Origin of the sequence: Nonomuraea sp. NPDC048916 (genome assembly GCF_040649575.1) — a bacterium.
Taxonomy (GTDB): Bacteria; Actinomycetota; Actinomycetes; order Streptosporangiales; family Streptosporangiaceae; genus Nonomuraea.
Genome location: NZ_JBEZFS010000025.1, coordinates 1 through 102,178 on the forward strand (window position 1 = coordinate 1; position 102,178 = coordinate 102,178).

99 protein-coding genes are annotated in these 102,178 nt (G+C 70.4%); 47 read left to right on the forward strand and 52 right to left on the reverse strand.

Features of this window, described 5'->3' with window-relative positions; translation table 11 throughout:
- Positions 1-388 precede the first annotated feature (388 nt).
- Positions 389-1,003 (forward strand): TetR family transcriptional regulator, encoded by a 615-nt coding sequence (locus AB0C16_RS25835; protein ID WP_357686490.1) that lies wholly within the window; start codon positions 389-391, stop codon positions 1,001-1,003.
- A gap of 182 nt (positions 1,004-1,185) precedes the next feature.
- Here the strand turns inward: AB0C16_RS25835 and AB0C16_RS25840 are convergent, their stop codons facing one another.
- The 4 genes from AB0C16_RS25840 to AB0C16_RS25855 all read right to left on the reverse strand — a co-directional run bounded on the left by AB0C16_RS25840 (position 1,186) and on the right by AB0C16_RS25855 (position 5,552).
- Positions 1,186-2,592 carry an aldehyde dehydrogenase family protein gene (locus AB0C16_RS25840; RefSeq protein ID WP_357686491.1) on the reverse strand — a complete coding sequence of 469 codons (1,407 nt, stop codon included), beginning with the start codon at positions 2,590-2,592 and terminating at the stop codon, positions 1,186-1,188.
- A complete protein-coding gene (locus AB0C16_RS25845) occupies positions 2,589-3,617 on the reverse strand; it encodes a nitrilase-related carbon-nitrogen hydrolase (RefSeq protein ID WP_357686492.1) in 1,029 nt (342 codons plus the stop codon). Before AB0C16_RS25845 ends, AB0C16_RS25840 begins: the two co-directional genes overlap by 4 nt.
- A 175-nt stretch (positions 3,618-3,792) precedes the next feature.
- Positions 3,793-4,494: an ABC transporter ATP-binding protein gene (locus AB0C16_RS25850; protein WP_357686493.1), complete on the reverse strand. Its 702-nt coding sequence runs from the start codon at positions 4,492-4,494 to the stop codon at positions 3,793-3,795.
- Positions 4,491-5,552 carry an FtsX-like permease family protein gene (locus AB0C16_RS25855; RefSeq protein WP_357686494.1) on the reverse strand — a complete coding sequence of 354 codons (1,062 nt, stop codon included), beginning with the start codon at positions 5,550-5,552 and terminating at the stop codon, positions 4,491-4,493. Before AB0C16_RS25855 ends, AB0C16_RS25850 begins: the two co-directional genes overlap by 4 nt.
- Before the next feature lie 171 nt (positions 5,553-5,723).
- Here AB0C16_RS25855 and AB0C16_RS25860 point away from each other — a divergent pair, with 171 nt between their 5' ends.
- Complete coding sequence (locus AB0C16_RS25860; RefSeq protein ID WP_357686495.1) at positions 5,724-6,914, forward strand: sensor histidine kinase; 1,191 nt, start codon at positions 5,724-5,726, stop codon at positions 6,912-6,914.
- Positions 6,911-7,534 carry a response regulator transcription factor gene (locus AB0C16_RS25865; RefSeq protein WP_357686496.1) on the forward strand — a complete coding sequence of 208 codons (624 nt, stop codon included), beginning with the start codon at positions 6,911-6,913 and terminating at the stop codon, positions 7,532-7,534. Before AB0C16_RS25860 ends, AB0C16_RS25865 begins: the two co-directional genes overlap by 4 nt.
- A gap of 30 nt (positions 7,535-7,564) precedes the next feature.
- On the opposite strand, the gene AB0C16_RS25870 is transcribed toward AB0C16_RS25865, so the two are convergent.
- Positions 7,565-8,074, reverse strand: a complete 510-nt coding sequence (locus tag AB0C16_RS25870; protein ID WP_357686497.1) for a signal peptidase II — start codon at positions 8,072-8,074, stop codon at positions 7,565-7,567.
- A 226-nt stretch (positions 8,075-8,300) separates the two neighbouring features.
- On the opposite strand from AB0C16_RS25870, the gene AB0C16_RS25875 reads away from it, so the two are divergent.
- Positions 8,301-8,645, forward strand: a complete 345-nt coding sequence (locus tag AB0C16_RS25875; RefSeq protein ID WP_357686498.1) for a hypothetical protein — start codon at positions 8,301-8,303, stop codon at positions 8,643-8,645.
- 13 nt (positions 8,646-8,658) lie between these two features.
- Entirely contained in the window at positions 8,659-9,471 is an 813-nt protein-coding gene (locus tag AB0C16_RS25880; RefSeq protein ID WP_357686499.1) for an IclR family transcriptional regulator, read from the forward strand.
- Positions 9,472-9,661: 190 nt separating this feature from the next.
- On the opposite strand, the gene AB0C16_RS25885 is transcribed toward AB0C16_RS25880, so the two are convergent.
- The 3 genes from AB0C16_RS25885 to AB0C16_RS25895 form a co-directional block, all read right to left on the reverse strand.
- Complete coding sequence (locus AB0C16_RS25885; RefSeq protein ID WP_357686500.1) at positions 9,662-10,900, reverse strand: DUF4437 domain-containing protein; 1,239 nt, start codon at positions 10,898-10,900, stop codon at positions 9,662-9,664.
- A 167-nt stretch (positions 10,901-11,067) separates the two neighbouring features.
- Positions 11,068-11,520, reverse strand: coding sequence for a DUF3598 family protein (locus AB0C16_RS25890; protein ID WP_357686502.1), 453 nt, complete (start codon positions 11,518-11,520; stop codon positions 11,068-11,070).
- Between the two features lie 13 nt (positions 11,521-11,533).
- Positions 11,534-12,256 carry a VIT1/CCC1 transporter family protein gene (locus AB0C16_RS25895; protein ID WP_357686503.1) on the reverse strand — a complete coding sequence of 241 codons (723 nt, stop codon included), beginning with the start codon at positions 12,254-12,256 and terminating at the stop codon, positions 11,534-11,536.
- A gap of 111 nt (positions 12,257-12,367) precedes the next feature.
- On the opposite strand from AB0C16_RS25895, the gene AB0C16_RS25900 reads away from it, so the two are divergent.
- The gene (locus AB0C16_RS25900; RefSeq protein ID WP_357686504.1) at positions 12,368-12,958 is read left to right on the forward strand and encodes a neocarzinostatin apoprotein domain-containing protein; all 591 of its coding nucleotides are present in this window, start codon (positions 12,368-12,370) and stop codon (positions 12,956-12,958) included.
- Positions 12,959-12,998: 40 nt separating this feature from the next.
- Here the strand turns inward: AB0C16_RS25900 and AB0C16_RS25905 are convergent, their stop codons facing one another.
- The 6 genes from AB0C16_RS25905 to AB0C16_RS25930 all read right to left on the reverse strand — a co-directional run bounded on the left by AB0C16_RS25905 (position 12,999) and on the right by AB0C16_RS25930 (position 19,025).
- On the reverse strand, positions 12,999-13,976 hold the full coding sequence (locus AB0C16_RS25905; RefSeq protein ID WP_357686506.1) for an oligopeptide/dipeptide ABC transporter ATP-binding protein: 978 nt from the start codon (positions 13,974-13,976) through the stop codon (positions 12,999-13,001).
- A complete protein-coding gene (locus AB0C16_RS25910) occupies positions 13,964-14,890 on the reverse strand; it encodes an ABC transporter ATP-binding protein (RefSeq protein WP_357686507.1) in 927 nt (308 codons plus the stop codon). Before AB0C16_RS25910 ends, AB0C16_RS25905 begins: the two co-directional genes overlap by 13 nt.
- On the reverse strand, positions 14,883-16,415 hold the full coding sequence (locus AB0C16_RS25915; protein WP_357686508.1) for an ABC transporter substrate-binding protein: 1,533 nt from the start codon (positions 16,413-16,415) through the stop codon (positions 14,883-14,885). Before AB0C16_RS25915 ends, AB0C16_RS25910 begins: the two co-directional genes overlap by 8 nt.
- Complete coding sequence (locus tag AB0C16_RS25920) at positions 16,415-17,242, reverse strand: ABC transporter permease (RefSeq protein WP_357686509.1); 828 nt, start codon at positions 17,240-17,242, stop codon at positions 16,415-16,417. Before AB0C16_RS25920 ends, AB0C16_RS25915 begins: the two co-directional genes overlap by 1 nt.
- A complete protein-coding gene (locus AB0C16_RS25925; RefSeq protein ID WP_357686510.1) occupies positions 17,239-18,195 on the reverse strand; it encodes an ABC transporter permease in 957 nt (318 codons plus the stop codon). Before AB0C16_RS25925 ends, AB0C16_RS25920 begins: the two co-directional genes overlap by 4 nt.
- An 80-nt stretch (positions 18,196-18,275) precedes the next feature.
- On the reverse strand, positions 18,276-19,025 hold the full coding sequence (locus AB0C16_RS25930; RefSeq protein ID WP_357686511.1) for a DUF1838 family protein: 750 nt from the start codon (positions 19,023-19,025) through the stop codon (positions 18,276-18,278).
- A 111-nt stretch (positions 19,026-19,136) separates the two neighbouring features.
- Between AB0C16_RS25930 and AB0C16_RS25935 the strand changes: the two genes are divergently transcribed.
- The 3 genes from AB0C16_RS25935 to AB0C16_RS25945 are packed head-to-tail and all read left to right on the forward strand — an operon-like array spanning position 19,137 to position 21,148.
- On the forward strand, positions 19,137-19,787 hold the full coding sequence (locus tag AB0C16_RS25935; RefSeq protein WP_357686512.1) for a biliverdin-producing heme oxygenase: 651 nt from the start codon (positions 19,137-19,139) through the stop codon (positions 19,785-19,787).
- A complete protein-coding gene (locus AB0C16_RS25940; RefSeq protein ID WP_357686514.1) occupies positions 19,784-20,950 on the forward strand; it encodes an NADH-ubiquinone oxidoreductase-F iron-sulfur binding region domain-containing protein in 1,167 nt (388 codons plus the stop codon). Before AB0C16_RS25935 ends, AB0C16_RS25940 begins: the two co-directional genes overlap by 4 nt.
- Positions 20,951-20,959: 9 nt before the next feature.
- On the forward strand, positions 20,960-21,148 hold the full coding sequence (locus AB0C16_RS25945; protein WP_357686516.1) for a ferredoxin: 189 nt from the start codon (positions 20,960-20,962) through the stop codon (positions 21,146-21,148).
- A gap of 137 nt (positions 21,149-21,285) precedes the next feature.
- Here AB0C16_RS25945 and AB0C16_RS25950 read toward each other — a convergent pair whose 3' ends face one another.
- Complete coding sequence (locus AB0C16_RS25950) at positions 21,286-21,933, reverse strand: biliverdin-producing heme oxygenase (RefSeq protein ID WP_357686518.1); 648 nt, start codon at positions 21,931-21,933, stop codon at positions 21,286-21,288.
- 123 nt (positions 21,934-22,056) lie between these two features.
- Between AB0C16_RS25950 and AB0C16_RS25955 the strand changes: the two genes are divergently transcribed.
- Both AB0C16_RS25955 and AB0C16_RS25960 read left to right on the forward strand, forming a co-directional pair.
- Positions 22,057-22,653 (forward strand): TetR/AcrR family transcriptional regulator, encoded by a 597-nt coding sequence (locus tag AB0C16_RS25955; protein ID WP_357686519.1) that lies wholly within the window; start codon positions 22,057-22,059, stop codon positions 22,651-22,653.
- Between the two features lie 126 nt (positions 22,654-22,779).
- Positions 22,780-23,901, forward strand: a complete 1,122-nt coding sequence (locus AB0C16_RS25960) for a C40 family peptidase (RefSeq protein WP_357686520.1) — start codon at positions 22,780-22,782, stop codon at positions 23,899-23,901.
- Positions 23,902-24,186: 285 nt separating this feature from the next.
- Here AB0C16_RS25960 and AB0C16_RS25965 read toward each other — a convergent pair whose 3' ends face one another.
- Positions 24,187-25,902: a VanW family protein gene (locus AB0C16_RS25965; RefSeq protein WP_357686521.1), complete on the reverse strand. Its 1,716-nt coding sequence runs from the start codon at positions 25,900-25,902 to the stop codon at positions 24,187-24,189.
- Between the two features lie 266 nt (positions 25,903-26,168).
- Between AB0C16_RS25965 and AB0C16_RS25970 the strand changes: the two genes are divergently transcribed.
- On the forward strand, positions 26,169-26,546 hold the full coding sequence (locus tag AB0C16_RS25970) for a hypothetical protein (protein WP_357686523.1): 378 nt from the start codon (positions 26,169-26,171) through the stop codon (positions 26,544-26,546).
- Positions 26,547-26,593: 47 nt separating this feature from the next.
- Complete coding sequence (locus tag AB0C16_RS25975) at positions 26,594-28,192, forward strand: multicopper oxidase family protein (protein WP_357686525.1); 1,599 nt, start codon at positions 26,594-26,596, stop codon at positions 28,190-28,192.
- A gap of 191 nt (positions 28,193-28,383) precedes the next feature.
- On the opposite strand, the gene AB0C16_RS25980 is transcribed toward AB0C16_RS25975, so the two are convergent.
- The gene (locus tag AB0C16_RS25980) at positions 28,384-28,665 is read right to left on the reverse strand and encodes an arginase family protein (protein WP_357686526.1); all 282 of its coding nucleotides are present in this window, start codon (positions 28,663-28,665) and stop codon (positions 28,384-28,386) included.
- A 354-nt stretch (positions 28,666-29,019) separates the two neighbouring features.
- Here AB0C16_RS25980 and kdpF point away from each other — a divergent pair, with 354 nt between their 5' ends.
- Genes kdpF through AB0C16_RS26010 form a run of 6 tightly spaced genes read left to right on the forward strand, consistent with a single transcriptional unit; the run spans position 29,020 to position 37,108 of the window.
- Positions 29,020-29,109: a K(+)-transporting ATPase subunit F gene (gene kdpF, locus AB0C16_RS25985; RefSeq protein WP_336203760.1), complete on the forward strand. Its 90-nt coding sequence runs from the start codon at positions 29,020-29,022 to the stop codon at positions 29,107-29,109.
- Positions 29,109-30,770 carry a potassium-transporting ATPase subunit KdpA gene (gene kdpA / locus AB0C16_RS25990; protein ID WP_357686528.1) on the forward strand — a complete coding sequence of 554 codons (1,662 nt, stop codon included), beginning with the start codon at positions 29,109-29,111 and terminating at the stop codon, positions 30,768-30,770. The genes kdpF and kdpA overlap by 1 nt, the downstream gene beginning before the upstream one ends.
- Position 30,771: 1 nt before the next feature.
- Positions 30,772-33,039, forward strand: a complete 2,268-nt coding sequence (gene kdpB / locus AB0C16_RS25995) for a potassium-transporting ATPase subunit KdpB (protein ID WP_357686530.1) — start codon at positions 30,772-30,774, stop codon at positions 33,037-33,039.
- A complete protein-coding gene (locus AB0C16_RS26000) occupies positions 33,040-33,900 on the forward strand; it encodes a potassium-transporting ATPase subunit C (RefSeq protein ID WP_357686531.1) in 861 nt (286 codons plus the stop codon). It begins immediately after the preceding gene.
- Positions 33,897-36,443: a DUF4118 domain-containing protein gene (locus AB0C16_RS26005; RefSeq protein ID WP_357686532.1), complete on the forward strand. Its 2,547-nt coding sequence runs from the start codon at positions 33,897-33,899 to the stop codon at positions 36,441-36,443. The genes AB0C16_RS26000 and AB0C16_RS26005 overlap by 4 nt, the downstream gene beginning before the upstream one ends.
- A complete protein-coding gene (locus tag AB0C16_RS26010; protein ID WP_357686533.1) occupies positions 36,440-37,108 on the forward strand; it encodes a response regulator in 669 nt (222 codons plus the stop codon). The genes AB0C16_RS26005 and AB0C16_RS26010 overlap by 4 nt, the downstream gene beginning before the upstream one ends.
- Before the next feature lie 159 nt (positions 37,109-37,267).
- On the opposite strand, the gene AB0C16_RS26015 is transcribed toward AB0C16_RS26010, so the two are convergent.
- Positions 37,268-37,786, reverse strand: coding sequence for a pyridoxamine 5'-phosphate oxidase family protein (locus AB0C16_RS26015; RefSeq protein ID WP_357686534.1), 519 nt, complete (start codon positions 37,784-37,786; stop codon positions 37,268-37,270).
- A 35-nt stretch (positions 37,787-37,821) separates the two neighbouring features.
- Positions 37,822-38,475, reverse strand: coding sequence for a DUF899 domain-containing protein (locus tag AB0C16_RS26020; RefSeq protein ID WP_357686536.1), 654 nt, complete (start codon positions 38,473-38,475; stop codon positions 37,822-37,824).
- Between the two features lie 100 nt (positions 38,476-38,575).
- Between AB0C16_RS26020 and AB0C16_RS26025 the strand changes: the two genes are divergently transcribed.
- The 3 genes from AB0C16_RS26025 (at position 38,576) to AB0C16_RS26035 (ending at position 41,485) form a co-directional block, all read left to right on the forward strand.
- On the forward strand, positions 38,576-39,025 hold the full coding sequence (locus AB0C16_RS26025; RefSeq protein WP_357686537.1) for a helix-turn-helix domain-containing protein: 450 nt from the start codon (positions 38,576-38,578) through the stop codon (positions 39,023-39,025).
- Between the two features lie 184 nt (positions 39,026-39,209).
- Entirely contained in the window at positions 39,210-40,577 is a 1,368-nt protein-coding gene (locus tag AB0C16_RS26030) for a hypothetical protein (protein WP_357686539.1), read from the forward strand.
- A complete protein-coding gene (locus tag AB0C16_RS26035) occupies positions 40,574-41,485 on the forward strand; it encodes a hypothetical protein (RefSeq protein WP_357686540.1) in 912 nt (303 codons plus the stop codon). The genes AB0C16_RS26030 and AB0C16_RS26035 overlap by 4 nt, the downstream gene beginning before the upstream one ends.
- 7 nt (positions 41,486-41,492) lie before the next feature.
- Here AB0C16_RS26035 and AB0C16_RS26040 read toward each other — a convergent pair whose 3' ends face one another.
- Entirely contained in the window at positions 41,493-44,975 is a 3,483-nt protein-coding gene (locus tag AB0C16_RS26040) for an AAA family ATPase (RefSeq protein ID WP_357686541.1), read from the reverse strand.
- Between the two features lie 163 nt (positions 44,976-45,138).
- Between AB0C16_RS26040 and AB0C16_RS26045 the strand changes: the two genes are divergently transcribed.
- On the forward strand, positions 45,139-46,560 hold the full coding sequence (locus AB0C16_RS26045) for a M1 family metallopeptidase (RefSeq protein WP_357686542.1): 1,422 nt from the start codon (positions 45,139-45,141) through the stop codon (positions 46,558-46,560).
- 104 nt (positions 46,561-46,664) lie between these two features.
- Here the strand turns inward: AB0C16_RS26045 and AB0C16_RS26050 are convergent, their stop codons facing one another.
- Both AB0C16_RS26050 and AB0C16_RS26055 read right to left on the reverse strand, forming a co-directional pair.
- On the reverse strand, positions 46,665-47,327 hold the full coding sequence (locus tag AB0C16_RS26050) for a response regulator transcription factor (RefSeq protein WP_357686543.1): 663 nt from the start codon (positions 47,325-47,327) through the stop codon (positions 46,665-46,667).
- Positions 47,324-48,502 carry a histidine kinase gene (locus AB0C16_RS26055; protein WP_357686545.1) on the reverse strand — a complete coding sequence of 393 codons (1,179 nt, stop codon included), beginning with the start codon at positions 48,500-48,502 and terminating at the stop codon, positions 47,324-47,326. The genes AB0C16_RS26050 and AB0C16_RS26055 overlap by 4 nt, the downstream gene beginning before the upstream one ends.
- Positions 48,503-48,678: 176 nt before the next feature.
- Here AB0C16_RS26055 and AB0C16_RS26060 point away from each other — a divergent pair, with 176 nt between their 5' ends.
- The 3 genes from AB0C16_RS26060 (at position 48,679) to AB0C16_RS26070 (ending at position 51,550) form a co-directional block, all read left to right on the forward strand.
- Positions 48,679-49,044 (forward strand): hypothetical protein, encoded by a 366-nt coding sequence (locus AB0C16_RS26060; RefSeq protein WP_357686546.1) that lies wholly within the window; start codon positions 48,679-48,681, stop codon positions 49,042-49,044.
- On the forward strand, positions 49,041-50,534 hold the full coding sequence (locus tag AB0C16_RS26065; protein ID WP_357686547.1) for a multicopper oxidase family protein: 1,494 nt from the start codon (positions 49,041-49,043) through the stop codon (positions 50,532-50,534). The genes AB0C16_RS26060 and AB0C16_RS26065 overlap by 4 nt, the downstream gene beginning before the upstream one ends.
- Positions 50,535-50,878: 344 nt before the next feature.
- Positions 50,879-51,550 carry a Crp/Fnr family transcriptional regulator gene (locus AB0C16_RS26070; protein WP_357686549.1) on the forward strand — a complete coding sequence of 224 codons (672 nt, stop codon included), beginning with the start codon at positions 50,879-50,881 and terminating at the stop codon, positions 51,548-51,550.
- Here the strand turns inward: AB0C16_RS26070 and AB0C16_RS26075 are convergent.
- Positions 51,534-55,016: a BTAD domain-containing putative transcriptional regulator gene (locus tag AB0C16_RS26075; protein WP_357686550.1), complete on the reverse strand. Its 3,483-nt coding sequence runs from the start codon at positions 55,014-55,016 to the stop codon at positions 51,534-51,536. The two genes, AB0C16_RS26070 and AB0C16_RS26075, sit on opposite strands and share 17 nt — an antisense overlap.
- A 178-nt stretch (positions 55,017-55,194) precedes the next feature.
- On the reverse strand, positions 55,195-55,629 hold the full coding sequence (locus AB0C16_RS26080) for a hypothetical protein (protein WP_357686552.1): 435 nt from the start codon (positions 55,627-55,629) through the stop codon (positions 55,195-55,197).
- A gap of 385 nt (positions 55,630-56,014) precedes the next feature.
- On the opposite strand from AB0C16_RS26080, the gene purB reads away from it, so the two are divergent.
- From purB to AB0C16_RS26100, 4 genes are all read left to right on the forward strand, one after another.
- Entirely contained in the window at positions 56,015-57,445 is a 1,431-nt protein-coding gene (gene purB / locus AB0C16_RS26085) for an adenylosuccinate lyase (RefSeq protein ID WP_357686553.1), read from the forward strand.
- A gap of 324 nt (positions 57,446-57,769) precedes the next feature.
- The gene (locus AB0C16_RS26090; RefSeq protein ID WP_357686554.1) at positions 57,770-57,961 is read left to right on the forward strand and encodes a hypothetical protein; all 192 of its coding nucleotides are present in this window, start codon (positions 57,770-57,772) and stop codon (positions 57,959-57,961) included.
- Positions 57,958-58,341 carry a GNAT family N-acetyltransferase gene (locus AB0C16_RS26095; RefSeq protein ID WP_357686556.1) on the forward strand — a complete coding sequence of 128 codons (384 nt, stop codon included), beginning with the start codon at positions 57,958-57,960 and terminating at the stop codon, positions 58,339-58,341. Before AB0C16_RS26090 ends, AB0C16_RS26095 begins: the two co-directional genes overlap by 4 nt.
- 135 nt (positions 58,342-58,476) lie before the next feature.
- Positions 58,477-59,526, forward strand: coding sequence for a DUF4037 domain-containing protein (locus AB0C16_RS26100; RefSeq protein WP_357686558.1), 1,050 nt, complete (start codon positions 58,477-58,479; stop codon positions 59,524-59,526).
- Positions 59,527-59,658: 132 nt separating this feature from the next.
- On the opposite strand, the gene AB0C16_RS26105 is transcribed toward AB0C16_RS26100, so the two are convergent.
- Together AB0C16_RS26105 and AB0C16_RS26110 are read right to left on the reverse strand one after the other, a co-directional pair.
- On the reverse strand, positions 59,659-60,456 hold the full coding sequence (locus AB0C16_RS26105; RefSeq protein WP_357686560.1) for an SRPBCC family protein: 798 nt from the start codon (positions 60,454-60,456) through the stop codon (positions 59,659-59,661).
- A complete protein-coding gene (locus AB0C16_RS26110; RefSeq protein WP_357686561.1) occupies positions 60,453-60,764 on the reverse strand; it encodes a metalloregulator ArsR/SmtB family transcription factor in 312 nt (103 codons plus the stop codon). Before AB0C16_RS26110 ends, AB0C16_RS26105 begins: the two co-directional genes overlap by 4 nt.
- 104 nt (positions 60,765-60,868) lie before the next feature.
- On the opposite strand from AB0C16_RS26110, the gene AB0C16_RS26115 reads away from it, so the two are divergent.
- The gene (locus AB0C16_RS26115) at positions 60,869-61,732 is read left to right on the forward strand and encodes an alpha/beta fold hydrolase (RefSeq protein ID WP_357686563.1); all 864 of its coding nucleotides are present in this window, start codon (positions 60,869-60,871) and stop codon (positions 61,730-61,732) included.
- An 18-nt stretch (positions 61,733-61,750) separates the two neighbouring features.
- On the opposite strand, the gene clpX is transcribed toward AB0C16_RS26115, so the two are convergent.
- Together clpX and AB0C16_RS26125 are read right to left on the reverse strand one after the other, a co-directional pair.
- The gene (clpX, locus tag AB0C16_RS26120; RefSeq protein ID WP_357686564.1) at positions 61,751-63,025 is read right to left on the reverse strand and encodes an ATP-dependent Clp protease ATP-binding subunit ClpX; all 1,275 of its coding nucleotides are present in this window, start codon (positions 63,023-63,025) and stop codon (positions 61,751-61,753) included.
- Between the two features lie 22 nt (positions 63,026-63,047).
- Positions 63,048-64,232, reverse strand: coding sequence for a cytochrome P450 (locus tag AB0C16_RS26125; protein ID WP_357686565.1), 1,185 nt, complete (start codon positions 64,230-64,232; stop codon positions 63,048-63,050).
- A 111-nt stretch (positions 64,233-64,343) separates the two neighbouring features.
- Between AB0C16_RS26125 and AB0C16_RS26130 the strand changes: the two genes are divergently transcribed.
- The gene (locus AB0C16_RS26130; protein WP_357686566.1) at positions 64,344-65,432 is read left to right on the forward strand and encodes a TetR/AcrR family transcriptional regulator; all 1,089 of its coding nucleotides are present in this window, start codon (positions 64,344-64,346) and stop codon (positions 65,430-65,432) included.
- Between the two features lie 92 nt (positions 65,433-65,524).
- Here AB0C16_RS26130 and AB0C16_RS26135 read toward each other — a convergent pair whose 3' ends face one another.
- Both AB0C16_RS26135 and map read right to left on the reverse strand, forming a co-directional pair.
- Positions 65,525-66,331, reverse strand: a complete 807-nt coding sequence (locus tag AB0C16_RS26135; protein ID WP_357686567.1) for a MerR family transcriptional regulator — start codon at positions 66,329-66,331, stop codon at positions 65,525-65,527.
- Positions 66,332-66,422: 91 nt separating this feature from the next.
- A complete protein-coding gene (gene map / locus AB0C16_RS26140) occupies positions 66,423-67,190 on the reverse strand; it encodes a type I methionyl aminopeptidase (RefSeq protein WP_357686568.1) in 768 nt (255 codons plus the stop codon).
- Positions 67,191-67,237: 47 nt separating this feature from the next.
- Here map and AB0C16_RS26145 point away from each other — a divergent pair, with 47 nt between their 5' ends.
- Complete coding sequence (locus AB0C16_RS26145; RefSeq protein ID WP_357686569.1) at positions 67,238-67,492, forward strand: helix-turn-helix transcriptional regulator; 255 nt, start codon at positions 67,238-67,240, stop codon at positions 67,490-67,492.
- 10 nt (positions 67,493-67,502) lie between these two features.
- Here the strand turns inward: AB0C16_RS26145 and AB0C16_RS26150 are convergent, their stop codons facing one another.
- The 5 genes from AB0C16_RS26150 to AB0C16_RS26170 all read right to left on the reverse strand — a co-directional run bounded on the left by AB0C16_RS26150 (position 67,503) and on the right by AB0C16_RS26170 (position 72,953).
- Positions 67,503-68,537 (reverse strand): tyrosine-type recombinase/integrase, encoded by a 1,035-nt coding sequence (locus AB0C16_RS26150; protein WP_357686571.1) that lies wholly within the window; start codon positions 68,535-68,537, stop codon positions 67,503-67,505.
- A 93-nt stretch (positions 68,538-68,630) separates the two neighbouring features.
- On the reverse strand, positions 68,631-70,160 hold the full coding sequence (locus tag AB0C16_RS26155; RefSeq protein WP_357686572.1) for a UDP-N-acetylglucosamine 1-carboxyvinyltransferase: 1,530 nt from the start codon (positions 70,158-70,160) through the stop codon (positions 68,631-68,633).
- A 16-nt stretch (positions 70,161-70,176) separates the two neighbouring features.
- A complete protein-coding gene (locus tag AB0C16_RS26160; protein WP_357686574.1) occupies positions 70,177-71,880 on the reverse strand; it encodes an enoyl-CoA hydratase-related protein in 1,704 nt (567 codons plus the stop codon).
- A 531-nt stretch (positions 71,881-72,411) separates the two neighbouring features.
- The gene (locus AB0C16_RS26165; RefSeq protein ID WP_357686575.1) at positions 72,412-72,666 is read right to left on the reverse strand and encodes a hypothetical protein; all 255 of its coding nucleotides are present in this window, start codon (positions 72,664-72,666) and stop codon (positions 72,412-72,414) included.
- A 32-nt stretch (positions 72,667-72,698) separates the two neighbouring features.
- The gene (locus tag AB0C16_RS26170; RefSeq protein ID WP_357686576.1) at positions 72,699-72,953 is read right to left on the reverse strand and encodes a hypothetical protein; all 255 of its coding nucleotides are present in this window, start codon (positions 72,951-72,953) and stop codon (positions 72,699-72,701) included.
- Between the two features lie 296 nt (positions 72,954-73,249).
- Between AB0C16_RS26170 and AB0C16_RS26175 the strand changes: the two genes are divergently transcribed.
- Positions 73,250-73,414, forward strand: coding sequence for a hypothetical protein (locus AB0C16_RS26175; protein WP_357686577.1), 165 nt, complete (start codon positions 73,250-73,252; stop codon positions 73,412-73,414).
- Positions 73,415-73,541: 127 nt separating this feature from the next.
- Here AB0C16_RS26175 and AB0C16_RS26180 read toward each other — a convergent pair whose 3' ends face one another.
- From AB0C16_RS26180 to AB0C16_RS26200, 5 genes are read right to left on the reverse strand one after another with little or no spacing between them, the layout of a single operon-like run.
- Positions 73,542-73,916 carry a nuclear transport factor 2 family protein gene (locus AB0C16_RS26180; RefSeq protein WP_357686578.1) on the reverse strand — a complete coding sequence of 125 codons (375 nt, stop codon included), beginning with the start codon at positions 73,914-73,916 and terminating at the stop codon, positions 73,542-73,544.
- Between the two features lie 60 nt (positions 73,917-73,976).
- Positions 73,977-74,282 carry a DUF952 domain-containing protein gene (locus AB0C16_RS26185; protein WP_357686579.1) on the reverse strand — a complete coding sequence of 102 codons (306 nt, stop codon included), beginning with the start codon at positions 74,280-74,282 and terminating at the stop codon, positions 73,977-73,979.
- Positions 74,279-74,833: a GNAT family protein gene (locus AB0C16_RS26190; RefSeq protein WP_357686581.1), complete on the reverse strand. Its 555-nt coding sequence runs from the start codon at positions 74,831-74,833 to the stop codon at positions 74,279-74,281. Before AB0C16_RS26190 ends, AB0C16_RS26185 begins: the two co-directional genes overlap by 4 nt.
- A 20-nt stretch (positions 74,834-74,853) precedes the next feature.
- Positions 74,854-75,408 carry a TetR family transcriptional regulator gene (locus AB0C16_RS26195; RefSeq protein ID WP_357686582.1) on the reverse strand — a complete coding sequence of 185 codons (555 nt, stop codon included), beginning with the start codon at positions 75,406-75,408 and terminating at the stop codon, positions 74,854-74,856.
- Positions 75,405-75,728, reverse strand: coding sequence for an SMR family transporter (locus tag AB0C16_RS26200; protein ID WP_357686583.1), 324 nt, complete (start codon positions 75,726-75,728; stop codon positions 75,405-75,407). The genes AB0C16_RS26195 and AB0C16_RS26200 overlap by 4 nt, the downstream gene beginning before the upstream one ends.
- A gap of 170 nt (positions 75,729-75,898) precedes the next feature.
- On the opposite strand from AB0C16_RS26200, the gene AB0C16_RS26205 reads away from it, so the two are divergent.
- The 4 genes from AB0C16_RS26205 to AB0C16_RS26220 all read left to right on the forward strand — a co-directional run bounded on the left by AB0C16_RS26205 (position 75,899) and on the right by AB0C16_RS26220 (position 80,989).
- Positions 75,899-76,804 (forward strand): radical SAM protein, encoded by a 906-nt coding sequence (locus AB0C16_RS26205; protein ID WP_357686585.1) that lies wholly within the window; start codon positions 75,899-75,901, stop codon positions 76,802-76,804.
- A gap of 36 nt (positions 76,805-76,840) precedes the next feature.
- Positions 76,841-77,584 carry a phytanoyl-CoA dioxygenase gene (locus AB0C16_RS26210; RefSeq protein WP_357686586.1) on the forward strand — a complete coding sequence of 248 codons (744 nt, stop codon included), beginning with the start codon at positions 76,841-76,843 and terminating at the stop codon, positions 77,582-77,584.
- Positions 77,585-77,745: 161 nt separating this feature from the next.
- Positions 77,746-80,379, forward strand: coding sequence for a magnesium-translocating P-type ATPase (gene mgtA / locus AB0C16_RS26215; protein ID WP_357686587.1), 2,634 nt, complete (start codon positions 77,746-77,748; stop codon positions 80,377-80,379).
- Positions 80,380-80,476: 97 nt separating this feature from the next.
- Entirely contained in the window at positions 80,477-80,989 is a 513-nt protein-coding gene (locus AB0C16_RS26220; protein WP_357686588.1) for a GNAT family N-acetyltransferase, read from the forward strand.
- Positions 80,990-81,112: 123 nt separating this feature from the next.
- Here the strand turns inward: AB0C16_RS26220 and AB0C16_RS26225 are convergent, their stop codons facing one another.
- Together AB0C16_RS26225 and AB0C16_RS26230 are read right to left on the reverse strand one after the other, a co-directional pair.
- Positions 81,113-82,300, reverse strand: coding sequence for an Ig-like domain-containing protein (locus AB0C16_RS26225; RefSeq protein WP_357686589.1), 1,188 nt, complete (start codon positions 82,298-82,300; stop codon positions 81,113-81,115).
- A gap of 160 nt (positions 82,301-82,460) precedes the next feature.
- Positions 82,461-84,686: an ATP-dependent RecD-like DNA helicase gene (locus AB0C16_RS26230; RefSeq protein ID WP_357686590.1), complete on the reverse strand. Its 2,226-nt coding sequence runs from the start codon at positions 84,684-84,686 to the stop codon at positions 82,461-82,463.
- Positions 84,687-84,980: 294 nt separating this feature from the next.
- Here AB0C16_RS26230 and AB0C16_RS26235 point away from each other — a divergent pair, with 294 nt between their 5' ends.
- The gene (locus AB0C16_RS26235; protein WP_357686591.1) at positions 84,981-86,171 is read left to right on the forward strand and encodes an FAD-dependent monooxygenase; all 1,191 of its coding nucleotides are present in this window, start codon (positions 84,981-84,983) and stop codon (positions 86,169-86,171) included.
- Positions 86,172-86,271: 100 nt separating this feature from the next.
- A complete protein-coding gene (locus AB0C16_RS26240; protein WP_357686592.1) occupies positions 86,272-86,874 on the forward strand; it encodes a GNAT family protein in 603 nt (200 codons plus the stop codon).
- 563 nt (positions 86,875-87,437) lie between these two features.
- On the opposite strand, the gene AB0C16_RS26245 is transcribed toward AB0C16_RS26240, so the two are convergent.
- Positions 87,438-87,866 (reverse strand): phosphotransferase, encoded by a 429-nt coding sequence (locus AB0C16_RS26245; protein WP_357686593.1) that lies wholly within the window; start codon positions 87,864-87,866, stop codon positions 87,438-87,440.
- Between AB0C16_RS26245 and AB0C16_RS26250 the strand changes: the two genes are divergently transcribed.
- Positions 87,858-88,214, forward strand: coding sequence for a cytochrome P450 (locus tag AB0C16_RS26250; RefSeq protein ID WP_357686595.1), 357 nt, complete (start codon positions 87,858-87,860; stop codon positions 88,212-88,214). The genes AB0C16_RS26245 and AB0C16_RS26250 overlap by 9 nt on opposite strands.
- Positions 88,215-88,219: 5 nt before the next feature.
- On the opposite strand, the gene AB0C16_RS26255 is transcribed toward AB0C16_RS26250, so the two are convergent.
- The 5 genes from AB0C16_RS26255 to AB0C16_RS26275 form a co-directional block, all read right to left on the reverse strand.
- Positions 88,220-89,020 carry an urease accessory protein UreD gene (locus tag AB0C16_RS26255; protein WP_357686597.1) on the reverse strand — a complete coding sequence of 267 codons (801 nt, stop codon included), beginning with the start codon at positions 89,018-89,020 and terminating at the stop codon, positions 88,220-88,222.
- Positions 89,017-89,724, reverse strand: coding sequence for an urease accessory protein UreG (gene ureG / locus AB0C16_RS26260; RefSeq protein ID WP_357686598.1), 708 nt, complete (start codon positions 89,722-89,724; stop codon positions 89,017-89,019). Before ureG ends, AB0C16_RS26255 begins: the two co-directional genes overlap by 4 nt.
- Before the next feature lie 61 nt (positions 89,725-89,785).
- The gene (locus AB0C16_RS26265) at positions 89,786-90,460 is read right to left on the reverse strand and encodes an urease accessory UreF family protein (RefSeq protein WP_357686599.1); all 675 of its coding nucleotides are present in this window, start codon (positions 90,458-90,460) and stop codon (positions 89,786-89,788) included.
- Positions 90,461-90,534: 74 nt separating this feature from the next.
- Complete coding sequence (locus AB0C16_RS26270; RefSeq protein WP_357686600.1) at positions 90,535-92,367, reverse strand: urease subunit alpha; 1,833 nt, start codon at positions 92,365-92,367, stop codon at positions 90,535-90,537.
- The gene (locus AB0C16_RS26275; protein WP_357686602.1) at positions 92,360-93,001 is read right to left on the reverse strand and encodes an urease subunit gamma; all 642 of its coding nucleotides are present in this window, start codon (positions 92,999-93,001) and stop codon (positions 92,360-92,362) included. The genes AB0C16_RS26270 and AB0C16_RS26275 overlap by 8 nt, the downstream gene beginning before the upstream one ends.
- Positions 93,002-93,499: 498 nt before the next feature.
- On the opposite strand from AB0C16_RS26275, the gene AB0C16_RS26280 reads away from it, so the two are divergent.
- Entirely contained in the window at positions 93,500-94,180 is a 681-nt protein-coding gene (locus tag AB0C16_RS26280; protein ID WP_357686604.1) for a MerR family transcriptional regulator, read from the forward strand.
- A gap of 787 nt (positions 94,181-94,967) precedes the next feature.
- On the opposite strand, the gene AB0C16_RS26285 is transcribed toward AB0C16_RS26280, so the two are convergent.
- Positions 94,968-95,615: an FMN-binding negative transcriptional regulator gene (locus AB0C16_RS26285; RefSeq protein WP_357686605.1), complete on the reverse strand. Its 648-nt coding sequence runs from the start codon at positions 95,613-95,615 to the stop codon at positions 94,968-94,970.
- 50 nt (positions 95,616-95,665) lie between these two features.
- Positions 95,666-96,502 carry a DMT family transporter gene (locus AB0C16_RS26290; protein ID WP_357686607.1) on the reverse strand — a complete coding sequence of 279 codons (837 nt, stop codon included), beginning with the start codon at positions 96,500-96,502 and terminating at the stop codon, positions 95,666-95,668.
- A gap of 115 nt (positions 96,503-96,617) precedes the next feature.
- Here AB0C16_RS26290 and AB0C16_RS26295 point away from each other — a divergent pair, with 115 nt between their 5' ends.
- The 3 genes from AB0C16_RS26295 (at position 96,618) to AB0C16_RS26305 (ending at position 98,131) form a co-directional block, all read left to right on the forward strand.
- Entirely contained in the window at positions 96,618-97,202 is a 585-nt protein-coding gene (locus AB0C16_RS26295) for an XRE family transcriptional regulator (protein ID WP_357686608.1), read from the forward strand.
- A 260-nt stretch (positions 97,203-97,462) separates the two neighbouring features.
- On the forward strand, positions 97,463-97,588 hold the full coding sequence (locus AB0C16_RS26300; RefSeq protein WP_357686610.1) for a hypothetical protein: 126 nt from the start codon (positions 97,463-97,465) through the stop codon (positions 97,586-97,588).
- An 18-nt stretch (positions 97,589-97,606) separates the two neighbouring features.
- Positions 97,607-98,131: a DUF4440 domain-containing protein gene (locus tag AB0C16_RS26305; RefSeq protein WP_357686611.1), complete on the forward strand. Its 525-nt coding sequence runs from the start codon at positions 97,607-97,609 to the stop codon at positions 98,129-98,131.
- On the opposite strand, the gene AB0C16_RS26310 is transcribed toward AB0C16_RS26305, so the two are convergent.
- Complete coding sequence (locus AB0C16_RS26310; protein WP_357686613.1) at positions 98,068-99,129, reverse strand: DUF5937 family protein; 1,062 nt, start codon at positions 99,127-99,129, stop codon at positions 98,068-98,070. The genes AB0C16_RS26305 and AB0C16_RS26310 overlap by 64 nt on opposite strands.
- Positions 99,130-99,199: 70 nt before the next feature.
- Between AB0C16_RS26310 and AB0C16_RS26315 the strand changes: the two genes are divergently transcribed.
- Entirely contained in the window at positions 99,200-100,036 is an 837-nt protein-coding gene (locus AB0C16_RS26315) for an alpha/beta hydrolase (RefSeq protein ID WP_357686614.1), read from the forward strand.
- Here the strand turns inward: AB0C16_RS26315 and AB0C16_RS26320 are convergent.
- Positions 100,017-100,721, reverse strand: a complete 705-nt coding sequence (locus tag AB0C16_RS26320; RefSeq protein ID WP_357686615.1) for a DUF4386 family protein — start codon at positions 100,719-100,721, stop codon at positions 100,017-100,019. The two genes, AB0C16_RS26315 and AB0C16_RS26320, sit on opposite strands and share 20 nt — an antisense overlap.
- Positions 100,722-101,154: 433 nt before the next feature.
- On the opposite strand from AB0C16_RS26320, the gene AB0C16_RS26325 reads away from it, so the two are divergent.
- Entirely contained in the window at positions 101,155-101,538 is a 384-nt protein-coding gene (locus AB0C16_RS26325) for a nitroreductase/quinone reductase family protein (RefSeq protein ID WP_357686616.1), read from the forward strand.
- Positions 101,539-102,178: the final 640 nt, after the last annotated feature.

Sequence of the window (102,178 nt, forward strand, 5' to 3'; positions counted from 1 at the left end):
GCCGTCGTTGGTGATCGTGGGGGCGCCCCACTTCTTCTCCAGCACGACGTTGCGGCCCTTGGGGCCGAGGGTCACCTTGACGGCGTCGGCGAGCTGGTTCATACCGCGCTCGAGACCGCGCCGGGCGTCCTCGTCAAACGCGATCATTTTCGAAGTCATCCCTGCTCCTGCTCTCGATAGGGGGTCTCCGGGACGGCGCCCGCGACGGACGGTCCGCCGGCGGGCGGCCGGCCTGCCGGCCGGCCTGCCGGCGGACCTCGCCGTCCCGGCACACGCCTGTGGTTGGCACTCTCCAGGCGCAAGTGCCAGGCGCTCCACCGCACTCTACCCACAACTTGCGTGTCACGCACCTAGTGCGCGCCGCGCAACATCGGGTAGAGTCGACACCATGAACGACGACGCCATGGACCTCCGGGCACGCAACAGCCAGGCCACCCGGGAGGCGATCGGCCAGGCCGCGCTGCGCCTGGCCATCGAGCAAGGCCCCAACGGGCTGGCCCTTGTCCGCGTCCATGACATCGCCACGGCCGCGGGAGTCTCACCCCGCACCTACAACAACTACTTCTCCAGCAGGGCGGAGGCGATCTGCGCCTTCCAGGCCGACCAGTCCAGGCGCGCGGGGCAGGCGCTGCGCTCCCGGCCCGCCGACGAGCCGCTCGGCCAGGCCGTCATCGCGGCCGTGATCGAGCTCTACACCAACCCCGAGCCCGACAAGGCCGGCCTGCGCATGATCATGTCGACGCCCGAGCTGGAGGGCGAGGCGCTGAAGGCGTTCAGCATGGCCGAGGGCCCGCTCGCCGAGGCGATCGCCACGCGCACCGGCGCCGACCCCGGCCGCGACCTGTTCCCCGCCGTCACGGCCGCGGCGGTCGTCGGCACCGTCCGCGTGGCGGGACGGCGCTGGCTCGAGCCCGGCAACACCGAATCCTTCGCCGCCACCCTGCGCCGCGCCCTGTCCTGCGTCTTTCCCGTCGCGCCACCCGAAGGCCCGCAGGATCGGTGACCAGGGCATTCCCGCCCTGATCGTCACGGGTGTTCACCAACCTCCGCCGGCTGGTCCGGGGGGAGCCGGGTGAGGGGAGCGGATCAGAGGAGGACGGCGCCGACGCCCACTGCCGGTCCGGCGGCCGGAGACCGGGCCACGGCCGCAGCTACGACCGGCGCCCTGCGCTGCCGGGGGGCACGTCAGTGCCACCAGGGGTCGGGGTCGGGCGACAGGTTGACCAGCTGGGCCTGGTGGCGCACGAATCGCGAGAGAGCGGCCGGGCCCATGCGTGATCCGCCCAGGCCGGAGAACTTGAAGGAGTTCTTCGTTCCCTCGTGGACGAAGGCGGTCAGCGCCGCGTCGTTCACGCTCACGGCGCCGACCTGGAGCCGGGAGGCGACCTCCAGGGCGGCCGGGGTGCTCGATCCGAAAACAGCGCCCGACAGGCCGAAAGCCGAGTCGTTGGCCAGCGCCACGGCGTGCTCGACGTCGCGGACCGGCATGATCGGGATGATCGGCCCGAAGGTCTCCTCGGTCATGACCAGCATGGTGTGGTCCACGCCGGTCAACACGGTGGGCCGGCACCACCGGCCGCCGCCGAGTGTCTCGACCCGGCCGCCACACCGTGCGACGGCACCCCGGGCGAAGGCGTCGGCGAGGTGCCGCTCGATGATCCGCGCCTGGCCGGGGTCGATCAGCGGGCCGATCCGGCCCCCCTCGGCCGTCAGCCGGAGCCCTGCCGCCTTGGCCGTGATCAGCTCAGCGAACTCCTCGAACAGCGGCTCCTCGACGTAGACCCGCTCGATCGACAGGCAGGACTGCCCGGCATTGGCGGTGGCACCCCACAGGATGGCCGAACCGGCCCGCTCCAGATCGGCCCCGGCAAGGACGATCGCGGGATCCTTGCCGCCGAGTTCGAGGAAGGCCGGGATGAACGCCGCCGCGGCGGCCGCGCCGACAGCGCGGCCGGTGGGCACGCTGCCGGTGAAGGCGAGCACGTCGACCAGGCCGACCAGCTCGGCGCCGACGTCACCGCCCCCCTCGACGAGGCACATCACCTCGGACAGGGCGGGCACCCGGCGGACGGTCTCCATGAGAGGGGCGATGAAGCGCGGGGTGACCTCGCTCGGTTTCGCCAGGACGGCGCACCCCGCGGCGAGCGCCGGGATGACGTCGATGAGACCCAGCAGGAGCGGGAAGTTCCATGGGCTGATGACTCCGGCGAGCTGATACGGCAGCAGCGCTCCGCGTATCTCGATGCTCGTGACCGCCGAAGTGCCCGGAGGCGGCGGGGTCAGCAGCGCGGGCGCCTGCGCGGCCCAGCGTTCCAGCATGCCCAGCACGCCGCGCAGCTCCATGACCGATTCGAGGTGCCGCCCGGTGTCGGCGCTCAGCGCGGTCACCATGGTGTCCTGCGCGGCGGCGAGTTCGTCCCGCCAGGCCAGCAGCGCCGCGGCGCGCCCGTGCGCGCCCAGCTCGGCCCAGCGCGGCTGCGCGCCGCGCAACCGCGACACGATCTCAGCCAGCTCGGTGGGCGAGGGCGGGCACAGCTCGCGCTCCACCTCGCCGGTGAGGGGATCGCGTATCTGGTACGACCCGCGCGTCATGAGATCACCCCAGCCTCGCGCAACCGGTCGAGCGTCGCGCGCTGCCGCCGGCCGAACCAGCTCCGATCGGGCACGGCGTCGCCCAGCTCGTCGGGGCGTTCGCCTTCGAGCCTGCCGTACTCGCCGGCCCAGAGAGCGGGCTTGGCGCGAGAGAGCAGGTTGCCCATGCCGGGCCGCGCCCGGTGGCGACGCAGCGCGGCCAGGTCGAGCTCGGCCGCGGCCACCAGGCTCTCGCCCGGCCCGGCCTGAGCCAGCACCCGGCCCTCGAAGTCGATCAGCTCGGAGCCGCCGGAGGTGGAGTCGGCCGGGATCGCGATGCCGGTCAGGCCGCCGCTGTTGGCGGAGACGAGGTAGGCGAGGTTCTCGATGGCACGGGCCCGGCGGGCGATCGCCTTGGGCGTGAGCCGCGGGCTGGAGGCCTCGGACGTCGGCTGGCACAGCACCTCGGCGCCGCGCAGGGCCAGGGAACGGGACAACTCGGGATAGAGGATCTCCTCCGAGGACAGGCAGGCCAGGTTGCCGAGCGGTGTGCGGGCCACCGGCAGCACCGAGTCCCGGCCGTAGGCGTCCAGGTAGCGGCTCCACACGTCGTAGGGAGTGGGCGAGTACATCGAGTACAGCCGCCTGGCACGCAGCACCTCCTCTCCGGTGGGGCCGAGGACGACACAGGCCTGGAAGTACAGGTCGGGGAAGTGCGGATCGCTCTCGTAGGCGTTGACGACCAGGTGGATCCCCTGCTCCTGGGCGATCGCGCCCAGCGCCTCGTACTCCGGTCCGCCGGGTGGGAGCGCGGCCTTGTCCCGCCAGGCGGGGATGGGCTCGCCCAGGGGGAACCCGGTCAGCGCGTACTCGGGCAGCACCACCAGCCGCAGGTCGGGCCCGATCCAGGCGCGCGACGCGCGGATCTGGGCGCCGATCCGGGCGATGGCCGTTTCGATCGCGGCACGGGCGTCGGTCACGGACAGGCCGGTGACCGAGTGGGTCGCGGTCTGCAGAGCCAGTGCGCGGTATGAGGTGTTCGTCACTCAGGCCTTCCCGGTTTGAAACGGCGTTCCTCAAAATGGAAAGTACACCGGACCCCGCGCCGGCGGAAGAAACAACGTGACGCCGCACGAAGCCCCGGCCGGGCATCCACCGCGCGACGCCCTGGGATCACCCCAGGACTCCTCGCGCCGGCCGGACCGAGGCGATCGCCTTGGATCAGCGGGCGGCCCGGCCGCTGATGGCGGGGACTTCCGCGGTGAGCCTGCCGTCGGCCATGGCGAGCACGGTGTCCACTGCCGACAGGGCGGCCAGGTCGTGCGTGACCATGACAGTGGCCAGGCCGTTCTCCTTGGTCAGGTCGGCGAGCAGGGAGACGATCTGTTCACCGCGCCGGTGGTCGAGGGCGCTGGTCGGCTCATCCACGAGCAGGACCTCCGGCGAGTTCATCAGCGCCCTGGCGATGTTGACGCGCTGCCGCTCGCCTCCCGACAGCTCGTGCGGGCGCCTGCGCTCCTTGTCCGCCAGGCCCACGGCGTGCAGGAGCTCGCGAGCCCGGACCGCGGCGTCACGGACAGGCCGCCCGGCCAGGTGGGCCATGACCAGCAGCTGTTCGAGCGTGGTGAGCGAGGACAGAAGGTTCGCCTGCTGGAACACGATCCCGATGTTGTCGCGACGGATCCGGGTCCGGGTGGCGGGAGAGGCGGTGGAGACGTCGTGCCCGGCGACCGACACGTCCCCTGAGGCGGGGGCGATGAGGGTGGCGGCCACGGCGAGCAGGCTGGACTTGCCCGAGCCGGAAGGGCCGACGACGGCGGTGAACTCGCCCGGCGCGACGGCCAGCCCGACGTGGTCGAGCGCGGTGAGCGTACGGTCGCCGTCGGGGTAGGTCAGGACGACATCGGTGAGCTTGAGGGTCATCGGGCTGCTCCCAGGGCGATCAGCGGGTCGACGGAGGTGATCTTGCGGATGGCCAGGCCGGCGCCGAGTGCGCCGAGCAGGACCATCACGGCGACGGGGACGACCGTCGTGGCGGCGGTCAGCACGAACGGAACCGTGCCATCGGCCAGCGCGCCGAGCCCCGCCCCGAGCGCTCCGCCGACGCCCGCGCCGAGCAACAGGACGATGACGGCCTGGGCGAGCGCGTCGCGCAGCAGGTAGCCGGTGCTCGCGCCGAGCGCCTTGAGCACCGCGACGTCGCCGCGCCGCTGGATCGTCCAGACGGTGAAGAAGGCGCCGATGACCAGGGCGGAGATGGCGAACAGGAAGCCGCGCATGAGCTGGAGCGAACCGTTCTCGGAGGAGAACGAGCCGATCGCGGCCGGCGCGTCGGCCAGCGGCACGGTGGTGGTGCCCAGCCGCTCGTCGGCGCCGGCCAGGTCGGCTTCGCCGCTGGTCCGCAGGGCCAGGACCGTCGCGACGGTGTCCGCGCCCCCCTGGCGGCCCATCCACTCCCAGTCGCCGATGCTGATCCAGGCGACCGGGGTGTGGCTGTAGGACGCCTCGCCTCCATCACCCGCCACGGTGAAGTCGCGCCCGGAGATCCGCACCTTGTCGCCGGAGGTCAGGCCCGTCTCGGTGGCCAGCGCGGCCGACAGGACGACCGTGCCGGTGCCGACCGTGTCTCCGGCGAGCTCGCCGCCGGGCCGCGCGCCGAAGACGGCGACTCCCGCGCTCTCCTCCCCATACGTGAGGCGGCCCATGGAGACGCCGAGGCGCTCGGCCGTGACGCCGTCCACCTCCTGCCAGCCCTTCCAGACGGCGTCGGTGATCCGGCTGTCGGCGAAGGCCGGTTTCTCGCCGCCGTCGAAGACGATGTGGTCGGCGGGCAGGTTCTCGATGGCGGAGATGTTCTCCCTGGCCAGCCCGGCGGTGAGCCCGGAGAGCATGGTCACCAGAAGCGTGATGAGAAAGACGACGGCGCCCATCAGGGCGAACCGTCCTTTGGCGAAACGCAGGTCTCTGAGCGCCACGAACACGGCGCATCCCCCCGTGAAGTCTGGACTGGTCTGTGTGCTCTCCAGCGTGCTCGGGCCGACCCGGCCGGCGCATCGTGAGGAAGACCCGTGTGTCGTCGCTCCTTCGGACAGCCGGAATACACCTTTTGAACGATGCGAGGGCTGACCGATCTCACCTACTCTGAGTTAGAGATGATGAACTTTCCGTTCCCGCCGGCGCTCCGGTTGCTCAGGTGGGTGATCCATGGCACGTTCGCGATCCTTCTGGTGATCGCGCTGGCCGGTGTCGCGCGCCAGGGACAGAGCGCCCTCGTGGCGGGCGGCGTGGCCTTGGGAGTCCTGTACGGGATGGGCATCGTCATCGAGGGACGCCTGCCGCACTTCGGCGAACCCGCTCACCTGATGCTGGGCCGGGTCTGGCTGGTGGTGGTCACGTTCGGCTGGGCGGCGCTGGCCCTGGCCGCGCCCCAGTTCGTCTGGCTGGCCTTCCCGCTGTTCTTCGCCTACCTGCACGTGTTGCCGCTGGCGGTCGCCCTGCCCGGAGTGGCCGTGCTGACCGTGGCGGCGATCGCCGCCTCCGGCTGGCACGAGCACGGGCTGAGCGCGGCTCAGGTGGTGGGTCCCACCATCGGCGCCGTCGTGGCCACGCTCATGGCACTGGTGTACAAGGCGCTCCACTCCGAGAGCGAGCAGCGCCGGGAGCTGATCGACGACCTGGTCCGCACCCGGGGCAAGCTGGTCGAGGCCGAGAGCGACGCGGCGCGGCTGGCCGAGCGGGAGAGACTGGCCAGGGAGATCCACGACACCCTGGCGCAGGGCATGTCCAGCATCATCCTGCTGCTGCGCGCCGCCCACCGGGACCTGGCCGACCGGCCGGAGGAGGCCGGCCGGCGGATGGCCGAGGCCGAACGCGCCGCGCGGGAGAACCTGGAAGAGGCGCGCAACTTCGTCCGCGCGCTCGCGCCGCCCGCTCTGCAGCACTCCTCCCTGGCCGCCGCCCTGCACCGGATCGGCGCCACCGCCACCGCGGGCGCCTCGACGCGCATCCGGGTCGAGGTGTCCGGCACGCCGGTGCCGCTCCCCGCCGCCTACGACCTGGCTCTGCTGCGCATCACCCAGGGCGCCCTGGGCAACGTCAGCCGCCACTCCACGGCCGCCAACGCCGGAGTGACCCTCACCTATCTGGACGACATGGTCGTGCTGGACGTGGTCGACGACGGCCGCGGATTCGACCCGGAGGCGGCCACGGGGTTCGGCCTGCGCGCCATGCGCGAGCGGGTGGCCGCCCTGGGCGGCGCGCTCACCGTCGAATCGGCTCCCGGCGAGGGTACGGCCATCGCCGCCACCCTGCCGCTGCCTCCGGTCGCGGAAGTCCGGACATGATCCGCATCGTCCTGGTCGACGACCATCCCGTCGTGCGCTCCGGCATCCGCGCGATGCTGGCCGGGCAGCCCGACTTCGACCTGGTCGGCGAGGCGGCCACGGGGGAGAGGGGCGCCGAGCTGGCCGCCCTGCTCGCGCCCGACGTGGTCCTGATGGACCTCCAGCTCGGCGCGGGCATCCACGGCAGCGAGGCCACCCGGCGCATCGTCGCCCTCGGCGGCCCCCGCGTGCTCGTGCTGACGACCTTCGACACCGACTCCGACATCCTGGCCGCGATCGACGCGGGCGCGACCGGCTACCTGCTGAAGGACGCTCCCTCCGAGGAGTTGCACGCCGCCATCCGCTCGGCCGCGAGCGGCGCCAGCGCCCTGGCGCCGAGCGTCGCCTCCCGGCTGCTGGGCCGGGTGCGGACCCCGGACGCCACCCTCAGCCCCAGGGAGCTGGAGGTCCTCGGCCACGTGGCAGAGGGCCTGTCCAACCGCCAGATCAGCAAGCGGATGTTCCTCAGCGAGACCACCGTCAAGACCCACCTGGTGCACATCTACGCCAAGCTCGACGTCGACTCGCGCACCGCCGCCGTCGCCGCCGCGACGAGAAAGGGACTCATCCGGCCGCGGTGACCTCTGACGAGCCGGATGACTCCCACGCCTTCAGAGGGAGCCTTCATCCGCAGAAGGCAGGGGACGGCGCTCAGAGGTGCCCTCGTCGGTCACGTCCCCGAGGGGGACGTTGCGCAGGCTGAGCAGCGCGAGCAGGGCACAGCTTCCGGTGAGGGCGATGTCGGCGACGTTGCCGACGAACAGGCCGCCGTAGCTGATGAAGTCGACAACATGCCCCTGACCGAAGCCGGGTGGACGCAAGAGGCGATCAAGCAGGTGGGACGCGGCACCGCCCAGGAGCCCGCCCAGCACGGCGGTCCAGGCGGGCGAGCGCAGCCGCCGCCCGGTGTACAGGACGGCAACGACCGCGATGGCCGACGTCAGGGCGAACACCCACGTCATCTCCGTCCCGATCGAGAACGCGGCGCCGGGGTTGTACAGCAGCCGCAGCTGGATCAGCCGCGGGATCACCGTGACGCGCTCGCCGTCCGAGAGCGCCGAGATCGCCCAAGTCTTCGACGCCTGGTCCGCGAAAAGGACCACCGCGGCCAGCGCGATCATCCACCCGTACAGCCGTGGCTTTCCCGTCACCGTCCGCAAACTCCATCCGACTGGCACATTCCCCGCAATCTGCGACTTTCGCCTCGAATCCTATAGATCGAATCCTGTCTCCGGCGGCCGTGGGCAGCGGTCATCGCCACGACACAGACGATCCCCAAGGTGTTCCAATTTAAGGAAAGCTGTTCCAGACTGGAGGTGTGCGTCACACATCGCGAGAGGCTGCTGCATGATCTACCTCGTCTACCGGATGCGGCTCACCGAGGCCGCCCGCCGGGACATGAAGTCCTTCTGGGCCTGGCTGGAGCAGCGCGAGCGCTTCTTCTACCGTGACCTGCCCATGGTCAGGGAGGTGCGCTGGTACTACAGCGTCGTCGGCGACGTCTACGTGCTGGAGAACTGGGCCGCCTTCGACGACGAGTCGGCCTGGGGCGACTACCGTGCGCGGCTCGCCGAGCTCAAGAGCGACCAGGGCTGGGAGAACGAACGGGTCTCACAGGAAACGTGGTGGGATTTCCTCGACACTAGGATCGTCACCGACCCGCCCGTGCCGGTGGGACTGGGGCGCCGATGAGTAGGAACACCACATGCCGATCGACACCTCCAAACCACTACGCCGCCGCGGCGGTGAGGGCGCCAGCCAGACCGTCGCCACCGTGGAACGAGCCGCCGACGTGTTCGTCCTGTTCGCCGATCCGGACGCTCGCACGCTGGGAGTCACGGAGATCGCCGAAAAGCTGGAGATGTCCAAGGCGGCGGTGCACCGCATCCTGGCTTCGCTGCGGTTGCGCGGCCTGATCGACCTGGACGAGGAGACCCGTCGCTACTCACTCGGGCTGACGGCGATGCGGCTGGGCCTGGCCTACCTCGACCGGCTCGACGTCCGCCGCCTGGCGGCCCCCGAGCTGGTCGCCCTGTCGCGGACGTTGTCCGAGACCGCCACCCTGTCCATCCGCACCGGATCGTCGCGCGTCTACGTCGACCAGGTCACCCCCAGCCGGGAAGTGATCATGTCGGTGACGCTGGGGGTGAGCTACCCGCTGCACGCCGGCGCCTCATCCAAGGCGTTCCTGGCCTTCCTGTCGGAAGAGGAGGTGGACGCCTACTTCCGCACCGTCCCGCTCAACCGGCTGACCGAGCGCACGCTCGTCCACGAGGACGTGCTGCGCAAGGACCTGGCCGCGATCCGCCGCCGGGGATACGCCAAATCCACCGCCGAGCGCCAGCCGGGCTCCGCCTCGGTGGCCGCGCCCATCTTCGACCATCACGGCGCCCCTGTCGCCGTGCTGAGCGTCTGCGGTCCGCAGGAGCGTTTCCGCGGTGAGGAGAAGCAGTGCGCCGAGGCGCTGCTGGAGGCCACCGGCAGGCTCTCGGCCCGGATGGGCCATGTCCCGAAGTGAAACACCCTGACGGCCGCCAGAGCGGGCCGGCTCCCCTCCTCCACCGCGGCGGGATCCGCTGACGACCGAGCCGGCTCACGCTCGGCCGGCTCAGTGATGCGCCGGCTCAGTGATGCGCCGGCTCAGTGATGCGCCGGCTCAGTGATGCGCCGACTCTCAGTGATGCGCCGACTCTCAGTGATGCGCCGGCTCACATGCCGTCGGTGCTCCAGCGCCCGGCGGAGCGGCTGCGGACCGGGAGGCTGGAGACGATCGGAGCCGGGATGGGGTCGCCGGCCTTCCACGGGCGGCCCGCTCCCCAGTTGTGCGAACCACCGTCGGCGCGCTCGTCGGCGTGTTCCAGAGAATGAGGGTCTGCTCCCCAGTCGGCGGTCACCTCGTGGTCGTGGTCGTGGTCGTGGTCGCTGTGGTCATGCTCGCCGTGCTCGCCGTGCTCGCCGTGGCCGCCCTGGAGGCGGACCGCGTCCAGGGCCTTGGCGATGGCCAGCAGGCTCTTGTCGGCGCCGGTGCCGTGCGGCACGAAGTCGGCGTCCGTGGCGCCCTGCTCCCGCGCGTAGGCCAGCGAGGCCCGCAGGTCGGCCAGGTCGCGCTCGCTGCGCTCGGGCGAGCCCTTGCCCAGGTCGTGGCTGGACTGTGACCAGCGCATCCGGCCGCCGTCCGCGCCGTAGTTGACCGCCTCGCCGCCCCAGCGCACCCACTCGTTCTGGGTGTACCAGTTCTGCAGCTCCCCGTCGGAGCGCAGCAGCCAGGTCACGCCGCCCTCCATCGTGGTGAAGTGGCCGTGCTTGACCCGCGCCGGGCGGAAGAAGTACGTGCCGCCGACCAGCGTGCCGAAGTTGTATTCCATCCGGCCTTCGATGGTGTAGGCCTCCTCGTAGCACGGGTGGTGGGCGAGGCGGTGATCGGACCAGCCCTCCTGGGAGTGCACCAGGCGGGTGTAGAAGCCGGTGACCGGGTCGATGTGCAGGTATTTGATGAAAAGTCCGGGCATCGGCCCGGCGTTGGGGACCGCGTCCCAGGTCATGGCGTCCGAGTCGGCCACCGTGACATCCCCGCGGGCGTCGGCCCAGCGGCCCGCGCCGAGATCGAACCCGGCGTCGCCGTACTCGCGGTAGTGCAGGATCCTGGTGCCCTCGGCGAAAGTGATCGTCTCGGTGGGGACCCCCTTGGGAGCGTGGACGTAACCGCCCTTGCCGATGAGACGGCCGTCGTAGGTCATGGAGCCGTCGAGCACGTAGTACTCGGTGTCGGCGTGGTGGACGCCGGGCCCGCGGCCCCAGTCCGTGTGGAAGTCGATGCGCAGGGAGGAGGAGCCGTCCTCCTCGTCGACCGACAGCCGCCGCTCGCTCGTCCGGCCCTCGCCGCCGACCAGTTCGGCGCCGTGCCAGACGTAGTCCTTCTCGTGAATGAGTTCAACGTGGGGACGCATGTGACTCCTTGAGCTCTCGCTTGGGCACCTTGCCCGCCGCGCTGCGGAGCGGCGGGAACGATGCGGACGACCTTGGGAATCGTGCGGCCTGCCGGGCGGGGGGCACAGCCGAGCCTCTCGCCATGGACAGCTGTCCTTTCACAGCAGGACGCGGGTCTCGTGTCCTTTCACGGCAGGACGCGGGTCTCGTCGATCAGGGTGCGCTGCACGCAGACTCCGCCGCGGATCCACTGCCAGACGCGGCTGCGGCTGTTGCCGTCCGGGCTCAGCACGATCAGCTCGAACAGCCGCAGATCGGCGCCGTGCTCCTTGTAGATCCAGGACAGGTAGATGGTGTCGTCGTCGACCGCCCAGAACTCGCCCCTGATCCTGTCGGTGTCGAAGGCGCACCGGCCCCCGCCCAGATAGGTGCCGGGGAAACGGTGCTCCTCGGTTCTCCCGTCGGGCCAGGTGTAGCGGTTGACCTGGTAGTAGTCCCATTCCCCGTCTGCCGGGAAGGAGCAGGTCAGCTCCGCGCGGTGCGCGTCGATGATCTTCCCGGCAGGGTCGACGTAGGTGTAGGCGCCCTCCCACCGGCCCTCGTGCCGGGCGAGCAGCGGCATCTCTTCCCGGATTCCCATCGTCCTGCTCCTCTCAGGAGAGCCCGGCTCCCACCAGGCTCCCGATTCCGAACGTGACCACCGCGGCGAACCCACCCAGCGTCAGCTGCCGCAGGGCTCCCGTCCACCAGGGACGCGCGGTGAGCCGGGCGACCACGCCGCCGGCCAGCACCAGGCCCAGCACGCTGACGATCGCGGCCACCAGCAGACCGGAGGCCCCGAACACGAACGGCAGCACCGGGATGGCCGCTCCGGCGGCGAAGGCGGAGAACGACGAGCTCGCCGCCAGGTAGGGGGAGGGCAGCTGGTCGGGGTCCACGCCGAGTTCCTCCCGGACGTGCACCCGCCAGACCAGTTCCGGCTGGGCGGTGATCTGCTGGGCCACCTTGGCGGCGGTCTCCCCGTCCAGCCCGCGGGCGTTGTACAGGGCGGTGAGTTCGGCCAGTTCCCCGTCCGGGTTCCGGGCCAGCTCGGCCTTCTCGATCTCGATCTCGGCGCGCATGAGTTCGGTCTGGGAGGCCACCGAGGTGTATTCGCCGGCCGCCATCGAGCAGGCGCCCGCGGCGAGCCCGGCCAGCCCGGTGATCACGATGACGCTGTTGACGGCCCCGCCGCCCACCACGCCGCTGATCAGGGCGAAGTTGGAGACCAGGCCGTCCATGGCGCCGAAGACCGCTGGGCGGAGCCAGCCGCCGGTCACGTCGCGATGGTGCCGGTGTTTCTCGACCGAGGGGAAGGACAGAACGTCCGCGCTCATCTGCGTCCTTGGGGGGAGTTCTGACGTCTTGTTTAATGACACTATGTCGTGAAACAGTGTTCCGCAAGCGACATTCGGGGTTCCGACCAGATCGCCTCAAGGAGGCCATCGATGCCCTACAAGCCCTTTGGCTGGGCCATCGCCCTGCTCACCGCACTGGCACTGACGTCCGGTCCGGCCGCCGCCGGTACGCAGCCCGAACTGACCGTCGCACCGGCCGAAGGCGTGGCGCCCGGAGGTGAGGTCACGGTGACGGGCGCCGGTTTCACCCCCGAGACCGTGCTCTTCCTCGCGCTCTGCGACACCGGGCAGCCGCCGGGCAAGGCCTGCGACACGGGCAACTTCGCCCGGGTCACGACCGGCGCCGACGGCGGGCTGAAGGCGAAGATCAAGCTCGCGGCGACGTTCGGGACGACGGACTGCGCCGCCACCACCTGCGCTCTGATGACCAACGACCCCGCCAACCCGCGGGACACCCGCGACTTCGCGCAGGCGCCCGTCACCTTCGCCGCCCCGGCGGCCGCCACGTCCGCCCCGGCGGCATCCCCACCCACCTCCGCGCCCGCGGCCTCCCCGGCCGCCGCGGCCGAGACCACGGACGACGGCGGCCCGGACACCCTCCTGGTGGCCGGCATCGCCGTGGCCGTCCTCGTGCTGATCGGCGTGGCGGTGCTCCTGGTACGGCGGCGCCGTCCCGCCTGAGCGCGCCGGCCGGGTGGGTGGGCTCCTCGCCCACCCGGGCTCAGCCGTGGTGAGCATGGGCGATCTCTGCATCCCGCAGGCACGCGCTCCACCTGCCGCCGGGCCCGCCGGGTCCGCCGAGCTCGACCAGCGCCGGGATCTCGGCCTCACATCGGCTGGACGAGTACGGGCATCGTGGATGGAAGGCGCACCCGGAGGGCGGGCGGATCGCGGAGGGGACCTCCCCGTGCAAGGCCACCAGCCGCCGGCGGGTGGGATCGGGCACGGGAATCGCGGCCAGCAGGGTGCGCGTGTAGGGGTGGCGCGGCGCGCCGAAGACCTCCTCGGCGCTGCCGTACTCGACGATCCTGCCCAGGTACATGACGGCGACATGAGTGGCCAGGTGCCGGGCGATGTCGAGCTCGTGTGTGATCAGGATGTAGCCGAGGCCGAGGGCTTCGCGCAGATCCAGCAGCAGGTTGACCACGGTCGCCTTGACGGCGACGTCGAGGCTGGCGGTCGGCTCGTCCAGGACCACGGCCCGTGGCTGGGCGGCGAGCGCGCGGGCCACGGTGACCCGTTGCAGCTCGCCGCCGCTGATCCCGCCCGGCCGGCGGGAGACGTAGTGGGCGGGCAGCCCCACCTGCTCCAGCAGCTCGGCCACTCTGGCCGAGCGCTCGGCGGCGCCGTCGGACAGGCCGTGCACCAGCAACGGCAACCCGACGGAATGGCCGATGCTCTTGCGCGGATTCAGCGCCGCCCACGGGTTCTGAGAGACGAACTGCACACTTCGCCGCGCCGCGCGGGTCATCGCCGGTCCTGCCGGCGCGCCGGAGATCCGCACGCCGCCCGACGTGGGGGTGAGCAGCCCGACGGCGAGCCGGGCGAGGGTCGACTTGCCGCAGCCGGACTCGCCCACCACGGCGAGCGTCCGGCCGGGCAGCAGCGTCAACGAGACGTCCTGCACGGCGTGCACGACCTGGCGGCGAGAGAGCGGGTAGTGATAGCTGACGTGGTCGAGCTCGATCAGTGGGGCCACGGATGCTCCTGTGCGTGGTGGCAGCGGACCAGGTTGCCCGAGTGGATGACGGGGAGCGGGTCCTCCACCTCGCACCGGGGCAGGACGACGGGGCAGCGCGTGGCGAACGGGCAGCCCCGGGAGGCGGCCCGGCCCGGCGGAAGGCCGCCCAGCCGCTCTCCGGGCGGAGTGCGTCCTGGCAGGGCGGCCAGCAGGGCACGGGTGTAGGGGTGGGCGGGCGCGTCGAAGATCCGCTCGACGGTGCCGGTCTCGACCAGCCGCCCGCCGTACATGACGCCGACCCGGTCGCAGATCTGCGCCACGACGGCCAGATCGTGCGTGACGTACAGGATCGACAGCCCGAGCCGGTCACGCAGCTCCAGCAGCAGGCGGAGCACCTGCGCCTGAACCGTGGGGTCGAGCGTGGTGGTCGGCTCGTCGGCGATGAGCAGGTCGGGCTCTCTGGCCAGGGCGGCCAGCAGGATGAGCAGCCGCTGCAGCTGGCCGCCGGAGAAGCGATGCGGATGGTCTCTCGGGCGGTCGAGTACGGCACGCAGCCCGACCTGGGCGAGCAGGCCGGGAAGATCGGCCTGCCCGGAATGCCAGCGGAGCTGGCGCAGCACGGGGGTCACCGGGCTGAGCGAGGTCATCGGCCGCTGTGGCACCAGCCCCATGCGAGAGGAGCGCACCAGGCGCATCTCCTCTTCGGACAGGGTGGACAGGTCGTGCTCGCCGAGCCTCAAGACGCCGGCGGTCATCCTCGCCCCTTCGGGCAGGACACGGGTCAGCGCGGCGCAGACGCTGCTCTTGCCGCTGCCGGACTCACCGACCAGGCCGAGGATCTCGCCGCGGCGCAGTGTGAAGGAGACCCCGTGGACGGCCCGGACCCCCGGGTAGTCCACCTGGAGGTCGGCGATGGTGAGCAGGTCAGTCACCGGCGGTCTCCCGGGGGCGGAGCCGGGGGGTGCCCAGGCGGCTGATCTTCATGGCGGCTGGATCCAGAGGACTGACGGTCGTCCTCTGGCCGACGATCATCTTCGGGTAAACGGGCGGGAACATCACCGCGTCCCTGGCGAGCCTGGCGTTGACCTGGCCGAGAAGCCGGTCGCGTTCGGCCTGGTCGTCGGTGGTCCACATCCGTTCGATCGCGGTGTCCACCTCCTGGTTGCGATAGCCGCAGGACAGGACGCTCGTGGACAGCGCGGGAGACAGGGTGAGGTAGTTGGCGTCGCCGCTCGTGAAGCCGCTCGCGAACCTGTTCATGATCATCTGGTATCGGCCGGCGATCCACCGTTGCGCCCACGGTCCGCCCTGCAGGACCTCCAGCCTCACCGTGATCCCGGCCCGTTCCCAGTTCTGCATGAGCACCTGCGCGACGTCCTCCATGGTCTGGCCCGCGCTGACGGTGAGGGTGAAGGAGGGGTCCTTCACCCCGCTCAGCAGCTCCCGTGCCCGAGCCAGGTCGGGAGTGGCGGGGAAGATCCGGAGCTCGGGGTCGTAGCCGCGTTCGGCCGGTCCGATCGGCCCCTGACCGAGGACGGCCGCCCCGCCGAAGACCTTGTCGTTGACGGCCTGCCGGTCTATGGAGACGGCGACGGCGTGCCGGAAGTCGGCGTCGTCGAAGGGAGGGCTGCCCACCTTGACGTAGGTGAGGAGGTCGATGGGCGCGTCCACGCGATGGACGGTGACCTGCGGCCGGCCGTCGAGCAGGGGTAAGGCGGCCACGGGCAACTCCGTGGCGACGTCGATGCCGCCGGCCCGCAGATTGACCGCGCGGGTCGACCCGTCGGGGATGATCTGGAAGTCGAGCCGGGTGTAGGCCGGCTTGGGGCCGTGATAGCCGGGGTGCGCGCTCATGGAGAAGCCGAGGCCGGCGGTGACCTTGTCGAGCCGGTAGGGTCCGGTGCCCATCATGGCGTCCTTGCGCTCGGCGTAGGCCCGGTGCGTGATCGGCAGGTTGGTCAGGTGTGAGCGGAGCAGGCCGTAGGGGCGGTTGAGTTCGATCTCCACCGTGGCGGGGCCGACGGCCCTGGCGCCGGCGAAGTAGCCGAGGAAGTAGACGACCCACTCGCTGCCGCTGGCGAAGGCCGCCACGTGCGCCAGCGAGGCGACCACGTCTTCGGCGGCGAACGGGTCGCCGTTGTGGAAGGTCACCCCCTGCTTGAGAGGGATGGTCCAGGTCAGGCCGTCGGGTGAGACGACCGGGTCGGCGGCGGCCAGCAGGGGGACCGAGCGCAGGTTCGCGTCGTAGTCGTACAGGGTCTCCATCACCGGCTCGGCGATCCAGCGGGTCACCTCGCTGCCGGAGTCCAGCGGATTGAGGTTGCTCGGGCCCGCGGCCACGCCGATCCGCAGGGTGCCGCCTGCCGTGCGGGCTGCTCGTGGGGCGCAGGCGGCCGCCAGCGGTAGCGCGCCCAAGGCGGCGAGCAGGCGACGGCGGGACCATGCGGGACGACTCATCAGGCAACCCTTCGCAGCTTGTCGGTCAGTGCGTCGCCGATCAGGTTGAAACCGAGGATTCCGGCGAGCATGACCACGCCGGGGAGCACCGAATACCACCAGATGCCGGCGGGCAGGTATCCGGTTCCGCCGCCGGTCAGATTGCCGAGTGTGGCCTGGGGAAGCTGGACGCCCAGGCCGAGGAAGCCGAGTCCGCTCTCGGCGAAGACGGCCAGCGCCATGGCGAGGAAAGCCTGGACGGCCATGGCCGGGGCGACGTTGGGCAGCAGCTCACCGAGGATGATCCGCCCGCGGCGGACGCCGATCACCCGGAGCGCGGGCATGTAGTCCTGCCCCATCTCCACCAGCGTCGCCGCCCGCGCGACTCTGGCGAAGTAGGGCACGAAGGCGACGCCGAGCAGCAGCACCACCTTGACCGTCATGGTGATCGGGATCGGGCCCAGATGAACGGTGGCCGTGCCGCTGAGCCCGATGACGAACATGGCCAGCACGAACATGGGCAGCGCCTGGATGATCTCCAAGGCGCGCATGACCAGGTCGTCGAGCAGGCTGCCGCGCAGATATCCGGCCAGCAGGCCGAGCGGCAGCGCCAGCAGCAGCCCGAGCGCCACGGCGGCGAGGCTGACCAGCAGCGAGACCCGGGTCCCGGCGGCGGTGCGAGCCAGCAGGTCCCGGCCGAGCTGGTCGGTGCCGAACGGGTGCGCCAGGCTGGGCCCGGCCAGCACATCGGGACCGGTCGCGTCCGGGGCGCCGGTCAGCAGCGGGCCGAGCACGGCCAGCAGGCAGAACAGGCCCGCGCACGCGATGCCGAATCGGGTCAGGCTCACCGCAGGACCCCCTCGCGGATCCGGGGGTCGATCAGCAGCTGGGCGAGGTCGACCAGCAGGTTCGTGACGAGGTAGAGCAGCGCCACGGTCAGGCAGCAGCCGACGGCCACGGGGTAGTCCTGGCGGCGGAAGGAGTCGACCATGAGCTGACCGATGCCCGGGACGCCGAAGACGTTCTCGACCAGGATCGCCCCGCTGACCAGCATGCCGAGCATCAGGCCCATGACGGTGACCAGCGGGACCGCGGCGTTGCGCAGCGCGATCCTCCTGATCAGCTCGGCGCGCCGCATGCCCATGGTGGTGGCGAAGGAGACGTAGTCGCGATCGAGGACCTCCATGAGCGAGCCGCGCAGGGTGCGGGCCACGACCGCGAACGCGGGCAGGCCCAGGACGAAGGCGGGCAGCACCAGGCTGTTCAGATGGGCGGCCAGGCCATCGGCCGGTGGCACGTAGCCGCCGGAGGGGAACACGCCGGTGATGTAGACGCCGAAGACGAGCACACAGACGAGCCCCAGCCAGAAGCTGGGCACCGACAGCGCCACCACGCTCACCACGCGGACGAGTCCGTCGGCGAACGAGCCGCGACGCAGCGCGGCGATCGCGCCGGCGGCGACGCCCACGCCCATCCAGGCCCCCGCCGCGAGCAGACCGAGTTCGAGGGAGACGGGCAGTCTCTGGGCCAGCAGCGTCGCCACGGGCTGCTCGGAGAAGATCGAGCTGCCCAGGTCGCCGCCGAGCAACCGGCCCAGGTAACGGATGTACTGCTCGGGGATCGAGGCGTCCAGGCCGAGCCGCGTGGCCACCGCGGCCCTGCCCTCCTCGCTGTAGCTGTAGCCGAGCAGGGTGTAGAGGGGGCTCCCCGGGGAGAGCCGCAGCAGGACGAAGACCAGGGACACCACCACGAAGACCGTGGTCAGCAGGGCGATCACGCGCCGGAGGAGGTAGGAGGCCAAGAGACCACTCGTTCCCATATGCGGAAAGCCGTATAAATTGATGGAATAGTAGGCCGCCTCTGCGGGATGCGGAAGCTTCTTTACGACACTCCGTCATCATCCGAACGATGGATTGCCTTGAAGTACGTCCAGCTGGTCTCGTTCGGCGCGGACCACTCCCCGGGGGCGTGCGCGAAGTGCGGGGCCCGCTCTTCCACGAAGGCTCGAAGGCGCGCGGGCACGTCGCCCCAGCCCGCCGCCTTCGCGCCCCGGCAGTGGTAGACCAGCGCGCCGGGGCGGTCGGCCATCCGCATCCAGGGCAGCCAGGGCGCGACCCGGGTCCACGACAGGACGCAGGGCACGTTGCCCACGGCCGGATCGTCGAAGTCGGCCGCACGCGCGAAGAACTGGAACAACTCCATCGCCCGGTAGGTGTCGTCCGCCGAGTTGGCCGGGAACTCGGCCACCGGCAGCGGCGAGGGATAGGCCAGCAGCACGTCGGTGTTGACGACCACGTTCTCGCCGACCCGGGTCGTGGGCGCGGCGAGACCCGCGGGCCAGCGCAGGTTGACCGGGTCGTTCCAGACGTGCAGGACCCGCACCCGCTCGCCCGAGTACCGGTTGTCCCAGGTTTCCAGCGTCTCCCGGGTCGCCGGGTCCAGATAGCGGGCGGTCTCGCGGGCGAGCAGGCGGTAGCCGTCGCCGCCGGCCACGGCGCGGGCGACGTTCACGCCCTCGAAGCCGAACAGGTGATGGGGCCCGTCGCCGGGCAGCCACGCGTACACGTCGCCGGTCCACCAGACGGCGACCTCCGCGCCGGCCAGGTCCGCCCGGATGCGCACCAGATCCATCTCGCCCTCCTTTTATGACGATGTGTCGTTAAAAACCTTGACGCCGAAGCCCTGTTTGATGACACTCTGTCGTGAAACGTAATTCCAATGCAATGCCCTGGAGGTTGGAAAATGACGGAGACCTTCGCCGACCAGCTCAGGAAGGCGACCTGGACCGACCACGACGCGGCCGAGCACACCGCCTACCTGGAAGCGCTGATGGACGGGAAGCTGTCTCGGGCGGGCTACGGCGAGATGGTCGCCCAGCACTACTACGCCTACGTCGCCCTGGAGGAGACGGGCCGGTCCCTGGCCGGCGACCCCATCGCGGGAGCGTTCGTCCGGCCCGAGCTGGAACGGGTCTCCGCCCTGGAGCGAGACCTGGAGGCGCTGTACGGCACGGACTGGCGCGAAAAGATCACCCCGTCGAAGTCCACGCTCACGTACGTGGCCCGGATCAACCAGGTCGCCGACTGGCCCGGCGGCTTCATCGCCCACCACTACACCCGCTACCTCGGCGATCTGTCCGGCGGGCAGGTGATCGGCAAGATCGCGCAGCGGACCTACGGCTTCGAGGGCGATCAGGGCGCCGGCTTCTACTCCTTCCCCGGCATCCCGGACCTGAAGGCGTTCAAGGTCGAGTACCGCGATCGGCTCAACGCGCTCGACCTGGACGAGGTCCAGCGCAAGCGGGTGATCGGTGAGACGCTGCTGGCCTACCAGCTCAACACCGAGGTCCTCATCGACTGTGGCAAGCGGCTGTCCGAATACCTGGTGGCATGAGGTTCCCCATCACGGTGCGATCTCTCGGCGCCCCCCGCCTCCTGCTCGACGAGACCGCGGACGAGGGGGAGCCGGCCTCCTCCGAGATCGTCCAGATCGCCGAAGCCGCCGGCATCAGGGGCCGGGGTGGCGCGGGGTTCCCGCTGGCCGTCAAACTCCGCTCGATCACGGCCGCCGACCTCGTGATCGCGAACGGGGCAGAGGGGGAGCCCACCTCGGTCAAGGACCGGTTCCTGCTCCGGGAGCGCCCCGCGTTGGTCCTGCGCGGACTCCGGCTGGCCGCTCGTGCCGTCGGCGCCGGACGCGCCTGCGTCTATCTCAGTGATCACGCCGCGGCTGTGACGCTGCGCCGGCTCGCGCCTGATGGCGTCGACATCATCGAGGTGCCGCCCGGATACGTGGCCGGCGAGGAGACGGCGGCCGTCCGTGCGATCGGCGGCGGACCCGCGTTGCCCACCGCCAAACCGCCCCGCCCCTGGCAGTCGGGGATCCTGGTCTGCAACGTCGAGACCCTGGCCCAGCTGGCGCTCGCGGCCCGCCTCGGTCCCGCCGCCTACCGCATGACCGGCACCGCCGACTCGCCCGGAACCCTCCTGGTCACGCTGTCCGGCGCGGGCCGGACTCCGGCGCTGTTCGAGGTTCCGTACGGTGTGCGACTCGGAGACGTCGTCCGGAGCCACCTCGGACGGGTGGACCGGGTGACCGGCGTGCTCGCCGGAGGCTTCGCCGGTGGTCTGCTTCCCGCCCGGGCGCTGGACCTTCCCCTGACTCACGCGGCGTTCGCCGGAGTCGGCAGCACGCTCGGCTGTGGCGCCTTCGTCCTTCTCGCCGGAGATTGCCCGATCGGCGTGGCCGCGGAGGTGGCCAGGTTCCTCGACCGGGAGAACGCCCGGCAGTGCGGCCCCTGCGTCAAGGGCCTCCAAGGCGTCGCGGAGACGCTGGACCGCCTGGTGATCGGCTCGGCGACGGGGGAGGACGTCGACCGGCTGGAGAGATGGGGGGCGGCTCTCCCCGGGCGGGGCAACTGCGCCACGCCCGACGCGGCATCCGTCCTGATCGGATCGCTCTTCCGTCATCATCGCCCCCTGGTTCGGGCGCACGTCGGCACTGCGTGCCCGGCGTGCGTGCCCGCCGATTTCCGTATCCCTGTTGAGGAGACTTGAGGAGAGCCGATGAGAGTCGCGATCGACGCGTCCGTCTGTGATGGCAAGGGTTACTGCAAGCGATTCGCGCCCGAGGTGTTCGACCTGGACGAGTGGGGTTACGGCAAGGTGGTGCGGGACGAGGTGCCCGCCGACCAGCAGGCCAACGCCATGGCCGCGGTCGAGGCATGCCCGATGCAGGCCATCAGGCTCGTATGACCTCGTATGACATCGCAGGAGTTCGCACGAGTTCGCACGAGTTCGCACGAGTTCGCACGAGCTTGTACGAGTTCGTGCGAGTTCGTACGGTGAAGGCCGCCCCTGTCCCCGGGGCGACCTTCACCGGTGAGGCCGTCTCAGCCGATGCCGCAGGTCTCGCCCAGTTCGACCGTGATCGCGGCGTTGCCGTCGAACGCGTGATCGCCCTCCGCGACCAGGGCGGCGACGTCCTCATCGGTGACCGGGACCGCGTTCATCCTGGCGTGGTACTCGGTGACGAACGCGTGGGTGTCCTCGATCTCGGCGAAGTCGTAGAAGGCCATGCCCGCACCCTCGCTCAGGCCGTATGCGGTGCTCAGCATCCTGGCCAGGGTGGCGCCGCCGTGCAGGTATCCGGCGTAGCGGATCCAGTGGTGGGGCACCAGTCCGAGCGGCCACTCCTCGCGGACCCGGTCCAGCCGTGCGGTGTAGGCGTCGGTCGCGGGGGAGGACTCCAGCGCGGCTCGCCAGTCACGGCCGTAGAAGTGAGCGAGGTCGCGCTCGATGGCCTCGGTCCTGTTGAGCTGGGGGAGATGCAGGCCGCCCACGGCAGGGTGGTCGCGCAGGGCCTCGGTGGTCCGCTCCAGCGCGGAGTAGACGGTGTGGAAGCGCACGAGCCAGAGGCGGTAGGCGTCCTCGGTGAGCTTGCCCTGGAAGAGAGCCAGCATGTAGGGGGTGTTCTCCGCTGCGCGATGGGCGTCCGATGTGCCTCGATACAGCAGCTTGGACAGGGGTTCGCGGTCCATGGCCCTCCTCGGTTTATGACGTTCCGTCATAAAGATAACGACACCATGTCGCAAAAACAATGGAACCACGTTCCCGAATGTTCCCGCCTTTGGCCACCGCGCCCCACATGCGAAGATGCCTGAGTGCCTCGGATTTCCGCAGCGAATCTCAGCGAGCATCGCGCTCAGACCCTGGAGCGCATCTTCGAGGCGATCTCACGGTTGTCCAGGGATCGGGCCATCGACGACATCTCCATGACCGACGTCGCCGCCGCGGCCGGAGTCGCGCGCACCGTCCTGTACAACTACTTTCCCGACAAGGGTGCGCTGTTGCTGGCCTTCAGCGAGCGCGTGACGGATTACTTCATCGAGCGGTACGAACGCGAGTTGCCTGTTCACGCGCCCGCCGCGGAACGGCTCACGGCGTTCGTCAGACTCCAGCTCAACGGTCTCCAGGCCCACCCGCACCCGGGACCGGTGGAGATGTCCGCCGCTCTCGGCCCCGAGGCCTATCAGGCGCTGGCCGGCCATGTGGCGCCGATGCAGGAGATCCTCTCGAGAATCATCGCCGCCGGGGTGGCGTCGGGGGAGTTCCGCCGGCTGGACCCGGCCGCCGCGGCGCGCAGCGTCATGGCGGTCATCGGGGCCGAGCGGATCCCGCTGATCCGTGGTCAGGTGACTCCGGATGAGGCGGAGCACACGGTCAACGCCTTCGTGCAGGCGGCGTTGAAGAACTCGTGACGCGGGGGGAACGCGAACGGGGACAACATCCGTCTACTATATTCAATAGTAGATAAGGTGACCAGCAGGCAAGGAGAGGCATCATCCCCGCTCTGCGCACGATAATCGTCACGGCCAGCAGCGGCGATGGATCGTCATAGCTTCTCGGCGATATTCCTGCTGTCTGCAGCGATCGTCACCGTTGTGGCGACGAGTGTCGTCGTCCTCGCCGAAATGGAAGGCGTTCCCGAGACCACACAACCGGTCTCGCGGCCATCTCCCGCGGACAGGCGCCTTCCCGCCGCGACGCCGACGGCTGAGCCTGTCGCGCCGTTGAAGCGGCGGCGTGAGGCGCACCTTCTCGTGATCGGCTCGCGTACGCTGCCCGGGCAGGTGGTCGCGAGCATCCGCGGGCGGGCAGGGGTGGCAGCGGTCGAGCAGGTTGACGCCGCGCGATTAACGATCTCGGGCCGGAACGTGGCGACTTTGGGGGTCGATCCGTCGTCGTTCCGTTCGTATACGCCCGGTCCCACCGCACGCTCGGATCCGCTGTGGCAGAGCGTCGCGGCAGGAGACGCCGCCGTCTCCTTCGGGTTGGGGACGGATGGCGGGCTGGCGCTCGGAAGTTCGGTAAGGGCAGGACGTGAGGACCTGCGCGTCGGGGCGATCGCCACCATGGGGCTGGGAGTCATCGACGCGGTCGTGTCATCGCGGACGGCTCGGCGCTTGGGCCTCCCGCGCAAGAATGCCCTGCTGGTGAGCGCACCGCGAGCCGACTCGGCCCGACTCAGGGAGGCTCTGTCGCGGAAACTGCCCGCAGGTGTTCAGGTCGTCGTCCTCAAGCCTGCGTTCACGCCTGCGCGAACCGAGAAATCTCCCAGTTCGCTCTCCGATGATCGGATCCGCACGGTCCTGGCCGCGGCAGCGAGCAAGCTCGGCGCTCCATATGTATGGGGTGCGGAGGGGCCCGACGCGTTCGACTGTTCCGGGCTGATCCAGTGGGCGTTCGGACGCGCCGGCATCCGCCTGCCCAGGGTGACGCACCAGCAGTTCGCCAGCGGTCCCCAGGTGCCCTTCGCGCAGATGCGGCCAGGCGACCTGATCTTTTGGCGGTTGGACCCGACCAACCCTGGCTACATCTCCCACGCGGCGATCTACTGGGGTGACGGGAAGATGATCCAGGCTCCCCGGACGGGTGACGTCGTGAAGATCGTGCCCGTGCACACACGAAACCTCGCCGGCGTCGTCAGGGTCCCCGCTGGGACCTGAGACCCCACGGATAGGTCTGCGGGTTGAGGCGGTGTCGCGGGCGCCCGAGGACGCATCGTCGAGCAGGCGAGGGCGGCGCTTCCGGGTTCTCCATCGCCTGGCTGGGTGTGTCTGTTGGGGTGGTGAGCTTCGTGACGATGCGCCAAGCCCGCTTGGCGCATCGTCAGGCCAAGGTACGCGGAGGGGGCGGCCGGGGTTCGAGCCGCTCCCTCGTGATGACCGGTGAGCGGCCGGTGGAGCAGCGCCAGGAGCAACCCGCCACCCGCACGGCTCTGTTGTTGGTGCTCAGGTGCATGTGAGGCGGGGCTCTGGCTGGTAGACGGTGGTGAACTTCTGCTTGCGCACGATCTTGCCGTTCTGCTTGAAGATCCGCCAGACGTCGATCGTGAAACCCTCCACGCCTTGCATGGGGATGCATTTCGGGCCGGACTCGTTCAGGGCGGGGAAGTTCTTGATGTTATAGCGTGCCGAGCTCTCGGACTCGATCGCGTACCGCTTAGTGCTCCAGAACTGCACCGTGATGGACGTGCCGGTGTAGGAGGTTTTGATCAGTACGCCGTATGGTGAGTCGTTTCGGAAGCGGAAGTCCGGCTGGGGATAGGAGACCGTGGACTCGCGTCCCGCCGGGTATCTGGAGATGTAGTACTGGTGCGCCATGTGCTGGACGTCCTGGAAACCGCCGAAGAACACCGCGTTGAACAGCGTGGTGGCGAACTGCGAGACCCCGCCACCGACGTCGTTGACGAACCGGTTGTTCAGGATCATCGGCGCCTCGACGAACCCTCGCGCCTTGTCCCGCTTGCCGACCACCCCGTTGAGGGAGAACGTTTCCCCTGGCCTGACGATGTAGCCGTCCACGATGTCGGCGATGCGGTGGATGTTGGTGACGCGCGGCACGCAGCATGGATGCCTGGTGGTGAAAGAGCTGACCCTCTCCTCGATACCGAGCTTTCCTGCCTGCTCCGTGGTCACCCGGGGCTGGATCCGCTTGAGTGGGACGTCGGCGGTGCGCTCGCCGGCGGCGAGGGCTGTGGTGATCCTCTTGCCGAGGGCGGTCGCGTCGATGCCTGTGCCGGTCCGCGCGGGGATCAGGCGCGGCTTGCCTTTGATGATCTTGAAAGATGCGTCTTTCGGTTGCTGGGCTGATCCGACGAGTTGTTCGCCGAGCTTGTCGGAGAGGTTGTGGGCGTCGAAGTCCGGGCGTAACGACCCCCGCCGGTCGGGGATGAAACGCAGGTGTGCCGCGAGCTCTTGCGAGGAAAGGGTTGCCCGCTTGACTCCGTTGATCAGCGTGAACGGCTGGGCGGCCGCGGTACGCGCCACCGTCCCGGCGATCCGGCCTACCTCCTCGGCCGTCACCGAGGCGGGCCGTTCGCGCACGGGTAGGTCGATGCGGCCAGAGGTCTTCATGAAGGCTGCTCGCAGTGCGCGGGCTGCCCCGCCTTGATCTAACGCCAGGCCCGGTCGCGGCTCGACGGCCTGGGGCTCGAGGCCGCGATAGCGTATGTTGCCCTCCTGGGGCTTGCGATCCACCGACTGGGCGAGGGTGGCGACGCGCTTGGCCAGGAGTCGCTCGTCGACGTGGACCACCGGTGCGACGGTGTGGCCACCGAACAGGGATCGGGCGATGCCGGTCGGTGTCGTCGCCCCATCGAGCGTCAAGGCGACCGTGGCTCGCGCGTCGAAGGCGAGGCCGAGATCGCGCGGTGCCAGCCGTACCGTCTTGCCGGCCATCCGTGCGGTGATGGGGCGAGCGGCTGCTGGGCCGAGACGGCGATCCAGGAGCGACTGGGCCTCTGCAGGGGAGAGGCCGCCGATTTCAATGCCATCGACCCGCGTATTTGGCGGAACCACGCCCCTGAGGATGATCGCGGAAACGGCGTACGCGATCAGCACGACAAGCACGAACCCGCCGAGAACGGCCGGCAGGAGGCGTCGCCTCGACGTCGCTGGGTTGGTGCGCATCAGCAGCCCCGCGGCGGCAGTACGAATTCCTCGCATGGCGCAGAATCTACTAGGTGAAACCGTAGATTAACGATCGAGGACTGCTGCAGGACATGTCGCTTCCTCTTCTCCGTTGAGGCAGGACCTGTTCGCCTGCCTGGCATTCGAGGCGTAACTATACGGACAGCGGCGCGCCTGGGCCCGGGGTGTTCCCGACCGCCGGGCTGGTGCCTGAGGCCGGCTACTTCCCGCCCGTCCTACGATGTGCCGTAGGAGATGTGACGTATCCTTTCGGTGTGCGGGTGCGGAAGGAAGGTCGGATCGTGGCAGTGCTGCCGCGGCTGCTGCTCCTTTTGCTCCTCACGCTGGGCGTGGTCGCGATGCACACGCTCGGTCACCTAGACGGCCACGACGCACCGCCATCGGCCGCCACCGGTGCGCTCCATGTCGAGGGTGGCCACCTGGCCGTGCCGGATTCCGACTCCGGCACGGTGCCGAGCGGCACACCCGACACCGCGTCGATCTGCCTGACGATTCTCGTCACCCTCGTCACCCTGGCTCTCTTGCGAGTGCGGAGGGCGGGACCGCTTGACGCGTGGTCCCGCGACGGCTCACGCCTGGCTCAGCACGTGACCGGGCTGCTGCGCGGGCCGCCACCTTTATCGCTCACACCGAAGCACACGGTCGTGCTGCGGATATAGACGTCCGGATCCGGGCCGCTGGAGCCGTCGCGCCCAGCCTCGTCCGGTTGACCGTCCATGCCCAGCACAACTTCAGCGAGGCACCAACCATGCAGATCGATCGACGTACCCTGCTCCGGGCCGGTCTTGGCCTCCTGGGAGGGGCCGCCCTCAGCGCGTGCGCGAAGGACCCCATCACTCCCGCGTTCATCAGCCCGACCAGCGAACAGGTTCGCGCCGCGGAACAGCTCCGCCGTACCGGTGCGGTCCAAGATTTCCGCCTGGTCGCCGCCGAGGATCAGGTAGACCTCGGCGGTCCAGTCGTCCGGACCTGGGCCTATGACAGCCGACTCCCCGGTGCCCCGATCCGGGTGAAGGCCGGCGAGGTGGTCCGCGCCCGGCTGGTCAACCGGCTTCCCGCCGACACCAGCATCCACTGGCACGGCCTGGCACTGCGCAACGACGCCGACGGCGTGCCCGGCGTCACTCAGCAGGCGATCTCCCCTGGGACGGAGTTCGTTTACGAGTTCGCCGCTCCGGACCCGGGCACCTATTGGTTCCACCCACATTTCGGAGCCCAGCTTGACCGCGGGCTGTACGCACCGCTGATCGTGGAGGACCCGAGGGAGCCCTTGGGGTACGACGCCGAGTGGATCGTGGTTCTCGACGATTGGCTGGACGGGGTCACCGGCACTCCGGACGAGGTACTGGCCGAGCTATCGGGTGGCATGGGCATGGCCCACGGTGCCGGTACGGCTCCTGCCACGCCGCAGAGCATGCCAGGCATGAATCACGGCGGCATGCCTGCCATGACACCCGCGCCGTCCGGTACGGCCAAACACATGCTGATGGGCGCGACCAGCCCGCTGCTCGGTGGAGACGCGGGTGACGTGCGCTATCCACACTTCCTGCTCAATGGGCGCGTCGCCGCCGCGCCGGAGACCTTCCGCGCCAAGCCAGGCGCGCGGTTGCGCATCAGGATCATCAACGCTGGCGGCGACACCGCTTTCCGGGTCGCTCTGGGCGGTCACCGGATGACCGTTACCCACACCGACGGTTTCGCCGTACAGCATGCCGAGACCGACGCGCTGCTGGTCGGCATGGGCGAGCGCTACGACGTGCTGGTCACCCTCAAGGAGGGTGTCTTCCCACTGGTCGCCCTCGCCGAGGGCAAGGACGCTCTCGCCCGCGGTCTGATTCGCTCCGCCCCGACGGCCTCCGCGCCCAAGGCCGACCTGCGTCCCTCCGAACTGGACGGCGACGTCGCCCGCTACGCCAAGCTCCGCCCGGCCGATGAGGTACGGCTCGTGCCCAAGAACCCCGACCGCACCATCGAGCTGGAACTCACCGGCAGCATGATGGCCTACGACTGGGGGATCAACGGCAAGAAGTACGATCCAAAGATCATCTCAGGGGTACGGTCCGGCGAACGGGTCCGTCTGGCGTTCATCAACCGGACCATGATGTGGCATCCGATGCACCTGCATGGCCACACCTTCGCCCTGGCCGACGGCGGCATCCGCAAGGACACCGCCATCGTCCTGCCGAACAGCAAGCTGGATGTGGACTTCGACGCCGACAACCCGGGCCTGTGGATGGTCCACTGCCACAACATCTACCACGCGGAATCCGGCATGATGACCCTCCTGGGCTACCAACAGACCTGACCCGTGAGCTCTCGGCCGTCACCGGCGGCCGAGAGATCTATCAACGGCCGGTGTCTGGATCGGTCACACGCGGTCTGGTTCGCCGCGTCCCGCCGGTCGATCTCGGCCTGCTCGGCGGCGATCTCCCTGCTGCGGGTGCCGGGGCACCGCAGGCCGCGCCCGGTTCCCGCGGCGTGGGGGTGCCCGGCCGCTCAGGGGGCGTACGGCCCCCACGCCTCCCGGTCGCGAGTCGCGACGCGGCGCCCGAGCTTGCCGGAGGCGACCATGGTGGCCAGGGCGTCCAGGATGGTGGGGTAGCCGATGGAGTGGTCACCGCCCAGCACCACGGGCATCACGCCTGCGGCGGCGACATGGCTGATGGCCTTGGCGATCTGGTCGAAGGACTTCTCGAGGTTGGCGGGGATCGTGACGACGTCGCCCTGCGGGCCGAAACGGGTGCCGGGCCGGTAGGTGGTGCCGGCCTCCAGTGGCACGCCGAAGACCGAGGTCGTCCTTCGCTCTGCGACTGAGTGTCCGACTATCCACGTTTCGAGTGGACCTTCCGGGCCACTTGCCGCCTCCCAACGGCATCGACGCTGATCTCAGCGCTTCCGGACGGCCGTGCCGCGTACGAATCGCGTCAAGATCCGGTCTTCGGCCGTATGAAGACCGTCAAGAAAGACCAAACGGGATTATTTCGGAGATTTGCTGGTCATGAGCCGCTCGTCCCGGGTGGCAAGGAATGCGTTCCGGAATTGAGGAGTGGGGATGGCAGACGTCATCTTCGTCGTCCTGACGATCGCGATCTTCGTGGTCTTCGGGCTCGTCGTGAAGGCGGTGGAGCGCCTGTGAGCGCGATCAACGCCACCGGTCTCGTGGTCGTCGTGGCTCTGGTGATCTTCATGGTCGCGGCCCTGTTGTTCCCGGAGCGTTTCTGATGAGCCCGGCCGCGGCAGGGATGCTCTTCATCGTCTCCCTGATCCTCGCGCTGGCCCTGGTGCACAAGCCGCTCGGTGACCACATGTACCGGGTCTACACGACCACCAGGCACAACGTCGTCGAGCGGGGGATCTACCGGCTGCTCGGCGTGCGCGCCGATGCCGAGCAGAGCTGGGGGGTGTACGCGCGCAGCCTGCTGGCGTTCTCGGTGATCTCGATTCTGCTCGTGTACGGCATTCAGCGCCTGCAGGACAAGCTCCCGCTGAGCCTGGGCATGAAGCCGGTCACCGACCACATCGCGTGGAACACCGCGATCAGCTTCGTCACCAACACCAACTGGCAGGCATATTCGGGCGAGTCCACGATGGGCCACCTGGCGCAGATGGCGGCTCTGGCGGTGCAGAACTTCGTGTCGGCGGCGGTCGGCATGGCGGTGGCCGTCGCGCTGGTCCGTGGCTTCGCCCGTCGCAAGGCCGGCACGGTCGGCAACTTCTGGGTGGACCTGGTGCGCGGCTGCGTGCGCGTCCTGCTGCCGATCGCGTTCGCCGGAGCGCTGGTGCTCGTGGCCGGCGGCGTGATCCAGAACCTTGCCGAGCCGCACACCGTCACCACGCTGACCGGCGGCACCCAGGCGATCACCGGGGGACCGGTCGCCTCGCAGGAGGTCATCAAGGAGCTCGGCACCAATGGCGGCGGCTTCTACAACGTCAACTCGGCCCACCCGTTCGAGAACGCCACGAGCTGGACCAACTGGTTCGAGATCTTCCTCATCCTGCTGATCCCGTTCGCGATGCCGCGCACCTTCGGCAAGATGGTCGGCCAGGTCAGGCAGGGTTACGCGATCGTCGCCGTGATGGCCATCCTCGCGCTGGCCAGCGTGGTGCTGACGAACGTCTTCGAGCTGAGCGGCAACGCCACTGTGCCGCAGGCCGTCGGAGCGGCGATGGAGGGCAAGGAGGTCCGCTTCGGTGTGTCGAACTCGGCGACCTTCGGCGCCGCCACCACGCTGACCTCGACCGGTGCGGTCGACTCCTTCCACGACTCCTACACGCCGTTCGGCGGCATGATGACGATGTTCAACATGATGCTGGGCGAGGTCGCGCCGGGCGGGGTGGGCGCGGGCCTGTACGGCATGCTCATCCTCGCGGTGATCACGGTGTTCGTGGCGGGCCTGATGGTCGGCCGGACACCCGAATACCTGGGCAAGAAGATCGGCGCTCGTGAGATCAAGCTCGCGTCGATGTACTTCCTGGTCACCCCGGTGCTGGTGCTGATCGGCACGGCGTTCGCGATGGGATCGGCGGAGCAGCGGGCGAGCATGCTCAACTCGGGGCCGCATGGCTTCTCCGAGGTGCTGTACGCCTTCACCAGTGCCTCCAACAACAACGGCTCCGCCTTCGCCGGACTCACGGTCAACACCCCGTGGTACGACGTGGCGCTCGGCCTGTGCATGGTGTTCGGCCGGTTCGTACCGATCATCCTGGTCCTGGCCCTGGCCGGCTCGCTGGCGAGGCAGGCCCCGGTGCCCGAGTCCGCGGGCACGCTGCCGACGCACCGGCCACAGTTCGTCGGCATGGTCGTCGGCGTGACGGTCATCCTGGTCGCTCTCACCTTCCTCCCGGCGCTCGCGCTCGGCCCGATCGCAGAAGGACTGTCCTGATATGTCAACCCCAGTGCTCGACGCGCCGGGCAAGGCTGCCGCGCCCAAGCCCAACGGCCGCGTGGGCGGCGGTCTGCTGGATCCCCAACAGCTGATCGTGTCGCTGCCGGACGCGTTGAAGAAACTCAACCCGGCCACGCTGTGGCACAACCCCGTGATGTTCATCGTCGAGATCGGCGCCGTGTTCACCACCGTGCTGGCGATCCTCGACCCGTCGTTCTTCGCCTGGGCCATCGTCGCGTGGCTGTGGCTGACCGTGATCTTCGCCAACCTGGCCGAGGCCGTCGCCGAGGGGCGGGGCAAGGCGCAGGCCGCCACGCTGCGCAAGGCCAAGCACGACACCACGGCGCGCCGGCTCCGCGACCCCGGCGACCTCGCGGCCCGGCTCGCCTCCGAGCGGGACGGCTCCGAGCGGCTCGCCTCCGAGCGGGACGGCTCCGAGCGGCTCGCCTCCGAGCGGGACGGCTCCGAGCGGCTCGCCTCCGACCGGGACGGCTCTGAGCAGGGCGTCTCCGAACGGGACGTCTTCGAGTGGGATGTCGTCGGCGCGGGGGAGCTGAGGCAGGGCGACCACGTGATCGTCGAGGCCGGGGAGGTCATCCCCGGCGACGGCGACGTCATCGACGGGATCGCCTCGGTGGACGAGTCGGCCATCACCGGAGAGTCCGCCCCCGTCATCCGCGAGTCCGGCGGCGACCGCTCCGCGGTGACGGGCGGCACCAAGGTGCTGTCCGACCGGATCATCGTCAAGATCACGCAGAGGCCCGGCGAGAGCTTCATCGACCGCATGATCGCCCTGGTCGAGGGCGCGAACCGGCAGAAGACGCCGAACGAGATCGCGCTGAACATCCTGCTGGCCGCCCTGACGATCATCTTCCTGGTCGCCACGGTCACCATGCAGCCGCTGGCCATCTACGCCAAGCTCACCAACCCTGGCGTGCCGGACTCACTCGCGCTGAACGGCGACGGCGTCACCGGCGTCGTGCTGGTCTCGCTGCTGGTCTGCCTGATCCCGACCACCATCGGCGCGCTGCTGTCGGCCATCGGCATCGCCGGCATGGACCGCCTCGTCCAGCGCAACGTGCTCGCGATGTCCGGCCGCGCGGTCGAGGCCGCCGGTGACGTCTCCACCCTGCTGCTGGACAAGACCGGCACGATCACGCTGGGCAACCGGCAAGCCGCCGAGTTCGTCCCGGTGGCCGGGGTGAGCGAGCAGGAGCTGGCCGAGGCGGCACAGCTGTCCAGCCTGGCCGACGCGACCCCGGAGGGCCGCTCGATCGTGGTGTTCGCCAAGGAACGCTACGGCCTGCGCGAGCGCGAGGTTCACGGCGCCGAGTGGGTGCAGTTCACCGCCCAGACCCGTATGTCCGGGGTGAACCTGGGCAGCCGCGAGGTCCGCAAGGGCGCCGCGACCGCGGTCATGAAGTGGGTACGCGACCACGGCGGCCACCCGACCGACGAGATCGGCCACGTCGTGGACGGCATCTCGGGCTCGGGCGGCACCCCGCTGGTCGTGGCCGAGAAGGGCCGCGTGCTCGGCGTGATCCACCTCAAGGACGTGGTCAAGCAGGGCATGCGCGAGCGGTTCGACGAGATGCGCCGCATGGGCATCCGGACCGTGATGATCACCGGCGACAACCCGCTGACCGCGAAGGCCATCGCCGACGAGGCCGGAGTGGACGACTTCCTGGCCGAGGCCACCCCCGAGGACAAGCTGGCCCTGATCAAGAAGGAGCAGGAGGGCGGCCGCCTGGTCGCCATGACCGGCGACGGCACCAACGACGCCCCCGCCCTGGCCCAGTCGGACGTCGGGGTGGCGATGAACACCGGCACCTCCGCCGCCAAGGAGGCCGGCAACATGGTCGACCTCGACTCCAACCCGACCAAGCTCATCGAGATCGTCGAGATCGGCAAGCAACTGCTCATCACGCGCGGCGCGCTGACCACGTTCTCCATCGCCAACGACATCGCCAAGTACTTCGCGATCATCCCGGCCATGTTCGTGGCGGTCTACCCGGGCCTGGACGCCCTCAACATCATGCGCCTGGCCAGCCCCCAGTCCGCGATCCTGTCCGCGGTGATCTTCAACGCGATCATCATCGTCGCGCTGATCCCGCTGGCACTGCGCGGCGTGCGCTATCGGCCCTCCAGCGCCTCCAAGCTGCTCAGCCGCAACCTGTACGTCTACGGCCTGGGCGGCATCGTCGCGCCGTTCATCGGCATCAAGATCATCGACCTGTTCATCCAGTTCCTTCCGGGGATGTCATAAATGGAACGTCTACCCAGCTGGCTGCGTCTGCATCTCGCCGCGATCCGGGCGGTCGCCGTCCTCACCGTGCTGCTCGGCCTGATCTACCCGCTGGTCACCACCGGCGTCGCCCAGGCGCTGTTCAACGGCAACGCCAACGGCTCGATCGTCCAGGCCGGCGGCAAGGAGGTGGGCAGCGCGCTCATCGGCCAGTCCTTCACCGACGCCGACGGCAATCCGGTCCGGAAGTACTTCCAATCGCGTCCGTCGGCCGCGGGAGCCGGCTACGACCCGCTGTCGACCAGCGCCGGCAACCTGGGTCCCGAGGACGTCGTGGACACCTTGCCGGTGCCCGGCGCCAAGGACGAGAAGGGGAATCCGGACGCGGGCAAGCAGTCGCTGCTCACCCAGGTCTGCGCCCGCTCCAAGGCCGTCGGAGAGCTGGAGGGCGTCAGCGGCGCCCGCCCGTACTGCACGCCCGACGGTGTCGGCGCGGTGCTGAAGGTGTTCCCCGACCGCGCGGTCAGCGTCAACCAGGCCTGCCCCGCCGCCCCCTTCGTCGCCACCTACCAGGGGCTGAAGGTGGAGTGCGGCAAGCCCGGCGAGGACTACGCGGCCGGCCGCACCGTTCCGGTCAGGGGCGACGCGGGAACCCCCGCGGTGCCCGCCGACGCGGTGACGGCCAGCGGCTCCGGGCTCGACCCGCACATCTCGGTCGCCTACGCCGAGCTCCAGGCGCCCCGCGTGGCCAGGGAGCGCGGCCTGGCCGTCGAGCGGGTAAGAGCGCTGATCGACGAGCACACCACCGGCCGGGCGGTCGGCTTCATGGGCGAACCCGGCGTCAACGTGCTCGAACTCAACCTGGCACTCGACCGGTCATGACCAGGGGCCGCCTGCGGGTCTACCTCGGGGCGGCCCCCGGGGTCGGCAAGACCTACGCCATGCTCGGTGAGGGCCGCCGCGGCCTGGAGCGTGGCAGGGAGGTGGTCGTGGGTTTCGTCGAGACCCACGGCCGCGCCCGCACCGCCGCCCTGCTGGAGGGCATGGAGATCATCCCCCGCAGGACCATGGTCCACCGGGGGGCCACCTTCACCGAGCTCGACGTCGAGGCGGTCATCGAGCGCGCCCCGAAGATCGCCCTGATCGACGAGCTGGCCCACACCAACGTGCCCGGCTCGCGCAACGTCAAGCGCTGGCAGGACATCGACGAGATCCTCGACGCCGGGATCGACGTCGTCTCCACGGTCAACATCCAGCACCTGGAGTCCGTCAACGACGTCGTCCAGGAGATCACCGGCGTCCCGCAGCGCGAGACCGTGCCCGACGAGGTGGTGCGCCGGGCCGACCAGGTCGAGCTGGTCGACATGTCGCCCGAGGCGCTGCGCCGCCGCATGTCCCACGGCAACGTCTACGCCCCGGAGAAGGTGAACGCGGCACTGGCCAACTACTTCCGCGTGGGCAACCTGACCGCGCTGCGCGAGCTGGCCCTGCTCTGGGTCGCCGGCAAGGTCGACGACCAGCTCGACCGCTACCGGGCCGAGCACGGCATCGCCACCACCTGGGAGGCCCGCGAACGCGTCGTGGTCGCGCTGACCGGCGGCCCCGAAGGCGACACGCTGGTCCGCCGCGCCGCCCGGATCGCCGCCCGCAGCAAGGGCGCCGACCTGATCGCGGTGCACGTGACCAGCGCCGACGGGCTGGCCGGAGGCGATCCGGCCAACCTGGCCCGCCAGCGCACCCTGGTCGAGAGCATGGGCGGCACCTACCACCAGGTCGTCGGCGACGACATCCCGCGCGCCCTGCTCGACTTCGCCCGCGGCGTCAACGCCACCCAACTCGTGCTCGGCGCCTCCAGACGCGGCCGGTTCGCGCAGGTCTTCTCCCGCGGCGTCGGGGTGGAGACCACCGCCCGGTCGGGCTCCATCGACGTCCACATGATCACCCACGCCGAAGCCAAGAAGGGACGCCGGCGACCGGCCCGCTCGCACGCCGCGCTCACCCGCGCCCGCCGGCTGACCGGCTGGGTGCTGGCCGTGGCCGGGATGCCGCTGCTGACCGCCGTGCTGTCGCCGTTCCGCGACATGCTGTCACTGCCCAGCGAGATCCTCTTCTTCCTCTGCCTGACCGTCGGCGTGGCGCTGGCGGGCGGCATGTGGCCGGCCATCACCGCCGCGATCGGCGGGTCGCTCCTGCTCAACTGGTACTTCACGCCGCCGATCGGCGAGTTCACCATCAACGACCCGGAGAACCTCTTCGCCCTGGTGGTGTTCGTCCTGGTCGCCGCAGCGGTCAGCACGATCGTCGACATCGCCGCCCGGCGCACCCGTGAGGCCGCCCGTGCCGGCGCCGACGCCGAGCTGCTGTCCACCCTGGCCGGGCACGTCCTGCGCGGCCAAGCCGCCGTGCCGTCCCTGCTGGAGCGCATGCGCGAGACGTTCGGCCTGACCTCGGTCACCCTGCTGGAACGCCGGTCCGAGGCCGCCCGCACCCCCAACGACCAGTCCGACCCTGACGCCTGGCGGATCGTCGGCACCTCCGGCGGCGCCCCGTCCACCTGCCCCGGCCAGGCCGACACCGACGTGGTCATCGACGACGACATGATGCTCGCCGCCCGGGGCGGCCCGCTGGACGCCGCCGACCGCACTGTGCTGGAGGCGTTCGCCGCCGAGGCCGCCGTCGCGCTCCGGCAGGAACGCCTCCAGGAGGCGGCCGAACAAGCCCGGCCCCTGGCCGAGGCCGACAAGATGCGCACCGCGCTGCTCGCCGCCGTCAGCCACGACCTGCGCACCCCGCTCGCCTCCGCCAAGGCCGCGGTCGAAAACCTGGGCAACACCGATGTCGCCTGGAGCGACCACGACCGCGCCGAGCTGGTCGCCACCGCGGAAGAATCCCTGGACAAGCTGGATCGGCTGGTGGCGAACCTGCTCGACATGAGCCGCCTGCAGGCCGGAGTGCTCGGCGTGACCCCGCAACCCTTGGCCCTGGAGGAGATCGTCCCGCGCGCCATCGACGACCTCGGACCGCTCGGCGACCGGATCGAGCCGGACGTCTCCATCGAGCTGCCCGAGATCCTCGCCGACCCCGCCCTCCTCGAGCGCGTGCTGGTCAACCTCATGTCCAACGCGGTCCGCTACAACCCACCCGGCGAGACAGTGCTGATCAACGCGAGCTGGCACGGCGAACACGTCGAGATCCGCGTCATCGACCGCGGCCCCGGCATCCCGCCCGACGCCCACGACCGCGTCTTCCAGCCGTTCCAGCGGCTCGGCGACCGCGACATCCACTCCGGCGTCGGGCTCGGCCTCGCCCTCGCGCGCGGCCTGACCGAGGCCATGGGCGGCACTCTCGTACCCGAAGAGACACCAGGGGGAGGTCTCACCATGATCGTGACACTGCCCATCTGCACCAAGGTGGTGACGGCATGACCCGCGTCCTCGTCGTCGACGACGAACCGCAGATCCTGCGCGCGCTGCGCATCAACCTGGCCGCCCGCCACTACGAGGTCGAGGTCGCCGCCGACGGCGGGGCAGCCCTGCGGATGGCCGCCGACACCTCGCCGGACCTGGTCATCCTCGATCTCGGTCTGCCCGACCTGGACGGTGTCGACGTCATCCACGGCCTGCGCGGCTGGAGCAGCGTGCCGATCATCGTGCTGTCCGGCCGAGCCGGTAACCAGGACAAGATCGAAGCCCTGGACGCCGGCGCCGACGACTACGTGACCAAACCGTTCGGCATCGACGAGCTGCTGGCCCGCGTGCGCGCCGTCACCCGCCGCAGGGCCACCCAGGAGGCCGAACTGGCGAGCATCCGGCTGGGCGACCATCTGATAGACCTGACCGGCAAGACGGTCTCCGGCCACGTGCGCCTGACGCCCACCGAGTGGCACATCCTGGAGCTGCTGCTGCGCCATCCGGGCAAGCTGATCAGCCAGCGCCAGATCCTCACCGAGGTGTGGGGCGCCAAGTTCGTCAAGGAGACCCACTACCTGCGCCAGTACATGACCCAGCTCCGCCGCAAACTCGAACCCGACCCGGCCCATCCCGTCCACCTGATCACCGAACCCGGCATGGGCTACCGGTTCAACCCCTGACGTCGTCTCCACGGGTGAAGCCGATATACCGCCCGCATACCGTCATGCCGGATCCTCGCCCCGAACACCTTCCACCCGGGATGATTGACCTCTTCCAGCACCCTGCTGATCGCGACGGCCGCGACGACGTTTCTCGCGGCCCGCGCCATCGCCGCGTGCTCAGAAGCGCCAGCGGGTCGCGGTCAGGCCGTCCGGCCCGTAGCCGAAGGCACGCACGGGGGTGACCCGGTAGAACACGTACTCCGGTGAGCCGGGAAGGCCGTCGTCGTAGACGAGGCCGTCGCGCGTCGAGAACGGCCACTGATACTTCGTCATGAAGGCGTCGGCCACCCGGCGCTGCCGGGCCGGGTCCTGGATGCGGGTGGCGCGGCCTTCGAGGACGAGGTCGAGGTTCGGGTCGCTGACGATGAGGACACAGTTGTCGTTGCGGTCGAGGTTCTTGGCCTTGCGCGAGCCCGGGCGGGTGGTGAAGCACGGTGCGTCGTCCGCCCACACCGGCATTACGGGCATGGTGTGAGGGCGCTCGTCCGGCCGGGTCGTCGACAGCCACGCCTGCGGCGCGGCTCGCAGGCACGCGCGCGCCTGGCTCCACGGCTTCACCGTCGCCGGGTCGGTGCTCATCGGTGTCGCGTCGGTCTCGCTGAACAGGAGTTCGGCTACGGGCATCGAATGGGCCATGCTGGTGTCTCCTCCGGCTGGAACGGGCGAGGTGCTCAGGCTTGGTATTCGTCGTGCAGCCGCCACCAGCTGTACGGCTGGGTCCGCGGCCATCCGTCGGGTGAGTCTTCCCAGGTCTCCTGCCGGCCGTACGGGGTCAGGTCAAGAAAGGTCCAGACGCTGCCGAGCCGTTCGACGCCTCGTCCGGTGGTGAAGTAGGTGCGGTGGACGTCGTCGCCGTCGCGGAGGAAGACGTTCAGCGCGAAGCCCTCGCCGGCTCCCATGTCGAGGTTGAAGTCGCTGCCCAGCGCGGAATACCACGGGATGGTCCACCCCATGCGCCGCCCGAACGGGGTGATCTCGGCGAGCGGTCCGTTGGAGACCAGCGCCAGAGAGACGTCGCGAGCGTGCAGGTGGGCCAGATGGCCGATGTTGTCGGCGAACATCGAGCACCCCGAGCAGAACTCGTGGGCGCCATGCCACATGAAGGAATACGTGATGAGCTGGCGGCGCCCGTCGAAGAGGTCGAGCAGGTTGGCCGACCCGTCCGGGCCGTCGAACCGGTAGTCCTTGCCGATGCGGACCATCGGCATCCGGCGGCGTCGCGCGGCTACGGCGTCCAGCGCGCGGGTGAGTTCCTTTTCCTCGGTGAGCAGCATGTCCCGCGCGGTTTGCCACTCCTGGTCCGAGACGATCCGGGGCCGGTTCATGAGAAGACGCTCCTCCTTGAAGCTTTCTTGAAGAAAGTTACTTCGTCGGACCATACTCCAGTAACTTCCCTAAGGGAAGTCGTTGGGTTAGGCTGGCCCCATGCAGCGAACCCGGTTCGGCGACATGGCCTGCTCCATCGCGCGAACCCTGGACATCGTCGGCGAGCCGTGGTCGCCGCTGATCCTGCGCGACGTCTATGTCGGCATCACTCGCTTCGACGAGCTCCAGCGCGATCTCGGCATCTCCAGCAAGGTGCTGAGTGAGCGACTGAAGGGGCTGGTCGACAACGGCGTGCTGGAACGCCGGGCATACTCACAGCGGCCGCCGCGTCACGAATACACGCTCACCGACAAGGGGCGGGAGCTGTGCGACCTGCTGCTGGTCATGGTGCGCTGGGGCGACCGGTGGACGGCCGGCGAGTCGGGTCCCCCCGTGCTCTATCGGCACCACGACTGCGGCCAGATCAGCCATGTGGAACTGCACTGCTCGGTGTGCGACCGGCTGATGCGCGCCACGGACGTCGACGTGCTGCCCGGCCCCGGAGCCTGACCGGCTTGCCCGGCTCGTCTGGCTTGTCTGGCTGAAAGGGCAGCACGGCAACGGACGCCCGGCCGGCGGCGAAAACCGTGCGAGGAGCCCAAGGCGAACGTCCAGAAAGCGCGCTTTTCGCGGGGAAATATTGGCGGCGCACCGGCAGGACTGGTGAGATGAGAAATCTGGAGAGAGGAGTGGAGTGAGCGAGGCTGGCACGCGGCTGCGAGGCACGCTCAGCTCGGCCGTGGGGACTCTTCGGGGTCCGCGGCATCTCAACGTCGTCGAACTGGGGGTCGCCGGGGTCACCACGTTCGACGTGCACCGGGACGACTCCGGCACACCGTGCGCGGCCACGGGGCTGATGCTGCCGTGGCGTGAGTTAGGAACCCCACCGGAACGCCGGCGGATCGTCCAGGCCGCCGGCGGGGTCTCCGACGAAGCGGTGATCATCGTGTGCTCCGCGCCGGGCGAGGAACTGCCGGATCTGGCGGCGGCCTGGCTGGCCGAGATCCGGCCTGGTTCGGTGTTGGCGCGCATCCCCGGCCTGCCTGTCGCGGCACTGCTGCGCGAGGTCCTGGCGGACGAGCCTCTCCAGCAGCCGTACGGACTGCTCGGCCTCACTCGGGATCCGCTGGGCGGTGAGCCGCGGCCCGCTGCCGTGACCGTCTTCCCGGCGGGCGCCGCCCGTGGCGCGACGACCGAGGTGGTCGTCCAGACGAGCGGGCAGGTGGTGTTCGCCGTTCTCTCCATGACCGAAGGGCAGCCACGTCCGCTCACCATCCGGGTCGCGGACCTGCCGCCGGGGCGGCACGAGGTCCGGCTGGTGCTCGGCGGCCCCGGCAGCGTGGAGTTCGTCTCCTCCGGCCCGTTCGTCCAGGATGATCAAGGCTGGGCCGACCTGGTCGTGAAAGCCTGGCCCCTGATCGGTACGCACGGCGGCCGGGTTCATCTCATCGTGGGGCTGGAGACGTGCGGGCATCGGGAGCTCGTGGCCCGCCGCATCGACCTGGTGCGCCGGGTCGTCAGTGAAGTCATGGCCGGAACCACGGAATGCCTGGTCTCCCTGGTTCCGTATGCGGCGCATTCCTACAACTGGCAGGTTCCGGAGACGGCCGTGCGGCCACGATGCTGGCTGGCTTCGCCGGAGCGGGCCCTGACCGCACTGGAACGGCTGGAGGCCGAACCCGTGCGTCCCGACGGCTACCGTGACGCGGCCCAGTTGGAGGACATGCTGGCCGAGGTGGTCACCCGGCTGGGCGAGGGCAGCCCCGGCCGCACCGTCCTGCTGACCACGGGCGATCGCCCGCCACACCCCCCGGGCCGCCACGAGAGACTGCTGGCCTGCCCCAACCGCTATGACTGGGCCCGCCAGATAGCCTGGCTCGAACGCGCCGGAGTGGTCTTCGGCGCGATCACCGGAAGGAACGACCCGATCTGGAGCGTGCTCGGAGCGTCCTCACGGGCACGGACGGACGACGGGAATGTCACCCGGCTCTGCGCCGACCTGGGCCTCGCCACATCCGGCCTCGACCGGATCCCGTTTCCGCTCATCGAGGTGGCCCCATGACGAAACGCAAGATCACGATCTGGGGCGCGCCCGGCAGTGGCAAGACCACCTTCCTGGCAGCCCTGTACATCGCGGTGACCAGGAGCAAGCTGGGCTGGTCCGTCGTGCCGAAGGACGACGCGGCCATCGAGCGGTTCTCGACGATGACCGCCCAGTTGGTGGAGGGGCGTGAGTTTCCCGAGGTGACGTCCCACCTGGCCGAACTGGACTGCCGGTTGGTCGGGCCGCCGCGGACACAACGCAGGCCATGGTTCCGCCGTGCCCCCGTCGCCGAATCGACCAACGTGGATCTGAGCCTCGTCGACATGCCTGGCGCGTTCTTCGGAACCCGGTTGTCCAGCGAACCGGTCGACCTTCTCACGGGCAGCGACGGGCTCCTGTTTCTCTTCGATCCGATCCGCGAGTTCCAATCCGGCGACAGCTTCGACTACTTTCACCGGGTGCTCTACTCGTTGGCGTATCGAACCATGGCGTCGGATGCCTCCACCAGACTGCTGCCCCATCGACTCGCGGTCTGTGTCACCAAATTCGACGATGTCCGCGTCCTGGCCACCGCCGAGCGCCTTGGCCTGGTCACTACGGATCCGGACGATCCCTACCACCTGCCGAGGGTAGATCCCCAGGACACCGAGGAGCTTTTCACGGCCTTGTGTGAGAGGTCCGCGAGCGGTAACGGCGACATGCTGCTGAGCATGATCCGGCAGTTCTTCCGCCCGGAGCGCGTCCGCTTCTTCGCCACCTCGGCCATCGGCTTCCACGTCGATCCGGCTCGGAGGGTCTTCGACCCGGACGATGTCCAGAACGTCGTCCCCTCGGAGGAGGGCCACCGCATTCGCGGCGCGATTCAACCCATCAACGTGCTGGAGCCCATTCTCTGGCTGGCCGATCAACTCTCCCTCGACGGCTGATCGGCTATCAGCGGATGACCACCGGATTCTCTTGCCGCCAGAGGGTGGCGAGTTCGCTGATGCCCGTCAGGTAGCCGGGTGCCACCTCGTCGAGACGCTCGGCCTGCTCCCGGCTCAAGTTGATCGAAGGGGGCCCGTACGCCACGAGGTCGCGCTCCGCCATCGCCGCCCACAGCGCGACCTGAACCAGCTCCTGGTGGCCGGGCGGCTCCCAGTGCGGGACGGCTTGGCACAGGGCCTCAACCTGATCGAGAGTGCCCAGGCCCATAAGGTCCCGGAGTACGAGCAGGCATGCCAGATCCCGCACGTCGAAGTGGTGGGGCACCTCGCGGAATCCCAAGAGCGCGCAGTAGTTGTGCACATCGATCGGGTCGGTGAAACGAGGATGGAAAGACCAGGGGGGCGGCGCCTCGAACTGGCTCACCAGGCAGTCCCTGAGCGCGTCGAGGAAAGCCGTGATATGCGCCCAGGCGAGCCTTTCGAACTCCTGCCAGGCCCGTGTGACCACCAAGGCCTGAACCCGGGCCGGTTCGTTCCGCAGGGCTCCGAGGAACAACCGCGCAAAGCCGATATTCGGCTCAGGCTCCCTGTCTAGTAACTCGATGTAGCAGTCCGATCGACTGACGGCGTCGAACGGCCGCCGATGAACGAGGAGCTCCATGGCCAGCGCGCCGGACGAGCCGATGGGAAACTCCGTTCCGCGGAAGAGACCGGCCGCCTCGAGAAACGGGAGCAGCGTCGTCAGCATGCGGTGCTGGGTCTCGGAGTCGAGCAGCGCGGTCTCCCTGAAGACCTGCCCCACCCAGGTTCCCGGCAGAACAGGGGGATTCGTCCGCACCGTGAGACCCGCGAGCAGGTCGGATGCGCTGTTCGGCCCCTCGCCGGGAATCTCCGCGACATTCCATGAGGAGAGATGGAAGTCTCGACTCCCCGAGCTGTCCGTCACCCGGATGACGTCGAGCATGGCGTGCCAGCTCTTCCGGTTGAGATGGGCGTGCCAGGAACGGGTGATGGCGAAGAAACTCCGGGACGCCTCGTCCAGATCTTCGTGAAAGCCCAGCTCGGCCAGGGAGATCCGGGTCAGGCTCGGATCGCGGGCCGCCAGGGCTCCGGCCGCGTGAACGAGCAGGGTGCAGAGATTCGCGCTGTACACCGCGAACCTGGCGGGAACGCCGAGCCTGACCGGTTCGTAGGCCGGCGACAACAGCTCGGGGGCCCGGCTGTCCATGCACTCGCGGAAGAGCCGGATGAGCAGGGCCCGGAGCTCCACGAGTTCCTCTGAAGACCGCGCACGGAAGCGATCCGCGATGACCTCCACGACACGGGCCCGGCCGGCCAGGACGGCGAAACTCACGAGCGTGCGCAGCCTGGTGTCGTCAGGCGCCACGGGGATCGGGTCATCGGCGTTCTTCAGCAGCTGCCCGGCCACGCGGACCAACTCGTCGGCGATCCACCGCCCCACCAGGAACTCGCCGAACGAGGAATGCAGGAACTCATACCGGCGGTGCAGGGTGTGGCCTTCCACGGCCTGGTTACGGTGCACGAACAGTTTGAAGAAAAAACGCCCGGCCACCTCCTGGGCGGTGTCGAGAGCGGTGTCACGACGGCGGGGGTCGCCTCCGAACGGCAGCGCCGCCAGGTCACGGGCAAGGCCCTCGTCAGTGACGCTCTGCGAGCTCCGGTTGAACATCGAGAAGGCCACCATGGACATCAGATAGAGCTCGCGGGCGATGAGCATGCGCCGGTCCCGCTCGCCCAGATGCCGGCCCCGTTTGTCGACCTCACGCTCGGCGAACCTGCTGAAAAGGCTCTCGTAGAGCTCGGTCTGGCCGATCTTCCCCTGGAGCTCCCCGCCGTCGGCGTGAAACAACGCCAGCATGAACAGCAGCAGGGGCTGGCGGGCGATTTCGCCGTGCACCAGCGCCTCCTCCGTGTTCAGCGCGCGCTGCGGGTTGGCCGCGCGCCAGCGCTCGATCCACCGGCGCACCTGCGCGTCGGTGAACTCCTCCAACTGGACGACGACCGACTCCCGCGGGTAGCGGACCTGGTCGGCGACCGCCGTCCGGCTGGTGACGATCACCGCGGCGGGATGGCCGTGCCGGGCCCCCCGGTCCTGGAAGTCCTTGACCTTCTCCAGGTAGTCGTAGTGGACGGTGTTGCTGGCCTGGAGCAGTTCGTCGAAGCCGTCGAGGAGCACGACCGGCAGCGCGGGCGCGCACGAGGCGGACACCGTCTGCCACTCGTGCTCCACCCTGGTGATCTTCTGGAGCGCCTCCTCGATCTGGTGCTGGATGTCGGCGTCCGCCGAGACGTCGCGCAGTTCCACCCGGACGACGAGATAGTCGTCCGGCGGGAGTTGCGCGGCGAGCATCTGGGTGAGCAACGACTTCCCGGCGCCCGGCTGACCGAGCACGACCAGCGGCGCCTTGGTGGCGGCCGGACTGATGAGATGCTGGACCAGAAAGGTCTCCAGATCATCTCCGAGCTCGGCGTTCCGCCAGCCGGCCTCGCTGACCTGCTCGGGCTGCTCCGCCGCCCTGCCGAGGCCGGTCAGGCGGCGGTAGGACGGATTGACGTAGACCTCACGGAGCTTCGGCAGCCGCACACCGTCCGGAACGGCGTCCGGGTCGGTCAGCGGGCGGTCGACCTGCGCCCGATACTCGGTGCTGAGCGCCGAACGCAACGCGTCAGGAGCGCGGCCCTGGGCCATCCAGCGCACCATCCGGGCCAGCCCCGCCAGCTTCGTCCCCGTCTCGGTGACGTCCTGGCGGGCCGCCTTGAGCTCGTCCAGAAGCACGCGAACGCCCGCCTGATGGGCCCAGAACGCCACCTCCGGATAGTCGCTCGCCAACTGCCTCAGCATCCGCTCGTACCTCGTGGTCGCGAGCCTGGGCAGATCCGTTTCGAGCCCGGCCGCCCAGCGCAGCCGGGTGGTCTCGTCCGCGCCGTCCCACGCCGCCGTGCCGGGGCCGAACTCGAGCAACCGCCTCGCCAGCGTCTGGTAGTAGGCGAGGAGCGGGGTCTGCCTCCAGTGGGCGCCCATATCGGGCAGGTTGCCCGGGGTGTTGAGCACCTCGACCAGCTCGGCGATCCGTCCGCCCTGTACGGGTCGTCCCGTCGCCAGCGCGGCCTGCTCGGCGCGGACGAGTTCGAGCGTCGTGGTGTTCAGCGTGGTACGAAGCTCTCCGTCGAGATCGTCCAGCGCCGTGAAGAACGCGGCAATGACGATCACGACATGGGCCGCCTCCAGCAACTCGCTGCGCTCGAACCTGGTCAGACCGCCGACCCGCCGGCGAACGGTGGAGACCGCGTCCTGGGAGAGGCGTTCGACCTCGCCTTTGAGGTCGAACAGGCTCAGCGCCAGCTCGCTGCCGCCGGCGGAGGCGACCGTCAGCCCCGCGCCGGAGAGCCAGCCGAACGCCCGGAGGACGGCGCTCTCCCCACCCAGGATCCGTACCGCGTCCTCGTAGCCGAGCGTTCTGCGCCGCATGCGAGCAACCTATGCAAAGCGCCTGAGCTCAGAAAGGCGGTTTCCGGATTCTCCGGGCTGTCAGTTGTGAACCGCCCGGCGCCGAGGCCGCCCCGCACGCCGCTGGTCTACCGTTATCCGCCTTTTCCGCCCGAGCTCGACGAAGATCCCTATGATGTCGCGGATGCGGAGGTTCTCATTACTTGTCCTGGTCGCGGCGCTCGCCGCCACCGGCAGCGGCGTCGCTTCGGCGGCCACCACCCCCCTCACGTCCGACCCGCCCGTGAATCTGGCCCCCTATGCGAAGGGCCGCTCGCAACCGGTCCGGGATCCGGTCTTCCCCGCATACGGCAACCCGTCGATCGACGTGCTCCACTACGGCTTGACGCTGGCCTGGCGGCCGGCCAGGCGGAGCCTGACCGGGACCGCCACGCTCACGCTCCGGGCCATGGAACCGATCAGCGAGATCAGGCTTGACTTCGGCCGCGCCCTGAAGATCGACGAGGTGACCGTCGGCGGCAGGCCCGTCAAGCCCAAGCACAGGCTCGACGACCTGACGATCCCGCTGCCCGCCCCGCTCTCCGCCGATCAGGGCGCCCGGGTCGTGGTCCGCTACCACGGTGTGCCGAAACCGCACAGGTCCGGGCAACGGCGCTCCGACCTCGCGCTGCTCGGCCTGCGCTCGGCCGCCGACGGGTCGGCGTGGGCGTTGCAGGAGCCCTTCGGCGCGTTCACCTGGTTTCCGGTGAACGACCACCCGTCGGACGAGGCACTCTACGACGTCGCCATCACCGTGCCCAAGGGCTGGGCGGGCGTCGCGCACGGCACGTACCGGGGCAGGAGCGAGAAGGGGCGCACGGTCACCTACCGCTGGGAGTCGGCCGACCCGGTCGCCAGCTACCTGACACTGTTCACCGCCGACAGATACCGGATGCACCGGGCGAAGGGCCCGCGCGGCATCCCGATCACCTATTGGGTACGCCGGGAGGACGGCTGGGCCCTGCCCGTGGTGCGCCGGATGCCGGAGATGCTGCGCTGGATGGAGAAGAAGGCCGGGCCCTACCCGTTCCCCAGTGCCGGGCTGGTGGCCACCAGCGGGTCCGGCATGGAGACCCAGCAGATGATCACTCTCGGGGGCCGGTACCTGCGCGCCGAAGTGGTGCTGCACGAACTCGCGCACCACTGGTTCGGCAACAGCGTCGGCCCCCGGACCTGGCAAGACGTGTGGCTGAACGAGGGCTTCGCCATGTACTTCCAGATCCAGTGGACCGCCGACCACAACCCCGGCTCGATGAACGACCACATGGCCGACCTGCGCGAGCGCGAGAAGGAGGTGCGCGAGCAGATGGGCCCGCCGGGCGACTACCGACGGGACTGGTTCGCGGGCAGCAACGTCTACTACGGCCCCGCCCTGATGCTGCACGAAATCAGGAAGCGCATCGGCGACAAGAGGTTCTTCGCCATGACCCGCGCCTGGGTTCAGGAGCACCGCAACACCGGCCAGGACCGGGCGTCCTTCACCACCTGGGTCAACCAGCACACGGGTGAGGACTTCACGGAGCTGATCGACGCCTGGCTCGACTCCAGGACCAGTCCCCGGAGTTAGCCGTCGGTGATGGTGCCGGCGATCAGGCGGGAGCGCCGGGCGCGTACGGAGGCGTCGATCACTTGCTGGGCGGTCGCGTCGGCGGGTCCGTTGACACGGACGCCCTAACGGCTTCCGGGTGTGACCAGTCCGGATTCGTAGGCATGGACCACCAGCTGAGCACGGTCGCGGGCCCCGAGCTTGGCCATGATCCGGCTGACATGAGTCTTGGCGGTGGCATGGCTGATGGTCAGGTGGACGGCGATCTCATCGTTGGACATGCCGGTCGCGACCAGGGAGAGCACCTCGCGCTCGCGGTCGGTGAGCCGCTCCAGCCCGGGGCCGGGCACCGGCCTGGGCGGGGTGGAGACGTACTCCTCGATCAACCGCCGGGTGACCGACGGGGACAGCAGCGCCTCGCCACGGGCGGCGACGCGCACCGACTCGAGCAGGTGCGCCGGCTCGATGTCCTTGACCAGGAAGCCGCTCGCCCCGGCCCGCAGCGCGGCGAAGACGTACTCGTCGAGGGCGTAGTTGGTGAGGATCACCACGCGCACCGTGTCGAGCTCGGCGTCGGCCCCGATCCTCCTGGTGGCCTGGATTCCGTCGAGCAGCGGCATCCTGACGTCGAGCAACGCCACGTCCGGCCGCAGCAGCCGGCAAAGCTCGACGGCCTCGCCGCCGTTGCCCGCTTCGCCGACGACGGTGATGTCCTCGGCCAGCTCCAGCAGAGCCTTGAAGCCGGCGCGGATCAGGGGCTGGTCGTCGGCCAGCAGCACGCGGATCACGTGAGCGTCCCCACCGGCAGCTCGGTCTGTACGGCGAAGCCGCCCTCCGGCCGCGGCCCGGTGACGAGGGAACCGCCCACGGCCACGGCCCGTTCGCGCATCCCGATCAGCCCCATGCCGTGCTCCGCCGTGCCCGCGTCGTTGTTCCCGTCGTCCTCGACCCGCAACGTGATCATCTCAGGAGCGTATGCGATGGTCAGTGTGATGGAAGCCGGCCCGGCGTGCCGCAACACGTTGGTGAACGCCTCCTGCGCGATGCGGTAGGCGGCCCGGTCGACCTCCGGCGGCAGCTCGCGACGATCACCGATCACGACCATCTTCACCGGCAGCCCCGCCGCCTCCGCCCGCTCCACCAACCGGGGCAGCCGGGCCAGTCCGGCCTCCTGCCCGTCGAGCTCGGCCTGGCGCAGCACACCGAGCGTGGCGCGCAGCTCGTGCATCGCCTCGTGGCCCGACTCCTTGACGGCCCGCAGCGCCGTGCGGGCCAGCCCGGGGTCGCGTTCCAGCAACTGCAAGGCGACCGAAGTCTGCACGTTGATGACCGAGATGGCGTGGGTGAGCGTGTCGTGGAGCTCCTGGGCGATCCACAGCCGTTCCTCGCCGGCCCGGCGCAGGGCCGCCTCCTCCCTGGTCCGCTCGGCCTCGATCGCCCGCTGCTCGACCTCGTTCAGGTAGGCGCGGCGGTTCCTGGTCACCTCGCCGAACACCACCGCCGCCACCAGCCAGCCGCTGAGGAGACTGAGGCCGCCGGGCTCCGGATCGGTGTCGGACAGCGCGACGAGGACGCCGACGCCCACGGCCAGCGTCACCGCCAGAGCGACCGCCAGGTTCCGCCTGCCCAGGGTCGCCGCGGTGTAGGTCGCGATCAGCGCGGGCGCGGCCGCGAAGATCCCCGGATACAGCGCGCCGTAGTAAGCGATGCCGCAACCCACCGCGATCATCCCGACAGGTATGGGAGCGATCCGTCGCCAGGCGAGCGCCAGCGACGCCACCGTGATCAGCGTGAGGCCGAAGGCGTCCAGCGGCCGCTCCGTGAGACCGGAGTCGGACAACCGGCCATAGGTGCCGACGACGCCGAGCGTCAGCACTGCCACCGCGATCAACGTGTCGGTCTTCCGGAGCCTCACTCTGGCCTTCACTCTGGCCTTCACTCTGTCCTTCACCCTGTCCTGCACCCTGTCACGGTAGGACACCGGGCAGGGCCGGGCCGACCCGCGCGGGGAGGGTTAAGCGACTACGTCCCCGGTCGTAGACGCGCTCGATCGGGTCGCGCCGTACATCCCGGGATGTACGGCGATGCGCCGCCTCCAGCGTGACGATTTTCCGGCTCGGGTTCATCAGCATGGCGTCCATGAGGACTTGGATTGTCTGGGCGTTGCGGTCGAGCGCCGTGCTGCACCTGCTCGGGGTGCTCGCGCAGGCGCTGCTGGCCGGGTTGTTCGTCACCGGCGACGTGGACCTGCTCACCTGGCATCGCAACAACGGCGGATTCACCCACAGCATGCTCTACCTCCAGTTGCTGTCCTCGATCCTGCTGTGGCGCCCGGCTCGGGGACCGATCTGGCCCGTCTGGGCCGCCGCCGCGCTCGTGGCCGCCGAGACGCTCCAGATCATGGTCGGGCAGGATCGGGTCCTGGCGGTGCACTTCCCGCTCGGCATGGCGATCTTCGGCGCCACGGCCGTGCTGACGGTCCTGATCTGGCGGGTGACGCGATGATCTCCCGTCGCGGCTTCCTCGGCCTGCTGGGCGGAGCCGGGCTCGCGATCGCCGGATGCGGCACCGAGGTTTCCGGCGAGGCTCTGACGAGTGCGCTGCCGTTGCCCCCGAAGTTCACCGTGCCGCTGCCGATCCCCAAGACCGCGGTCCCGGTACGGCCCGGCCACTACGAGGTGGTCCAGCGCGCCTCCAAGATGGAGATCATCCCCGGCACGACGACCGAGGTCTGGGGATACGACGGCATGTTCCCGGGCCCGACCTTCGACCTGCGGCGCGGCAGCCGCACCATCCTCCGGGTCCGCAACGAGCTGCCCGTGCCCACCTCGACTCACCTGCACGGCGGCGTCACACCGCCGGACTCCGACGGCTACCCCACAGACCTGGTCGTCGCACCGGGCCAGGGCTTCCGGCCGCCGCACGGCGACCACTCCCACCACATGTCGTGGACCGTCCACCAAGGGGCCAAGGACTACGTCTACCCGCTGGAGCAGCGGGCGGCCACGCTCTGGTACCACGATCACCGCATGGACTTCACCGGACCGCAGGTCTGGCGTGGCCTGGCCGGCTTCCTGATCGTCCGCGACGACGAGGACGACGCGCTGCCGCTGCCCAAGGGCGAGCGGGACATCCCCCTGATGATCTGCGACCGGGCCTTCGAGGAGGACGGCTCCTTCCGCTTCCCGTCGCTGGACCCCAGCCTGCTCATCCGCCCAGGCGTGCAGGACGCCTACATGGAGGGCGTCGAGGGCGACGTCATCCTGGTCAACGGCGCCCCTTGGCCCATTCTCGAGGTCGACGCGGTCCGCTACCGGCTGCGGCTGCTCAACGCCTCCAACGCCCGCCGCTACCGGCTGGCGCTGACGCCGGGCGGGCATTTCATCCAGGTCGGCAGCGACCAGGGGCTGCTCACCGCCCCCGTGGCCCACGACGCGATCACCATCGCGCCGGGCGAACGCTTCGACGTGATCGTGGACTTCTCCGCCTACCCCGTCGGCACCGACGTGACCATGACCGACAGGCTGGGCGGTGAGGTGATGCGGTTCCGCGTCACCCGGAAGGCCAAGGACGACTCCGCGACCCCGAAGCGGCTGTCCGCGGTCGAACCCGTAGCGCCCGCCGTCGCCACCCGTACTTTCGATTTCCGCCGCACCGGCCAGGGCGGTGGTGCTTCCTGGACGATCAACGGGCAGCGCTACCGCCCCGGCCGGGCCCTGGCCACTCCTCACCTGGGCAGCACCGAGATCTGGCGATTCACCAGCGACTTCCACCATCCGGTGCACGTGCACCTGGCCCGTTTCCACGTGCTCTCCCGTAACGGCAGGCCGCCCGCCCTCACCGACGCCGGCTGGAAGGACACCGTGGACGTGCGACCGTACGAGGTCGTCGACGTCCTGGCCCGGTTCGACGGTTACCGGGGACGCTACATGATCCACTGCCACAACCTCGAACACGAGGACATGGCGATGATGGCGGACTTCGACGTGATCTGAATGACCGATGCCCGGGGCTTCGCGCCTGCGGTGCTGGGGCGCGACTGACCAGTCATGTTGGCACATGGGCAGATACGACCATGACAAGCCGGTTCGCTTGACGGCGATGAGCTGTGACCGTAAGCGGAAGGCGCGCCATCTCTGGGCCTTCGCCCTCATTGCAGACTTCTCCGCTGCGCGCCGTGCCAGATCCCGCGACGTTGGAATGTGTGGCGGGCTACGAACAGCTGTCGGCTTGAGAGCCAACGCCCCAGGGCGCGCCGGTCGGCGTGCTCCGCTAACGCCGGGCAAACGGCGCGCTGACGGCACGGCCGCCATACTCGGCCCACGCGATGGAGGTGACCGTGGAACGGTGGGAAGAAGGGCTGGCGGACCTGCGGGGACGGGTGCGTCGCTGGCCGGCGGGGGCGGTTCTGTTCCGGGAGGGGGACCGTTCGGACTGGATGCTGCTGATACGGGCGGGCCGGGTGAAAGTCACCTGTTCGACCGCGGTGGGCAACGAGACGGTGCTGTGGATGCTCGGTCCGGGGGAGGTGCTCGGCGGGCTGTCGGTGCTGGGCGAGCGGGAGCGCGCCATGTCGGCGACCGCGCTCGAGCCGGTGGCGGGGCTGTCCCTGCCGTCCTCCGCGTTCGCCGGGCTCCTGCGCGACAGTCCCGCCGTGGTGGTGGCGCTGCTGCGGCTGCTCGGCAGGCAGGTACGGGAGGCCGAGGACAAGCTGGCCGAGTTCGGCTCCCTCGACACGCTCGGCCGGGTGACCAAACGGCTGGTCGAGCTCGCGGACCGGTTCGGTGACGACTGCCCGGCGGGCCTGCGGATCAGCCTTCCGCTGTCCCAGCAGGAGCTGGCCGGTTGGACCGGTTCGTCCAGGATCGCCACCGCCCGGGCGCTGCGTACCCTGCGCGACCGGGGCTGGATAGAGACCGGCCGCCGGGAGATCGTCGTCCGCGATCTGGCCGCCCTGCGGCGACGCGCCGGACGGGCCTCCTTCCCGCCGGAGTTCAGCGCCGCCGGGTGAGGGGCACGGGAGGGGACGCGTTCAGGGGCGCGGTGAGTGGCGCGGTGAGTGGCGCGGCAAGGGGGGCGGTGCCCAGCGCGGCGTGCAGCCGCCGGGCGTGCTCGGCCTCACCCAGCGCTTCGTACGATCGGGCCTCGTCGAAGGCGATCCCGAGCCGGCGGGCGGCGGCGAGGGCCCGGGTGGCGGCGCGCCGGGCCGCCGGCGCCCGGCCGGTGAGGTCGAGCAGGAGTGCCGCCGCCCAGCCCATCCGGGGGGCGGCCGACGGGGTCCGCCTGGCCAGCTCGCCCATGTGGCGCAGCAGCCGGGGGATGGCCGGGTCGGTCATCCGCAGCGCCCGCAGCACCTCCGCCAGCCCCGCCCACGCCTCCAGGGTTCCCCGCAGCGGCATGTCCGGCCGGTCCGCGACGCGCAGCGCGTCGATCACGACCCGCCGCGCGGTGGTCACGTCACCGTCCAGCAGGCAGAGCTGGGCCTGGAGCGTGCCAAGGCGCAGCCGCTGGATCGTCTGGATCTTCCCGCCGGCGCGGGCGAAGTGGTTCTCGTCGAGCCGGGGGAGGGCCGACGTCGCCACGCGGGCGGCCTTCAGCGCCTGAGCGGCCTCGGCGGGCTCGACGTCGGCCAGCCGCAGCATCGCCTCCGCCTGGCCGGTCAGGCACCAGTAACCGGACAGCTCGTCGCCCATCCGCGCCACGGAGATCCCGGCCACCGCCGCCAGCAGCGGGGCGGCGGCCGCGTAGCGACCGCGCTGGACCTCCAGTTCGGCGAGCAGTCCCTGGCAGTGCTCGGCGAGGCGCCGATCGGCCGGATGGCGGCGAGCCGACGTCAGGGTCTCCCGAGCCGCGCCGAACCGGCCCTCCGCGGCGAGAAGCAGCCCCCGGGCCAGGCGGGCACGTGAGACCGTGACCGGGTCGGGCACCGCGGCGACGGCCTCGTCGGCCTGGCGGCCATAGTGGCGTGACACCGTCCCGAACCCGGCGAGAGCGGCCACGACCGCGACGTTCGCGTACGCCTCCGCGCGTTCGGCGACCCCGCCCGACCGCTCCGCCGCGTCCAGGTGACGCAGGACGGCGAGCAGCAGGCCGGTCTGGTCCTGCCGGTGGTAGCCGAGTTCGCCGAGCATCGACAGCGTGCGCGCGGCTTCGGCGGCCAGCGCGCGTTCGGGCGCGCTCCTGGCCGCTCCGGTCAGCGGCGTCAGGCGGCGGGCCGACTGGCGGAGCACCGTCCCGGCCAGGGTCCCGAGCATGCCGAGCCGGGTCGCGGGCAGCGGCCGGTCGGCCACGGCCAGCGCGTCGGTCAGGGCCGCCAGGCTCTCGCCGCCCCGCTCGAACTGGAAGTGCGCGATCCCCGCCAGGCGGTGCCACCGCGCCAGCTCCGCCCGCCCTTCGTCCGTATCCGCGGCCCGCCTGCTCGCGATCATGTCGGCGGCGATCGACAGCGCTTCGGCGTAGTAGTGCCTGCGCAGGCAGAGCGTCCAGTGGTTCTCCGCGAACGCCGCCCGGCCGGGGCCGATGTGACGCCAGGCGAGCCGGATGTTGTCCATGTCCGGGTCGACCTCGTCGAGCACGGCCTCGTCGGCGTGGTCGCGCAGCCGAGCCGCCCGCTCGCCGAGGAACCGCGCGTACCAGGCGGCGTGCCGGGCTCGCGGGGTGTCGTCGGAGAGCCGGGCGACCGCGCACTGCCGGACGAGTTCGTGCACGCGGTAGCGCCCGTCGCGGTCGCGGCGTACGAGGGAGTGGTCGGCGAGCCTGGCGATGACCACGGCGCCGGTGGCGGCGACCTCCAGCGCGGCCGCGAGCGTGAACCCGCCGGCGAAGACCGACACGCAGGTCAGGGCCCGCTGCTCCGGCACGGTGAGAAGCCGCCAGGAGGCGTCGAAGACCTGCCGCATGCTCGCGTGCCTGTTCGTCGCGGGGGCCGGATGCTCGAGCAGGACCACGGGCGAAGACCGCCCGCCCGGATCGCCGGTGGCCGCCAGCCGGTCGGCGATCTCATCGCACGTCAACGCGCGCGTCAGGGACGCGGCCAGCTCGACCGCCAGGGGGAGCCCGCCGACGGCCGAGCAGATCCGGGCCAGCGCGCGCGGGTCGGCGTCGAAGTGCGGATCGAGCCTGCGGGCCAGTTCCACGAACAGAGCCCGCGCGGAGACGTCCGGCAGGACCGGCACCTCGTGCACGTGTTCCGCGCAGCTGCCCAGCCTGCGCCGCGAGGTGGCCAGGATCCGCACGCCGGGCGCCGCCGACAGGATCGCCTCGGCGAGGCCGGCCATGGCGGGCAGATGCTCGAGGTTGTCCAGGATGAGCAGCGTGCGCCGGTCGCGTACGGCGGCGAGCAGCAGGTCGCGCGCGGGCCTCGGGGGAGTCAGGTCGACGCCGATCGCCTGGGCCAGCGTCAGCACCACGGCGTCCGCCTCGGTCACGAGTTCCCCCGTCGCGGTGGCCTGGCCGTGGCCGTTGGGCGGGCAGACCCCGGCGAACGAGACGAACAGTACGTCGCCGTCGAAGCGCTCGCCGGTGGCGATGGCCAGCCTGGTCTTGCCGACGCCTCCGGGACCGGTCAGCGTCAGCAGGCGGACGTGATGATCACGCAGCCGCGCCGCCACCTGCTCGACCTCGCTGTCTCTGCCGACCAGTCCGGTCAGCGGGCAGGGGAGCCGCCGCGCCACGCCCGTGTCCGTGACGCCCCCTGCCGCCACCGCCCCTTCCGGCGCGGCGGCACCGACCAGGGCCGCTCCCGCCACGCCTCCTGCCGCCACCTCTCCTGTCGCCACGCTCCCCGGCGCGGCCACGATCCGACGGCGCAGCGCCTCGGTGCTCGCGTCCGGTGGGATGCCGAGCTCCTGGTCCAGCACGCGGCGGCACGTCTCGTAGTGGGTGAGCGCGCCCGCACGGTCTCCCGCCGCCGCCAGGGCCTCGATGACCATCCGGTGGGCGCCCTCGTCGAGCGGGTCGATCTCGAGCAGGCGCCGTGCCACCCGTGCCGCGCCCTCATGGTCACGCTGCCGGCGCGCCGCGCATGCCCGCTCGCGCAGCGCCAGCGCCGCCGCCTGGCCGGCCTGCCGGCGACGCTCGGCCACCCAGTCGTCGAACCGCGGGGCGTCGGGAATCGCCAGGTCGTCGAGGAGGCCGCCCCGGTAGTCCTCCGGCACCGAGCCGTCCGCGACCAGGTCCTCCCAGTCGAGGGAGTACGGACGGCCGCGATCGAAGGCGACCTGGGACGGGGCGATGGTCAGGTGGTCTCCCACGGTCCGGCGCAGCTCCATCAGGGCGAGCCGCAGGCTCCCGCGCGCGTTCGTCTCCGCCCGCTCACCCCACAGCAGACCGGCCAGGGCCGACCTGGTGTACGGCCTGCCCTCGATCATCAGGTAGCACAGCAGCGCCCGCGCCTTGGCCGACCTGATGGGGACGGCATGGCCGTCTCCCTTGGTGATCGAGCACATCCCCAGCACCCGTACGCGCAACTCGTTCATCCGGCGTCCCCCGTCGGCACGATCTCGTGCGGCGGCCCCGATGATAATTATCCGCCCGAGTTACGAGAAGGCAATTGTCCTCATAAGTCGCCAGAAATCGGGTGGGGAATGCCGAAGACGCTCCGACTCGCGGGGGAGTCGGAGCGTCCTCGAACCCTGATGACCGATGCCGGGACCGTCAGGCCGGGTTGACCTCGTACACGATGGTGTACTTGGCGCCGTTCAGGTGGTCGAACTCGTCGATCTGGACACCCGCGCCGGACTCGGTGTCGTTGACGATGACGCTGCCGAGGAAGTCGTCCACGCCGCTGTCTTCCTCGAACAGCTCCATGACGGCGCTGGTGCCGCTGAACTGGTGCGTCCTCCCCACCAGAGACTCCGTGTCGCCCTTGCCCATCTCGACCGGGCCGAACTCGCGCGTCCCGTCGATGTTCAGGTAGGGCCTGTCCTTGCCGACGGTGGTCTGCTTCTTGTTGCACGTCAGCGAGATCAGCTCGATCTCGTACGTGGTCGTCGTGGTCGCCGTCGTGGTCGCCGCCGCCGCAGGCAGCGCCGCGCTCGCGAGCGCGGCCATGGCGAGCGGCAGCACCGCCCATCGAAGAACCTTTCGCATGGCCTTTTCTCCTCTTCGGATGCTCGCCCGAGGACATTTCCGGGCTGTCACCATTGCAGCCGGAGGCGCCCGCGGGGTCTGTCTCGTCCGATACGCAGGCACGGTGTCCTTCGACATCCGGGGCCTCGGGCGGCAGCGGGGCCGGCCAGGTCCATGTCGTACCCCGTGCCGCGGACGTTGTCGTTATAAATCTACATTGTAAAGGCGCTGGCGCCGTGTCACCGCCCAGAGATCCAACCCAACACCACCGCCTCGACGCGAAAGGGTTGCGCGGTCGGTGGAGCCGGGGGGAAGGCGCCGGCCTCTACGTCCTGAGTGGGGGCTGGTTCCGCCCCGCATGGCCTGGTGCTGTGCGGCCGGAGCTGTGTGAATAGACTTGTCCGACGTGACTTCCAAGCCGCGTATCCCTGATGTCCTGGCCGCCCGTTATGCCTCGCCGGAGCTGACCCGGTTGTGGTCGCCCGAGTACAAGGTGGTGGCCGAGCGCCGGTTGTGGCTGGCGGTGTTGCGGGCGCAGGCGCAGCTGGGCGTGGCGGTGCCCGAGGGAGCGGTGGCCGACTACGAGAAGGTGGTCGAGCGGGTGGATCTGGCGTCGATCGCGGCGCGGGAGCGGGTGACCCGGCATGACGTGAAGGCGCGGATCGAGGAGTTCAACGCGCTGGCGGGGCATGAGCAGGTGCACAAGGGGATGACCTCGCGTGACCTGACGGAGAACGTCGAGCAGTTGCAGGTGCGTGACAGCCTGCTGCTGGTGCGTGATCGGGTGGTGGCGTTGCTGGCGCGGCTGGCGACGCTGGCGGAGGAGCACGAGGCGACGGTGGTGGCGGGCCGTTCGCACAATGTGGCGGCGCAGGCGACGACGCTGGGCAAGCGGTTCGCGTCGGCCGCCGATGAGCTGCTGGTGGGGTTCCGGCGGCTGGAGGAGCTGCTCGGTCGTTATCCGTTGCGGGGCGTCAAGGGGCCGGTGGGGACGGCGCAGGACATGCTCGACCTGCTGGGGGGCGATCGGGCGAAGCTGGCCGAGCTGGAGGGGCGGGTGGCGGCGCATCTGGGGTTCGAGCGGCGGTTGACGAGTGTGGGGCAGGTCTATCCGCGGTCGCTGGACTTCGAGGTGGTGTCGGCGCTGGTGCAGCTGGCGGCGGCGCCGTCGTCGCTGGCCAAGACGATCCGGTTGATGGCGGGGCATGAGCTGGTGACGGAGGGGTTCAAGGAGGGGCAGGTCGGTTCGTCGGCGATGCCGCACAAGATGAACACGCGCTCGTGTGAGCGGGTCAACGGGCTGGCGGTGGTGTTGCGGGGTTACGCCTCGATGGTGGGGGAGCTGGCGGGCGACCAGTGGAACGAGGGGGATGTGTCGTGTTCGGTGGTGCGCCGGGTGGCGTTGCCGGATGCGTTCTTCGCCTTCGATGGGCTGGTGGAGACGATGCTGACGGTGCTGGACGAGTTCGGGGCGTTCCCGGCGGTGATCGAGGCGGAGCTTGACCGTTATCTGCCGTTCCTGGCGACGACGAAGATGTTGATGGCGGCGGTTCGGGCGGGTGTGGGCCGGGAGCAGGCGCATGAGCTGATCAAGGAGCACGCGGTGGCGGCGGCGCTGGCGATGCGGTCGCGTGGTGCGGCGAACGAGTTGCTGGATCGGCTGGCGGGTGATGAGCGGTTCCCGTTGGATCGGGCGGCGCTGGAGGGGTTGCTGGCGGACCGGGTGTCGTTCACGGGGGCGGCGGCCGATCAGGTGGAGGCGGTGTCGCAGCGGGTGGGTGAGGTCGTGGCGGCGTATCCGGAGGCCGCGGCCTACCGTCCGGGAGCGATTTTGTGATTCGTGAGCTGGCCTCGGCGGATCGGGTGCGGGCGGCGTGTGGTGATGACGATCTGCTGATGTGGGTGGCGCGGGGTCTGACGGGTGGGGCTCGGGCGTGGGCGCTGGGTGGGGCGGTGGTGGCCGCGGGGCCCGGGTTGGCGCGGCGTGATCGGCTGGCGGTGTGGGGTGAGGGGTCGAGTGCGGCCGCGTTGGTGCGGCATGCGCTGGCGGAGGTGGGGCCGTCGTTCCGGCCGTTGGGTGAGGCGGATCTGGTGGCCGGGGTGACGGCCAAGGTCGATGGGTTGGAGGTGGCGGGGGCCTTCTCGTGGATGGGCCTGTCCGGTGGGCCGTCTGGTGGGCCGTCTGGTGGGCCGTCCGTGCGGGCCGGTGTGGCTGGATCCGGGGGTGGTTTCGGTGGTGCCGGCCGTGGAGGTGAGCAGGGCCGCGTTGCTGGTGCTGGTGCTGGTGCCGATGCTGGGGGTGCCGGGGGTGCGGGTGCCGAGAGTGCGGACGCCGGGGGTGCTGGGCGTGTGAGTGAGGTCGGGTGGCTGGTGCCGGAGGACGACGCGGAGGTGGCCGCGTTGCTGGCGGAGGCCGCGCCGGGGTCGTACGCGGTGCCGGGCGGGGCCGGGGTGCGGCGGTGGGCCGGGCTGCGGGTGGAAGGGCGGTTGGCGGCGGTGGCGGCTGACGCGTGGAGTGCGCCTTCGGTGGGGTTGCTGGCGGGGGTGGCGACGGCGGCGCCGTTCCGGGGGCGGGGGCTGGCGGAGCGGGTGTGCCGGTGGGTGTCGGGTGAGCTGGTGGCGGCGCATGGGCGGGTGGCGTTGATGGTGGACGACGACAATCCGGCGGCGATCGGGGTGTATGAGCGGATCGGGTATCGGCGGGTCCGGGTGCTGGCCGCGCGGGTGCGCTGAGGCCGGTATCCCGGTCTTGCGGGGGTGGGTGTGAGGTCGCGGGTTTCGCCGGGGGTGTCGTGGTTTCCGGCTCGGGGTTCTCGCGAACCGTTCGTGGGATTAATTCGGGTGAGGTTGCGGAAGGCGTCAGGCACAGTGGGCGGTGTGATGTCCGATTTTGTGCCTGGTATTGAGTTGTCCCGAGCCTTCTATGCCGAGGTGGTGGCGCCGCTGGTGGGGGGTGTGCCGCACAGTGCCGCGTTGATCGGGCCGGGGTCGGAGGTGCTGGCGTTCGACACCGGGCGTTCGGCGGACCATGACTGGGGGCCGCGGGTGCTGGTGTTCGCGGAGCCGGACGCGGTGGAGGCCGTGGAGGCGAAGGTGGTGGCCGGGTTGCCGGGGCGGTTTCGTGGTTTCGCGACGGTGTTCGACTATCACGGTGTGGTGCGGCCGGGTGTCGAGGTGGCCGATCTGGGGGTGTGGCTGGAGGGGCGGCTCGGGTTCGATCCGGGTGGTGGGGGGATCTCGCTGCTCGACTGGTTGTCGGTGCCGTGGCAGTGTCTGGCGGAGGTGACGGGGGGAGAGGTCTTTCACGATGGGTTGGGGCGGTTGGAGGCGGTTCGGGCGGCGTTGCGCTGGTATCCGGATGATGTGTGGCGGTATGTGCTGGCGTGTCAGTGGCGGCGTATCGCGCAGGAGGAGTCGTTTCCGGGGCGGTGCGGGGAGGTGGGTGACGAGCCGGGGTCGGCGGTGGTGGGGGCGCGGCTGGTGCGTGAGGTGATGCGGCTGGCGTTGTTGCTGCGGCGCCGGTATCCGCCGTATGCGAAGTGGCTGGGCAGTGCGCTGGCCCGGTTGCCGGGGTCGGCGGAGCTGGGGGAGTCGCTGGGGATGGCGCTGGCCGCCCGGTCGTGGCGGGATCGTGAGAGGGGGCTGGCGGCGGCGTACGGGCGGGTGGCGGCGATGCAGAACCGGATGGCGCTGGCCGAGCGGCTGGATGAGCGGGTGCGTGGGTTCCACGATCGGCCGTTCCAGGTGATCGGGGGTGACCGGTTCGTCAGGGCGCTGCTGGAGTCGGTGTCGGATCCGCGGGTCAGGGGGTTGCCGTTGGTGGGCAGTGTGGATCAGTTGTCGGATTCGGCGGATCTGCTGCTGGCGCCGTCACGGGCTCGTGCGGTCACGGCGGCCGCCCTCGGTCTGGGTGCGTGAGTGTCGCGCTGAGGCCGGCGTGCGTGTGTCCGGCAGTGGTGAGGCCGGCGTGCGTGTGTCCGGTGGTGGTGAGGTTGCCGGGCCGGGTCTCCGGATGGGTCCGGCCCGGCGGGGAGGCGCGGGGAGTGGTCGCTAGGCGGGTGGCGTGTCGGAGTGGGCGAGGGTGGTGGCCAGGTTCTCGATGTGGGCGCGCCAGGCGGGCAGGGCGGCGGTCTCGCCGGTGTGGGTGAGGATGAGGCGGGCGCCGTGGCCGGTGCCTTCGGCGAGTTCCCATCGCACCATGCCGTCCGCTGTGGCGTACTCGAGGAGTTTGCCGGGTTCTGCCCGGTGGACGGGGCCCGGGGGGACGGTGGGGATGGTGAACGGGGCGGGGGGTGGGGTGCCGGGGGTGGCGTGGTCGCCGTCGAGGGCCTGCCATACCTGGTCGGCGGGGCGGGTGAGCTGGCGTTCGACGCGTGTGGTGTCGCCTTGGGTGGTGCCGGAGGTCAGGCCGAGGATGGCGATGTAGTGCTCGTGCAGGAGGCCCATGTCGGCGGGGGCGGTGGCGGGCAGGCCGTCGAGCAGTCTGGCGAGGGCCTGGACGCAGGTGTGCCAGCCGGCGGCGAAGCTGGCTCCGCCGAAGCGGTCGCCGAAGGTGTGGGCCAGGGTGAGGACGCTGCCGTCGCCGTCGGGCCGCACCTCCCAGCGCAGTTCGTCTTCGCCCCAGGTGTGGGCGAGGAGCCGTGGCGGGTCCAGTTCGGTCACCTTTCCGTCGGGGCCGAATCCGTAGCTGATCTGGTCGCCGTCGATCCGCATCTCGGCGGGGAACCATTGGGCCAGGTGCGCGGGTTCGGTGAGGGCTCGCCAGACCTTTGCCGGGGGGTGGGGCAGGCGGCGTTCCATGTGCAGGGTGGTGCGGCCGTCGGGGGCCGTGGTGAGCTGCTCGTTCATGTGGGTTCGTCCTCCATGGTGTCGAGGTGTCGCTCCAGGCGGTCGAAGCTGCCGGCCCACAGCCGGCGGTAGGGCGCGAGCCAGGCGTCGATCTCGGCGAGTGGTTGCGGGCGTAGTTCGTACCAGCGGCGCTGGGCGTCCTTGCGGACGGTGACGAGTCCGGCCTCGCGTAGCACGCGCAGGTGTTTGGAGGTGCCGGGCTGGGTCAGGCCGAGTTGCTCGGTGAGCTCGCCGACGAGGCGTGGGCGTTCGAGCAGCAGGTCGAGGATCCGCCGCCGCGCGGGTTCTGCGAGCACGTCGAAGCGCATACCCTCAACATACCGAACGGGTTATATGACTGCAACGGCATTAACGGGTGTGCTCGTGGCGAACGGGCCGCGCCCCGATGATCACGCGGCGGTACGGTGCGCGCATGGCGATGATCGACGATCTGCGGATCGCGTACGACCAGGCGGGCCCTGACGACGACGTGGCGGTGGTGTTCTCGCACGCCGGGGTGGCCGATCGGCGCATGTGGGAGCACCAGTTCCAGGCGCTGTCGCGGCGGCATCGGGTGATCCGCTACGACTGGCGCGGCCACGGCGAGTCCGGCGACCCCGGGGAGCGGGTGTGCCATCACGAGGATCTGCTGGCGGTGCTCGACGCGCTCGGCGTGCGGCGGGCCGCTCTGGTGGGCTGTTCGATGGGCGGCGCCTACGCCGTGGAGGCCGCGCTGGCCGCGCCGGACCGGGTGGCCGCGCTCGTGCTGATCTGCTCCGGCCTGTCCGGGCATGCGTGGCCGCCGGAGATGCTGGCCCAGGCCCGCGAGCGCGTCCACGGCGCGGTGCCCGCCGACCGGCTGGCCCGCTACCGCGGCGGCGCCGCCGGGCAGGTCGACCCCGCCGACACGCTGGCCATGGCCCGGGCCCACACCCTGTGGCAGGTGGCCGGTCCCGGCCGGGGGCGTGCCGACCTGTCCGACGAGGTGTGGGAGGCCGCCGTGGAGATGTGCCGGGAGGTGTTCCGGCGCGAGTGGAGCGGCCCGCCCGCCGCCGAACGGCAGCTCGACCCGCCGGCGGCCGGACGGCTGCACGAGGTCACCGCGCCCACCCTGGTGATCAACGGCCTGTCGGACGTGCCCGGCATCCAGGAGGTGTCCGGGCTGCTGTCCGCCGGCATCGCGGGGGCCCGCCGCCTCGACCTGCCGCGGACCGGTCACCTGCCGCCGCTGGAACGCCCCGCCGAGGTGACCGCGGCTCTGGAGGGGTTCCTGGCCACCACGCTGCCACCGCGCTGACGCCCTGGCCCGCGTTGGTCAGGCCGACCTGTCGCGGGGTTCCCGCCGGGCCTCGGGGCGGCCGCGCGGGACGAGGGTCGGGTTGACGTTGCCGAGCACGGTGGCGCGGTCGACCACGACCCGGGCCACGTCGTCGCGGCTTGGCACCTCGTACATGACGTTGAGCAGCACCTCTTCGAGGATCGCGCGGATCGCGCGGGCGCCGGTGCGGCGCAGCAGCGCCTGCTCGGCGATCGCGCCGAGGGCGTCCTCGGTGAACTCCAGCTCGACCCCGTCCAGCTCGAACAGCCGCTGGTACTGCTTGATCGGGGCGTTGCGCGGCTCGGTGAGGATCCGTGCCAGCGCCGCGTGGTCCAGCGGCTGGAAGGTCGAGACCACCGGCAGGCGGCCGACGAATTCCGGGATCAGCCCGAACTTGATCAGGTCGGCGGGCATGACCTGCGCCAGGGGGTCCTCCTCCGGGGGGCGTGGCGTGGCGCCGAACCCGGCGCGCCCGCGGCCGATCCGCTGTTCGGCGATCTGTTCCAGGCCGGCGAACGCGCCGCCGGCGATGAACAGCACGTCGCGGGTGTCGATGGCGATGAGGTCCTGCTGGGGGTGCTTGCGGCCGCCCTGGGCGGGCACGTTGGCGATGGTGCCCTCCAGGATCTTCAGCAGCGCCTGCTGGACGCCCTCGCCGGAGACGTCGCGGGTGATCGACGGGTTCTCGCTCCTGCGGGTGATCTTGTCGATCTCGTCGATGTAGACGATGCCGGTCTGTGCCCTGCGGACGTCGCCGCCGGCGGCGTGCAGGAGTTTGAGCAGGATGTTCTCGACGTCCTCGCCGACGTAGCCGGCCTCGGTGAGCGCGGTGGCGTCGGCGATCGCGAACGGCACGTCCAGCATCCTGGCCAGGGTCTGGGCGAGGTGGGTCTTGCCGCAGCCGGTCGGGCCGATCAGCAGGATGTTGGACTTGCCCAGCTCGACCGGCTCCTGCTGCCCGGCCTGTCTCCCGTTTTCCAGGCGCAGGCGCTTGTAGTGGTTGTAGACGGCGACCGCGAGTGTCCGTTTGGCGTGGTCCTGGCCGATCACGTACTGGTCGAGGAAGGCGTGGATCTCGCGGGGCGCCGGCGGCTCGCTCGCGGTGGCGGGGGTGCCCGGTTCCTCCTCGTGCAGGAGTTCGGTGCACAGCCCGACGCACTCGTCGCAGATGTAGATGCCGGCCGGCCCCGCGATGAGCCTGCGGACCTGCTCCTGGCTCTTGCCGCAGAACGTGCATCGCAGCAGGTCGCCGCGCTCGCCGATGCGTGCCACTCGGAAAACGCCTCCTCGGGGGTCAGAGGGTGACGGGCAGCGACGTCAGCCGCCAGGTGCCCGGGTCGGGGGCGCGCAGGTCCTGCCCGGGCGCGGCGGGCGCCAGGCGGGGGAAGCGCTCCAGGAGCGTGGTGAGCGCGACCTCGGTCTGCACGCGGGCCAGGGAGGCGCCGAGGCAGAAGTGCGGCCCGTGGGCGAAGCCGAGGTGCCCGCCGGGGGGCCGGGTGAGGTCGAGCCGGTCGGGGTCGGGGAAGGCGCGCGGGTCGCGGTTGGCGGCCGCGACGGCGACGGTCACCGTCTCGCCCTTGCGCACCGGCGTGCCGTACAGGTCGGTGTCCTCGCGCGCGTGGCGGGGGATCGCCAGCAGCGTCGGGCCGCACCAGCGGATCAGCTCCTCCACCGCGCGCGGCATGAGGGCGGGATCCGCGCGCAGCGCGGCGAGCTGCCCGGGCCGGCGCAGCAGCTCGTCCACGGCGTTGGCGATGAGGTTGGCGGGGGTCTGCCCGGCGATGAGCAGGTGCCACACGAGGGTGACCATCTCCTCGTCGCCGAGCCGGTCGCCGTCCTCGGCCTGGGCGCGGATCAGGTCGCCGAGCAGGTCGTCGCCGGGCTCTCGACGGCGCCGTGCGATGGCCTGCTTGGCGGCGTCCATGATGCCCGGGATGGCCTCGGCGAACGCGGGCCCGGCTCCCATCGCGACGGTGGCGCCGTAGCCGCGCCAGCGCGGCCGGTCGGTCTCGGGGACGCCGACCAGCTCGCAGATGACGTCGATGGGCAGCGGGCGGGCGAAGTGGGCCAGCAGGTCGACCCAGCCGTCCCCGGCGTGGCCCGGCAGGCCGTCGAGGAGCCGCCTGACGATCGGCTCGATCCGCGGCCGGAACTCCGCGGCGCGGCGGGCGCTGAACGCGGGCGCGACCAGCCTGCGCAGCCGGGCGTGCTCGGGGCCGTTCATCTCGCCCATGGTCCGCATGTACGGCAGGCAGTCGTCGGGCACGTCGGGCCGCATGTAGCTGGTGGCGTCGAGCTCGAAGCGGGTGTCGCCGAGCATGGCCCGGGCGCCCTCGTGCCGGGTCAGCGCCCACAGGGGGCCGAATCCCGGGGCGCTGATCCGGGCGAGCGGCGCCTGCTCGCGGGCGCGGCCGTAGGCGGTGAAGGGGTCGCGCAGCACCTCGGCGTCGGTGAGGTCGATCTCGGGGACGCCCGTCATGGTTCCTCCCGCAATCCGGATGGTCTCATCAGATGATCCCATCATCTGGATGGTCACGGTATCTTGGGCGAGGGCGGACGGCAAACCGCCGGAACCGGGGGAGGGGAGACCATGGGCCGGCTCACCAGAGCGCAGACCCAGGAACGCAACCGCGCCAAGGTGCTGGCCGCCGCCAGGGACGAGTTCGCCGACCGCGGCTTCCGCGACGCCAAGATCGACGACATCGCCGACCGCGCCGGCCTCACCCGAGGCGCCGTCTACTCCAACTTCCCCGGCAAACGCGCCCTCTACTTCGCCGTCCTGGCCGGCCTCGCCGAGCACGCCCCCCAGCCGCCGCCCCCCGGCCAGGACCGCACCGCCCGCGAGGCGCTCGCCGTGTTCGCCCGCGCCTGGGTCGCCCGCCTGCCCCTGTCCACCGACGAGCACCACGGCGCCGCCCGGCTCGGCATGGACCTGATGCCCGAAATCCTCGCCGAACACCGCACCCGGGTCGCCTACGCCCAGCTGATGAAGCTCGACGCCATCCTGCTCGGGCTCGCCCTGGAACGGCTGCGCCCGCCCGGCCGCCTGGTGCGCCTCGCCGAGGCCGTCCTCACCACCCTGCACGGTGTCAGCCAGCTGGCCGCCGCCGCGCCCGGCTTCACCGACCCGTTCGACGTGGTCAGCGTCTGCGAGCAGCTGGCCGGCCTCGACCTCGGCGGCGGCTGGCCCCCCACCCCCGCGGTGCCGCCCGCCCGCGTCACCGACGAGCCCTGGTCCCCGCCACCGGCCACCGACGCGGTCCGGGGCACACCCGCCGACCTCACGGACGACGGCGTGCTCGCCGTCCTCGGCCTGCACCGTCTCGAAGCGGCCGAGGAACTCGTGCGCGCCGCGCCACCCGCCGCCGCCGTCACCGCCGTCCTGGTCACCGGCGCCCCCGGCGAGCTCGCCCCCCTGGCCCGGCTCGTCGTCGCCGAGGTCTGCGGCTGCCTGCGCCAGGCCTTCCCGCCCTACGCCTGGCCACGCCTGCGCGTCGTGCACGACCCCACCGGCGCGCTCGCCGCCGCGGCCGGAGTGCCCGCCGTCGGCGACGCCACCGAGGTCGCCGTCCGTGTCCGGGGCGGCCGGATCGTCGCCCGCGCCGACGGCCGCGGCGCCGGCCACGCCGCCGCCACCAGCGGCGAGCACGTCACGGCCCGCGACCGCCACACCCGGTGAGGCGACCGCCCGCCCTCACCGCGACACGACGAGGACCCGGGCCGGGCATGGATACCCGGCCTCATCCACCCCCTGGCCATGGCCGCCGCCCGTCACACCCGCCCGGCCTGCCCCCCGCCCGGATCGGCTTCCTGACGGGGCACCCCGTGCCGGGCGGCGTTGGCGTCGACCGCCAGCCGGAAGTACGCGGCCAGGCCCGCCGCCAGGGCGTCGAAGACGGCGGTGAACCGGGGATCGCTCACATACAGCTCGCCCAGCCCGCGATGGACCTCATGCGAACAGTCGTAGAACCAGCGGGAGATGTGCCCCCGATGCCGCTCGGCCACGTCCATCACCCGCTCCCCGTCAGGCGCCAGCCCCGCCTCGAACGCCGCCGCCAGCTCCTCGCTGATCGCCCCGGCCTCCGCCTTGATCTCCAGCCAGTCGGCCCGGGTGTAGGCGGCGACACGGCGGCGGCTCTCGGTGTAGCGGCCGTCGCCACCCCACCGGCGTTCCACCTCGGCCTCGTGATCCTCCGGCCGGAAATCACCGAACACCTCGAACCTCTCCTCCGGCGTCAGCGCGACGCTCATCAAACGGGCCTCCAGGGCGCGCTCCACCGCCGCGATCACCTCACGCAGCCGCTCGGCCCTGCGGGTCAGCAACTCGTGCTGGCGCCGCAGATGGGTCATCTCGTCGGCCCGCGGCTCGTCGAGGATGACGGCGATCTCCTCCAGCGGAAAGCCCAGCTCCCGGTAGAGCAGCACCTGCTGCAGCCGCACCAGGTCGGCCTCGGTGTAGCGGCGGTAGCCCGCGCGCGTCCGCTCACCCGGGCTCAGCAGGCCGATCTCGTCGTAGTGGTGCAGTGTCCGCACCGTCACCCCGGCCAGCCTCGCCACCTGCCCCACCGAGAAGCTCATCCCCCCACCCTGCACCCTCACGTGACGTGAGGCTCAACCCGGCGCGGGCCGCACGGACCCTCCCGCCGGGGGAGGGCCCGTCGCGCCGAGGTCAGGGGAGGGTCAGGATCCGGGGGCCGTCGTCGGTGATCGCGACCGTGTGCTCGGCGTGGGCGGCCCGGCTGCCGTCCACGCTGCACAGCGACCAGCCGTCGGCCGCCGTCAGGTAGCGGCTGTGCCCGCCCGCGATGAACATCGGCTCGATCGCCAGCACCAGGCCCGGCCGCAGCACCAGGCCGCGGCCCGGCCGGCCGTGGTTGGGGACGTGCGGATCCTCGTGCATGCGGCGCCCGATCCCGTGGCCGCCGAAGTCCACCGGCACGCCGTAGCCGCCCGCGGACGCCACCGACGCGACGGCGTGACCGATGTCGCCCATCCGGTTGCCGGGCACCGCCGCCTCGATGCCCGCCCGCAGCGCCCGCTCGGCCGCCTCGATCAGCGCCGTGTCGCCCGCCCGGGGACTCCCCACGCTGAAGCTGACCGCCGAGTCACCCGCCCACCCGTCGAGGTAGGCGCCGCAGTCGACGCTGACCAGGTCGCCGTCTCTCAGCTGGTAGCGGCCGGGGATGCCGTGCACGATCACGTCGTTGACCGACACGCACGTCACCGCCGGGTAGGGCGTCGGCGCGAACGGCGGATGGTAGTGCAGGAACGCCGAGGTGGCGCCCGCGCCGGCGATCACCGTGGCCGCCACCTCGTCCAGCTCCTCGAGCCGCACCCCCACCGCAGCGTGCCTGACGACCTCCTCCAGGGCGCGGGCCACGACCCGCCCGGCCTCACGCATCGCATCGAGCTCGGCCGCCGATTTCAATTCCACCATGCCGATAACTATACCGGTATTTGTATCCCGGTTATAGACTGGGGCACATGGTACGACCCCCGCTGACACCCGAGGAACGCCTCCGCGGCGAGCGCCTCGGCCTGCTCCTGCGCCAAGCCCGAGGCGAACGCAGCATCGTCGAGGTCGCCAGCGCCGCCGGCATGTCCGCCGAAACCCTCCGCAAGATCGAGACCGGCCGCATCGCCACCCCCGCCTTCTTCACCATCGCCGCCCTGGCCGAGGTCCTCGACCTCCCCCTCGACCACCTCGCCGTACGACTCGCGCCCGGCGTACCCACCTGAGCCACCCCGCTCAGCCGGACGGCCGCGGCTCCCGCAGCAACGGATGCGCCCGCATCGCCACCTCCAGCTCACCCGGCAGCTCATCACGGTAACGCCCCAGCGTCGACAGGTCACTGTGCCCCAGCACCCGCCGCACCGCGTCCATGTCGACCGCGTCGGCCAGCAGATGCGTCGCCGTCGTATGCCGTAACCCGTGCGGCGTCACCGACCGCCGCCGCTCCGGATCCACCCGCGCCTGCACCCGGTCGATCACCCCCTGCACATCACCCCGCGCCAGCCGCCGCCCCCGCCACGACAACAACAGCGCCTTGTCCGGCACCGCCGCCCGCCCCCGCGCCAGATAGTCGTCCAGCGCCACCGCCACATCACGGGGGAGAGGCACATCACGCGTACGGCCCCCCTTGCCGAAGATCCGCCAGTAACGCACCCCGTCATTGGTGTAGAAATCCTCGACGTTGGCCCGCACCAGCTCCGAAACCCGCGGCCCCATCGTCGACAGCAACAACACGATCAACGCGTCACGCAACTCCATCCGCTGATCACGCCTGCCGCCGCCCCGCTCCTCACCCATCGACCGCGCCGCGCCGATCAGCCCCTGCGCCTGCTCCCGCGTCAACGCCCGCCGCTCCGGCCGCAACCCGCCCCGCTCCCGCGCCGACACCGTCGAAGCCGCCATCGGATCGACCTGCACCCAGCCCATCAGCACCGCGTGCTTGAACAACGCCGACACCGACCGGCGGAACCGCGCCTGCGACGACGGCGACTGCGACGCGCCCCCGGCGACCCCCACCCGATCGGAGCCCCCGGAACGACGCCCATCCGGCTTACGCGCGAACGCCAGCAACACCGCGTCCACGTCCTCACCCGTCAGATCGTCGAGCACCACGCCCGCACCCGCCAACGCCACGAACGTCACCACGTCCCGCGCATACACCTCCGCCGTCGACCGCGACAACGCCCCCGTCAGCGACTTGGCCCGCACCAACTCCACATAACGATCAGCCGCCTCCGCCACCGGCACCCGATCGAGCTCCGCAGGCCGCACCGTCCCCCCTCACCCTCACCACGAGATCCACGAAAAGGAGATCCACGAAAGGAAGATCCACCAAGAGACGCTAGCGGCCGCCACCGACAGAAATCAGATGTCGCGGAACGTCTCGATCCGCGCCCCCAGCGCGTTCAACCGCTCCGCCAGATCCTCATACCCCCGGTTGATCACATACACGTTCCGCAACACCGACGTGCCCTCCGCCGCCATCATCGCCAGCAGCACCACCACCGCCGGACGCAACGCCGGCGGGCACATCATCTCCGCGCTCCGCCACCGCGTCGGCCCCTCCACCAGCACCCGATGCGGATCCAGCAACTTCACCGACGCCCCCAGCCGCGTCAGCTCCGTCAGATAGATCGCCCGATTGTCGTACACCCAGTCATGGATCAACGTCGACCCCTGCGCCGCCGCCGCGATCGCCGCGAAGAACGGCACATTGTCGATGTTCAGCCCCGGAAACGGCATCGGATGGATCTTGTCGATGGGGGAGACCAGCTTCGACGGCCGCACCGTCAGATCCACCAGCCGCGTACGCCCGTTCGCCGCCGCATACTCCACCCCCCGATCATGATCGAGGCCCATCTCCTCCAGCACCGCCAGCTCGATCTCCAGGAACTCCACCGGCACCCGGCAGATCGTCAGCTCCGACGACGTCACCACCGCCGCCGCCAGCAGGCTCATCGCCTCCACCGGATCCTCCGAGGGGGAGTAGTCGACATCCCGCTCGATCGACGCCACCCCGTGCACCGTCAGCGTCGTCGTACCGACCCCCTCCACCCGCACACCCAGCTGCTCCAGGAAGAAACACAGATCCTGCACCATGTAATTGGACGAGGCATTGCGGATCACCGTCACCCCGTCATGCCGCGCCGCCGCCAGCAGCGCGTTCTCCGTCACCGTGTCACCCCGCTCGGTCAGCACGATCGGCCGCGACGGCGACACCTTCCGATCCACCCGCGCGTGGTAGAAACCACCCGTCGCCGTGATGTCCAGCCCGAAATGCCGGAGCGCCGACATGTGCGGCTGCACCGTACGCGTGCCCAGATCACACCCGCCCGCGTACGGGATCCTGAACTGCTCCGTCCGATGCATCAGCGGACCCAGGAACATGATCACACTCCGGGTGCGGCGAGCCGCCTCCGTGTCCATCGCCTCCAGCTCCAGCCGCGCCGGAGGAACGATCTCCAGATCGTTGCCCTCGTTGATCCACCGCGCCCGCACCCCCACCGACGCGAGCACCTCCAGAATCCGGTAGACCTCCTCGATCCGCGCCACCTTCCGCAGGATCGTCCGCCCCGAATTCAGCAACGACGCGCACAGCAACGCCACGCACGCGTTCTTCGACGTCTTCACGTCGATACTCCCCGACAAGCGGCGGCCACCCACCACCCGCAGATGCATCGGCCCCGCGTAACCCAGCGACACGATCTCACTGTCGAGCGCCTCACCGATGCGCGCGATCATCTCAAGACTGATGTTCTGGTTACCGCGCTCGATCCGGTTGACCGCACTCTGACTCGTCGCCAGCGCGTCCGCCAGCTGAAGCTGCGTCCAACCACGATGCTGACGCGCGTCCCGGATCAACCGGCCAATACGCACAAGATAATCGTCTGTCACAAGACGAGACCATATCTCACATATGAGATGCGCCCCCGTTACCCGCCCCCGACGCGCCGGACCACTCCCGATGCACCGCCAACCGCTCCGGAGTCGACTCCGCCCTCCGCTTACCCACGAACGCCTCCCGCGCCGCCCGGAACCCACCCCGATCATCGAACATGTCCCGGCTCATCTCCGCCAACTCCTCCACCCTGTACGCGTCCAACGCCTTACGCCGCTCATCCACCTCCCGAGCCGCCCGCTTGGCCGCCAGCAACCGCTCATACCCCCCATCCGCCGCCAGCATCTCCGCGTACTCCACCACCCGCCGCTCGAACTCCAGCCGCGACCCCGCCACCACCCGATCCGCCAAACCCAGCTCCACCGCCTCCGCCGCACCCACCGGCAACGCCTCCCACGTCAACCGCCGAGCCACCGACGCCCCCACCCGACGCGGCAACACATACGTCCAGAACTCCGACCCGAACAACCCCATCGTCCGATAATGCGGATTCAGCACCACCCCCTCCCGCACCACCACCCGATCCCCGCCCAGCGCCATCATCACCCCGCCCGCACCCGCGTTACCGCCCACCGACACCACCACCAGCTGCCCCGCGCACTCGATCACCTCCCGGCACACCTGATTGATCGCGTTGATGTTCCGCCACGCCTCCACCTCCGGACGAGGCGCCGACTCGATCACATTCAGATGGATCCCGTTGGAGAACACCTCACCCCCACGCACCACCAGCACCCGCGTGTCCTGCGCCACCGCGTACCGCAACGCCGATACCAGCCTCAGACACTGCTCCGTCGACATCGCCCCGTTGTAGAAGTCGAAACCCACCACCCCCACCTCCGCACCACGGTCGTACGTCACCTCGCTGAACCCCTCCCGCTCACCCACCCCCGCGATCCGCTCACCCAGCACCACGGCCGCCGGCAACTTCACCGCCCCCGGCGCGTCCAACCGCAGCTGCCCCACCCACACCGACCCGTCCCCGGTGCGCACCAGCACCGCACCCTCACTCCGCCCGGCCACCGACCCCGGCCGCCCCGACACCGCCGGACCCCGATACACGTCGAACACCCGCACCGGCAGACCGCACAACTCCGCCCGGCCACCCGGCGCCCCGTCCGCCGCCCGCACCCGCCGCACCACCGCGTCCGTCGACTCCGCCCACGAGAACTCCCGATCCCCATGACGCATCGCCGGCCGCAACCACCCCCGCACCTCCGGCCGCCGGTAATCCAGCGGCACCGGCACGAACCCCGGATCCTCCGCCTTCGCCGCCACCTCCACCACCAGCTCCACCGCCGCGTCCGCGACCGCGCCGTTGTACAACGCCGACTTACGCGGCGGCTCGGCGGGCATCTGGAACGTCCGCCACCCCCAGATCGGGCCCGCGTCCATCTCCTCCACCGCCTGCAACGCCGTCACACCCCACTCCGGCTCCGCGTCGGCGATCGCCCAGTCCAGCGACGACGGCCCCCGGTCGCCCGGCGGGCCCGGATGGATGATGATCACGCGGTGCTCGCGCCACAGCCGCGCCGGCACCTTCTCCTTCAGGAACGGGCAGATCACCAGATCCGGCTTGGCCAGCTGGACCGCCTCGAGCATCACGCGCTCCGACAGCGCCAGCTCCACGCTGACGTCGTGACCGGCCCGGCGCAGCTCCAGCCAGGCGCGCTGGGTCAGGCCGTTGAACGAGGAGCACAGCAGCAGGATCCGCAACGGAAGATTCCTCCGGACGATCGAGGGGAGTGGGCGGGCCCGCGGCGCGGGCCGGGACTCCGGCCACCGCCCGGCCGCGGGTCACCCCAGCGTTCCCGGACGTTCACGGCAGTCCCATCAGCCCCGTTCACCCATCGATGCTGACATACGTGAGCAAACTTCGCTGACAATCCACCACAAAAGACAGCTCCGGATGGCCCCGATCACCCCTGTGTGTCCGGATTTGTCCTCTAAATAGGGGAGGAGTCGTCACCTCCACCCGATCCGGTCGTCCGGCCGAAAACGGGCACATTCCGTACGATCGGCCCCGGAATCCGTCACCGCTCACGGGGGAGGGGGTCGCCGAGCGCCTCCACAGTCGCCCTCGCACATCCATGCCGAAGTCCGCGTCGAGGGGGACGGGCAGGCGAGACGCGCCCGCGGGCGAGGAGTCGCGAACGGCGCCCGTCGGCCAGTTGTTCGCTTTTGTGCACACAAAAGCCATACCAAACAGAATCCACCTTCTGTCTGGTATGGCTTGTTTCGTGCTGGTCAGAGGCGGTTCACGAAGCGGGTGGCGGCGCGGTGGCTCATGCCGGTCTCGCCGCGCACCAGGAACACGGCCTCGCGGATCTGGCCGACCGCCTTGAGCTCGCGGGCCTGGTCGACCAGGTCGGCGCTGGGGGCGGGCCGGTTGCGGGGCCGGTAGGTCAGTCGCACGGCCAGGATGATCAGGTAGATGATCGCGGCCGTGACGACGGCGGTGAGCGCGATGAGGCCCGGGGTGGAGATCGCCAGGCTGGGCATGCACCGATCGTAGCGCCGCCCTGACGGCGGCGTCAGAGGCTGTTCACGAACTGTGCCGCCTCGTCCTGGCCGATTCCGGTTTCGCCGCGTACGAGGAAGATCGCTTGTTGGGTGCGGCCGGCCTCCTTGAGCCGGCGTACGCGGGTGGCGAGGTCGTCCTGTGGTCCGGCGGCTGGGACGTTCCGGCGTGATCGCCGAGTGGCAGTCAGGATGACGACCACGATGGTGGCGGCGATGAGGGCGAGAACGCCCAGGACAAGTAACTCCGGGATGCCGATTTGCGCCATGTGGTCATCCTAGGTCTGGCGATCAGTGCCCGGAAGATGATGTTTCTGGATGCTTGATAATGAACATTATGTCAAGTAACGGTCTGGCGGGCCACGGTGGGTGAGGGTGACCGTACGCTTGACCTTCAGTTGATTCACTGTTCTCGCAAGGTCATCCCCCTTTAAGGTGGGAATCTGCTATCGCGCCGCGAGAGGAGCAGCACGTGGGGAACCAATCTGTTTTATGCCCGGTGTGTCAGGGGGTTCTGCCTGCTTCGGGGCGGGATTCGTACACGACGCTGCGGGGACGGCTGATCGTGACGAACGGCTACTGCGCGGGTGGTTGCGAGGAGCGGCGGGCGGCCGCTGAGCAGGTGCGGCAGGTGGCGCGCCCGGTCGCGCCGTCGCAGCAGCAGGTCCAGCAGTCGGCTGCTCCGCTGCCGCCGGCCCGGGTGGCGCCCTCGTTGCGGGCGGTTCGCTGACGCGATTCGCCGGTGACGTTCGCCGGCGGGGGTCGTCGGCGGGGGTCGTCGTGGGGTGCCGCGTCGCGTGTGGGGGGCGGGGCGGTGCTCGTTGCCGGTGGGGGCCACTCCCCTGGTTTGTGTGCGGTCAGTGGTGGCCGTCGGTGGTGTGCCAGTAGTCGCGGGTCTGTACGGCGAGGCCGTCGGGGCCGAAGCGGGCGAAGACGCAGCCCGCGAGGGTGACGGGTGCGCCGTTGTCGATGGTGTGGGCGTGGAATTCGATGGCCGCCCGGTCTCCGTCGACGATGGGTGTGGCGAAGGTGACGCGGGGGTCGGTCTCGTTGGTGAAGGACCAGCGGATGTAGTCGGCGATGGCCCCTCTCCCCCGGTGTGGCGGGCGGAACGGCATGGAGGTGTGCACGGCGTCGTCGGCGTAGAGGGTGATGATGCTGTCGACGTCGTGGTGGGTCCAGCCGTGTTGCCAGGTGTCGGCGAAGCGTTGTGCGGCGGTTCGGGGGTCCATGGTGGTCATTGTGGTGGTTGGCGGGGGTTTGTGCGGGGTGTTTCGGTGGTGGGCCGAGGTTCAGCGGCCGGGGTGTTCGTAGGGGCGCACGGTGGTGACGGCGTGCAGCGGGAGTGGCCCGTACAGGTGGGGGAAGCCGTCCTCTTCGCGGATGTCGAGACCGGTGGGGTCGATCTCGAGGATGACCAGGGGGTCGGCGAGGTGGTCGTAGAAGGCGTCGTGGACGCCGTGGAGCTGGGTGAGGTCGTGGCTGCAGTGGATGAAGCCCTCCTGGTCGAGGGTGCGGCCGAGGGTGGAGACGCGGTAGTCGCCGGCTGATCGGGCGTGGTCCCAGTCGGTGCGGAGGGCGAGGTGGAGGATGGTCATGGGGTCCACTCGTTCTCGAGCATGGCGTAGATGACTTCGTCGGCCCATTCGCCTTTGACGTGTTCGTTGTGGACGAGGTGGGCTTCGCGGCGCATGCCGAGTTTTTCCAGGACGCGGGCGGAGGCGGTGTTGCGGCCGTCGAGGCGGCCGACGATGCGGTGCAGGTGGAGGTCGTGGAAGCCGAGGCGGAGCAGGTGTTTGCCGACTTCGGTGGCGTAGCCGTGGCCGTGGTGGCCGGGGTGGAGGACGTAGCCGATCTCGCCTTGGCGGTGGTGGGCGCTGGTCCAGATGAGGACGCAGTTGCCGATGAGCCGGCCGGTGTCGCGCAGGGTGATGGCGAGGTCGAGGGCGTCGCCTTCGTCGTGGAGGGCGGTGCGGGTGATCTTCTTGTCGAGGTGGGTGCGGACGGTGTCGAGGTCGCGGGGTTCCCAGTAGAGGTAGCGGGCGACGTCGGGGCGGGATTCGTAGGCGTGCAGGTCGTGGAGGTCGGCTGGGGTGAAGGGGCGTAGGAGGAGCCGGTCTGTGGTGATCGGGTAGCGGGGTTGGAGCACGTGGGCAGTGTAGGGAACGGTCACGTGGGGGGCGAGGCGTTTTCGATGGCGATGGCGAGGAGTGTGCGGGTTTCGTCGAGGGGGCGTTGTTCGACGAGTTGCTCGAGCCAGAGGGTGGAGACGGTGGTGTAGAGGAGGCGGACGCGGGGGTGGCCGGGTGGTTGGTGGAGGGTTTCGGCGATGAGCTGGACGCAGCCGTCGGTCCAGCGGCGGGCGATCTGCTGGAGGACGGGGTCGCGGCCGGCGTGGACGTAGAGCTCCCAGAGGCCGAGCTGGCGGTGGCGGTCGGTGGTGGCGATCTGGTCGGCGAGTGCGGTGAGGCCGTGGTCGGTGATCCAGGTGCGGATGGTGGTGAGCTCGGTCTGGACGAGCTGGGCGAAGGCTTCGGCGAGGAGTTGGTCGCGGGAGGTGAAGTAGTAGGTGGTGGCGGCGAGGGGCAGGTGGGCGCGGCGGGCGACGGCGCGGTGGGTGACGGCGGCGAAGCCGCCTTCGGTGAGGAGGTCGACGGCGGCGGTGAGGAGGGTGGCGCGTCGTCGGCGTCCGCGTTCCTGGGGTGGTGGGGTGTGGGGGGTCAATGGCCACCTGCGAGGTTGAGGACGACGACGCCGATGATGATGAGGAGGATACCGCCGATCTTGAAGGTGGTGAGGGGTTCTCCGAGGAGGAGGGCGCCGATGAGGGCGATGGCGGCGGTGCCGGCTCCTGCCCAGATGGCGTAGGCGGTGCCCATGTCGAGCTGGAGTTTGAGGGCTTGGGCGAGGAGGGCGAAGGAGGTGATGTAGCCGGTGGCGGAGGCGGCGGTCCAGGCGAGGTGGGTGAAGCCGTTGCTGAGTTTGAGGGCGGTGGTGGCGATGACCTCTGAGGCGATGGCGAGGGCGAGGAGGAGCCAGGCCATGGAGGGTCTCCTTCGGGAGTGGGACGGCCGTGCCAGTTTAGGCGGGGCTTGGCGGGTGTCCGGTGGTGGCCTGGTGGGGAAGCGCTTGAAAAGCCAGTCGAAAGCGTGTTCCACTGTGGGGTGTGGGTTGGGACGCGCTTCCGCTTGTTGACGCCGCCGACGACCGTCCTGTGATCGAGCGGCGGGCGGTTCTGCGTGGCGGGTTCTACGAGACGCAGGCCCGCACGATGATCGAGCGGGTGCCGCGGGCCGCGGGCATCGCCCAGCGGTGGGCGGTCTCGCCCTACCGGGGTTGCGCCCATGCCTGCCGCGGCTGCGGCGCTCGTGCGGGTCATCGCAGGCTGGGGCTGGACGCGGGGCGTGACTTCGACTCTCGCATCGTGGTCAAGCCCAACGCGGTGGCGCGGTTGCGTGCCGAGTTGGGCCGCTGGGGTGGTGAGGCGATCGCGGTGGGGGTCACCGGTGACTGCTATCAGCAGGCCGAGCAGACCTATCGGTTGATGCCGGGTGTGGTGGAGGCGCTGGCGGGGGCGGGGGTTCCGTTCACCGTCTATACCAAGGGGCCGCTGGTGTTGCGTGACGCGGCGTTGCTGGCGCGTACGGGGGCGCAGGTGGCGGTGTCGATCGCGTTCGTCGACGAGCGGATCCGGCGTGCGGTCGAGCCGGGGGCGGTCGGTGCGCAGGCTCGGTTGGAGCTGGTGTCGGCGTTGGTGGAGGCGGGGGTGGCGTGCCGGGTGCTGATGGCGCCGGTGTTGCCGTTGCTGAGTGATGCCGCCGATCAGTTGTCGGCGACGGTGCGGCGGATCGCGTCCGCGGGGGCGACGGCGGTGGAGCCGGTGGTGCTGCGGCTGCCTTCGGGCACCCGGCAGTGGTATATGTCGTGGCTGGCCGGGGCGCATCCGCATCTGGTGGAGCGTTACGAGGAGCTGTACGACGCCGCCGGGCTGCCCTCCCCCGGCTATGAGCGGCGCATCACCGGGCAGATCGCGCAGTTGTGTCGGATGTACGGCATGCGGTCGGGGCCGCCCGAGCAGGTGCCGCGGTTGCCGCGGTTCCCGCAGTTGTCGCTGGTGTGAGTGCTGGCGTGAAAATGGGTGGACGCCGCTGTTAGCGTGCTCGGCATGGAGATCGTTGATGTCGGCCGGTTCGTCGCCGAGGGTTTCGTCAAGGTGGAGTCGGTGGTGCCGCGTGAGGTGGCCGATGAGGCGCGGGCGTTGTTGTGGCGGCAGATGGGCCTGTCCCCCGATGATCCGTCGGGCTGGACGCGGCCGGTGGTGTGGGCGGCCGACCTGACGGGTGCGGGGCCGTTCGGTGAGATCGTGCGCGGGGCGCGCCTGGGCGCGGCGCTGGATCTGGTGGCCGGGGAGGGTGGGTGGTTGCCGCGGGGCAGCCTGGGCAACATCCCGGTGCGTTTTCCGAGGGTGCCGGCGGCTGACGATCGTGGCTGGCACATCGACTCCAATACCGAGCGGGCGGATGGCACGTGGGGGGTGAGCGGGCGGCCGTCGACGATGTTGCTGCTCGTGTTGCTGTCGGAGGTGGGGCCGGATGACGCGCCGACCCGGATCCGGGTGGGTTCGCAGCGGGATGTGGCGGCGTTGCTGGCGGAGCGCGAGGGGGAGGTTCTGGATCCGTTCGTGGCCGGGCCGATGGTCGATCGGGTGAGCGTGGACAGGCCGTTGGCGTATGCGACCGGGCGGCCGGGTGACGCGTTCCTGGTGCATCCGTTCACGGTGCACGCGGCTGACGAGCATCTGGGGAGCCGGCCGCGGTTCATGTCGCAGGCGCCGGTGGTGCTGGCCGGGCCGTTCGTTGCGGGCGGTGAGACCGCGCTGGGCCGGGCCGTGCGGGGCTGACGTTCGGCCGGCTCCCCCAGTGTGCCGCTCCTCAGTGTGCCGCTCCCCCATCGCGCTTTCCCGCTGCGCCTCTTCGCTGCCGGGCGGGTCGGCGGATTCTGGTCTCTCACGCGTTCGTGTGTGACTGCTGAGGATTCGGGGGAAGGAGGACGGCGGGGTGGATGATGGTCGCGATCTCCCGTCCGGGTGATATGGCCCGGTTGGATGTCGATGAGGCGGCGGTGCTGGCGGCCGAGGTGGTGCTGGCCCGGCTGGGCAGCGGGCGCGATGGGCTGACGGCGGCGCGGGCGCGTGATCGGCTGGCGGTGCTGGGGCCCAACGCCGTCCGCACGCATCGGGTGCGGTGGCCGGTGGTGCTGGTGCGTCAGCTGCGCTCGCCGTTGCTGATCCTGCTGGCCGTGACCGCGGTCGCGTCCTCTTTTCTCGGTGAGCCGAAGGACGCTCTGATCATCGGTGTGATTTTGGTGGCTTCGGTCGGCCTGGGTTTTTTCAACGAGTTCCGTGCGGAGAAGGCCGCTGAGGCGCTGCACTCCCAGATCAGGCATCGTTGCGTGGTCTGGCGGGACGGCCGGCCCGGCGCGGTCGATGTGACCGGGTTGGTGCCTGGTGATGTCGTGGAGTTGCGTCTGGGTGAGGTCGTGCCGGCTGACCTGCGGCTGATGTCGGTGTCGGGTCTGGAGTGCGATGAGTCGGCGCTGACCGGGGAGTCGCTGCCGGTGGCCAAGTCCGTGGCGCCGGTCGGTGCGGGCACGCCGCTCGCGGAGCTGGCCTGTTGCGCGTTGATGGGCACCGTGGTGCACGCGGGTTCGGGCGTCGGGGTGGTGGTGGCCACGGCGGGTCGTACCGAGTTCGGCAGGATCGCGCTCGCGCTGGGTGAGCGTCATCCGGAGACCGAGTTCCAGGCGGGGTTGCGTCGTTTCTCCCTTCTGCTGGTGCGTGTCGCGGCCGTGCTCACGGCGATGATCTTCCTGGTCAATGTGGTGTTGCGTCGTCCGGTGATCGACGCGTTGCTGTTCTCCTTGGCGATCGCGGTGGGCATCTCCCCGCAGTTGCTTCCTGCGGTCGTGTCGACCGGTCTGGCCTCCGGTTGCCGGCGGCTGGCCCGGCACAGGGTGCTGGTCAAGCGTCTGGTGTGCATTGAGGATCTGGGCGATGTCGAGGTGTTGTTCACCGACAAGACCGGCACTCTCACCGAGGGGCGCGTGGGTTTCATGCGGGCTCTGGACGCGGCCGGGCGGGCCGGTGACGAGCCGCTGGAGCTCGGCCTGTTGTGCGATGAGGCCACGGTCGATGCCGGTGGTGGGCGCGAGCGGGTGGTGGGCGGCAATCCGCTGGATCTGGCTCTGTGGGACTCCCCCGGTGCGGCGCGCCTGCGTGGCGGGCTGGCCCGCTATCGGCGGTTGGCTGTGCTGCCGTTCGATCATCGGCGGCGGACGGCGTCGGTGCTGGTGGAGCGTGATGACGGGCACCGTGTGATCATCAGCAAGGGTGCTCCGGAGGCCGTCCTGGCCCGGTGCGGGGGTGTTTCCGAGCAGGCCGCCGCGGCGCTGGAGGCGGAGTTCGCCGCGGGCAACCGGGTGATCGCCGTCGCCACGCGGGATGCGCCCGGGGCGACGGCGCTCACGGTCGGCGACGAACGTGATCTGGTCTTTCGTGGCCTGCTGGTGTTCCTCGATCCGCCGAAGGCGGGTGCCTCCGATGCGCTGCGGCGTCTGGCCGATCTGGGGGTCACGGTGAAGGTTCTCACCGGTGACAATCCGGCGGTGGCCGCGAAGTTGTGTGCCGGTCTCGGTCTGCCGGTCGCGCGGGTGGTCACCGGAGCCGAGGTCGACGCCGCCGACGATGCGAGTCTTGCCGTGCTCATCGACCGGGCGACGGTGTTCGCCCGGATCAGCCCGGAGCACAAGGCGCGGATCGTGCGTCTGCAGCGGCGCAGTGGGCTCGATGTGGCGTTCCTTGGTGACGGGGTCAACGATGCTGTCGCCCTGCATGTCGCTGATGTCGGCATTTCGGTTGAGTCGGCGGCCGATGTCGCGAAGGACGCCGCCGATGTGCTCCTGCTGGACAAGGACCTGGGCATCCTGGCCGACGGTGTCCTGCAGGGCCGCCGGATCTTCGCCAACACGATGAAGTACGTTCTGATGGGCACCTCCAGCAACTTCGGGAACATGTTCAGCGCCGCGGGCGCCTCCCTGCTGCTGGGTTTCCTGCCGATGCTGCCCTCGCAGATCCTGCTCAACAATCTGATGTACGACACCAGTCAGCTGGCCATTCCCACCGACAGGGTCGACCCCGGCCAACTGGCTCGTCCCTCCCGGTGGGACGTCCGGCTCATCCGCCGCTTCATGCTGTTCTTCGGCCCCATCAGCTCGGTGTTCGACTTCGTGACCTTCGGGATCATGCTCTGGGTCTTCCAGGCCGGTCCGTCGCTGTTTCGCACCGGCTGGTTCGTCGAGTCGCTGGCCACGCAGACCTTGGTGATCTTCGCGATCCGGACCCGGCGCGTCCCGTTCTTCCGCAGCCATCCCAGCATTCCCCTGTTGCTGGCGGCCCTCGGCGTGGTCACGGTCGGCGCCCTGCTGCCTGCCACCCCCATGGCCGCCGCCTTGGGCTTTCAGCCGCTTCCCGGGCCGTTCTTCGTGGCGCTGGTCCTGATGGTGGCCGCCTACCTGCTTCTCATCGAGTTCGCCAAACGCTGGTTCTACCGCACCGTGCCCGCCGTTCCGGCGATCCGCTCGCGTACCCCCGGCCACCGTACCCACCGGCGGGCCGGCCGGTTCAGCGCGCGGACCTGACCGCGTTCCCGGTGAGGCTCGTGTTCATGCGGTGGCCGTCCTGGCGGGAGGCTCGTCCGTGGCGGGGTTCCGGGTGGCGGGGTTCTAGGCTGGGCGGGTGAGGATTCGCGAGGGTGGGCTTGAGGATGTGGCGGTGGTGCTGGGCATGTTCGACAGCGCCGTGGCGTTCCTGGTGGCGCGTGGGCGTACCGGGCAGTGGGGCGGTGAGCCGTTCACCGGCGATCCCAGGCGCACCGCGCAGGTCGAGGGCTGGGCCGGGAGCGGCGGGATGCGCATCGCGGAGGTCGGTGGCGAGCCGGCGGGGTGTGTCGTGGTGGGGGCGCCGCACGATTATGTGGCGCCGGCGCCGGAGCCCGAGCTGTATGTGCAGGCGCTGGTGATCGACCAGCGGTTCTCGGGCCGGGGGGTGGGGCGGGCGCTGCTCGACTGGGCGCTGGAGGAGGCGGCGCGGCGTGGGGTGGGGCTGGTGCGGGTCGACTGTTACGCGGGTGACGACGGCCGGCTGGTGGCCTACTACGAGGGGTGCGGCTTCACCCGGGCCGAGCCGTTCGCGGTGGGCGGGTGGCCCGGCATGGTCCTGCAGCGTCGCCCGGATCCGGCCGGCGCCTGATCACACGGGCCGCGCGGGCGGCCGTGCCGGGCGGTGTGCCCGCGGCTGCCGTGCCCGCGGCGGTCTCCTGGCCGGGTGCGCTGCGACGCCGGGATGGGATGTCGCCGTGGCCGGGGCTGGTCGTCAGGCGTTGCTGTTGAGGGCGCTGCCCTTCTTCCACTGGGAGAAGGGCAGCTGCCAGAATCCCCAGCCGTTGTTCCATTCCAGCTGGCGGGTGGTGCCGGTGATGTCGACGACGTCGCCGCGCTGCATGGTGTCGTAGAACCATTTGGCCTGGTTGGGGCGGGAGTTGATGCAGCCGTGGCTGACGTTGCGGACTCCCTGGGCCCAGACGTTGTCCTTGGCGTGGACGTACTCGCCGGAGTTGGAGATGCGGACGGCGTGGTCGATCATCACGTCGTAGTAGCCGGGGTCGCCCTTCTTGCGGCCCGGGGAGATCATGCGGACGGGGTTGGCGCGTTCCATGGTGAGGTGGACACCGGAGGTGGTGGTGTATTCGCGGGTGGTGCCCATGCCGGCGCTGATGCGCATGGTCTGGACGCGTTTGCCGTCGCGGTAGACGTACATCATGTGCTTCTTGACGTCGACCTTGCTGATGACCTTGGCGCCGATCTTGAGGGTGGTGGCGTAGTCCTTGACGCCGTACATGCCCTTGCCGCCCTTGACGCCTTCGAGGTTGGCGGAGAATTTGATCTTCTGGTGGGCGGGCCAGTAGGTGGCGGTGCGGTAGATGACGACGGTGTCGTTGATCCAGCGCCAGGCGCCCTTGACGGGTTTCTCGGCGTCGACGTCGAGGGCGCGCTCGACGGTGGCCTTCTCGGAGACGGGCTGGTTGAAGGTGACGATGATCGGCGCGCCGACGCCGAGGGTCTCGCCCTTGGCGTTGGGGGTGACGTCGGCGACGGCGAGTTCGACGGCGGGCTTGAGGGTTCTGAACTCGCTGGTGACGCTGGTGACGCCGGAGGCCGCGGTGACGGTGTAGTCGGTGGACGGCTTGAGGGATCCCTTGGAGACCCATCTGGTCTTGTCGGCGTTGTACTTGCCTTCGACCTGCTCGTCTCCGCCTTCCACGATGACGTCGTCCAGGGTGCCGCCGGCGGCGGCCACGACGATCCTCTTGTCGGGGCTGACGTTCGAGCTGCCTTCGGCGGGCGAGATCTTGATCGTCGGCGCCTGTGGTGTCGCCGAGATGGTGGCGTCGGGTGCGCCGTCGCCGCCCGCGGCGGGGTTTGCGTTCGAGCATGCCGAGGTCAGGGCTGCCACGGTGAGCAGGGCGATGCCCGCCGCGGGCTTCCTCCAACCAGGCGTCATGTTCACGTCAGTCCTTCCGATTGCGCGCAAAGTGCACCCCAAATCTATTGCTCCTGCATGTAAGACGCGGAAGCATTTGGGAGAGTTCGGTCACATTTGGATCACTTGTTGCGGGCAATCGCAGGTCAAGGACCGGTCAACGCGGGGGAAAGCCGTGGGGTCAGCGCTGGGCGGACGGCCGGCCGAGGCGGTGGGTGAGGCCGGTGTGGCGCCGCCCGGCGCCCTTGGTGCGCACGGCCTGGGCCAGCGCCCTGCGTGAGCCGACGATCACGACGAGCTTCTTGGCCCGGGTGATGGCGGTGTAGAGCAGGTTGCGCTGCAGCATCATCCAGGCGCTGGTGGCCAGCGGGATGACCACGGCGGGGTATTCGCTGCCCTGGGAGCGGTGGATGGAGACCGCGTAGGCGTGGGCGAGCTCGTCGAGCTCGTCGAAGGCGTAGTCGACCTGTTCGTCCTCGTCGGTGCGGACGGTCAGTTTGTGCTCGTCGGGGCGGATGTCGACGACGATGCCGACGGTGCCGTTGAACACGCCGGCCGCGCCCTTGTCGTAGTTGTTGCGCAGCTGGGTGACCTTGTCGCCGACGCGGAACACCCGGCCGCCGTAGCGGCGTTCCGGCATGCCCTCGCGGGCGGGGGTGAGCGACTCCTGCAGGGCGATGTTGAGGGCGCCGGCGCCGGCCGCGCCGCGGTGCATGGGGGCCAGCACCTGGACGTCGCGGCGGGCGTCGAGGCCGAACCGGCGCGGGATGCGGCGGGCCACCACGTCGACGGTCAGCGCGGCGATCTCCTCGGGCTCCTCGCACGGGAACAGGAAGAAGTCCTTCATCCCCTCCAGCACCGGGTGGCGGCCGGTGTTGACGCGGTGGGCGTTGACCACCACGCCCGACTCCTGGGCCTGGCGGAAGATCTGCGTCAGCCGTACGCGGGGCACGTCGTCGGCGGCGAGCAGGTCTTTCAGCACCTCGCCGGCGCCGACGGAGGGCAGCTGGTCGACGTCGCCGACGAACAGCAGGTGGGCGCCGGGCGCGACGGCCTTGACGAGCTTGTTGGCCAGCAGCAGGTCGAGCATGGACGCCTCGTCGACGACCACGAGGTCGGCGTCCAGGGGGTTGTCGCGGTCGAAGGTGGCCTCGCCGCCGGGCCGCAGCTGCAGCAGCCGGTGGACGGTGGTGGCCTCGTGGCCGGTCAGCTCGGCCAGGCGCTTGGCGGCGCGGCCGGTGGGCGCGGCCAGGATGACGCGGGCGCGCTTGGCGCGGGCCAGGGTGACGATGGAGCGGACGGTGAAGCTCTTGCCGCAGCCGGGGCCGCCGGTCAGGACCGCGACCTTCTCGGTCAGCGCGAGCCGGACGGCCTGGCGCTGCTCGGCGGCCAGCTCGGCGCCGGTCTGGCCGTGCAGCCAGGCCTCGGCCCGCTCCCAGTCGACGTCGGCGAACACCTTGAGCCGGTCGTGGCCGCTGCGCAGCAGCGACAGCAGCCCGGAGGCCAGGGACAGCTCGGCGCGGTGGAAGGGCAGCAGGTAGACGGCGGGGACGAGGTTGTCGCCGGCCGGGACGTTCTCGCGGACCACGCCCTCCTCGGCGACGAGCTCGTCCAGGCAGCCGCTCACCAGCTCGGCGGGCACCTCAAGGATCTTGACGGCGTCGCCGACCAGGTTGGGCGCGGGCAGGTAGCAGTGGCCGTCGTCGGCCGCCTGCGACAGGGTGTAGCGCAGGCCCGCTTTGACGCGTTCGGGGCTGTCGTGCGGGATGCCGACCGCCCGGGCGATGGTGTCGGCGGTCTTGAAGCCGATCCCCCACACGTCGTCGGCCAGCTTGTAGGGGCTGCTCCTGACGACGGAGATGGACGCCTCGCCGTACTCCTTGAAGATGCGCACGGCGATGGAGGTGGACACGCCGACGCCCTGCAGGAAGATCATCACCTCTTTGATGATCTTCTGTTCCTCCCAGGCGGCGGCGATCATCCTGGTTCGTTTGGGGCCCAGGCCGGGCACCTCGACCAGGCGTTCGGGGGTCTGCTCGATGACCTCCAGGGTGCCGGTGCCGAAGTGGTCGACGATCCGCTCGGCCATCTTCGGGCCGATGCCCTTGATCAGGCCGGAGCCCAGGTAGCGGCGGATGCCCTGGACGGTGGCGGGCAGCACCGTGGTGTAGGACCACACCTCGAACTGCTTGCCGTAGCGGGGGTGGGAGGTCCAGCGGCCGGTCAGTCTGAGCGACTCGCCCACCTGGGCGCCCAGCAGGGGCCCGACCACGGTCAGCAGGTCGGCGCCGGACCGTTCGGTCGCCACCCGCGCGATCGTGTAGCCGGTCTCCTCGTTGGCGTAGGTGATGCGTTCGAGGACTGCGTCTAAGGCGACAGCGGCTGAGCCGTCTGGACCATGCGCCACGGAAACCCTCACTCCCCTCTGTCCTGGGCCAGATTAGACCGTCCGCCGCAGCCGGTCGGCGATGACGATCCGGTCCTCCTCGTCCGGACGCCGGGCCTGGCGCACGCGGCGGCTCCGTCGCGCGGGCAGGTGGAGGCGTCTTGTTCCTGCTGGCCGCGTTGCGTCCGTCTGGAGGCGTTCCGGCGCTTGGCCATCTCGTGACCGGCGGTTCAGCAAGACGAGATCGTCCTGTCATACAGGCTCCTGCTACTCTATGTCATGAATTGATCGCTCTAAGTAGCATTGGGAGTTGTTGTGAAGGTCGCCTGCGTCGGCGGCGGGCCCGCCAACCTGTACTTCTCGATCCTGATGAAGCGGGTGGACCCGTCCCATGACATCACCGTCTACGAACGGAACCCGGCCAGCTCGACGTACGGCTGGGGCGTGACCTTCGGGAACGAACTGCTCAGCTATCTCCACCTCGCCGACCCCGAGTCCGCGCGCGCCATCAGCGAGAGCCTGGTCTCCTGGGACACCTGGGTCACGCACGTCCACGACCGCGCGACGGTGACGGAGCAAGCGGAGGAAGGCTTCGGCATCGGCCGCCGCCGGCTGCTGGACATCCTCGCCGAGCGGGCCCGCGCCCTCGGCGTGCGCGTCGAGTTCCAGCGTGAGATCACCGGCGAGGACGAGCTGGCCGACGCCGACCTCGTCGTGGCCGGCGACGGGGTCAACAGCGTGCTGCGTGAGCGCCACGCCGGCCACTTCGGCACCGAGGTCGCGGTCGAGCGGAACGCCTACATCTGGCTCGGCACCACCAAGGTCTTCGACTCCTTCATCTTCGCCTTCGTGGAGACCGCGCACGGCTGGATCTGGTGTTACGGCTACAGGTTCGGCGAGGGGCACAGCACCTGCGTCATCGAGTGCTCCCCCGCGACCTGGAGGGGGCTCGGGCTCGACCAGGCGAACCAGGCCGACGGTTTGGCCCTGCTGGAGAAGCTGTTCGCCGACATCCTGGACGGGCATCCGCTGATCGGCCGGGCGCAGGCTGACGGCAGCGCGCACTGGCTGAACTTCCGCACCCTGACCAACCGCAGGTGGTATCACGACAACCTCGTGCTGCTCGGCGACGCCGCGCACACCACGCACTACTCCATCGGCGCGGGCACCGCCCTGGCGCTGGAGGACGCGGCCGTCCTGGTCAACGCGCTGCACGCGGACGCGCGACTCGAGCTCGCCCTCGCCCGCTACGAGCGGCAACGCAGATCCGCGACGCGGAAGCCGCGCAGAGCGGCCCGCTACAGCGCCCGGTGGTACGAGAACGTGCCGCGCTATATCGACCTTCCGCCGCTGGAGCTGATCGCCTTGCAGGCCCGGCGGGAGTCCCGGTTGCTCCCGCACGTCCCGCCGCGGCTGTACTACCGGATGGGGCACGCCGTCGAGTCGCTGTTCGACGCCAGGCATTGGCTGGCCTCGAAGCTCGCGCGAACCAGGCACGCCGATTGAGATGACGGCCCGGACGGGACTGACCTGACGGCGGCGAGGGGGTCGTGGGCCGCGGTGACCTGGGCGTGGCCGGGCCGGTTCATGGTGGTACGTTACGCGGGTGTTCGCGATCTTTCTGGGCGATGGTGCCGAGTTGCGCCCGTTGGAGCCGTGGCAGGCCGAGGAGTTCCTCGCCCACATGGACCGGGCGCGTGCCGCGGTGGACCCGTGGATTCCGTGGGCGAGCCGCAGCACCGACCTCGACTCGGCCCGCGCCTCACTGCAGCGGTACGCCGACCTCGCCGCCCGCGACGCCGGTCGGTTGTACGGCATCTGGCTCGACGGCACGCTCGTCGGCGGGATCATGTTCGTCGCCTTCGACGCCGCCGCGGGCACCTGTGAGATCGGGTGCTGGCTGGAGCCGGCCGGGCAGGGCCGGGGGCTGATCACCCGGGCGGCGGGGCATCTCGTCGACTGGGCGGTGCGCGTGCGCGGAATCCGCCGGGTCGAGTGGCTCACCCGCCTGGAGAACGCCGCCAGCCGCAACGTCGCGCAGCGGCTCGGCATGCGGCTGGACGGGGTGCTGCGCGAGGAGTTCCTGTACCGGGGGGTCCGGTACGACACCGAGGTCTGGTCGCTGCTGGCGGCGGAGTGGGCGGGCCTCGCCCCGACAGCCGCTGACCCCGGCGCTTTCGCGCCGGCGGGCCCGGGCGGCAGGTCCTGACAGTCGGCGTGGGGTGCTGGGGTCTGACATGTCACTCCTTCGACTCAGTGATCGACACGGACGTTCGAGGTTGATGCCCACCCGCGGTGAGGGGTTCACGGGCTCTGCGGGGGGCTTTGCTTGTCGGGACACCGAGGCGGGCCCGGGGCCGGGTGGAGGTCTCAGGCGACGGCCTGGGGTTGTGCCGGGCTGAGGTGGTGCACGGCGCTCTGGGCGGTGTGCGGGGTGAGCAGGCCCTGCAGTTCGTCCGCTGCGGTCGTGAGGAGGTGGCCGTCACGGGTGGCGTGGAGGGTTTCGAGGGCGAAGGCGACGGGTGTGGAGTCCTCGAGAGGGTGAGGGGGGCAGGTTCAGCGCTGCTACGGTCGCGTCGAACAGCTGAGGTGGCGGTTGGCCCACGGGGGTAAGGCGCGGCGTCGGGGACTGCGGCGGGCGCGACGGGGCCACAGTTGGTCATCAGTGGTCTCCCTGATCGTCGTCGGGCGAGAGCGTGTCGGGAGGGGGAAAGGGCGAGGGCTGGTCAGTGGGTGGCGAGGTCAGCCAGCAGCGCGTCGACGGCGGGCAGCTCATCGAGGAGCAGCCGCACAGTCTGATGGCGGAACTGCCAGAACGCGTCCAGGTCCGCCTGCAACGGCCTGGGTTTCAAAGTAGTGTTCTTTGACGCCGTACACGCTTTTCAGCAGCTGCAGCAGCGCGACCCGGCCGCACGCGCGCACGTCCACCGCCGGTACGCCGGGGTTGGCGTCCTGGTAGGCGGTGATGAACGTGCCCGCGTCGGCCATCCAGTCGCCGCCGCCGGTGACGGTGTTGGGGTAGAACGCCTTCCGGCCGAGGTCGTAGGCCGGCAGGAACGGGTCCGGCGGCCGGAAGTCGAGCACTGCGGTCAGCCGGTCGCCGGACCACAGCAGGTTGACGGGCGAGTAGTCGCCATGCACCACCTGGACGGTCAGCTTGTCAGGAAGGTCGGCGAGCAGGCCGGGGATGAGATGCAGCATGCGACGCCGCTCGGGGAGGGTGCGGCGAGCGTCGAGGTCAAACCCGTCGAGCTCGTCGCGGTCGGCGATGACGGCGAGCAGCCGGTCGACGGTCGCGGTGAGCGCCTCGACGTCGACGGCCTGAACAAGGAGGTACGCGACCAGATCCTGTCGATGCTGGCGGCTGGGCTCGAGACCACCGCCACCTTGCTCATCTGGACCTGCCATATTCTGGCCCACCATCCCCGCGCCGCGCACCGGCTACACAACGAGGTCGATCAAGCCCTGGCCGGCCGCGCCCCGCGCTTTGAGGACCTGGCCGACCTGCGGCCGATGTACCTCGTCGCAAGCTCGTTGACGATGAGCTGATGCGTTTACGCGAAGGGCTGAGCCGCGTCGAGGAGGTGACGCAGGTGCATCGTGTCGGGAGCGAGGGCCGTGACCAGGATGGCGGGCCCGGCAAGCGGACTCAGCACGGCCTGTCCTTGGGCCGGGTCGTCGCCGAGCAGCCGGACGTCGGGCGGGTCTTTGTCGTAGGTCGGGTCGACGATGAGGATCTGGCCGGCGGCGCGGTAGCCGTCCAGGACGGCGGGGCCGTCCCAGCCAGGCGCGTCCGGGCCGTAGATGTTCTGCTGATCCAGGAGCGGGTGTCCGTCGTATCGGACGGTGAGCCGGCTGGTCAGCCGGCCGGGCGGTTCGTTGGCGCGGCCGAGGACTTGTTCCTCGCGCAGCACCAGGCGTGCGGTGGGGGCCAGGTCGATGGTGCAGCTCTGGCGGAGGTTGCTGCGCGCGGTGGAGATCAGCGGCTGGGGCAGCCAGTGGAGGGATGCCTGCTCGGCCACGGTCAGGTGCACGTCGTAGGTGGCGTGTTCGGGGGTGGGGCCGCACAGGGCGATAGTGGCGGCGGCTGTGGTGATGTGCAGGTGGGCGCCCTGCTCGGCGGTGGCCTCGATGCGCAACCGGTCGCCGCCGAGGGGAGCGCTCATGGCGCCGAGGATGCACACCCGCGCCTGGGTGCCGTGTGAGCGGTTGCGGCGCAGGTCGAAAGGGCCGTCGCCGGCCAGGACGGGAAGGTGAGTGGCGTTCCCCGCGGCGGTCGCCCTGATGCGGGCGGTGGCGTGCACGCCCTGGCTGGTCCGCCTGGCCGAGGTGGTCCGGGCTGGCGTGCTGGTCACGCGGCGCCCGCGCCCGCGCTCCAGTCGGCGAGGCGCTCGCGGACCCAATCCGCGACGGGTGTGATGCCGCCCTCGGTCTTCAGTGCGGTGAAAGCGACCGGGAGGTCACCGCGCTGGGCCTTGGCGTCGCGGGCCATGCCCTCCAGGTCGACACCGACGTAGGGGGCCAGGTCGGTCTTGTTGATGACGAGCAGGTCGGAGGCGGTGACGCCGGGGCCGCCCTTGCGAGGGATGTCGTCGCCGCCGGCGACGTCGATGACGAAGATCTGCGCGTCGACGAGGCCCTTGGAGAAGGTCGCGGTGAGGTTGTCGCCGCCCGACTCGACGAGAATCAGATCCAGTGGGCCGGTCTGCTCCTCCAAGTCCTCGACGGCTTCGAGGTTGGCGGAGATGTCGTCGCGGATGGCGGTGTGCGGGCAGGCCCCGGTCTCGACCGCGGTGATGCGCTCGGCGGGCAGGACGGCCTCGCGCAGCAGGAACTCGGCGTCTTCTCGAGTGTAGATGTCGTTGGTGACGACGGCGATGGACAACTCCTCGCGCAACGCGCGGCACAAGGCGGCGACGGTGGCGGTCTTGCCGGTACCGACCGGCCCGCCCAGGCCGATACGCAGGGCGCGGCGGCGGCCGTCCGGGCGCTTGGCAGCGGGGCGGTCGGTGGAAAAGCCGCCGGAACCGTGAGTGTGACCTTCGGGGTGCAGGTGCATGGGTGCTCCGTGGTCGAAGGGATAGTGCGGTGGTCAGGAGTCCGGGCTCAGGAGTCCGGGCTCAGGAGGCGAACAGGCGTACCGGGCGGGCGGCGTGCTGTTCGGCGGCGATGTCGAGCAGCGGCGCCGAGACGGCGGGCAACGCCTCGACGCCCTCGGTCAGGACGCGCTGCGCGGATTCGGTGGCCCGCGCCGCGATGTGATCGAGGTCGGCGGCCAGGCGAGCCAGGACGCCGGCGGCGTCGAAGGGGTCCAGCCTGAGCAGGCGGACGGTCGCGGTGGCCGGGCCGCTGACGCTCTCGTACGCTGCCGCGTACGCGCCGTCCAGCTGGCTCAGGCCGGCGGAGCGGGCGGTGAGGCCGAGAACCACGCTCTGGTGGGCGCCCCGCGGCCGGGCCGTGGCCAGGGCGTCGAGTTCGGCCGAGGGCCAGGTGGCACGGGCGGCTCGCATCATCTGCCGGCCGAGCCTGCGCGCGCTGTGCCGCAGGGCCGGGGCAGGCGTGCGGGCGTCGGCGGCCTCATCCAGCAGCAGCGGGTCGTATCCGGCGGCGGCCGCGGCGGCCAGGCCCGCCGCGACCAGGCCGCTGGTGTGCAGCCGGCCGCGGCAGAACTCCTGCAGGCCGGCCACGTCGCGGACGCGTCCCGCGGTGACGGCCGCCTCGGCCCCGCCGGAGTGGGCGTGCCCTCCGGCGGGGAAGCGGCCGTCGGCCAGGACGAGCAGTGCGGCACGGTTCATCGTGCGCGGCTCACCTTCGTTCATGAGGGGGTCACTGTGTGGTCGTCGCTGTCTGGTCGTCCACTCTGTGGCGCTCAGAAGAGGAAGTAACGCTGAGCCATCGGCAGTCTGGTGGCGGCGTCCGGCGTGACGAGCTGGTCGTCGATCTCAGCCTTGACGTCCTTGGGTCCCGCTCCGATGACTTGCGCCTGGAAGGTGTCGGGATCGACGCGGACGTCGGGGGTGGCGTTGTTCTCCCGCATGTCGGCCTTGAAGACCTTGCGGGTGTCACGGATGGCCTTGAACTCCTTGCTCAGCTTGAGCCGGTCGGGCAGGCCGGCCTTGATGGCCTGTTCGGTGGCGAAGTTGACGGAGTTGGCGCCGGGTGCCCGGCCGGTCGCGCCCCACACGGCGCGGGGCAGCACCGGCTGCGGGGTTGTGATGGAGGCGTTGGCGTCGCCCACCTGCGCGTAGGCGATCTGGCCGCCCTTGATCACCCGGTGCGTCTTGACGCCGAAGAACTTCGGCTCCCACAGCACCAGGTCGGCGAGCTTGCCCACCTCGACCGAGCCGACCTCGTGGTCGATGCCGTGCGCGATCGCCGGGTTGATGGTGTATTTGGCGACATAGCGGCGGGCGCGATGATTGTCGGCCCCGTCGTCGCCATCCCTGTCCCGGTCCAGGGGACCGCGGCGCTCCTTCATCACATGCGCCGTCTGCCACGTCCGCATGATCATCTCGCCGATGCGGCCCATCGCCTGGGCGTCCGACGACATGATGGAGATGGCGCCAAGGTCATGCAGAATGTCCTCGGCCGCCATCGTGGAGGGCCGGATCCGAGACTCGGCGAAGGCCCGGTCCTCATCCAGCTCCGGATTGAGGTGATGGCAGACCATCACCATATCGATGTGCTCCTTGACCGTGTTGACGGTCAAGGGCCGGGTCGGGTTGGTGGAGGCGGGCAGCACGTTCGGCAGGCCCACCATGGTGATCATGTCCGGGGCGTGGCCGCCGCCGGCGCCCTCGACGTGGAAGACGTGGATCGGGTGGTCGCCGATGGCCTTGATGGTGTCGGCGACCGTGCCCGCCTCGTTCAACGAGTCGGCGTGCAGGGCGAGTTGGACGCCGGTCGCCCTGCAGACTTCCAGGCACCGGCGCAGCACGGCCGGGGTGGCGCCCCAGTCCTCGTGGATCTTGAAACCGAGAACGCCCGCCTCCACCTGGCTGTAGAGGGATTCGGTGGACATGGTGCTGCCCTTGCCGAGCAGCCCGATGTTGACCGGGAAGGCGTCCAGCGCCTCGAACATCCGGGCGATGTGCCAGGAGCCGGGTGTCACGGTGGTGGCGGTGCTGCCCTCGGCGGGGCCCGTGCCGCCGCCGATCAGGGTGGTGACGCCGGAGGCGAGCGCCTCATCGATCTGCTCGGGGCAGATGAAGTGCACATGGGTGTCAACCCCGCCCGCAGTGAGGATCTTGCCGTTGCCCGAGATGACCTCGGTCTCCGGACCGATCAGGAAGTCCGTGGCCGTGGCGTGGGCGTCGTGCAGCCGGTCCATGGTCTCGTCGTTGTAGGCCTTGCCGAGCGCGACGATCCGGCCGTCCCGGATGGCGACGTCGGCCTTGACCACCCCCCAGTGGTCCAGGATGACCGCACCGGTGATGACGGTGTCAGGCGGCTGCGGGGCGCCGAACGTCTTAGAGTCGCGCGGTGCACGGGACTGGCCCATCGATTCGCGGATCACCTTGCCGCCGCCGAAGACGACCTCGTTGCCGCTGCGTCCAGGACCGCCGGACCAGTCCTCGGTGACCTCGATCCGCAGATTCGTGTCCGCAAGGCGGATACGGTCACCGACCGTCGGGCCGAAGCGGACGGCATAGTCGGCGCGGGACAGCGGCTCATGCTTTTCGCGGGGCCTCGGCTTAAGCATCAAGTTCGCCTCCGACCTCGCCGCGCAGGCCCGCGACGATGCGCTTGCCCTCGATCGGCACCAGTTCCACATCCAGCGGGCATCCTGGCTCGAAACGGATGGAGCCACCCGCGGCGATGTTCAGCCGCTTGCCGTAGGCGCGGTCGCGGGGCTCGAACTCGAGGCCGGGATTGACCTCATAGAAGTGGTAGTGAGAGCCCACCTGGATGGGACGGTCATCGGTGTTGGTGACGTGCACGGTCGTGATCTCACGGCCCGTATTGAAGGCCACCGGCTCGGCGCCTTCAGGATGGTCGAACTTGCCCGGATGAACCTGCACCTCGTCCTCCGCCTCAGGGAAGGGATTGCGGATGGTGACCAGCTTGGTGCCGTCAGGGAACGTCGCCTCAATCTGGACGTCGGAGATCATCTCCGGAACGCCCTCCATGACCTCATCGCGGGAGAGCACCGTCTCCCCAGAGACCATGAGTTCGGCGACGGTGCAGCCGTCCCGGGCCCCTTCCAGGACGTGCACGGTGATCAGCGCGACCGCCTCCGGGTAGTTGAGTAGAACCCCCCGCTCTCGACGCTTCTGGGCCACGTCCGCAGCCACATGAAGCATCAGACGTTCCTGTTCATGCGGAGTCAGATGCACCCAGCCACCTCACCTTCACTCCGCCCCGGCTCTCCCAGGGCACCAACCGTGCGGATACCGGCACGACCGGCCTTCAGCCTGCGCGGAGTCGACACACCGCGCACTCGTGCGCTCAAGGCACCGCCTGTTCGGCGGTGATCACGAGGCGAACCTCAACGGCTTGGCAGATCAGCACCCATGTTGAGCACCGAAGGTAACGCAGCCAATACTTAGCGTCACATGGCGTGTCGGTGAGATGTCCGTCACCCATGACACAGAATCTGCATTATCTGTCACAGCCACCGGGTCGACTCACCGTCCACCCAGCCCGCAAGCCCCACCTGCGGGGCCGACTCGGTAACGCTATGTGTCACATCTGGCTGAGGCTTCTCTGAACCAGACCCATCGCTCTGGCTTGCAGGAGGCCCCTCGGACCGTTGCTTCGCGTTCGGCTCTTGCTGCCGTGAGTGAGGCTCTTGACCCTCACGTGGCGTCAGGCTGCATAGTCGGTGCCGACGCGTGGCCGAGCTGGCCGGCGTGAGCGTCCGCACGATGCATCACTATGACGAGATCAGGCTCGTTCGGCCGGCGGCGCGGACCTTGGCCGGGTACCGGGCCAATGCGGCGGGCGACGTGGAGCGGCTGCGGGAGGTGCCGGCCTATCGGCGGTTGGGCTTCGGGCTGCGGGAGCTGGCGGAACTGGTCGGCGACCCGTCCGCCGACGCGGTCGCGCACCTGCGCCGACTGCGCGGCCTGCTGCTGGAGCAGCGTGATCGCGCTGACGCCATGGTGGCGGCCATCGACAGGGAACTTGAGGCACGGGCGAAGGGGCTGAAGGTGACACCGGAGGAGCAACTGGAGATGCTCGGTGCACGGCTGTACGACGCGATCGGCGGCGCCTACACCGCGACACGGCGCACCGAGCCGCGGATCGCCGCGCAGATCTGGGACGCGCTCGGGGACGCGCAGACGGTGCTGAACGTCGGAGCCGCCACCGGCTCCTACGAGCCTGCTGATCGCGACGTGACCGCGGTGGAGCCATCGGCGGTCATGCGGGGGCAGCGGCCTCCCGGCTCGGCGCCGTGCGTGGCCGCCGCCGCGGAGAGCCTGCCGTTCGAGGAGCACTGTCACCGGGCAGGCTGGACAGCCAGCGCAGCAATTTGGCGACGCCGCGCCGTCGCCCGGCCCGGGTGGCGTTGACCGCCGGCAGGAACGGCGGCGCCGTCAGCCGCTGCACAGTCTCTTCCAGCGATTGCGCGGTCGTCGGCCACCACGCCTCTGCAGCCCGAGGTGGAAGCGGTCTCGCGGCACGTTGTTCCGCGCCCGGGTCTGTTCGGCGGCCGCGTTCGCGGTCTGCAGCGGCCGGCGCGTCGAGTGCTTCTTCGTAATGGTCATGAAGACCGCCCGAACAAAACGTCCAGGGTGTCCGGGTCGTAGCCCGGTGCCGGAGGCGGTGGCACGGGCTCAGCGTGCCGGTCGGCCTGGCGGGCCTGGTAAGCCGGCACCTGGGCGACGACCTCGTCCTGGCGCGGCGCGAGGTAGACCTCGGTGGTGGTCAGGTGCGCGTGCCCCAGGAAGCCTTCCTTGCCTTCGTGAGCCTGGCGCCCGGCGGCTCGGGCCTGCTTGACCTCCTTGGAGGTGATCCAGCCGAGAGCCGGCCACAGTGGTGATGGTACTGGCCACGCGTCGACGCTGGGGCGGATGCGGCGCGGGTTGGTGCCGAAGGAGCGGCAGGCGGCGTGCCAGGCTCGATGCGGGGGTCGGTCTCGTCGGCGGGCTGCCAGGTAGCTGCGGCAAGCTGCTTCTCCAGGTCCTCCAGCGCGGCGGCGGTGTTCGGCCAGGGTTCGCGACCGCGCAGGCCAGTGGCGGTGACCAGGGCGATGAGAGTGTCAGGGAAGGCGTCAGCGACAGCAGGGCTCAGACGGAAGACGGTCACGGCGGAGCTCCTCTTCGTCGGTGGGCCGGTCTGCGTGGGCGGGTGGCTGGGTCACGGCTTCCAGGGGCCGATGCGGTCCAGGCGGCGGCGCTGCTGCCGCGCAGTGGGCCCATCCAGGCCCTGGCCGCGTTCGGTGAGGTGGTCGGCGACGGCGGCGCGGTGCTCGACGGGTTTGTGGTCGTCGTATTTGAACTTGGCCACCACGTTGGTGACCTCCAGGCGCAGGCCGCGGATGCCGGACAGCATCCGGCCGTACGGGGCCCGGTCGACGGCCACGGGGGCGTGGTCGCCGTCGGGCTGGAAGTGGGCGAGCTGGCGGCGCAACAGCTCGGCCTTGCCCTCGGGGTCGTCGACGATGCCGGCGCGGCAGGTGAATTGGACGGCCGCGTAGTAGCTGGTGGGGACACCGTCGCGGGGCGGCGTGCCGGGCTGGGCGCGCCAGGGGCCGGGGACGAAGGCGTAGTCGCCGATGACGGTGAAGGTGACGTTCGGGTCGTGCTCGATCGCCTTCCAGACCGGGTTTGGCCGCGCGAGGTGAACCAGAAGGTGGGGTCCGTCGCAGGTGAAGTGGGTGGGGACGACGAAGGGCGGGTGACCGGGCAGGCCGTTGACGCTCAACTGCCCGAAGTCGTGGCCTTCGGCGATCCAGGTCTGCCATTCGGCTTCGTCCAGGCCGGCATCCCAGGGCTGGATGAACATGCGGTTCTCCTTACGTGGTCAGTGGGTGTGGTGGGCCGCGGGCGGCGTGCTCAGGTCAGGGCGAGGAGGCTGACGGCGAGGGCGGCGGCGCCCAGGCCGACGAGCTGGCCGCGGTGGATGCGTTCGGCGAGCACGCCGCGGGCGAGCAGGACCGTGCCGGCCGGGTAAAGGGCGGTGATCACCGCGACGACGGCGAGGTCCCCGCTGCGGGCGGCGAGCAGGAACAGCAGGTTCGCCACCGAGTCCAGCACACCCGCGGCTGCCGACAGCGCGTACGCGGGCCGCTCGGAGCCCAGCCTGCGGTGCATCAGTCCCGCCGCAGCCAGGGTGACGGCTGAGGAGACCGCCCGGCCGATGATCAGCGGAGCCACCCCGCTGTCGGACGGCGCCTGATGCAAGAAGATCAGCTGAAGGGCGATGGCGGCGCCCGCACCGAAGGCCAGCAGCAGCGCAGCACGGGAGGGGCGCGCCGAGCCCGCGCCGTGCCCGGCGCTGACCAGCACCACCGCCACCAGCGCGAGCGGCAGGCCCACCAGCCCGGCGGCGGCCAGGTGCTCGCCCTGCAGCAGACCCACACCGACGGGCAGCGCGGCCGACACCAGCGCGGTCACGGGCGACAGCACGTTCATCGGACCGATCGCCAGGGTGCGGTAGAGCAGGGCGAACGCGGCGGCCGAGGCGACCCCCGATGCGGCACCCCAGCCGAGAGCGCCGGCACTGAACGAGGCGCCGAGCAACGGCCACAGCAGCAGCTCGACCGCGAGACTGGCCGGGGCCGCGATCATCACGGTGCGCAGCACATGCGCCTTGCGGGCGCCCAGGCCGCCGAGGAAGTCGGCGCACCCGTAAGCGAGCGAGCTGCCCAGGGCCAGCAGCAGAGCGATCACAGCACATCCCTTACTATTCAGTAGAACGACCAAATAGTACAATAAAATGACCGATGGGCCAATCAAACGACCGCACGGTATATTCAACTAGTCCAGTTGAGAGGGTGATGATCAGATGGCCGAGACGGCCACGGCCCTGCGGACGGTCGCGCACAACGTCAGGGCGGCCCGCACCCGCGCGGGCCTGTCCCTGGAGGAGCTCAGCCGGCGCGCCCAGGTCAGCAAGGGAGCCCTGGTCGCGCTGGAGAAAGCCCAGGGCAACCCCAACCTGGCCACCCTGGTCCGGCTGGCCGACACCCTCGGCATCTCGGTGTCCGCCCTGATGCAGGGACCGCCCGAAGGCCACATCCGCGTCGTGGCCGCCGACGCCGTGGCACCCCTGTGGACCGGACAGCGGGGCAGCGAGGCCCGGCTCATGCTGACGACCTCAGGCCCGGCCCCTGTCGAGGTCTGGCGCTGGCAACTGGAACCGGATGAGGAATACCCCAGCCAGCCCCACCAGGCCGGAGTCGTGGAAACCGTCAGCGTCACCTCCGGCCGGATGACCCTGGTCCTCGACGGCACCGAACACACCGTCGAAGCCGGACAGACCGCCACGTTCCACGGCGACACCCCGCACCTCTATCGCGGCTCGGGCACCGAAACCTGCAGCATGATCATGACGGTCCACCTGCCGCCCGGTCCCGCTTCCACAACGTGATCTGCGCGGCGCGCGTGAAGGCGGCGACCCGCGCCTCCGCTGTCCGCTCGGTCCTCAATCCCCTCGGGTCAGGGGTGACCCAATCAGAGTCCTCTTACAAGGGTGGTCAGAGGCACCACTGCCCCCTTTCTCCCGTACTTGGTCTGCCCCCCAAAAATCAGGCCGTCCGCTACGGCTCATCCTGGACGCGACCGACCGGCGCGTCGCGGAAGCCGTGGATCGCCTGAGGTGATGACACGCGGCTGCTGTTGATCACGCACATGAATCCGCAGGTCTGGGACGCCCGCGACGAGGGGATGAACGGCCACGCCGTCGCGATGACCGCCGGCCCGCGCGCCGGGCTGGGAACTGCCCGGCCCCGCGGGCTGGTCGACAATCGGCGATGAGGTTGTGATGATCCGGCCATGACGCATTTCCATGTTCGCCTACGGGGTTACGACCGACGACAGGTTCATGACCTGGTGGATCGCGTGGAGCGGTGGATGGCCGGATCCGGCGATTTTACGGCCCACGAGTTGCGCGGGTACCTGGACGGCGTCAGCTTCGACGTGGTTCTCCGCGGCTACGATCCGGACGAGGTCCACACGGCGATGCAGGAGTGGATCCGGCGACTGGACGGCCGTCAGCCGGTCGAGTCGGTGCAGGGCGCGATGGACGGGGAAATGCGGCTCCTCGATCCGGAGGTGAGATCGTCGGCGACGCTCATCGCGGAATTACTGGACCCCGACTTCACCGAGATCGGATCCTCCGGGCGATTGCGGGACAGAGCGGCGATCATGGAAACGCTCCCCCGGGAGTTTGGGACGACGGCCGACGGCTTCGGCGCAGGGGGGTGTGGCGGCGGCACCGAGCGCAACGGTCTGGGTCAGCGCTTGCGGGCGGCGGGATCACGGCCTTCCTGCCCGGCCAGGGCTTCGGAGGAGACGTAGGCGTCGGGGGCCAGGGAGGCGACGGAGGTGTGGCCGGAGTAGGAGGTGCCCAACAGGTGGTCCGCTCGTTCCGTGCGCAGGTGAAGCGCCGTTCGGCCCTTGCGTTGCGTCGACACCAGACCCGCGCCTCGCAGTGCGCCCAGATGTTGCGAGACCGCGCTTGGGGTGATGCCCAGGCGGGTGGCCAGGGCCGCGGTCGTCAGGGGTTCGGCCAAGGCGGCGAGCAGCGCCGTCCTCGTGTGGCCCAGCACCGGGGCCAGGCCCGCCAGCGCCGGCGGGGGTGGCTCCCAGAGCAGGCCGACGCCCACGGCCGGGTAGCGGATCGACGCGGCGGCGACCGGGGACTTGTCGACGCCCGCGTTCGGCCAGTTGAAGACGCTGGGCAGCAGGACCAGTCCATGCCCACCGGTGTCCACCGTGTAGACGGCGTGCGCGGTGCGCCGGCCGTGCACCACCAGCTGGCTGCCGTCCCAGGCGATGTCCCGGTGCAGCTCGGCGAACAGCGCCTGCACTCCGCCGTCCACCAGGGTGAGCGCCCGCTTGGCGACGTCGGCGTCCAGGACCGCGCGCATCCGGCCCCACTGCGGAGCGATCAGCAGCTCGTGGCAACGGTGGAGCGCTTGCGCCAGCCGCGGCAGCACCGCTGCCGGCTCGGGGGCCTCCTCGGGCGGTACGCCCAGAACCGCGCCGTACTCGCGCCGGAAGAAGGCCTCCCCCGTGGCCCGCAGCAGCTTCAGCTCCGTTGCCATCGAAGGCAGCCGCTCCTGCGGCACCGGGAGCAGAAACGACGGCATGGGTCCGGCGATCAGTGCCCGCAGCAGCGGCAGCTCGCGCTCGTCCGCGAGCAGCGGCCGTGCTTCGCGCACCCACGGCCGGTGCACCGCGTGTCCGCCCGTGCCCAACAGGATCCGGAGCGCGAGCACCGTCTCCCCCAGCGGTGAGACGGCGAACCGCACCTTGGCGACCGACGCCGCGGTGAACCTGATCTCGACCGCCATCCGTGCCACCCATCATGTAGCTGTGGCTAAACGATAGCCATCATCGCCGCCACCCCTCAGGCTGCCGGGCATGGAATTCTTCACCTCGTACGACGGCGCCAAGCTGGCCTACCACGTGTCCGGGGACGGCGCGCCGGTGGTCTGCCTGCCCGGCGGGCCGGCGGCCTCCGCCTACCTCGGCGACCTCGGCGGCCTGTCCGCGCACCGGCGGTTGATCATGCTGGACCCGCGGGGCACCGGCGGGTCCGCGATGCCCCAGGACACCGCGTCCTGCCGCTGTGACCGGATGGTCGCCGACGTGGAGGCCTTGCGTGCGCACCTGGGCCTGGACCACATGGACCTGCTCGCGCACTGCGCCGGCGCGAATCTGGCCGCGCGATATGCGGCCGGCCATGCGCAGCGCGTCAGCAGACTCGCGCTGATCACGCCGAGCGTCCGAGCCGTCGGCATCGCGATCACCGGCGACCTCCGGCGCGAGACGGCTCAGCTGCGCCGAGACGAGTCATGGTTCGCGGAGGCGTTCGCGGCCCTCGAAGCGATCGTGGCGGGCAAGGCCACGAACGACAGCCGGCAGGCCATCGCGCCGTTTTCCTATGGCCGGTGGGACGAGGCGGCGCAGGCCCATCACGCGGCTGATGCGGAGCAGCACAACCCGGAGGTCATGGCGGCCTTCGGTGCCCAAGGCGCCTTCGACCCGGACGCCACACGCGCCGCGCTCGCCCGGTTCGCGCCGCCCGTACTGTTGCTCGCCGGAGAGGTCGATCTGGGAGCACCTCCTCCCGCCATGGCCGAGTTCGCCGGGCTGTTCCCGGACGCCGAACTCGTCATTCAGCCCCGGGCCGGGCACTTCCCGTGGCTCGACGACGCCGACCGGTTCGTGTCCACCGTCACGGCGTTTCTGGAGTAGGCGACAGCCCGGTCGCCGTGTGCTCCGCTCCGGCACCCCGGCCGATCCGCATGATCATGATGATGGCGGCAGGTACCTGCCAGAGCACGACCGCGGGGTAGAGCGCGTAGCTCAGGGCGCCTCCGGGGGCCAGCGGCCCGTCGCCGGCGGCGACGCTGACCGAGAGGAGCGTGTACGCGATGGCCGCCGCGGCGGCCAGCCATCCCAGCCACCGTGGGAAGGCTCGATACCGAAGCGAGACGGCGGCGACGGCGGCGAGCATGACCGCCAGGGGGACGTTGGCCAGGGCGAAGGTGGCGTTCATCATGGCCACCAGCCCGGCCGTCATCTGCTCCGGTGGTGTCGTGGCGGCCCCGATCTGGAAGGCCTGGGCCATCAGGTTGAGCACGATCTGGGTGATGCCCGCGCCGAAGACGAGGGTCGACAATCGCGCCGTGCCGCCCTCGGCGGCGGCCAGGAAGGCGCGCAGGCTGGCGATGAACCAGAGCAGAGCGGCCGCGCCGATGACGAACAGCACGCTTTGCATGAGCTGAGCCGAGGCGTTGGCGGCGAAGAAGCGCACGATCTCCTCGGCCGGATCGTCTGGGCTGACCCCTCCCCGCTCGAAGAGCACCGCCGCCGCTCCGGCCGCGACAGCGATCAGCCCGCTGGCCGCTCCCCATCGTTCCCACGTCGTCTCGTTCATGGTCACGACCTCCGGTCGGTGGGGAGACCATCAATGCATCACCGATGGCTGCCCCCGTGCACCTGGCGAAGGTCCTCGATGCCGGGGGCCTTGGTCCCCGAAGGCGAGCGGGCGGCCGCACCCGGCCCGGACGGTCTGCCGCAAGTTACCCGGAAGGGGGCGAGTGGCAGGCGGCTTCGCTGTGGCACGGCTCGGGACCTTGTGCCCTGTCGCGTCGTGGCGGGTTCGGTCAAGCTGAGGTCGAACCTCAAGGGAGTCTGGGCCGCCGGCATGGGACGCGGGTGCTCTGAGAGTGCTCGGCGGGCCGGGTGAGGGCGGGAGGTCGGGGACGATGATGGCGCGGGCAGGGCAGAGCGGTCGGCGGCTCTCGCGAAGGGAGCGGATCAGGACGCGCATCGAGCATGTGGCGGACACCAGGTCGGCCGGGTTGGCGGTGTGGCTGCTGCGGGTGACCAAGGGGCGGATCGTCCGGCTGTGGCATCGGCAGGTCCTCGTTCTCACTACCAGGGGCCGCAAGACGGGCCTGGAGCGCACCGTGCCGCTGCAGTTCTTCCCGGACGGCGATGACATGATCGTCGTCGCCGCGAACAGCGGGCTGTCTTCGCCTCCCGGCTGGTACTTCAATCTCGCCGCGAACCCCGACGCGCGCGTAGAGGTGCGCGGCAGGGCACTACAGGTCCACGCGCAGGAGCTGACATCCGATCAGGCTGGCGCTTTCTGGCCGCAGGTGCTGCGCATCGCCCCCGATTACGCCAGATTCCCCAAGCGCACCGACCGGGACATCCCCCTCGTCCGCTTGACACCTGCGCACCGGTGACCCGTCGAGGCCGCGGCGCGTCAGGTCATTCTTGATGACATGCGGCATGTCGAGCAGATGGTTGCGCAATCCTACGGGCTGAGTCCGGGCGCGTAGCGCAGGATCCCCGGCGGGCAGTCCACGATCAACTACGTCGACGGGCGCGGGCTGTTCGTCAAGGTCTGTCGGGGCGCGGACCTGTCCAGGGAACGGGCCGCCATCGGCCTGTCGCGCTTCGCCGCCGATAGCGGCTTGCCCACGGCGCCGATCATCATCCCCACACGAGCGGGAGAGTTCCTCGCCGTGTGCGACCATGGTCAGAGCCCAATGCAGGTGAAGCGTGCCTCCAGCCGGGTGAGCTTCAGGAGCCGAAGGACAGCCCGCTGACCTCCAGAACCCGGCCAGAGTCATGATCGCCACGCCGTTCTGCCAGGTGGCCGACACCCGTAGAGCGTCCATCCGCCCCTCCTCGGGCGATGTCCGGGGTGCCGTTGCCACCAGGCTGCACCACCCACCCGGCTTCGACAGATGATTGTTCTGCTAGGGGCATTAACACCTGTCTGAACAGCGGAAACGCCGAGGACACGCCGGAGGGGCGTGTCACTAGGCGTTCGGGGGCCCCACGAGGCGGGATGGGGGCGTGCGGTCAGTCCGCGACGGC

Coding starts and splice junctions, on each gene's coding strand:
- AB0C16_RS25835 (WP_357686490.1), top strand. CDS start 389: ATGAACGACGACGCCATGGACCTCCGGGCACGCAACAGCCAGGCCACC.
- AB0C16_RS25840 (WP_357686491.1), bottom strand. CDS start 2,592: ATGACGCGCGGGTCGTACCAGATACGCGATCCCCTCACCGGCGAGGTG.
- AB0C16_RS25850 (WP_357686493.1), bottom strand. CDS start 4,494: ATGACCCTCAAGCTCACCGATGTCGTCCTGACCTACCCCGACGGCGAC.
- AB0C16_RS25860 (WP_357686495.1), top strand. CDS start 5,724: ATGATGAACTTTCCGTTCCCGCCGGCGCTCCGGTTGCTCAGGTGGGTG.
- AB0C16_RS25865 (WP_357686496.1), top strand. CDS start 6,911: ATGATCCGCATCGTCCTGGTCGACGACCATCCCGTCGTGCGCTCCGGC.
- AB0C16_RS25870 (WP_357686497.1), bottom strand. CDS start 8,074: ATGATCGCGCTGGCCGCGGTGGTCCTTTTCGCGGACCAGGCGTCGAAG.
- AB0C16_RS25875 (WP_357686498.1), top strand. CDS start 8,301: ATGATCTACCTCGTCTACCGGATGCGGCTCACCGAGGCCGCCCGCCGG.
- AB0C16_RS25880 (WP_357686499.1), top strand. CDS start 8,659: ATGCCGATCGACACCTCCAAACCACTACGCCGCCGCGGCGGTGAGGGC.
- AB0C16_RS25885 (WP_357686500.1), bottom strand. CDS start 10,900: ATGCGTCCCCACGTTGAACTCATTCACGAGAAGGACTACGTCTGGCAC.
- AB0C16_RS25890 (WP_357686502.1), bottom strand. CDS start 11,520: ATGGGAATCCGGGAAGAGATGCCGCTGCTCGCCCGGCACGAGGGCCGG.
- AB0C16_RS25895 (WP_357686503.1), bottom strand. CDS start 12,256: ATGAGCGCGGACGTTCTGTCCTTCCCCTCGGTCGAGAAACACCGGCAC.
- AB0C16_RS25900 (WP_357686504.1), top strand. CDS start 12,368: ATGCCCTACAAGCCCTTTGGCTGGGCCATCGCCCTGCTCACCGCACTG.
- AB0C16_RS25915 (WP_357686508.1), bottom strand. CDS start 16,415: ATGAGTCGTCCCGCATGGTCCCGCCGTCGCCTGCTCGCCGCCTTGGGC.
- AB0C16_RS25930 (WP_357686511.1), bottom strand. CDS start 19,025: ATGGATCTGGTGCGCATCCGGGCGGACCTGGCCGGCGCGGAGGTCGCC.
- AB0C16_RS25935 (WP_357686512.1), top strand. CDS start 19,137: ATGACGGAGACCTTCGCCGACCAGCTCAGGAAGGCGACCTGGACCGAC.
- AB0C16_RS25940 (WP_357686514.1), top strand. CDS start 19,784: ATGAGGTTCCCCATCACGGTGCGATCTCTCGGCGCCCCCCGCCTCCTG.
- AB0C16_RS25945 (WP_357686516.1), top strand. CDS start 20,960: ATGAGAGTCGCGATCGACGCGTCCGTCTGTGATGGCAAGGGTTACTGC.
- AB0C16_RS25950 (WP_357686518.1), bottom strand. CDS start 21,933: ATGGACCGCGAACCCCTGTCCAAGCTGCTGTATCGAGGCACATCGGAC.
- AB0C16_RS25960 (WP_357686520.1), top strand. CDS start 22,780: ATGGATCGTCATAGCTTCTCGGCGATATTCCTGCTGTCTGCAGCGATC.
- AB0C16_RS25965 (WP_357686521.1), bottom strand. CDS start 25,902: ATGCGAGGAATTCGTACTGCCGCCGCGGGGCTGCTGATGCGCACCAAC.
- kdpA (WP_357686528.1), top strand. CDS start 29,109: ATGAGCCCGGCCGCGGCAGGGATGCTCTTCATCGTCTCCCTGATCCTC.
- kdpB (WP_357686530.1), top strand. CDS start 30,772: ATGTCAACCCCAGTGCTCGACGCGCCGGGCAAGGCTGCCGCGCCCAAG.
- AB0C16_RS26000 (WP_357686531.1), top strand. CDS start 33,040: ATGGAACGTCTACCCAGCTGGCTGCGTCTGCATCTCGCCGCGATCCGG.
- AB0C16_RS26005 (WP_357686532.1), top strand. CDS start 33,897: ATGACCAGGGGCCGCCTGCGGGTCTACCTCGGGGCGGCCCCCGGGGTC.
- AB0C16_RS26010 (WP_357686533.1), top strand. CDS start 36,440: ATGACCCGCGTCCTCGTCGTCGACGACGAACCGCAGATCCTGCGCGCG.
- AB0C16_RS26015 (WP_357686534.1), bottom strand. CDS start 37,786: ATGGCCCATTCGATGCCCGTAGCCGAACTCCTGTTCAGCGAGACCGAC.
- AB0C16_RS26020 (WP_357686536.1), bottom strand. CDS start 38,475: ATGAACCGGCCCCGGATCGTCTCGGACCAGGAGTGGCAAACCGCGCGG.
- AB0C16_RS26025 (WP_357686537.1), top strand. CDS start 38,576: ATGCAGCGAACCCGGTTCGGCGACATGGCCTGCTCCATCGCGCGAACC.
- AB0C16_RS26035 (WP_357686540.1), top strand. CDS start 40,574: ATGACGAAACGCAAGATCACGATCTGGGGCGCGCCCGGCAGTGGCAAG.
- AB0C16_RS26040 (WP_357686541.1), bottom strand. CDS start 44,975: ATGCGGCGCAGAACGCTCGGCTACGAGGACGCGGTACGGATCCTGGGT.
- AB0C16_RS26045 (WP_357686542.1), top strand. CDS start 45,139: ATGCGGAGGTTCTCATTACTTGTCCTGGTCGCGGCGCTCGCCGCCACC.
- AB0C16_RS26060 (WP_357686546.1), top strand. CDS start 48,679: ATGAGGACTTGGATTGTCTGGGCGTTGCGGTCGAGCGCCGTGCTGCAC.
- AB0C16_RS26065 (WP_357686547.1), top strand. CDS start 49,041: ATGATCTCCCGTCGCGGCTTCCTCGGCCTGCTGGGCGGAGCCGGGCTC.
- AB0C16_RS26075 (WP_357686550.1), bottom strand. CDS start 55,016: ATGAACGAGTTGCGCGTACGGGTGCTGGGGATGTGCTCGATCACCAAG.
- AB0C16_RS26080 (WP_357686552.1), bottom strand. CDS start 55,629: ATGCGAAAGGTTCTTCGATGGGCGGTGCTGCCGCTCGCCATGGCCGCG.
- AB0C16_RS26105 (WP_357686560.1), bottom strand. CDS start 60,456: ATGAACGAGCAGCTCACCACGGCCCCCGACGGCCGCACCACCCTGCAC.
- AB0C16_RS26110 (WP_357686561.1), bottom strand. CDS start 60,764: ATGCGCTTCGACGTGCTCGCAGAACCCGCGCGGCGGCGGATCCTCGAC.
- AB0C16_RS26115 (WP_357686563.1), top strand. CDS start 60,869: ATGGCGATGATCGACGATCTGCGGATCGCGTACGACCAGGCGGGCCCT.
- AB0C16_RS26125 (WP_357686565.1), bottom strand. CDS start 64,232: ATGACGGGCGTCCCCGAGATCGACCTCACCGACGCCGAGGTGCTGCGC.
- AB0C16_RS26130 (WP_357686566.1), top strand. CDS start 64,344: ATGGGCCGGCTCACCAGAGCGCAGACCCAGGAACGCAACCGCGCCAAG.
- AB0C16_RS26135 (WP_357686567.1), bottom strand. CDS start 66,331: ATGAGCTTCTCGGTGGGGCAGGTGGCGAGGCTGGCCGGGGTGACGGTG.
- map (WP_357686568.1), bottom strand. CDS start 67,190: ATGGTGGAATTGAAATCGGCGGCCGAGCTCGATGCGATGCGTGAGGCC.
- AB0C16_RS26145 (WP_357686569.1), top strand. CDS start 67,238: ATGGTACGACCCCCGCTGACACCCGAGGAACGCCTCCGCGGCGAGCGC.
- AB0C16_RS26165 (WP_357686575.1), bottom strand. CDS start 72,666: ATGCCCAGCCTGGCGATCTCCACCCCGGGCCTCATCGCGCTCACCGCC.
- AB0C16_RS26170 (WP_357686576.1), bottom strand. CDS start 72,953: ATGGCGCAAATCGGCATCCCGGAGTTACTTGTCCTGGGCGTTCTCGCC.
- AB0C16_RS26180 (WP_357686578.1), bottom strand. CDS start 73,916: ATGGACCCCCGAACCGCCGCACAACGCTTCGCCGACACCTGGCAACAC.
- AB0C16_RS26185 (WP_357686579.1), bottom strand. CDS start 74,282: ATGACCATCCTCCACCTCGCCCTCCGCACCGACTGGGACCACGCCCGA.
- AB0C16_RS26200 (WP_357686583.1), bottom strand. CDS start 75,728: ATGGCCTGGCTCCTCCTCGCCCTCGCCATCGCCTCAGAGGTCATCGCC.
- mgtA (WP_357686587.1), top strand. CDS start 77,746: ATGATGGTCGCGATCTCCCGTCCGGGTGATATGGCCCGGTTGGATGTC.
- AB0C16_RS26225 (WP_357686589.1), bottom strand. CDS start 82,300: ATGACGCCTGGTTGGAGGAAGCCCGCGGCGGGCATCGCCCTGCTCACC.
- AB0C16_RS26250 (WP_357686595.1), top strand. CDS start 87,858: ATGCAGCATGCGACGCCGCTCGGGGAGGGTGCGGCGAGCGTCGAGGTC.
- AB0C16_RS26245 (WP_357686593.1), bottom strand. CDS start 87,866: ATGCTGCATCTCATCCCCGGCCTGCTCGCCGACCTTCCTGACAAGCTG.
- ureG (WP_357686598.1), bottom strand. CDS start 89,724: ATGCACCTGCACCCCGAAGGTCACACTCACGGTTCCGGCGGCTTTTCC.
- AB0C16_RS26265 (WP_357686599.1), bottom strand. CDS start 90,460: ATGAACCGTGCCGCACTGCTCGTCCTGGCCGACGGCCGCTTCCCCGCC.
- AB0C16_RS26270 (WP_357686600.1), bottom strand. CDS start 92,367: ATGCTTAAGCCGAGGCCCCGCGAAAAGCATGAGCCGCTGTCCCGCGCC.
- AB0C16_RS26285 (WP_357686605.1), bottom strand. CDS start 95,615: ATGTTCATCCAGCCCTGGGATGCCGGCCTGGACGAAGCCGAATGGCAG.
- AB0C16_RS26295 (WP_357686608.1), top strand. CDS start 96,618: ATGGCCGAGACGGCCACGGCCCTGCGGACGGTCGCGCACAACGTCAGG.
- AB0C16_RS26300 (WP_357686610.1), top strand. CDS start 97,463: ATGAATCCGCAGGTCTGGGACGCCCGCGACGAGGGGATGAACGGCCAC.
- AB0C16_RS26305 (WP_357686611.1), top strand. CDS start 97,607: ATGACGCATTTCCATGTTCGCCTACGGGGTTACGACCGACGACAGGTT.
- AB0C16_RS26310 (WP_357686613.1), bottom strand. CDS start 99,129: ATGGCGGTCGAGATCAGGTTCACCGCGGCGTCGGTCGCCAAGGTGCGG.
- AB0C16_RS26315 (WP_357686614.1), top strand. CDS start 99,200: ATGGAATTCTTCACCTCGTACGACGGCGCCAAGCTGGCCTACCACGTG.
- AB0C16_RS26320 (WP_357686615.1), bottom strand. CDS start 100,721: ATGAACGAGACGACGTGGGAACGATGGGGAGCGGCCAGCGGGCTGATC.